General features: G+C 73.4%; 82 protein-coding genes. 51 read left to right on the plus strand and 31 right to left on the minus strand.

Translation table 11 applies throughout. The features are described 5' to 3' along the window. On the plus strand, positions 1-2500 hold a 2500-nt coding region (locus ABGB17_RS26250; RefSeq protein WP_347634109.1), incomplete at its 5' end, for an AAA family ATPase. 238 nt (positions 2501-2738) lie between these two features. Here the strand turns inward: ABGB17_RS26250 and ABGB17_RS26255 are convergent. Beyond that, entirely contained in the window at positions 2739-3845 is a 1107-nt protein-coding gene (locus tag ABGB17_RS26255; RefSeq protein WP_347634111.1) for a serine hydrolase domain-containing protein, read from the minus strand. A 101-nt stretch (positions 3846-3946) separates the two neighbouring features. Continuing rightward, a complete protein-coding gene (locus tag ABGB17_RS26260) occupies positions 3947-4534 on the minus strand; it encodes an NAD(P)H-dependent oxidoreductase (RefSeq protein ID WP_347634112.1) in 588 nt (195 codons plus the stop codon). 1175 nt (positions 4535-5709) lie between these two features. Here ABGB17_RS26260 and ABGB17_RS26265 point away from each other — a divergent pair. Together ABGB17_RS26265 and ABGB17_RS26270 are read left to right on the plus strand one after the other, a co-directional pair. Continuing rightward, positions 5710-6669: a tyrosine-type recombinase/integrase gene (locus ABGB17_RS26265; protein WP_347634114.1), complete on the plus strand. Its 960-nt coding sequence runs from the start codon at positions 5710-5712 to the stop codon at positions 6667-6669. Between the two features lie 76 nt (positions 6670-6745). Beyond that, positions 6746-7531 carry a class I SAM-dependent methyltransferase gene (locus ABGB17_RS26270; RefSeq protein WP_347634115.1) on the plus strand — a complete coding sequence of 262 codons (786 nt, stop codon included), beginning with the start codon at positions 6746-6748 and terminating at the stop codon, positions 7529-7531. A gap of 10 nt (positions 7532-7541) precedes the next feature. Here ABGB17_RS26270 and ABGB17_RS26275 read toward each other — a convergent pair whose 3' ends face one another. Then, a complete protein-coding gene (locus tag ABGB17_RS26275) occupies positions 7542-7931 on the minus strand; it encodes a RidA family protein (protein ID WP_347634116.1) in 390 nt (129 codons plus the stop codon). 187 nt (positions 7932-8118) lie between these two features. Between ABGB17_RS26275 and ABGB17_RS26280 the strand changes: the two genes are divergently transcribed. Beyond that, positions 8119-9126, plus strand: a complete 1008-nt coding sequence (locus ABGB17_RS26280) for a tyrosine-type recombinase/integrase (protein ID WP_347634118.1) — start codon at positions 8119-8121, stop codon at positions 9124-9126. A gap of 44 nt (positions 9127-9170) precedes the next feature. Next, positions 9171-10148, plus strand: coding sequence for an aldo/keto reductase (locus ABGB17_RS26285; protein WP_347634120.1), 978 nt, complete (start codon positions 9171-9173; stop codon positions 10146-10148). A 109-nt stretch (positions 10149-10257) separates the two neighbouring features. Here ABGB17_RS26285 and ABGB17_RS26290 read toward each other — a convergent pair whose 3' ends face one another. The 4 genes from ABGB17_RS26290 to ABGB17_RS26305 form a co-directional block, all read right to left on the minus strand. After that, on the minus strand, positions 10258-11235 hold the full coding sequence (locus ABGB17_RS26290; protein ID WP_347634122.1) for a DUF4037 domain-containing protein: 978 nt from the start codon (positions 11233-11235) through the stop codon (positions 10258-10260). Positions 11236-11412: 177 nt separating this feature from the next. Beyond that, positions 11413-12180, minus strand: coding sequence for a GNAT family N-acetyltransferase (locus tag ABGB17_RS26295; protein WP_347634124.1), 768 nt, complete (start codon positions 12178-12180; stop codon positions 11413-11415). A gap of 189 nt (positions 12181-12369) precedes the next feature. After that, a complete protein-coding gene (purB, locus tag ABGB17_RS26300) occupies positions 12370-13800 on the minus strand; it encodes an adenylosuccinate lyase (RefSeq protein ID WP_347634125.1) in 1431 nt (476 codons plus the stop codon). A 74-nt stretch (positions 13801-13874) separates the two neighbouring features. Then, positions 13875-17093: an efflux RND transporter permease subunit gene (locus tag ABGB17_RS26305; protein WP_347634127.1), complete on the minus strand. Its 3219-nt coding sequence runs from the start codon at positions 17091-17093 to the stop codon at positions 13875-13877. Positions 17094-17218: 125 nt separating this feature from the next. On the opposite strand from ABGB17_RS26305, the gene ABGB17_RS26310 reads away from it, so the two are divergent. The 5 genes from ABGB17_RS26310 to ABGB17_RS26330 all read left to right on the plus strand — a co-directional run bounded on the left by ABGB17_RS26310 (position 17219) and on the right by ABGB17_RS26330 (position 20794). Next, entirely contained in the window at positions 17219-17671 is a 453-nt protein-coding gene (locus ABGB17_RS26310) for a MarR family transcriptional regulator (protein ID WP_347634129.1), read from the plus strand. Positions 17672-17717: 46 nt separating this feature from the next. After that, positions 17718-18503, plus strand: a complete 786-nt coding sequence (locus ABGB17_RS26315) for an SDR family oxidoreductase (RefSeq protein WP_347634131.1) — start codon at positions 17718-17720, stop codon at positions 18501-18503. A 324-nt stretch (positions 18504-18827) separates the two neighbouring features. Then, positions 18828-19322: a universal stress protein gene (locus ABGB17_RS26320; RefSeq protein ID WP_347634133.1), complete on the plus strand. Its 495-nt coding sequence runs from the start codon at positions 18828-18830 to the stop codon at positions 19320-19322. A 75-nt stretch (positions 19323-19397) separates the two neighbouring features. Further along, on the plus strand, positions 19398-19547 hold the full coding sequence (locus ABGB17_RS26325) for a hypothetical protein (RefSeq protein ID WP_347634135.1): 150 nt from the start codon (positions 19398-19400) through the stop codon (positions 19545-19547). An 11-nt stretch (positions 19548-19558) separates the two neighbouring features. Beyond that, positions 19559-20794 carry an epoxide hydrolase gene (locus tag ABGB17_RS26330; RefSeq protein WP_347634137.1) on the plus strand — a complete coding sequence of 412 codons (1236 nt, stop codon included), beginning with the start codon at positions 19559-19561 and terminating at the stop codon, positions 20792-20794. A 133-nt stretch (positions 20795-20927) separates the two neighbouring features. On the opposite strand, the gene ABGB17_RS26335 is transcribed toward ABGB17_RS26330, so the two are convergent. From ABGB17_RS26335 to ABGB17_RS26345, 3 genes are all read right to left on the minus strand, one after another. Next, positions 20928-21338, minus strand: coding sequence for a VOC family protein (locus ABGB17_RS26335; RefSeq protein ID WP_347634139.1), 411 nt, complete (start codon positions 21336-21338; stop codon positions 20928-20930). Positions 21339-21343: 5 nt separating this feature from the next. Next, positions 21344-21793, minus strand: a complete 450-nt coding sequence (locus ABGB17_RS26340) for a helix-turn-helix transcriptional regulator (protein WP_347634141.1) — start codon at positions 21791-21793, stop codon at positions 21344-21346. A gap of 85 nt (positions 21794-21878) precedes the next feature. After that, complete coding sequence (locus ABGB17_RS26345; RefSeq protein WP_347634143.1) at positions 21879-22874, minus strand: WYL domain-containing protein; 996 nt, start codon at positions 22872-22874, stop codon at positions 21879-21881. 57 nt (positions 22875-22931) lie between these two features. Here ABGB17_RS26345 and ABGB17_RS26350 point away from each other — a divergent pair, with 57 nt between their 5' ends. From ABGB17_RS26350 to ABGB17_RS26360, 3 genes are all read left to right on the plus strand, one after another. Continuing rightward, positions 22932-23684, plus strand: coding sequence for a DeoR/GlpR family DNA-binding transcription regulator (locus ABGB17_RS26350; RefSeq protein ID WP_347634145.1), 753 nt, complete (start codon positions 22932-22934; stop codon positions 23682-23684). After that, complete coding sequence (locus ABGB17_RS26355; protein ID WP_347634147.1) at positions 23681-23893, plus strand: hypothetical protein; 213 nt, start codon at positions 23681-23683, stop codon at positions 23891-23893. The genes ABGB17_RS26350 and ABGB17_RS26355 overlap by 4 nt, the downstream gene beginning before the upstream one ends. A 578-nt stretch (positions 23894-24471) precedes the next feature. Next, on the plus strand, positions 24472-25806 hold the full coding sequence (locus ABGB17_RS26360; protein WP_347634149.1) for an MFS transporter: 1335 nt from the start codon (positions 24472-24474) through the stop codon (positions 25804-25806). 235 nt (positions 25807-26041) lie between these two features. Here ABGB17_RS26360 and ABGB17_RS26365 read toward each other — a convergent pair whose 3' ends face one another. Continuing rightward, positions 26042-26797, minus strand: coding sequence for a hypothetical protein (locus tag ABGB17_RS26365; protein WP_347634151.1), 756 nt, complete (start codon positions 26795-26797; stop codon positions 26042-26044). A 223-nt stretch (positions 26798-27020) separates the two neighbouring features. On the opposite strand from ABGB17_RS26365, the gene ABGB17_RS26370 reads away from it, so the two are divergent. The 8 genes from ABGB17_RS26370 to ABGB17_RS26405 all read left to right on the plus strand — a co-directional run bounded on the left by ABGB17_RS26370 (position 27021) and on the right by ABGB17_RS26405 (position 34641). Further along, entirely contained in the window at positions 27021-28049 is a 1029-nt protein-coding gene (locus ABGB17_RS26370; RefSeq protein WP_347634153.1) for an AAA family ATPase, read from the plus strand. A 65-nt stretch (positions 28050-28114) separates the two neighbouring features. Continuing rightward, positions 28115-29089 carry a DUF58 domain-containing protein gene (locus ABGB17_RS26375; RefSeq protein ID WP_347634256.1) on the plus strand — a complete coding sequence of 325 codons (975 nt, stop codon included), beginning with the start codon at positions 28115-28117 and terminating at the stop codon, positions 29087-29089. After that, positions 29086-30033, plus strand: coding sequence for a VWA domain-containing protein (locus tag ABGB17_RS26380; RefSeq protein ID WP_347634155.1), 948 nt, complete (start codon positions 29086-29088; stop codon positions 30031-30033). The genes ABGB17_RS26375 and ABGB17_RS26380 overlap by 4 nt, the downstream gene beginning before the upstream one ends. A gap of 311 nt (positions 30034-30344) precedes the next feature. After that, positions 30345-30986: a methyltransferase gene (locus tag ABGB17_RS26385; protein WP_347634258.1), complete on the plus strand. Its 642-nt coding sequence runs from the start codon at positions 30345-30347 to the stop codon at positions 30984-30986. Between the two features lie 8 nt (positions 30987-30994). Next, a complete protein-coding gene (locus ABGB17_RS26390; RefSeq protein ID WP_347634157.1) occupies positions 30995-31555 on the plus strand; it encodes an RNA methyltransferase in 561 nt (186 codons plus the stop codon). Between the two features lie 308 nt (positions 31556-31863). Further along, on the plus strand, positions 31864-32667 hold the full coding sequence (locus ABGB17_RS26395) for a glycerophosphodiester phosphodiesterase (RefSeq protein WP_347634158.1): 804 nt from the start codon (positions 31864-31866) through the stop codon (positions 32665-32667). 52 nt (positions 32668-32719) lie between these two features. Next, positions 32720-34105: an MFS transporter gene (locus ABGB17_RS26400; protein WP_347634159.1), complete on the plus strand. Its 1386-nt coding sequence runs from the start codon at positions 32720-32722 to the stop codon at positions 34103-34105. 191 nt (positions 34106-34296) lie between these two features. Beyond that, positions 34297-34641, plus strand: coding sequence for an RNA polymerase-binding protein RbpA (locus tag ABGB17_RS26405; protein ID WP_184981820.1), 345 nt, complete (start codon positions 34297-34299; stop codon positions 34639-34641). Between the two features lie 118 nt (positions 34642-34759). On the opposite strand, the gene ABGB17_RS26410 is transcribed toward ABGB17_RS26405, so the two are convergent. The 9 genes from ABGB17_RS26410 to ABGB17_RS26450 all read right to left on the minus strand — a co-directional run bounded on the left by ABGB17_RS26410 (position 34760) and on the right by ABGB17_RS26450 (position 44318). Next, the gene (locus ABGB17_RS26410) at positions 34760-35242 is read right to left on the minus strand and encodes a Clp protease N-terminal domain-containing protein (RefSeq protein WP_347634161.1); all 483 of its coding nucleotides are present in this window, start codon (positions 35240-35242) and stop codon (positions 34760-34762) included. Between the two features lie 2 nt (positions 35243-35244). Continuing rightward, positions 35245-35475: a hypothetical protein gene (locus tag ABGB17_RS26415; RefSeq protein ID WP_347634163.1), complete on the minus strand. Its 231-nt coding sequence runs from the start codon at positions 35473-35475 to the stop codon at positions 35245-35247. A 94-nt stretch (positions 35476-35569) separates the two neighbouring features. Continuing rightward, positions 35570-36091: an FxsA family protein gene (locus tag ABGB17_RS26420; RefSeq protein WP_347634164.1), complete on the minus strand. Its 522-nt coding sequence runs from the start codon at positions 36089-36091 to the stop codon at positions 35570-35572. 111 nt (positions 36092-36202) lie between these two features. After that, the gene (locus ABGB17_RS26425) at positions 36203-36946 is read right to left on the minus strand and encodes a polyprenol monophosphomannose synthase (RefSeq protein ID WP_347634260.1); all 744 of its coding nucleotides are present in this window, start codon (positions 36944-36946) and stop codon (positions 36203-36205) included. Then, on the minus strand, positions 36946-38742 hold the full coding sequence (gene lnt, locus ABGB17_RS26430; RefSeq protein ID WP_347634166.1) for an apolipoprotein N-acyltransferase: 1797 nt from the start codon (positions 38740-38742) through the stop codon (positions 36946-36948). The genes ABGB17_RS26425 and lnt overlap by 1 nt, the downstream gene beginning before the upstream one ends. A gap of 585 nt (positions 38743-39327) precedes the next feature. After that, positions 39328-41526, minus strand: coding sequence for an ATP-binding domain-containing protein (locus ABGB17_RS26435; protein ID WP_347634168.1), 2199 nt, complete (start codon positions 41524-41526; stop codon positions 39328-39330). 269 nt (positions 41527-41795) lie between these two features. After that, positions 41796-42440: a response regulator transcription factor gene (locus ABGB17_RS26440; RefSeq protein ID WP_347634170.1), complete on the minus strand. Its 645-nt coding sequence runs from the start codon at positions 42438-42440 to the stop codon at positions 41796-41798. After that, positions 42437-43543, minus strand: a complete 1107-nt coding sequence (locus ABGB17_RS26445) for a histidine kinase (RefSeq protein ID WP_347634172.1) — start codon at positions 43541-43543, stop codon at positions 42437-42439. Before ABGB17_RS26445 ends, ABGB17_RS26440 begins: the two co-directional genes overlap by 4 nt. A 1-nt stretch (position 43544) precedes the next feature. Then, a complete protein-coding gene (locus tag ABGB17_RS26450; RefSeq protein WP_347634174.1) occupies positions 43545-44318 on the minus strand; it encodes a hypothetical protein in 774 nt (257 codons plus the stop codon). A 174-nt stretch (positions 44319-44492) separates the two neighbouring features. Here ABGB17_RS26450 and ABGB17_RS26455 point away from each other — a divergent pair, with 174 nt between their 5' ends. Genes ABGB17_RS26455 through ABGB17_RS26465 form a run of 3 tightly spaced genes read left to right on the plus strand, consistent with a single transcriptional unit; the run spans position 44493 to position 48067 of the window. Continuing rightward, positions 44493-45725 (plus strand): ROK family transcriptional regulator, encoded by a 1233-nt coding sequence (locus ABGB17_RS26455; protein WP_347634175.1) that lies wholly within the window; start codon positions 44493-44495, stop codon positions 45723-45725. A 37-nt stretch (positions 45726-45762) separates the two neighbouring features. Beyond that, positions 45763-47028 (plus strand): 6-phospho-beta-glucosidase, encoded by a 1266-nt coding sequence (locus ABGB17_RS26460; protein ID WP_347634177.1) that lies wholly within the window; start codon positions 45763-45765, stop codon positions 47026-47028. A gap of 46 nt (positions 47029-47074) precedes the next feature. After that, the gene (locus ABGB17_RS26465) at positions 47075-48067 is read left to right on the plus strand and encodes a BadF/BadG/BcrA/BcrD ATPase family protein (protein WP_347634179.1); all 993 of its coding nucleotides are present in this window, start codon (positions 47075-47077) and stop codon (positions 48065-48067) included. Between the two features lie 34 nt (positions 48068-48101). Here the strand turns inward: ABGB17_RS26465 and ABGB17_RS26470 are convergent, their stop codons facing one another. The 3 genes from ABGB17_RS26470 to ABGB17_RS26480 form a co-directional block, all read right to left on the minus strand. After that, complete coding sequence (locus tag ABGB17_RS26470; RefSeq protein WP_347634181.1) at positions 48102-48557, minus strand: Lrp/AsnC family transcriptional regulator; 456 nt, start codon at positions 48555-48557, stop codon at positions 48102-48104. A 131-nt stretch (positions 48558-48688) separates the two neighbouring features. Then, positions 48689-50197: a M28 family metallopeptidase gene (locus tag ABGB17_RS26475; protein WP_347634183.1), complete on the minus strand. Its 1509-nt coding sequence runs from the start codon at positions 50195-50197 to the stop codon at positions 48689-48691. Between the two features lie 329 nt (positions 50198-50526). Next, positions 50527-51462: an SDR family NAD(P)-dependent oxidoreductase gene (locus tag ABGB17_RS26480; RefSeq protein ID WP_347634185.1), complete on the minus strand. Its 936-nt coding sequence runs from the start codon at positions 51460-51462 to the stop codon at positions 50527-50529. 142 nt (positions 51463-51604) lie between these two features. On the opposite strand from ABGB17_RS26480, the gene ABGB17_RS26485 reads away from it, so the two are divergent. Then, positions 51605-52186: a helix-turn-helix domain-containing protein gene (locus ABGB17_RS26485; protein WP_347634187.1), complete on the plus strand. Its 582-nt coding sequence runs from the start codon at positions 51605-51607 to the stop codon at positions 52184-52186. Positions 52187-52199: 13 nt separating this feature from the next. Here the strand turns inward: ABGB17_RS26485 and ABGB17_RS26490 are convergent, their stop codons facing one another. Together ABGB17_RS26490 and ABGB17_RS26495 are read right to left on the minus strand one after the other, a co-directional pair. Next, complete coding sequence (locus ABGB17_RS26490; RefSeq protein ID WP_347634189.1) at positions 52200-53579, minus strand: hypothetical protein; 1380 nt, start codon at positions 53577-53579, stop codon at positions 52200-52202. After that, complete coding sequence (locus tag ABGB17_RS26495; protein WP_347634191.1) at positions 53576-54475, minus strand: ATP-binding protein; 900 nt, start codon at positions 54473-54475, stop codon at positions 53576-53578. The genes ABGB17_RS26490 and ABGB17_RS26495 overlap by 4 nt, the downstream gene beginning before the upstream one ends. 115 nt (positions 54476-54590) lie before the next feature. Between ABGB17_RS26495 and ABGB17_RS26500 the strand changes: the two genes are divergently transcribed. Beyond that, a complete protein-coding gene (locus ABGB17_RS26500) occupies positions 54591-57401 on the plus strand; it encodes a P-loop NTPase fold protein (RefSeq protein ID WP_347634193.1) in 2811 nt (936 codons plus the stop codon). Positions 57402-57917: 516 nt separating this feature from the next. Here the strand turns inward: ABGB17_RS26500 and ABGB17_RS26505 are convergent. Then, positions 57918-58061 carry a hypothetical protein gene (locus ABGB17_RS26505; RefSeq protein WP_347634195.1) on the minus strand — a complete coding sequence of 48 codons (144 nt, stop codon included), beginning with the start codon at positions 58059-58061 and terminating at the stop codon, positions 57918-57920. Beyond that, positions 58058-61216 carry a LuxR C-terminal-related transcriptional regulator gene (locus ABGB17_RS26510; RefSeq protein ID WP_347634197.1) on the minus strand — a complete coding sequence of 1053 codons (3159 nt, stop codon included), beginning with the start codon at positions 61214-61216 and terminating at the stop codon, positions 58058-58060. The genes ABGB17_RS26505 and ABGB17_RS26510 overlap by 4 nt, the downstream gene beginning before the upstream one ends. Before the next feature lie 596 nt (positions 61217-61812). Between ABGB17_RS26510 and ABGB17_RS26515 the strand changes: the two genes are divergently transcribed. The 20 genes from ABGB17_RS26515 (at position 61813) to ABGB17_RS26610 (ending at position 83918) form a co-directional block, all read left to right on the plus strand. Further along, positions 61813-62556, plus strand: coding sequence for a 2OG-Fe dioxygenase family protein (locus ABGB17_RS26515; protein WP_347634199.1), 744 nt, complete (start codon positions 61813-61815; stop codon positions 62554-62556). A gap of 75 nt (positions 62557-62631) precedes the next feature. Continuing rightward, the gene (locus tag ABGB17_RS26520) at positions 62632-62814 is read left to right on the plus strand and encodes a lysine biosynthesis protein LysW (protein ID WP_347634201.1); all 183 of its coding nucleotides are present in this window, start codon (positions 62632-62634) and stop codon (positions 62812-62814) included. Then, entirely contained in the window at positions 62807-63709 is a 903-nt protein-coding gene (locus ABGB17_RS26525) for a RimK family alpha-L-glutamate ligase (protein WP_347634203.1), read from the plus strand. The genes ABGB17_RS26520 and ABGB17_RS26525 overlap by 8 nt, the downstream gene beginning before the upstream one ends. Beyond that, a complete protein-coding gene (gene argC / locus ABGB17_RS26530) occupies positions 63706-64740 on the plus strand; it encodes an N-acetyl-gamma-glutamyl-phosphate reductase (protein WP_347634205.1) in 1035 nt (344 codons plus the stop codon). The genes ABGB17_RS26525 and argC overlap by 4 nt, the downstream gene beginning before the upstream one ends. After that, the gene (locus ABGB17_RS26535) at positions 64731-66665 is read left to right on the plus strand and encodes a M20/M25/M40 family metallo-hydrolase (RefSeq protein WP_347634207.1); all 1935 of its coding nucleotides are present in this window, start codon (positions 64731-64733) and stop codon (positions 66663-66665) included. Before argC ends, ABGB17_RS26535 begins: the two co-directional genes overlap by 10 nt. Next, positions 66662-67435, plus strand: a complete 774-nt coding sequence (locus tag ABGB17_RS26540; RefSeq protein ID WP_347634209.1) for a 1-deoxy-D-xylulose-5-phosphate synthase N-terminal domain-containing protein — start codon at positions 66662-66664, stop codon at positions 67433-67435. The genes ABGB17_RS26535 and ABGB17_RS26540 overlap by 4 nt, the downstream gene beginning before the upstream one ends. Continuing rightward, positions 67435-68334, plus strand: coding sequence for a transketolase (locus ABGB17_RS26545; RefSeq protein WP_347634211.1), 900 nt, complete (start codon positions 67435-67437; stop codon positions 68332-68334). The genes ABGB17_RS26540 and ABGB17_RS26545 overlap by 1 nt, the downstream gene beginning before the upstream one ends. A gap of 28 nt (positions 68335-68362) precedes the next feature. Beyond that, the gene (locus ABGB17_RS26550; protein ID WP_347634213.1) at positions 68363-69256 is read left to right on the plus strand and encodes a family 3 encapsulin nanocompartment shell protein; all 894 of its coding nucleotides are present in this window, start codon (positions 68363-68365) and stop codon (positions 69254-69256) included. Between the two features lie 31 nt (positions 69257-69287). Beyond that, the gene (locus ABGB17_RS26555; RefSeq protein ID WP_347634215.1) at positions 69288-70277 is read left to right on the plus strand and encodes a sulfotransferase; all 990 of its coding nucleotides are present in this window, start codon (positions 69288-69290) and stop codon (positions 70275-70277) included. Then, positions 70262-71044: an SDR family oxidoreductase gene (locus tag ABGB17_RS26560; RefSeq protein WP_347634217.1), complete on the plus strand. Its 783-nt coding sequence runs from the start codon at positions 70262-70264 to the stop codon at positions 71042-71044. The genes ABGB17_RS26555 and ABGB17_RS26560 overlap by 16 nt, the downstream gene beginning before the upstream one ends. Beyond that, positions 71041-71958 carry a sulfate adenylyltransferase subunit CysD gene (gene cysD, locus ABGB17_RS26565; protein ID WP_347634219.1) on the plus strand — a complete coding sequence of 306 codons (918 nt, stop codon included), beginning with the start codon at positions 71041-71043 and terminating at the stop codon, positions 71956-71958. The genes ABGB17_RS26560 and cysD overlap by 4 nt, the downstream gene beginning before the upstream one ends. Positions 71959-71977: 19 nt before the next feature. Next, entirely contained in the window at positions 71978-73228 is a 1251-nt protein-coding gene (locus ABGB17_RS26570; protein WP_347634221.1) for a GTP-binding protein, read from the plus strand. A gap of 162 nt (positions 73229-73390) precedes the next feature. Continuing rightward, complete coding sequence (locus ABGB17_RS26575; RefSeq protein WP_347634223.1) at positions 73391-74617, plus strand: galactosyltransferase-related protein; 1227 nt, start codon at positions 73391-73393, stop codon at positions 74615-74617. Continuing rightward, complete coding sequence (locus ABGB17_RS26580) at positions 74614-75744, plus strand: radical SAM protein (protein WP_347634225.1); 1131 nt, start codon at positions 74614-74616, stop codon at positions 75742-75744. Before ABGB17_RS26575 ends, ABGB17_RS26580 begins: the two co-directional genes overlap by 4 nt. A gap of 15 nt (positions 75745-75759) precedes the next feature. Beyond that, complete coding sequence (locus ABGB17_RS26585) at positions 75760-77310, plus strand: FAD-dependent oxidoreductase (protein ID WP_347634227.1); 1551 nt, start codon at positions 75760-75762, stop codon at positions 77308-77310. A 41-nt stretch (positions 77311-77351) separates the two neighbouring features. Further along, a complete protein-coding gene (locus ABGB17_RS26590; protein WP_347634229.1) occupies positions 77352-78602 on the plus strand; it encodes a sugar efflux transporter in 1251 nt (416 codons plus the stop codon). Next, positions 78599-79777 (plus strand): glycosyltransferase, encoded by a 1179-nt coding sequence (locus ABGB17_RS26595; protein ID WP_347634231.1) that lies wholly within the window; start codon positions 78599-78601, stop codon positions 79775-79777. The genes ABGB17_RS26590 and ABGB17_RS26595 overlap by 4 nt, the downstream gene beginning before the upstream one ends. Further along, entirely contained in the window at positions 79767-80561 is a 795-nt protein-coding gene (locus tag ABGB17_RS26600) for a PIG-L deacetylase family protein (RefSeq protein ID WP_347634233.1), read from the plus strand. Before ABGB17_RS26595 ends, ABGB17_RS26600 begins: the two co-directional genes overlap by 11 nt. Then, positions 80558-83107 (plus strand): glycoside hydrolase family 3 N-terminal domain-containing protein, encoded by a 2550-nt coding sequence (locus ABGB17_RS26605; RefSeq protein WP_347634235.1) that lies wholly within the window; start codon positions 80558-80560, stop codon positions 83105-83107. Before ABGB17_RS26600 ends, ABGB17_RS26605 begins: the two co-directional genes overlap by 4 nt. 196 nt (positions 83108-83303) lie before the next feature. After that, positions 83304-83918: a response regulator transcription factor gene (locus tag ABGB17_RS26610; protein WP_347634237.1), complete on the plus strand. Its 615-nt coding sequence runs from the start codon at positions 83304-83306 to the stop codon at positions 83916-83918. Between the two features lie 84 nt (positions 83919-84002). Here ABGB17_RS26610 and ABGB17_RS26615 read toward each other — a convergent pair whose 3' ends face one another. The 4 genes from ABGB17_RS26615 to ABGB17_RS26630 form a co-directional block, all read right to left on the minus strand. Further along, on the minus strand, positions 84003-84527 hold the full coding sequence (locus ABGB17_RS26615; RefSeq protein ID WP_347634239.1) for an SRPBCC family protein: 525 nt from the start codon (positions 84525-84527) through the stop codon (positions 84003-84005). Between the two features lies 1 nt (position 84528). Further along, positions 84529-86142: an aldehyde dehydrogenase gene (locus tag ABGB17_RS26620; protein WP_347634240.1), complete on the minus strand. Its 1614-nt coding sequence runs from the start codon at positions 86140-86142 to the stop codon at positions 84529-84531. Positions 86143-86263: 121 nt separating this feature from the next. Beyond that, on the minus strand, positions 86264-87412 hold the full coding sequence (locus ABGB17_RS26625; RefSeq protein ID WP_347634242.1) for an acyl-CoA dehydrogenase family protein: 1149 nt from the start codon (positions 87410-87412) through the stop codon (positions 86264-86266). Between the two features lie 6 nt (positions 87413-87418). Then, entirely contained in the window at positions 87419-89065 is a 1647-nt protein-coding gene (locus tag ABGB17_RS26630; RefSeq protein ID WP_347634244.1) for an AMP-binding protein, read from the minus strand. 428 nt (positions 89066-89493) lie between these two features. Here ABGB17_RS26630 and ABGB17_RS26635 point away from each other — a divergent pair, with 428 nt between their 5' ends. The 5 genes from ABGB17_RS26635 to ABGB17_RS26655 form a co-directional block, all read left to right on the plus strand. Continuing rightward, a complete protein-coding gene (locus tag ABGB17_RS26635; protein WP_347634246.1) occupies positions 89494-91824 on the plus strand; it encodes a TOMM precursor leader peptide-binding protein in 2331 nt (776 codons plus the stop codon). A gap of 24 nt (positions 91825-91848) precedes the next feature. Next, a complete protein-coding gene (locus ABGB17_RS26640; RefSeq protein ID WP_347634248.1) occupies positions 91849-93384 on the plus strand; it encodes a SagB family peptide dehydrogenase in 1536 nt (511 codons plus the stop codon). A 206-nt stretch (positions 93385-93590) separates the two neighbouring features. Next, positions 93591-93809, plus strand: a complete 219-nt coding sequence (locus tag ABGB17_RS26645) for a hypothetical protein (protein ID WP_347634250.1) — start codon at positions 93591-93593, stop codon at positions 93807-93809. Positions 93810-93992: 183 nt separating this feature from the next. Further along, positions 93993-96533 (plus strand): histidine kinase, encoded by a 2541-nt coding sequence (locus ABGB17_RS26650; RefSeq protein ID WP_347634252.1) that lies wholly within the window; start codon positions 93993-93995, stop codon positions 96531-96533. Between the two features lie 193 nt (positions 96534-96726). Then, positions 96727-97706: ABC transporter ATP-binding protein (locus tag ABGB17_RS26655; protein ID WP_347634254.1), on the plus strand; the 980-nt coding region annotated here is incomplete at its 3' end.

The following is a 97706-nucleotide window of genomic DNA, read 5'->3' on the forward strand; positions in this document are numbered from 1 at the left end:
ACCCCTGCCACTGACCCCCCTCATCGGCCGCGACGACGCCCTGACCAGCATCACCACCCACCTCACCGAACACCGCCTGCTCACCCTCACCGGACCCGGGGGAGTGGGCAAGACCCGCCTGGCCCTGGAAACCGCCACCCGCCTGGCCCCCGCCTACCCCGACGGCGTACACCTGGTCGAACTCGCCGCCCTGGACCGCGCCGCCACCACCGGCACCCTCACCGCCGTCATCGGCGCCGTCACCACCGCCCTCGACATCCGCGACACCACCGGCACCCCCACCACCCCCCTCGACCGCCTCACCACCGCCCTGCGCGACCGCACCATGCTCCTCGTCCTGGACAACTGCGAACACCTCATCGACCACGTCGCCCACCTCACCGCCCACCTGCTGCGCACCGCCCCCGCCGTGCGCGTCCTCGCCACCAGCCAGGAACCCCTCGCCCTGCCCGGCGAAATCGTGTGGAACGTCCCACCCCTGGACGTCCCCGCCCCCGGCCACGACCCCGCCCAGGTCCACCACTCCAGCGCCGTGCAACTGTTCACCGCACGCGCCACCGCCGCCACCCGCGGCTTCACCCTCGACGACACCACCGCCCACGCCGTCGCCACCCTGTGCCGCCGCCTCGACGGCATCCCCCTCGCCCTCGAACTCGCCGCCACCAAAGTCCCCGCCCTCGGCGTCCACGGCCTGGTCGCCCGCCTCGACGACCGGTTCCGCCTCCTCGCCACCGGCCACCGCGGCGCCCCACCCCGCCAGCAAACCCTCACCGCCATGATCGACTGGAGCTGGGAACTCCTCACCCCCGACGAACGCACCGTCCTGCGCCGCCTCGCCGTCCACGCCGACGGCTGCACCCTCGACGCCGCGGAAGCCGTCACCTCCGGCCCCGGCCTCCCCCCCACCGCCGTCCTGGACATCCTCACCCGCCTGGTCGACCGCTCCCTGGTCACCGCCGTCCACACCCCCGACGGCCCCCGCTACCGCCTGCTCGAATCAGTCGCCCACTACTGCACCGAACGCCTCCACCACACCGGCGAACTCCCCGCCGTCCGCACCCGCCACCTGCACCACTACACCACCCTCGCCACACACGCCGCCCCCCACCTGCACGGCCCCCGCCAACGCCACTGGCTCCACCACCTCGACACCGAAACCCCCAACCTGCGCCTCGCCCTCGACAACGCCCTCACCGCCGGCGACCCCATCCACGCCCTGCGCCTCACCACCGCCCTCACCTGGTACTGGTTCCTCCGCGGCCGCCTCACCGAAGCCCGCACCTCCCTCCACGCCGCCCTCACCCTCCCCACCCGCACCGGCGACACCGAACCCCCCCACACCACGGCAAGCACCACAGAAACCCCCCACGACCCCACCCCGGACCCCGACCCCACCGGCGAACTCGCCACGCTGCGGGCCCTCGCCACCACCTGGTACGCCGGCCTCACCATCATGCAGGGCGCCACCCCCGGCACCACCCCCCTCCCCACCACCCACGACACCCCCGGCGCCCTCGCCCGCGCCCGGTGGTTCCTCGCCTACGCCTGCATCGACGCCGGGGACCTCACCACCAGCAACGACCTGCTCGACCAGGCCCAGGCCACGTTCGACGCCACCGGCGACCGCTGGGGAAACGCCGCCACACTCGTCACCCGCGCCAAACTCGCCCACCTGCGCGGCGACCTCACCACCCTCGACGACCACGCCCGCCGCGCCGCCACCGCGTTCCGCGACCTCGGCGACCGGTGGGGCGAACTCCAGGCCACCGGCTGGCTCGGCGCCCTGGCCGAGATGACCGGCGACTACACCACCGCCGCCCGCCTCCACCACGACAGCCTGCGCATGGCCCGCGAACTCGACCTGTGGCCCGACGTCGCCGCCGAACTCGCCTGGCTCGGCTGGATCGCCATGCAACAAGCCGACTACACCACCGCCGCCGACCTGTGCCACCAAGCCGCCACCCTCGCCACCGGCCAAGGCTTCAAACCCCTGCGCGTCTTCGCCGAAATGGGCCTCGGCTTCACCGCACGCAAAGCCGGCCACCTCGACACCGCGGAAACCCACCTGCGCACCGTCCTCGACACCACCCCCGACGACGACACCCCCGCACCCCACCTCCCCATGGTCCTCACCGAACTCGGCTACATCGCCGAACAACGCGGCGACGCCACCACCGCCCGCACCCACCACCTGCGCGCCCTCACCCTCGCCCAGCGCTTCGACGCCCCCCGCGAGAAAGTCCTCGCCCTGGAAGGACTCGCCGGCGCCCTCACCCTCACCGGCCACCACACCCACGCCGCCCACCTGCTCGGCGCCGCCCACACCCTGCGCACCACCGCCGCCCTGCCCCCCGCCCCCGCCGAACAGCCCGACATCACCCGCATCACCACCCGCGCCCGCCACGCCCTCGGCGACACCCCCTACACCCAGGCCCACCACCACGGCACCACCCTCACCCCCGACCAGGCCACCACCCTCGCCCGCACCCTGCCCGCGTAACCACCGCCAGGGTCACCGGCAGCGGGGGAGAGGCCCCCGGAAGTGTGCTCCCACGAACGGCTTCCGCGGCCACGCCCAGGAGCCACGTCCCCGAACGCATGAAACCAAGAGCATGAAAAAGGGCCGGCCCCCAGGTCTGGCTACCGGGGACCGGCCTGATCGGCCCGGCTGCGGTTCGGGCCGAGTCCGCGAAACTACCTCACCGTCGGCGCCCGGCGGCACCCCCCGCCGGGCGACCTCACGCCAGCGCCTCGGTGACGACGTCGGAAACGACACCCACCGTGGTGTAGTCACCCGGCGTGAAACTCACCTTCGTGATCGCCAGCGTCGTCCCCGTACCCAGGTCCGCGTCCGCCGAACTCCCATCCGCACCCGGCCACCCGATGATCGGGCCCGCCGGGGGAGTGGCCACCGGCCGCGCCAGGTTGTACCCCAGACCGTACTGCGTCGGGAAACCGAAGATCTCGTCGACACCCTGCGACGCCACCGCCGACACCTCCTTCAGCCGCTCAGGCGAGATCAGCCGCACCCCGTCCACCGGCCCCAGCAGCGCCGCGTACACCTTCGCGATCCCACGCGCCGTCACCGTGGCGCCCGCCGGGATGTCCGCCCGCAGATAATCGGGCCGGTTGCACAACTCGGCGCTCAACTGCACCGCCCTCGGAGCGATCTTGAAGAACGTCGGCATCATCGCCTCAAGCTGATCGAGATCCACCGGCGGGCCCGCCGCCTCCAGGCTCGCCACCCGACCCAGCTGCTCCTCCGGCACCCCGAAGAACACCTCGTCCGCGATGCCCAGCGGCCCCGCGACCCGCTCGGCCAGCACCGCCGAGATCGGCTTCCCGGTCGCCCGGCGCACCACCTCACCCACCAGATACCCGAACGTCTGCGGGTGGTACCCGACCTTGGTCCCCGGCTCCCACCACGGCTCACCGTCCGCCAGCGCCGCCGTGATCCTGCGCCCGTCGACCAGATCGTCCGGCGTGGCGTCCGCCGGCACCGCCGGCAACCCCACCGTGAAGTCCAGCACCTGCCGCAACGTCGCCCGCTCCTTGCCGTGCGCCGCGAACTCCGGCCACAGCTCCGCGATCGGGGTGTCGTAGTCCAGCACACCCTCCTCCGCCAGCGTGTGCACCACCGCCGACGTCAGCCCCTTGCCCGTCGACGTGCTGTAGATCGGCGTGTCACTGGTCAGCGGCCGCCCGGTGGCCGCGTCCGCCACCCCCGCCACCGCGTCCACCACCAGCTCGCCGTCCCGGTACACCGCCACCTGCAGGCCCCGCTCCGCACCCGAAGCCACCAGCCCGTCGATCGTGTCCTGCACCCGCTGCTGAAGATCACTCATGACTACCGTCCCTGCCTTCGTGAAATCCGAACGAATCCGACCCAGGCACCACCCGGACACCCCGGGAGCACCCCTGTCCACTCACCTGTCCCACACCGGGCTCACGTGACATACGGCCGCCTGGCACGCGCCTCACGCAACGCCAGCGCCCACCACGCCAACTGATCCAGCGTGGTCTTCACCTCCGCCTGGAACCCGGCCCCCGGCCGCGGCCAGCTACCGTCGGCCGCGAACCACTCCCAGTAACACGGAAGACTCACACAGTTACGGATCGGCACCGCATGCACCTCCACGAACACCTGCCGCAACTGCGCCACCGCCTGCAACCCACCCGACTCGCGGCCATAAGCCACGAACGTCACCGGCTTGGCCTTCCACTCCTCGTAGAACCAGTCGATCGCCGTCTTCAACGGCGCCGGGAAACTCTGGTTGTACTCCGGCGTCACCACCACGAACGCGTCCGCCGCCGCAAGCCGCGGCCCAAGCGCCCGCACCGCCGGGGGAGCGGCCTCATCCTGATCCGCAAGCGTGTCCGGCAACCGCGTCTCAGCCAGGTCGACCACATCGACGACCATGTCCCCGCGCCGCTCCACCCGCCCCACGAACCAGCCCGCCACCGTAGGCCCGAACCGCCCGTTCCGGGTACTGGCAACGATCACCACCACCCGCAGCGGATCCACTCCGGCCATCCGAGCCTCCCCAGCGCCTCGCACTCACCAACACCCCAAGAGTGCCGACCACCGTTTACGGCCCCTTGCCGATCGCCTTACGGCCAACTGATCACCTCGGCGGCAGCGGGGGAGCGGACCCGTAATCCCAGATCAGGGGAGTGGTCTGCCGGCAGCGGAAGATCACCACCCAGTGACACTGACGCGGAGGAGTGCGGCAACGGCGACCAGGCGGGCTGGCCCCGTCCATGCAGCCGGCCGCATGGACGGCCGCGAACCCGGGAACCATGGAAGGATCCTGGACACCCCTCTCTTACCGGACAGAATGCAGCTTCTGTCTGGTAAGAGATAATTCGCGCAGCTCAAGACGGTTCGCAGCCCGAGACTTGTTCATACGGTCCGGGCGGATGAGCCTCGTTGCTCCGCCACCTGAGGGATTGCGGACGGCACCACGCGGCGAACGGCCCCCATAACTCACGGCACACCGCCGTGCACCTAACGTGAAGATCGTCGTGTGGACACAGTGGCGCAGGCCAGTCCGGGTACTTACTGACGGGCTGGTGCTCGTACGGTCTCGCCGGAGCACATCAGGCGAATCGGCGTCCGAGCAGGCGTTCGGCTCCCGTGCCACCGGCGGGCGGATACCGCGAAAGACGCCTCCGGCACGTCCAGGCGCAGGATGCGATTCCGGCGGCGCGACGGTAAACGCGGTGTGGGACGCGGTGCGGTGATCCGGCGCCGTCTTACGGCGGCCGACCGGCCGCTCATGGTGCGGGACGTCACATCAGGTCGTTTCTGCGGCGCGCCCCACCCCTCTCGGCGGCCCGCTTCTCCATATTTCATGCATAATCGCACTTATGCTGCACTCATGATCCCGCTCTCCCGCCCTGTCGGCCGGCCCCGGCGGAGCTGATTCACCAGAGCCAGCCGACGCGATGCCGGCACATGACCCATTCACCGTGCGGCGGACTCAGACCCGCGCCGCCTGGACTGCACCAGGCCAACGGCCGTTCATGCCGCCGAGCCTCACGGCCACGATCCTCAGGACAGCGTGGATGGCCTCGGGTGACCGGCGTTTCGTCGTCGTATTGGCTGGGATTGGACGCATAATCGCAGGGCGGGAGTGATCTAGGGCTGGGGTGTGGGAGGGCGCCGTGGGACAGGGAGGAGAGCTCACGTGCGTGCGGGAGGCGGCGGTGGAGTTCATTTCCTCGTTGCGGACGAAGAAGTTGTCGCCTCATACGGTTGCCGCTTATGAGAGGGATCTGCAGCTTATTTCGCGGATCGCCGCTGGTCAGGCGGGGGTTTCCGTGGAAGAGCTGGCGGTGGCGGACATTTCTGGGCGGCTGATGCGGGGGGCGTTCGCCGATTTCGCCGAGCCGCGCTCCCCCGCCAGTGTCAATCGTGCCTGGAGTGCGTGGAATCAGTTCCTGACGTTCTGTGTCGCCGAGGGGCTGCTGGAGGGCAATCCCATGGGGGCGGTGCCGCGGCCCAAGCAGCCGGCGAAGGCGCCGAAGCCGTTGCTCGGGGACGGCAGTGCTTCGGCGACGTTGTTGCGGCGTATCGCGGACGGGGCTCGTGAGGCGCGGGATCCGTGGGTGGAGCGGGATCTGGTGGTGCTGGCCTTGGCGCTGGTCACGGGTATGCGGTCGGCGGAGTTGCTGGGGGTCACCTTGGGGTCGATCGGGGGGGCTCCGGGTGACCGCCGGGTGCAGGTCGTGGGGAAGGGTGGTAAGACGAGGTCGCTGCCCATCGAGGCGCCTATCGAGCATCTCATCGACGATTATCTGCGGAGCCGTCTGCTGCGGTTCGGGCTGGACTCGTTGCCCCGGTCGGCTCCCCTGCTGGTGGACACCAAGAACCGGCCGTTGCAGCGGGGCGGGCTACAGTATCTGGTGCGGCAGTGTTACCGGTACGCGGGGATCAGTGACCGGGTGCAGCGGGGCACGCTGGTGCACGCGTTGCGGCACGAGTTCGCCACGCGGCTGGCCGAGCGGGGTGCGACCGCGCATGAGTTGATGGAGTTGCTCGGTCACTCCTCGATCGTCACGGGGCAGGCTTACATCGCCTCCACGGCCCGGGAGGTGCGTCAGGCGGCCCGGGGCAATCCGGCGTACAACGTGCTGGACGGGCTGCGCTCCCCCGGCGGTTCGTGATCCCCCAGTGGTTCGTAATTCCCCGGTGGTTCGTATTCCGGTTGCTCCAGGTGGGCGGTGGTGCCGATGATCGGGTATGGCGCTGACACCGGAGCTGCTCGCCTACTACGGGCAGGACAGGGAGCACGAGCGGCTTCGTGGGGGTCGGGGCAGGCTGGAGTTATGGCGTACCCAGGACGTGCTGCGCCGGGTGCTGCCTCCCCCGCCGGCGCGGGTGCTGGACGTGGGCGGCGGCACGGGTGTGCACGCCGAGTGGCTGGCCGGCGACGGGTACGAGGTGGAGTTGCTCGACCCGATCCCCTTGCACGTGGAACGCGCGGCCCGGTTGCCGGGGGTGCGGGCGCGGCACGGTGACGCCCGTGACCTGCCGGTGCCGGACGCCGCGGCGGACGCGGTGCTGCTGCTGGGTCCGCTGTATCACCTGGCGGTGCGGGACGAGCGGGTGCGGGCGCTGGGTGAGGCGCGGCGGGCGGTGCGGCCGGGCGGGGTGGTGGTGGCCGCGACCATCAACCGGCGGGCCGCCGTGCTGGACACGGTGTACCTGGGGTCGTACCTGCAGGAGCGGGAACGTGCCGCGGCGCACAGGGCGGCGGCCGAGGGGGTCATGTACTCCCCCGGTCACGGCTTCACCGCCTACTTCCACCACCCGGGCCAGGTGCCCGGCGAGTTCGCCGACGCGGGGCTGCCCGGCGCGGTGCGTTACGGCGTGGAGGGCGCGTTCTGGCTGTACGGCGACATCGGCGCATGGCTCGACGATCCGGGCCGGCGGGCGTTGCTGCTGGAGGCCCAGCGGTCCATGGAGTGCGATCCGGCGCTGCTGGGGGTCAGCGGCCACATGCTCACCGTCGCGCGCCGCCCCTAGCGACGGCGGGTCAGGCGGGGACGACGGCCGTCGCGGTGATCTCGACGAGCTGGCCAGGGTAGCCGAGCACGGTGACGCCGAGCAGTGTGGAGGTGTGCGGGCCGTCGGACAGGCCGGAGGCGCGGACGACGTCCCACACCGTCGGCAGGTCGGCGTGGTCGGTGGTCGCGACGTACACCGTGCTGGCGATCACGTGCGGCAGGTCGGTGCCGGCGGCGCGCAGCGCGGCGGTCAGGTTGGTGAGGACCTGGCGGGTCTGTGCGGCGGGGTCGCCCTCCCCCACCAGCCGCCCGTCGGTGTCCATCGGCACCGCGCCGGCGAGGAACACCAGCCGCTCCCCCGCTTCGACGACCGCCGCGTGCGCGTACCCGGGTGGCGGGAGGAGCCCGGTCACCGTCATCCGTGTCACCATGCCGGCAACCCCGCAATCCTGTATCTGGACATGTCGTGAAACCGGCGACCATGATGCCGACCCCACCACCCCCTGTCACCCGGTTTTCCCCCCGCCCACCCTCACGAGATGCGGACTGTCGGTGGCGCCCGGTACCGTCACCCTGATCACCACCGGCCCGACAGGAGAGGAACGAATGCGGCCCGCAGATCTCGATCGCCTCACCGTGCAGGAGTCCGCCGACCGCTACCTCGACCTGATCCGCGCCAGAACCGTCACCGGTGCCCTCTCCCCCGCCACCGCCGAGGTCTACGCCCGCGACGTCGCCACCTTCGCCGAACTCTCCGGCCCCACCCACGTCCTGGACGACCTCACCGGCGAAGACGTCGACGCCGTCCTGCTCGCCTTCGCCCGCAAACCCGACGGCCGCCGCACCACCCCCCGCACCGGCGGCCAGAGCGCCGCCTCCCAGTCCCGGTTCCGCCGTTCCGTCTCCGCGTTCTTCAAACACGCCACCCTCGCCGGCTGGGTCCAGATCGACCCCATGACCACCGCCACCGTCACCGCCCGCGAACGCGGCGGCCTGCGCCCCGAACGCCGCGCCCTCACCCGCGAACAAGCCCAAGGCCTCGTCGGCGCCGCCCGCACCCTCACCACCACCCAACCCCCCGAAGGACGCCGCGACCAGCGCACCCACCTGCGCGACGCCCTCATCGTCATGCTCCTGTCCACCCTCGGGCCCCGCGTCTCCGAACTGGTCCGCGCCAACGTCGAGGACTTCTACACCAACGACGGCGTCCGCTACTGGCGCATCTTCGGCAAAGGCGGCCGCACCCGCGACATCCCCCTCCCCGCCGACGTCACCGACACCCTCGACGCCTACCTCACCACCGGACGGCCCCCCACCCCCGACAAAGCCCTGCTGCTGTCCTGGCGCGGCCGCCGCCTGGCCCGCGGCGACGTCCAAGCCGTCATCGACCGCGTGCAACGCCACGTCGACCCCGCCCAGCGCCGCACCGTCACCCCCCACGGCCTGCGCCACACCACCGCCACCCACCTGCTCGCCGACGCCGTCGACATGGACGCCGTCCGCCGCGTCCTCGGCCACAGCGACCTCGCCACCCTCGGCCGCTACCGCGACGAACTCCCCGGCGAACTCGAAGTCGCCATGCGCACCCACCCCCTGCTCCGCCCACCCCGCTGACCCCGCACCCGGGTCCCTCCGGCGGCGCCCGTACGATGCCGCATGTGGAACAACGTGCATTGGGCAGGACAGGACGGCAGATCGGCGTCATCGGGCTCGGCGCCTGGCAACTCGGCGCCGACTGGGGCGAGGTCGGCGAGGACGAAGCCCTCGCCACCCTCCACGCCGCCGTCGACGCCGGCGTCACCTTCATCGACACCGCCGACGTCTACGGCGACGGCCGCAGCGAGCAGATCGTCGGCCGCCTCATCAAGGAACGCCCCGGGCTGACCGTCGCGACCAAGATGGGCCGCCGCGTCCCCCAGGAACCCTCGGCCTACACCCTGGACAACTTCCGCGCCTGGAACGACCGCTCACGGCACAACCTCGGCGTCGACACCCTCGACCTGGTGCAGCTGCACTGTCCCCCGACCCCGGTGTACTCCAGCCAGGCCGTGTACGACGCCCTGGACACCATGGTCGGCGAAGGCCGCATCGCCGCCTACGGCGTCAGCGTCGAGACCTGCGACGAGGCCCTCACCGCGATCGCCCGCCCCGGCGTGGCCACCGTCCAGATCATCCTCAACGCCTTCCGGCTCAAGCCCCTGGAGAAGGTGCTGCCGGCCGCCGCGGAAGCCGGCGTCGGCATCATCGCCCGCGTCCCCCTGGCCAGCGGGCTGCTGTCGGGCCGCTACACCCTGGACACCGCGTTCGGCCCCGACGACCACCGCCGCTACAACCGGAACGGCGAGGCGTTCGACGTCGGCGAGACGTTCTCCGGCGTCGACTACGCCACCGGCCTGGAAGCCGTGGAACGCCTGCGGCCGCTGGTGCCCGAAGGCATGACGATGGCCCAGTTCGCGCTGCGGTGGATCATCGACCAGCACGGCGTGAGCGTCGTCATCCCCGGTGCCCGCAACGACCGCCAGGCCGGCGCCAACGTCGCCACCGCGGCCTTTCCCCCGCTGGACGCCGGGACCCGCGCCGCGGTGGCGGCGGTGTACGACGAGCTGATCCGCCCGCTGGTGCATCACCGCTGGTAAGCCACTCCCCTGTTCCAGGTCTTCCTGTGGTTGTGGGTTTTGGTGTGGAGGCAGGTGGGTGGTACTGCATTGATCCACCGCCTTTACTTTGTAGATTCATAGGGTGGTGCTAGACGGGGTGGGCGGCCCGGGACACCTGGGCCGAGTGGCGGGCGTCGCCGAGGATGTCGGTGCTGTCGCAGAACTGGTCGATGGATCCGGCGAACGGCACGTCCCGTAGCGGCGGCTCCACGGTGGCCAGCAGCGCGTCGGCGAACCGTCCCGCGCCGATGACCATGAAAGGCCGGTCGTGGTAGGGCCGCACCGTCTCCTCCAGCGGTGCGGTCAGCCGCAACCGGTTGTGCAGCGCGGCGACCCGTTCGTAGGCCCCGCACAGGTGTCCCTCGCGTTCGCGCCAGTTGCGGGCGGCCAGCGCCGCGGTGAACCTCTCCCCCAGCTCGGCCGACCCCCCGAGCCGGGCGAACGCGCTGCCCAGCCACTTGCTGTACGGCGGGTAGCGGCGCCGCATCAGCAGGCACAGCCGCATCAGGTCCTCGATGAGCCGTGCCGTGATCACCACGGAGCCGAGGTCGTCCCCCACCTCGCCGCAGCGTCCCGGGAAGCTCTCCAGTTGCGCGATCCGGCGCCACTGGCACGCCAGCACGTACCGCCACAGGTGCGGCGGGTACCACCGCAGGTTGTCCCGCGCGGCCCCGAGCTCCCCGAGGCCGTCGTGGAACACCTCCCCGCTGGTCATCTCGGCCAGCCGCTGCCACGACACCCCCAGCCAGTCCGCCGTGGTGATCTCTCCGCGGGGGTCGAACCCCAGCCTGCCCCGGGCGAAGGTCCCGAGGTCGGTCACCAGCACCCCGTGCCGCACCGGCCGGTGCGCCGAGCCGTACGTGGTGGGGTACCCGTGGAACCGCTCCGGCAGCCGCCCGTCCAGCCGCTTGGCCAGCGCGGGTACCTGCGCGGGGTCGGTGAACACCAGCACCCGCGGCCCGAAGTCATGGTCGGCCGACCGCTGGGTGTCGAAGGCCAGGACCTCGGACCCTGGCCCGATGAGTGCCGCGCCGTGCGGCACCTTTCCTATGAGTGGACGCACCATCTGCGTATAAAAGGCACGGGAAAGTTCCCGCCCAGGAACGAATCCGGACACGAAATCGGACATCACTACATCACTGTGCCTCCCCCGGCTCTCGTTCTCACCTGGTTTTCCGCGTCCCCCGCGCCGGGGTGGAGAGGCGAGGCAGGCGGCCCTGGTACGGCGGGAAACCGGCCGGGGTCAGCGGGCGGTGGAGACCTGGGCGGCGGCGACGGGGAGGCGGGTGAGGCCGAGGCGGTGGTAGACGCCGATGGCGGTGTGGTTCCAGGAGTCGACCATCAGGGCGACGTAGCCGTGGGCGGCGTGCAGGGTGGTGACGAGGAAGTGGCACACGGTCTCGGCGTGGCCCTGGCGGCGGTGCCCGGCGGCGGTGGCGACGCCGGCGATGAAACCGGCGCCGGGGGTGCTCCAGGCGTCGGCGGCGACGGAGACGACGGCGCCGCTGTCGGAGCGGACGCCGGCCCAGCGGCGGACGCCGGGCAGGCCGGGGACGGCGTAGGAGCCGGGGTTGACGTCGGCGAGCAGGGCGGTGATCGCGGGGTCGTCCCCGGGGGTGAGCCAGCCGGCCTTGGCGGGGGCGCCGGGTGCGGGGGCGAAGGTGTCCATCCAGGTGAACGCGGCGGCGAACTCCAGGCCGGGGACGCGGCCGGTCAGGTCGCGGATCAGGTGCTCCTCCCCCAGTGGCCGGTAGGTGTCCCCCACCTCGGCCAGCGTGTGCCGCACCAGGGGGACGGCGTCACGCAGGGGTCCGGCGACCACCAGGCGGTCGCGCCGCGACAGGGCGGGGCAGGCCACCGCGACCGCGTCGCCGTGGGTGAAGACGCGCACCCCGGCGCGCCGGCCCTGCACCGCCCAGAAGATCATCATGTTGCCGTGGGCCGCGGCGGCCACGTCCTCGGGGCGGGTCAGTTCGCGGGTCATCGACATCAGACGGGACGAAGGGGACATGGCATCACGAAATCACACAACTTACGGCGTTCACCGGTACACAGGGGGCACGCAGAGCAGGAGCCGGGGTCACCGCACGGCGTCACGGATCACGGTCCCGCACGGCGCGTGCCTCCGCCACAGCCCAGGATCTTCCCGTGGTGACGCCGGCAGGACCCACGTCGCGCCGCCGGGCGGAGAACGCGGACGTCACAAGATGGGCCCCGGGTGGTAGGCCGCCGCGTCGGGGTGGCGCTCGGTGACGGCCGCGACGCGGGACAGCACCGCTTCCACCTGGCGGGACGCGGCGCCGGTGAACGGGGCCGGGTCGGCCAGCAGGGCCCGCAGGGCGTCTGTGTCCAGGGGGAAGCGGGGGTCGGTGCCGAGGCGGTCCAGCAGGTGGTTGGGGGCGCCGGTCTGGCGCATGTCCAGGGCGGCGGCGACCGCGTGTTCCTTGATGAGCTCGTGGGCGGTCTCGCGGCCCACACCGGCGCGGACGGCGGCCATCAGCATCTTGGTGGTGGCGAGGAACGGCAGGTAGCGGTCCAGTTCGGCCTGGATCACGGCGGGGAACGCGCCGAACTCGGCCAGGACGGTCAGCATGGTCTCGGCCAGGCCGTCGAAGGCGAAGAACGCGTCCGGCAGGGCGACGCGGCGCACCACCGAGCAGGACACGTCGCCCTCGTTCCACTGGTCGCCGGCGAGTTCGCCGGTCATGGCGGCGTAGCCGCGCAGGATCACGGCGAGCCCGTTGACGCGTTCGCAGGAACGGGTGTTCATCTTGTGGGGCATGGCGCTGGACCCGACCTGGCCCTCCTGGAAGCCCTCGGTGACCAGTTCGTGCCCGGCCATCAGGCGGATCGTCGTGGCGAGACCGGAGGGGGCGGCGGCGAGCTGCACCAGCGTGGTGAGGACCTCGTAGTCCAGGGAGCGGGGGTAGACCTGGCCGACGCTGTCCAGGCGGGTCGCGAAGCCCAGGTGGGCGGCCACCCGGTCCTCCAGGGCGTCCAGCTTGGCGGTGTCGCCGCCGAGCAGGTCGAGCATGTCCTGGGCGGTGCCCACGGGCCCCTTGATCCCGCGCAGCGGGTAGCGGGCCAGCAGGTCCTCAAGGCGGGCGTACGCGGCGAGCAGCTCGTCGGCGGCGGTGGCGAAGCGTTTGCCGAGGGTGGTGGCCTGGGCGGCGACGTTGTGGGACCGGCCGGCCATGACCAGGGCGACGTGGCGGGCCGCGAGGTCGCCGAGACGGGCCAGCAGCGCGACGGTGCGGTCCCGGGCGAGCAGCAGGCTGTCGCGGATCTGCATCTGCTCGACGTTCTCGGTGAGGTCGCGCGACGTCATGCCCTTGTGGACGTGCTCGTGCCCGGCCAGGGCGTTGAACTCCTCGATGCGGGCCTTGACGTCGTGCCGGGTGAGGCGTTCGCGTTCGGCGACCGACGCCAGGTCGACCTTGCCCACGACCCGCTCGTAGTCGTCGGCGACGCCGGGCGGGACGGGCACGCCGAGGTCGGCCTGGGCCCGCAGGACGGCCAGCCACAGCCGCCGCTCGGCCACGATCTTGTGCTCGGGGGACCACACCCGCACCAGGTCGGGTGAGGCGTAGCGGGCGGCGAGGACGTTCAGGATGCGCGGCTTGGCGGTCACGTCGGATCAGTCTATGCAAACGGCCGCGGCCGCCCGCACCGGACCCACCGGTGCGGGCGGCCGCCGCCTGCCGGTCAGCGGCTGGCCAGGGCCTGCTCGTCGTAGACCTTCACCTCGGGGGTGTCCGGCCCGCCGCCGCGGCGGCGGCGCAGGCGTTCCTTGGTGCGCTCGACGATGGTGTACAGGGTGGGCACCAGCACCAGGGTGAGCAGCGTGGAGGACACCAGGCCGCCGATCACCACGACGGCCAGCGGCTGGGAGATGAACCCTCCCGACCCGGTGAGGCCGACCGCCATCGGGGTGAGGGCGCAGATGGTGGCGATGGCCGTCATCAGGATGGGCCGCAGCCGCCGCCTGCCGCCCTCCATGACGGCCTCCACCACGCCGAGGCCCTGGTCGCGGTACTGGTTGATCAGGTCGATCAGCACGATGGCGTTGGTGACCACGATGCCGATCAGCATGAGCATGCCGATGAGGGCCGGCACGCCGAGCGGGGTGTCGGTGACGCGCAGCAGGCCGATGGCGCCGGTCGCGGCGAACGGGATGGACACCAGCAGGATCAGCGGCTGCACGAAACTGCGGAACGTCGCCACCATGATCATGAAGACGATGGCGATGGCGGCGAGCATCGCGAGGCCGAGCTGCCCGAACGCCTCGCCCTGGTCGGCGCTGACGCCGCCGATGGTGTAGGTGACGCCGGAGGGCAGGGCGAGGGTCCGCATCCGCTCGGTGATCTTGGCGGTGACGGCCCCCAGGTCGCTGGCGGTGGCGGCGGCCGACACCGACGCGGTGCGGTCGCCGTCCTGCCGGGTGATCTGGGTGGGCCCGGCGACCTCGCGCACCTCGGCGACGCTGGACAGCTTCACCAGCCCCGCCGCCCCGGCCACCTTGAGGTCCCGCACCGCGGCCAGGTCGTCCGGCGCGTTGGAGGTGCGCAGGATCAGGTCGTTGGGGCGGCCGTCCACGGTGACCTGCCCCACCGGGGCGCCGCGGAACGCCTGCGCGACCTGCTGGGCGATCCCCGCCTCGGTCAGGCCCCGGGCGGCGGCCTTCTCGCGGTCCACCCGCACCTCGACCCGCGGGGCGCTGGACTCCAGGTTGGACGACACGTCGCGCAGCCCGTCGATGCCCTTCAGCGCGGCGAGCACCGCGTCCGAGCCCGACCGCAGCGCCGCGAGGTCCGGGCCCTGCAGGATGACCTCGGCCCGGTCGGAGGCGAACCCGCCGCCCTGCCCGCCGACGGTGATCTCACCGGCCCCGGTGAGGCGCGACAGGCGGTCGCGCAGCGTGTCCTGCAGCGCGGGGGTGTCCACTCCCTCGGCCACGGTCACCGAGTACGACGCCCGGTCGGCCGAGCCACCGAGCCCGCCGGCCAGGCCCCCGCCGCCGCCCACGTTCACCTGGTACGCCGCCACGCCGTCGATGGACGCCAGGACCTGCTCGACCTTCTTGGCGGCGGCGTCGGTGGTGGCCAGGTCGGTGCCGGGCGGCATCTTCTGGGTCATCGAGACGGTGTCCTGCCCGGAGGAGTCGATGAAGTTGGTCTTCAAGCCGGGCGCCAGGGCCACCGTGCCGGCGAACACCACGAAACCGAGGAGCAGGGTGAGCACCCGGCGGCGCGTGGCGAACCGCAGCACCGGCAGGTACGCCCGCTGCAGCGGGCTGCGCAGCTCCCTGGACTCGGCCTTGGCCCGCACCGCCGCCGCCTCCTCCGGCGACAGCTCCGGGGCCTTGAGGAACCAGTACGCCAGCACCGGGATCACGGTCAGCGACACCAGCAGCGACGCCAGCAGCGCCACGGTCACGGTGATGGCGAACGGCGCGAACAACTGCCCCACCATGCCGCCCACGAACGCGATCGGCGCGAACACCGCGACCGTGGTGAGCGTGGACGCGGTCACCGCGCCGCTCACCTCGCGCACCGCCCGCAGCACGGCCTGCCGCTTGGGCTCGCCGTACCCGAGGTGACGCTTGATGTTCTCCAGCACCACGATCGAGTCGTCCACCACACGCCCGATGGCGATGGTCAGCGCGCCCAGGGTGAGCAGGTTCAGCGAGTAGTCCCCCACCCACAGGGCGATCAGCGCGATCACCACCGACAGGGGGATGGACACCGCCGTCACGATGGTGGAACGCACCGACAGCAGGAACAGCAGGATGACCAGCACGGCGAATATCAGGCCGAGCAGGCCCTCGGTGGACAGGTCCTCGATGGACCGCTCGACGTAGGGCGCCTGGTCGAACACCACGGTGATCTCCGAGGCGTCGCCGAGCGCGCGGGTCAGCCCGGCGAGCTGCGCCCGCACGTCGTGGGAGATGCGCACCGCGTTGCCGTCGGGCGTCATGGTGATGGCGACGCCGAGGCTGCTCTTGCCGTTGGTGCGGGTGATGGTGGTGGCCTCGGCCGGCTCCTGCTCGATGTCGGCGACGTCGCCGAGCCGCACCGGCTTGGGCGCGGCCGCCGGGACCGCCGCGCCGGGGACACCGGCGGCGGGACGGCCCTGCTGCGGCGCCTGCGGGCGGCCCTGCGAGGGCACCGCCGGGGCCTGCGCCTGCGGGGTGAGGTAGAGGTTCTTCAGGTCGCCGATGGACTGGATGCGCCGCCCGATCTGCACGGTCAGCGACTTGCCGTCCTTGGAGAGGCTGCCCGCCGGGACGGGGGTGCCGTTGGCGCGCAGCAGGTCGGGAATCATCGCCGGGGACACCCCCCGCTTGATCATCTTGCCGGTGTCGGGGTAGATGACCACGGTCTGCTCCCGGGCCCCGCTCACCGTCACGTCACGCACCCCCTCGACGGCCCGCAACTGCGGCACCGCGAGGCGCTCCAGCTTGTCCAGCATCGCGCGGTCGTCGCCGCCGTCGCCGACCGCCAGCACCATCACCGGGATGTCGTCGGTGTTGCCGGCCACCACCGTGGGCTCCACCCCGGCGGGAAGCTGGGGCCGGATGCGGGTGATCGCCTGCTGCATCGCGCTGACCGAGTCCTCGACGTCGGTGCCGTACTCGAACGACACCTGCACCTGGGCGCGTCCCTCGCGTGACACCGAGGTCACCTTGGTGACGCCCGCGATGCCCTGGAAGCTCGCCTCGATGGGCTTGGCGACCTGCTCCTCCACGATGTCGGGAGACGCACCCGGGTAGGGGGCCACCACGAACGCCCCGGGGAAGGACAACGACGGCAGCAACTGCTGCTTCAGGGACGGGATCGCGAAGGCACCGAACGCGCTGATCACTACGGTGATCATGATGACGAGGCTTCGGTTGGCGAGGCTGAGCCTGGCCAGAGCGGTCATGGGCGGGGGCCTTCCGGACGTGACGACACTGGAATGGGTTCCGGCAATGCTAACACTTCGTACTAGGCGAATATTTAGCACTGTCGTGAACTCCTGGTAACCTTGATCCCGAGGGAAAGGTGACCGTGGACGCTGAGAGAGAAGAGCTGATCGCGCGGATCGGCGAGTCGCAGCACGCCCTCGGCCGCGCCTTCGCCCACGACCGCTCCATGCCGCTGCTGGCCAGCAACCTGACCATGCAGCAGCTCAAGGTCGCCCTGATCCTCGCCCACCACGGCTCCACCCCCGGCCAGGAACTCGCCCACACCCTCGGCGTCGGCCTCGGCACCGTCACCGGCATCGTCGACCGGCTGGCCGCCCAGGGCCTGGTCACCCGCCGCGAGGACCCGAACGACCGCCGCGTCCGCCTGGTCGAGCTCACCGACGCCGGCCGCCGCATGACCGAGCAGCTCATCGACGCCGGCCTGGCCGGCTACCGCCGCCTGCTCGACCTGCTCGACACCGACGCCCTGCGCCGCCTGGACCAGGTCATGGCCGAGCTGCGCGCCGCCGTCACCGAGCTGTACGGCCCCCACTGACCCCGCCCCGCCCCGGGCCCGGCACCGGGTGCTACCTTCTGGCGCCATGCGACCTCCCAGTGCGGCCTACCTGCACCGCATGTTCTCCCTGGACGGGCGGACGGCCCTGGTCACCGGCGGCAGCTCCGGCATCGGGTACGCCATGGCCGAGGCGATCGGGCTGGCCGGGGCGGCCGTGGTGCTGGTCGCCCGGCGCGAGGCCGGGCTCGCCGCCGCGGCGGCACGGCTGCGCGACCAGGGCGTGGACGCCCACACCATCAGCGCCGACCTCGGCGACGAGCACGCGGTGCGCCAGGTGTGCGAACGCGCCGGGGAGTTCGCCGGGGAGATCGCGATCCTGGTCAACGCCGCCGCCAACAACATCCGCCGCCCCATGGGCGAGCTGACCCGCGAGGACTACGACGCCACCGTCCGGCTCAACCTCACCGCCCCCTACCTGCTCGGGGCGCACTTCGGGCCCCGCATGGCCGCCCGCGGCTGGGGGCGCATCGTCAACGTGGCCTCCCAGCAGGCGATCAGCGCGTTCGGCGACAGCGGCGTCTACGGCGTCAGCAAGGCGGCCCTCGCCGGGCTGACCCGCTCACAGGCCGAGGCCTGGTCCGCCCACGGGGTGTGCGTCAACACCGTGATGCCCGGTTTCGTGCTCACTCCCCTGACCGAGCCCGCCCAGGCGGTGCCCGGCCGCGTGGAGGCGATGGCCGCCCGCACCATGACCGGCCGCAACGGCCTGCCGCGCGACTTCGCCGGCGTCGCGGTGCTGCTCGCCGGCGACGCCGCCGCGTACATGACCGGCCAGTCGGTGTACGTCGACGGCGGCTTCTCCGTCCACTGACCACACCCTTGGCTTGTCCGGTTGTGGACAGGGGTTCGGTGTGGGCTGGGTGGGTGCCGCTCCGAGCTGGCGCCTTTACTATGTAGATCAGGAGCGAGGGCGGCCGGGACGGAACGCGGGTGTGCGGGGCCGCCGCGCGGGCAGGGGGGCGTGCACGCCCACGTTTTCACCTGCGAGCCCCTGCCCCCGGGTCTCTCCCCCCCAGGAATAAATCGGGTATGTATCACGATGTGTACTGGAAACGTGACATTTAGTCGGTTTTTCCCTGGGCTTTGACGGCGCGTCACCGGCGGCGGGCGATGCTCGTTGTGGAGGAGGTAATCCGTGACGCACAACACCATCCGGCCCCGCATCGTCGTCGGCCTGAGCAACTCCCCCGCCGCCACCGCCGCGCTGCGCTGGGCACTCGGGGAGAGCCGGCTGCGGGAGGCGGAGGTCGTCGCGGTGCACGCCTGGCAGTGGTCGGGCAAGCACCGCGCCTCGTACGCCCCCATGGGGAGCTGGCGGTCCCCCGACGAGGAGTACGAGGCGGTCCGCGAACGCATCCGGCGCGCCGTCGCCCGGGTGGCGCCCGGGCTGGACCCGGTGGTGGCGCAGGGCCCACCGGCCCAGGTGCTCCTCGAACACAGCGCCGACGCCGCCATGCTGGTGCTCGGCGTCCGCGCCGCCGACCCCGGCGCCCCCGCCGCCGCTCCCCCGGTGGTCGCCGCCTGCGTCATGGCCGCCCGCTGCCCCGTGGTCGTCATCTCCGCCCGCGCCGCCACCGCCTCCGCCTTCCGCCCCTACGACGTGACCCTCAGCGGCGCCCCCTTCGGCTGACCGGCGGTCACCGCCGGCCCGGGGACGTCCCGCGGCGGGAGGGCCACCGGGCACCACGCCCTCCTGTCCGTCCCCGTGAACGGCGTGCGCCGGGCCACGTCGGACAGGGCCATCGTCCCGGCCGAGCGGATGGTCCCGGCGTGCCGGCCCGCCCTCCCGGCGGCGGGCCGGCCCGGCTACGTGCACGCCGTCCGGCGGTTGTGCGCCGCCGCCCCCGCCTGGTAAGGAACCACGCCATGACCACCCCGCGCGCCTTCCCCTTGGAGGCCACCCCTGTCCATGTGCCCGACGAGGTCCTCGACGACCTGCGGGCCCGTCTCGCATCGACCCGTCCGCCGCTGGACGAGGGGAACGAGGACTGGTCCTACGGCGTCCCGGACGGCTACCTGCGTGAGCTGGTCGCCTACTGGCGGGACGGCTACGACTGGCGCAAGGCCGAGGTCGCCATCAACGTCCACGAGCACTACCAGGTGAGCGTCGCCGGCGTCCCGGTGCACTTCATGCGCAAGCCCGGCCGCGGCCCCCGCCCGATCCCGTTGATCCTCACCCACGGCTGGCCGTGGACGTTCTGGCACTGGTCGAAGGTGATCGACCCGCTCGCCGACCCCGCCGCGTCCGGCGGTGACCCCGCCGACGCGTTCGACGTCATCGTGCCGTCCCTGCCCGGTTTCGGCTTCCCCGGCCCTCTCACCGGCTTTCCCGACGTCAACTTCTGGAAGGTCGCCGACCTCTGGCACACCCTGATGACCGAGACCCTGGGATACGGGAAATACGCCGCCGGGGGCTGCGACATCGGCGGGATCGTCTCCAGCCAGCTCGGCCACAAGTACGCCGGCGAGCTGTACGGCATCCACATCGGCTCCGGGCTGCCGCTCGACTTCTTCACCGGCCCCCGCGCCTGGGACTTCGCCCGGAACCGTCCCCTCACCGACGACCAGCCCGCCGGCGTCCGCGCCCGCGTCATCGAACTGGACCACCGCTGGGCGCCCCACCTGGCCGTCCACATGCTCGACGGCGCCACCCTGGCCCACGGGCTGAGCGACTCACCCGCCGGGCTGCTCGCCTGGCTGCTGGCGCGCTGGAACGCCTGGAGCGACAACGGCGGCGACGTCGAGTCGGTCTTCACCAAGGACGACATGCTCACCCACGCCACGATCTACTGGGCGAACAACTCCATCGCCACGTCGATGCGTTACTACGCCAACGCCAACCGCTACCCCTGGGTCCCCTCCCACGACCGCACCCCGGTCGTGCAGGCCCCGGTCGGCCTGACCTTCGTCACCTACGAGAACCCGCCCGGCGTCCACACCGCCGGCGAGCGCGTCCAGGCGTTCACGACCGGCCCGCAGGCCGGCTGGTTCAACCACGTCAACGTCAACGCCCACGACCACGGCGGCCACTTCATCCCCTGGGAGAACCCCGACGCCTGGGTGAGCGACCTGCGCCGCACCTTCCGCGGCCGCAGGCCCTGAACGACCCTGCGCGCTCGTCCGGCGACGGGGCAGGGGAACGCGGCCGGCCGGGGGTGTGCACGTCCTCGATCCCCCGGCCCGGGGCCGCGTCCGCACCTGGACGGGCAGGGGTCTCCCCGCGGCCGCCGGAGGGTCAGCGGAGCTGCTGGATGCGGATCATGTTGCCCGCCGGGTCGCGGAAGGCGCAGTCGCGGACCCCGTACGGCTGGTCCACCGGCTCCTGGACGACCTCGGCGTCGCCGGACTGCAGCCGGGCGAAGGTGGCGTCGAGGTCCTTGGTGGCCAGCAGGATGCCGCCGTAGGTGCCCTTGGCCATCATCTCGGTGATGGTGCGGCGCTCGTCCTCGGTGACACCGGGGTCGGCGGCCGGCGGGTGCAGCACGATGGACGTGCCGGGCTGGCCGGGGGGGCCGACGGTGATCCAGCGCATCCCGTCGTATCCGACGTCGTTGCGTACCTCGAAACCGAGGGTGTCGCGGTAGAAGGCCAGGGCGGCGTCGGGGTCGTCGTGCGGGAGGAAACTCGCGTGAATGCTGATGTCCATGCAGGTCAGGTTAGTTGCGGCTCGGTGGGCTGCGCTTCTCGATTCCTGACCGGCCTGGTCACCTGTTTGGCCACGCACGACGGCATGCCCGCCGTCGCGCGCGCCGCCTGGCGGCGGTAGGCGCTGGGCGGCATGCCGACCAGCTCGGTGAAACGCGTGCTGAAGGTGCCGAGCGAGGAGCAGCCGACCGCGAAGCAGACCTCGGTGACGCTCAGGTCGCCGCGGCGCAGCAGCGCCATCGCGCGCTCGATGCGGCGCGTCATCAGGTACGAGTACGGCGACTCGCCGTAGGCGAGCCGGAACTGGCGGCTGAGGTGCCCGGCCGACATGTTCACACCGCGGGCGAGCGCCTCGACGTCCAGCGGCTGCGCGTACTCACGGTCGATCCGGTCGCGGACACGGCGCAACCGCGCGAGGTCGCGCAGGTGCTGCGCCGAGGCGGGTCTGCCGGTCACAAGGGGAATCGTACGTCGCCCCCAGGGCGCCCGGGGACCGCGCCGGAGTCCTGACCGGCCCGGGGGCCGTCACGGCCCCCACGGTCTACCGGGCGAGGGGCGCGGGGCGGATGCCGTAGAGGGCGGCCAGGCGGGCCACCGCCTCGGTCATCTGCTCGCGCAGCTCCGGGGGGCCGAGCACCTCGACGTCGGCGCCCATGCGCAGCAGCAGCCACCCGGCGTGGCGTACCGACTCCACCGGCAGGCGAAGGACGCGCCAGCCGTCGGCGCCGGGAGGCTCGGCCGCCTCCAGGGCGGCGTCGACGGGGCGGTTGCCGACGGTGACGCGCAGCAGCCCCTCGGCGCCGGGCGCCAGGCGCACCAGCGCCTCGAAGCCGTACATGCGCTCCTTGAAGCCGGCCGCGTACTCGCTCCAGAAGTCCGCCAGGTCGAACCCCGCGGGACGGGTGAAACGGGCGGGCAGGACCTGCGCGGTCACGATGCGCGACACCCGGTAGGTGCGCGGCTCCGCGTCCCGCGGCGCGGCGATCATGTACCAGGACCCGCCCTTGAGAACCAGGCCGTAGGGCCGCACCTCGCGCTCGACCTCGGCCGGGCCCCAGCGGCGGTACACCATGCGCAGCCACCGTTCCTCCCACACCGCGTCCGACACCGGGCCCAGCCAGGGCACCTCGTCGGCGTCGCGGTACCAGCCGGGCACGTCCAGCAGGAACCGCCGGCGCATGCGGGAGGCGTGCGAACGAGGCTCGGGCGGCAGCGCGGCGAGCATCTTCAGCTCGGCGGCGGCCGCCACCTCGGCCAGGCCCAGCTCGGCCGCCGGGCCGGGCAGCGCGGCCAGGAACAGCGAGGACGCCTCCTCGGCGGTCAGGCCGTTCAGGCGGGTGCGGTAGCCGTCCAGCAGGCGGTAGCCGCCGGCCGGGCCGCGGTCGGCGTACACCGGGACGCCGGCCGACGACAGGGCCTCCACGTCGCGGTACACGGTGCGCACCGACACCTCCAGCTCCCTGGCCAGTTCGGTGGCCGTCATGTGACCACGGGTCTGCAGGAGCAGGAGCAAGGACAGCAGGCGGCCGGCGCGCATGGCTCACAGTCTCCACCACGATTTGCGAACGAACATAAATCATGTTCATATGAACACATGGAACGTTTGCGGGCGATCATGGACGCCCTCACCACCGCCGACAGCGTGTCGGTCGCCGACCTGGCGGCCCAGCACGGCGTGTCGGAGATGACCATCCGCCGCGACCTGGACGAGCTCGCCCAGCAGGGCGTGGTGCGGCGGATCCGCGGCGGCGCGCAGAGCCTGCTGCTGCGCGGCGAGGAACCGCCGTTCGGGGTGCGCGAGCACGAGGCCGCCGACGCCAAACGGCGCATCGGGGCCGAGGTGGCGCGGCTGCTCGCCGACGGCGAGGCCGTCGTGCTGGACGGCGGCACCACCGCCCTGGAGGTCGCCCGCGCCGTCCACGACCGCCGGCTCACCGTGCTCCCCCTGTCGCTGCAGTCGGTGCAGGAGCTCGCCACCGCGCCCCGGGTCCGGCTGGTGCTGCCCGGCGGCGAGGTCCGCCCCGGGGAACTCAACATCACCGGCCCGCTCACGGTGAACACCATCCGGGGCCTGCGCTTCGACACCGCGGTCATCGGCTGCTGCGGCCTGTCCGCCGAACACGGCCTCACCGCCCACGACCTGGAAGACGTCGCCGTCAAACAGGCCGCCATCGCCTCGGCCCGCCGCGTGGTGGTGGCCGCCGACTCCCACAAGTTCCGCCAGACCGCCTTCGCCGAGGTGTGCGCCGCCACCGGCATCGACGTCCTGGTCACCGACGAACGCGTCCCCCGCGACCAGCACGACGCCCTCACCGCCGCCGGCGTCACCGTCCGGATCGCCCCATGAGCCCCCCGGACCCGGACGGCGGCATGCAGACACCGGGCGAACAGCACCGCCCGGACCGGCCCACCAGGATCCACGGTCCGCACGACGACATGGAGCACCATCCGGACCGGCCCGGCACGATCCCCGATCCGCACGGCGGCATGCGGACACCAGGCGAACAGCACCGCCCGGACCGGCCCAGCACGATCCCCGATCGGTCGGCGACATGAAGACGCCGGACGGACGGCACCACCCGGATCACCCCACGAGGACGCCGGACCTGGAGGGTGACCTGGAGACGCCGGGCGGACGGCACCAGCCGCGTCACCCCGCCGGGAACGCGGATCCGCACAGCGGCAGGAAGGCGCCGGGGAGACGGCACCGCCCGGATCACCCCGTCAGGATCTCCGGCCCTGCCATCATCGACGCGAGCGCCACCGTCACCACCCCGCCCTCCCCCACCGGCGCCCGGCACGGGCGCCCCGACACCCCTGACGGACACATGACGACTCCCGCGCCCGGCATGTCCCCTGCCTCCGCGACGCGCTCCACCCCTGGCCCGGACCAGGACCTTCCCATGAACCCCGCCACGGCAGGGAACCCGGCCCCGGCTCCCGGCCCTCGCTCACACGACAGGGCCGGCGCCGCTTCCCCGGCCCCGGCTCCCGGCCCTCGCTCACACGACAGGGCCGGTGCCGCTTCCCCGGATGACGCGGTCACCGCCGCTCCGTCACGTGACGGCAGCGCCGCCGCCCCCTCGCGCGCCGCAGCCCTCGCCACCGCCTCACGTGACGCGACCCCCGCCCCCGTGGGCAACGACGTCACCACCACCCGCCCGCGAAACGGCACACCCAGCACTGCCTTGGGCAACGACGTCGCCGCCGCACCCGGCGGGGACTTCCATCCCCCTCCTCCCCCGGCCCCGGCCGGTGCCACCGGCACCGGCACGCCGCCGGGTGGGCCGCGGGCGGCTCTCAGCGCCGAGTTGCGGCGCGCGCGGATCGCCGTGTACCTCTTGTTCCTCACCTCGGGGGTCGCGGTGGGGGTGTGGACGGCGCGCATCCCCGCGCTGAAGGAGCGCCTGCAGATCGGCGAGGGTGAGCTGAGTGTCGCGTTGCTCGCCATCGCGCTGGGCGCGTTCGCGGGCATGCAGGTCGTCGGGCACCTGGTGGACCGGCTCGGCACCGCCAAGGTCATGACACCCGTCGCGTTCGCCCAGGTCCTGGTGCTGCTGTTGCCCGCCGCCATGCCGAGCCTCGGGACGTTGATCGTGGCGCTGCTGGTGTTCGGCGCGGTGCTCGGCACGCTGGACGTCGCGATGAACGCCAACGCCGTCCAGGTCGAACGCCGCTGCGGGCGGCCCATGATGTCGTCGTTCCACGCGGTGTTCAGCATCGGCGGGTTCCTCGGCGCCGCCCAGGGCGGCCTGTTCGCGCACGCCGGGATCGGGGCGCAGGCCACCTTCACCGCCGCGGCGGCCGCACTGACCGTCCCGGTGGTGCTGGCGGCCCGCTGGGCGCTGCGCGCCGGGCCGGAACCGCGGCAGCCGGGAGGCGGGCGCGGCACGGTCAGGACGCGCGAGGTGTTCTTCCTCGGGGCGCTGGCGTTCTGCTGCTTCATCGGCGAGGGCGCCGCCGCCGACTGGGGCTCGGTGTACCTGCGCGAGGACCTCGGCGGCACCCAGGGGTTCGCCGCGGCGGCCTACGCGGCGTTCTCGATCATGATGACCGCCGGGCGGTTCGCCGGGGACCGCCTGGCCGCGTGGCTCGGGCCGGTCGTGCTGGTGCGCTGCTGCGGCCTGCTGGCCGGGGCGGGCCTCGGCGTGGGCCTGCTCGCCTCCCACCCGGTGGCCGCCGTGGCCGCGTTCGCGTGCTTCGGCGCAGGGTTGTCGTGCACCGTCCCGCAGGTGTTCTCCGCCGCCGGCAACCGCGCCCCCGCCCGCGCCGGGCAGGCCCTGGCCCGGGTGGCGGGCCTCGGCTACCTCGGCATGCTCGTCGGGCCGGTGCTCATCGGCGCCGTCTCCGAGGTCGTCGGCCTGCCCGCGGCACTCGGCATCCCCGCCGCCCTGGCCCTGCTCGTCGCCCTCACCGCAGGCGCCGTCCGCCCGGCCGCCCGCACCCGCCACGAGGGGATGACCGCCTGACCGTCATCCCCTCCACCCCCACCGTGAGGACCCGGCGCGCCGGGTCCTCACGCGTGTGACGCACACGCGGCCCGGCGCGGCGAGGCAGGGGCACCGACGGCGCCAGGTAGACGTCGCCCAGACCAGTCGCCCAGACCAAAGGTCACCTGGGCCGGACAGCACCTTAAGCCGGACACCACCCCAGGCCGGACACCACCCCAGGCCGGACACCACCCCAGGCCGGACACCACCAGGGTCAGATGTCGCCCGGCCGGTCGTCGCCTGGCATGCTCGGGCGCGGCGTGGCCTCGTCGCTCTCGCCGGGCGAGGGGCTCGGCGACGGCTTGGCGGTCTGGCTCGGGGAGGGCACCGGCGGCGGCGTCGGGACGTACTGGGTGGGGGGCAGCGGGCGGCCCGGGCCCGGGGGCTCCTCCTGCCGGCCGAGCAGCATCCAGGCGATGGCGATCGCCAGCACCAGCAGCGCCACCAGGGCCGACAGCGCCACCATCACCGCGCGCCTGGTCTCGGTGGGCGGCGGCGCGGGCGGCGGCGGCAGCGGCACCGCCGGCACGCGGTCGCCCAGCCAGTACGGCACGAAGTCGGGGCCGTGGGCGTCGCCGATCAGCGTGCCGGTCATCATCACCGACGCGAGGAACCACGCGGCGCCCTGATCGCCCGGCGCGTACGGCACCGCCACCCACGGGGCGGGCCCCTCGTCCATCGCGATGATCCGCGGCGAGCCCGCCTGGGCACGGCCGCGGGCCCGCGCCATCCAGCCGAGCACGCCGCCGCGGCTGCTGCGGGCCTGCCGCGCGGCGGTCAGGAAACGCTCGCGGGCGGCCGCGTCCATGGCGGCGCCCCTGGTCAGCAGCGCGACCGACACCGCACGGCCCGCCTCGTCCTGCGCGAGGTACACGAACCCGGTCGGAAGGGTCTGCAGCCGCGCCTGGACGACATAGGGGCCCAGCCGGGGCGGGTCGCCGTACTGGAGCGGAATGGCCACGGTGCCCATGAAAGCACACCCGGGGCCCTGCCCTCACCGCGTCGGCGGCACGCCCGCGCCCGGCCCGCGCGCCTTACCTCGCCATTACACCGGGTCGATCATCATGGGAGGGCTGTGCACGTCGTCCGTGGTGCCATGGGCCGGTGCGAGGGCGCCGGTCCCGGAGGGGATCCTCCCGGCGCACCGTGCCGGTACCGTGCACCTTTGCTTCCGGTTTGATGGAATGGGCCGCATGACCGTTGCCGAAGAACGCAGTGGCGGAAGCGGGCCCGAGGAGGGCGCCGACGCCGATCTCGGCCTGCTGCAGCAGGCCTTGTCGGAGGTCCGGCGTGTCATCGTCGGCCAGGACCACATGGTGGAGCGGCTGCTTGTGGCGCTGCTCGCCCGTGGTCACTGCCTGCTCGAAGGAGTGCCGGGTGTCGCCAAGACACTGGCGGCCTCCACGCTCGCCACCGTGGTGGGCGGCACCTTCGCCCGCATCCAGTTCACCCCCGACCTGGTGCCGAGTGACATCGTCGGCACCCGGGTGTACCACCCCTCCAGCGAGAGCTTCGACATCGAGCTCGGGCCGGTGTTCGCCAACGTCGTCCTCGCCGACGAGGTGAACCGCGCCCCGGCCAAGGTGCAGTCGGCGCTGCTGGAGGTCATGGCCGAGCGGCAGGTCACCCTGGCGGGCCGCACCCACCCGCTGCCCAAGCCCTTCGTGGTGCTGGCCACCCAGAACCCGGTGGAGTCCGAGGGCGTCTACCCGCTGCCGGAGGTGCAGCGCGACCGGTTCCTGTTCAAGGTCCGCGTCGGGCACCCCACCGCCGGTGAGGAGCTGGAGATCCTGCACCGCATGAGCGTGTCGCCGCCGCTGCCGGGCCGGGTGCTCGACCCCGAGCGGCTGATGGCGCTGCAGAAGCTCGCCGACCAGGTGTCGGTGCACCAGCTCGTCGCCGACTACGTCGTGCGGCTGGTCATGGCGACCCGCTCCCCCGCCGAGTACGGCCTGCGGCACCTGGAGGAGGCCATCGAGATCGGGGTGAGCCCCCGCGCCACCCTCGGCCTGGTGTCGGCCGGCCGGGGCCTGGCCCTGCTGCGCGGCCGCGACTACCTGCTGCCCGACGACGTGCGCGACGTCGCGGTGGACGTCATCGGGCACCGGCTCATGCTCACCTTCGACGCCCTGGCCGACGGTGTGGAGCCCGACGAGGTGGTGCGGCAGATCCTCGCGTCGGTGCCTCCGCCCCTGGTGGTCTGGAACCAGGCGCAGCGGTGACCGCCGCCGAAGCCCCCGACGACGCCAAGCCCCCGCAGCCGCCGCCCAAGCAGCCACCCGAGCAGGTGGAACGCCCGCAGGGCACCGGCGGCGGGCACGGCCCCGAGCACGCCCTGCGGCGGCTGGAGCTCACCGTGGTACGGCGCCTGGACGGCCTGCTGCAGGGCCGCCACCAGGGCCTGCTGCCCGGGCCGGGCAGCGAGCCCGGCGACAGCCGCATGTACGTGCCGGGCGAGGACGACGTGCGGCGCATGGACTGGGCGGTGACCGCCCGCACCCAGGTGCCGCACGTACGCGACCTGATCGCCGACCGCGAGCTGGAGACCTGGGTGCTGGCCGACCTGTCGCCCAGCATGGACTTCGGCACCGCCGACATGGAGAAACGCGACCTGGTGATCGCCGCGGTGGGGGCACTCGGGTTCCTCACCACCCGCATCGGCGACCGCTTCGGGGCGTACGTCATCCAGGGCGAGCAGGTGCACCACATGAGCGCGCGCACCGGGCGGCCCGCCATGTACGCGCTGCTGTCGGCGCTGATGGACACCCCGCGCGGCCTGCCCGCCGGCGGCCCCACCCGGTTGGGCGAGGTGATCCAGACGCTGGCCGCGGCGCGGCGCAGGCGCGGCCTGCGGGTGGTGGTGTCGGACTTCCTGGAGCTCGGGCCCGGCGGGGAGCCGGACGCCGTGCGCACCTGGGAGCGTCCGATGCGCCGCCTCGCGGCCCGCCACCAGGTGCTGGCCGTCGAGGTCGTCGACCCGCGTGAGCTGGAGCTGCCCGACGTCGGGCTGATCACGCTGACCGACCCCGAGACCGGGCACACCCGGCAGATCCACCTCACGCCGAAGATCCGCCGCGCCTACGCCGACGCGGCGGCACGCCAGCGCGAGGCCAACCGGGTGGCGCTGCGCCGGTGCGGCGCCGCCCACCTGGTGCTTCGCACCGACCGCGACTGGGTGTACGACATCGCGCAGTACACCCTCAGGCACCGGCGCACCGCCCATCTGGCAGCGCGGCATCCCACCAGGAGGGCCGGCACGTGATCTTTCTGTCTCCCGCATGGCTGTGGCTGTTCGCCGGGCTCGCGCTGCTCGTCGCGGCGTACGTCGCGGCGCAGTTCGCCCGCCGGCGCTACGCCGTCCGGTTCACCAACCTGGCGCTGCTGAGCTACGTGGCACCCGAACGCCCCGGCTGGCGCCGCCACGTGCCCGCCGTGCTGTTCCTGGTCATGATGAGCCTGCTGGTGCTGGCCGCCGCGCGGCCCGCCGACGCCACCCGGGTGCCCCGGGACCGGGCGACCATCATCGTGGCGGTGGACATCTCGTTGTCCATGGAAGCCGCGGACGTCACCCCGACCCGCCTGGTCGCCGCCCAGCAGGCGGCGCAGCAGTTCGTCAAGGACCTGCCGGAACGGTTCAACGTCGGCCTGGTGGCCTTCGCCCGCTCCGCCGCGGTGGTGGTCTCCCCCACCACCGACCACCTGGCGGTGATCACCGCCATCGGCAACCTGTCCACCCGCCCCGGGACCGCCATCGGTGAAGCGGTGTTCAACTCACTGGACGCCGTCCGCTCCTTCGACCAGCGCGCGGTCACCGACCCGCCGCCGTCCGCGATCGTCCTGCTCTCCGACGGCGACAACACCTCCGGCCGCTCGGTCAACGAGGCGATCCAAGCGGCCCTGGGCGCCAAGATCCCGGTGTCCACCATCGCCTACGGCACCCCAGAAGGCACCGTGAGCATCGACGGCCGCGACGTACAGGTCCCCGTGAACAAGACCACCCTGCAGTCCCTCGCCGACGGCACCGGCGGCCGCGCCTACACCGCCGAGTCCAGCGACCAACTCCGCGACGTCTACAGCCAGATCGGCACCTCCCTGGGCTTCCGGATCGTCCACCAGGAAATCGGCCAGTACTTCACCATCGCCGGCGTCCTGGCAGGCCTCCTGGTGGCCGCCGCCGCCCTCCTCCTCGGCGCCCGCCTCCCCTGACCCCCACCCGCCGTCCAACGGACGGACGAGCGGACCGGACGGACGAGCGGACGAGCGGACGAGCGGACGAGCGGACGAGCGGACGGACCGGACGGACGAGCGGGGAATGAGGGACCGACAGAGAACCGACGGGGACCGGGGGACCAACGAGGAACGAACGGGCGGCCCCGACCCGGCCGCCCGCCGGTCCCCCCCTTCGGCGCCGGTACGGCGGGATCCGGTGCGGCGGAATCGGCGCCGCGCTACGGCGGCAAGGGCGGTCTCGGCGGGACGCGGGCACTGGGCGGGGGTTGGTAACGTCTGTGCACGTGATGGCCAAGCAGGCGGGGGCGCAGTACTTCGAGGAGCGGCCGGGGACGGCGGCGCGGCCGGGGACGGTCGATGTGGTGCTGGCCGATGTGCACCTGCGGCTGGCCACCGACAGCGGGATGTTCTCGCCGGAGCGGCTGGACCCGGGGACACGGGTGTTGCTGGAGACCGTTCCTCCGCCGCCGCAGGACGGCGATCTGCTGGACCTCGGGTGCGGGTACGGGCCGATCGCGCTGACCATGGCTTCCCGGGCCCCGTCGGCGACGGTGTGGGCGGTGGATGTCAATCGGCGTGCGGTGGAGCTCTGTGCGCGGAACGCCGCGAGCGCCGGCCTTGACAAAGTAAGGTCACTGCATGTGTCCGAGGTACCACCGGAGTTGCGGTTCGCGGCGATCTGGTCGAACCCGGCGATCCGCATCGGCAAGACCGCGCTGCACGCCATGCTCACCCGGTGGCTGGACCGGCTGACGCCGGACGGTGCGGCGTATCTGGTGGTGCAGAAGCACCTCGGCGCCGACTCCCTGCAACGGTGGCTCACCGAGCAGGGCCGGCCGGCGGACCGCGTCACCTCCCGCTCGGCCTACCGCGTGCTGCGGGTCGCCGCACGCCCGTCCTCCCCCACTTCCACCGACCAGGAACGATGAGAACGCCGATGACCACACCAGCCCGCAGGCAGCTCCGGCAGACCGACGTCAAGCGGCTCAACCGCACCTGGCGCCGCGGCACGGAGAAACGGCTGTCGGTGATCCTGGAGTCGGTCACCGGGCCGTTCAACGTGGGCTCGATCTTCCGCACCGCCGCCGCGTTCGGCGCCGAACGCATGTGGCTGGCGGGGAACTCCACCCCGCCCACCAACCCCAAGGTCCAGAAGACCGCTCTCGGCACCGACCGGCTGGTCCCCTGGGAGGAGGCCGTCCCGGCGCTGGACGCGGTCCGTGAGGCCAAGCAGGACGGGTACACCGTGATCGCCGTGGAGCTCACCGGGGACGCGGTGCCGCTGCACCAGGCGCGGCTGGACCGCGACGTCTGCCTGGTTCTCGGCAGCGAGGACCACGGCTGCTCCCCCGCCGTGCTCCAGGCCGCCGACGAGGTGATCTACATCCCGCAGGTCGGCCGGGTCGGCTCGTTCAACGTGGGCGTCGCCGCCGCCATCGTGCTGGCCGAGACCCGCCGCCAGGAATGGGCCGCCGCCGGGACCGGCGCGCAAGGTTAGGGCACCCGGCGTGGAACGCCGGATCACGCGGGGCCGCGCCGGATCATGCGGGGCCGCGCCGAGGTGCCGCTCTCGTGCCCGGTGAGGACGGTGCGCGGGAGCAGGGTGCGGGCGTGTCCGGGGAGGCCGCCGGCGGCGGTGGCCCGGTCTGGAGAACACCGGACGGCGCCGCCGTCACCTGTGACGATGCGGGCGGCGTCCCCCTACGGAGGACCGCGGTCATAGGAGCGGCGGTTGGGTGGTTCGTGACCCAAATGTTCATCCGCGTGAAGTGACGGAGCGGGGGTGGAAGCGGGATACTCACGGTCGTGCAGCAGCGTTATCCGTTCCTCGACCACCCGGGGCCGCTGGCCTTCGCCCACCGGGGCGGGGCCGCCGAGGGCAGGGAGAACACCATGGCCGCGTTCTCCCGGGCCGTCGAGCTCGGGTACGCCTACCTGGAGACCGACGCCCACGCCACGGCCGACGGCGTGCTGCTCGCCTTCCACGACCACACCTTGGACCGTGTCACCGACCGGGGCGGCCGGGTCGCCGCCCTGCCCTACCGCGAGGTGCGCCGGGCCCTGATCGGCGGCGTGGAGGAGATCCCGCTGCTGGAGGACGTCCTCGGCACCTGGCCGGACGTCCGGGTGAACATCGACGTCAAGGAGGCCCCGGCGATCGGCCCGCTGGCCGAGGCGATCCGCCGCACCGCCTCCTACGACCGCGTCTGCCTGACCTCGTTCTCCGACATGCGGCTCGCGCGGGCCCGCATGGCCGTCGGCCGCCCGGTGTGCTCGGCGCTCGGGCCGCGCGGCGTGGCCCGGCTGCGCGCCGCCGCCATGGGCTCGGGCTACGGCCGGCTGCTCGGCGGCCTGACCCGCCTCGGGGTGCCCTGCGCGCAGATCCCCGTCGGGTTCCGCGGCGTCCGGGTCGCCAGCCGCGCCCTGGTGCGCACCGCCCACGCCCTCGGCATGCAGGTGCACGTGTGGACGGTCAACGACCCCCGCGTCATGGAGGACCTGCTGGACATCGGTGTGGACGGCATCATGACCGACAACATCTCCGGCCTGCGCGACGTCCTCAGCGCCCGCGGCCAGTGGCACCCCCACACCCCCGCGGCCCGCGCGTGACCCTCCTGCGCCTCGGTGCCCCTGGCCGCAGCGCCTGACCGCCCCTCCCCCCGTGACGCCCCCGCCAAGGCCAGGAAGGCCAGGAGAACCGATGAGCACCCCCGTCCTCGCCGAGGAGACACCGACGGCGCGCCGGCGCGAGCAGCGCGGCTGGTACTGGTACGACTTCGCCAACTCCGGGTTCCAGACCACGGTGATCACCGTGTTCCTCGGGCCGTACCTGACCACGCTGGCCGAGAACGCCGCGGGCGGGGAGAACGGCTTCGTGCCCTTCCTCGGGTTCGACTTCCGGGCCACGGCCTACTTCTCGGCGATCGTCTCCATCTCGGTGGTCCTGCAGATCGTCGTGATGCCGATCGCGGGGGCGCTGGCCGACCACACCGGCCGCAAACGTGAGCTGCTCGGCCTGTTCGCCTACCTCGGCGCGGCGGCCACCCTCGGTTTCTACTTCGTGGACGGCCAGGCGTACGTGCTCGGCGGCGTGCTGTTCATCGTGGCCAACGTGGCGTTCGGCGCGGCGATGGTGGTGTACAACTCGTTCCTGCCGCAGATCGCCGGGGCCGAGGAGCGCGACACGGTGTCCTCACGCGGCTGGGGGTTCGGCTACCTCGGCGGTTTCCTGCTGCTGGCGGTCAACCTGTTCCTGTACCAGGGCAGCGGGGTCGAGGAGGGCCTCGCGGTGCGCATCAGCCTGGCCTCGGCGGGCCTGTGGTGGGCGGTGTTCACCGTGATCCCGCTGCTGCGGCTGCGCAACCGCCCGGTCGCCACGCACGACGCCACGCCCGGCCAGGCCGTGATCGGCAGCTTCCGTCAGCTCGGCCGCACCATCGCGGGGCTGCGGCGCTACCCGCGCAGCATGCTGTTCCTGGTGGCTTACCTGATCTACAACGACGGCGTGCAGACGGTGATCTCGTTCTCGGCGACCTACGCCGACCAGGAGCTCGGGCTGGGCAAGACCACGCAGATCACCGCGATCCTGATGGTGCAGTTCGTGGCGTTCGGCGGGGCGCTGCTGCTCGGGCGGCTGGCGTTCCGGTTCGGCACCAAACGCACCGTGCTGGCCAGCCTGGTGGTGTGGACGGCCGTGGTCGCGGTGGCGTACTTCCTGCAGGCCGGCGCGGAGGTGCAGTTCTACGCCATCGCCTTCCTGATCGCGATCGTGCTCGGCGGCACGCAGGCGCTGTCGCGGTCGCTGTACTCGCTGGTGATCCCGGCGGGCAAGGAGGCGGAGTACTTCAGCCTGTACGAGGTCAGCGACAAGGGGTCGGCGTTCCTCGGGTCGCTCACCCTGACCATGGCGCTGCAGATCACCGGCAGCTACCGCACGGCCATCCTGTCCCTGGTGATCTTCTTCGTGGTCGGTTTCGTGCTGCTGCTGATCGTCAACCTGCCGCGCGCGGTGCGTGAGGCGGGCAACGAGGTGCCCGCTCACCTGTGACCACCTGGACGGACGGGAACAGCCGTCCGCTTGGGGCCGTTGAGAGGGGACGGATCGGGCGAGCGCCGCGCAGGAGGGCGCGAAAAGCGCGATTGGATCACCCCAAGGGTGGGAATCCATCCACGGTATCAAGCGTTGTAAGCCGTGGAGACCCACCCCTCACAGATGGGGCCCTCAGGAGGCATTGAAACATGGGCGAGCGTGCACTTCGCGGTACCCGGCTCGGAGCCACCAGCTACGAGAACGACCGCAACACCGATCTGGCGCCACGCCAGGAGGTGCCCTACACCTGCCCGAAGGGCCACCGGTTCGATGTGCCCCTCGCCGCCGAGGCGGAGATCCCGGCGACGTGGGAGTGCCGCAGCTGCGGCGCCACGGCGCTGCGGGTCGACGCCGAGCAGCCCCAGCAGAAGAAGGCGAAGCCGCCGCGCACACATTGGGACATGCTGCTGGAGCGTCGCACGATCGAAGACCTCGAAGAGGTGTTGAACGAGCGGCTGGCCATCCTTCGGGCTCAACGGCGCAAGAGCGCCTGACCACCTGACCGTCAGAACCGACCGGCGTGCGCGGGCCACGGAAGTGGCCCGCGGGCGCCTTTTTCATGCCCGGTGGCCTTCCTCGGCCGGCCGGGGTCCCTCGTGGGGCGGGCCGGCGTCAGGCGTCCGCGGCGGGGAGGGTGCTCCTGAGGCGGGTGATCAGGTCGTCGCGATCGACACCGGCCAGAGCGAGAGCCCGGGGGACGGTGCCGGCCTCGGCCCGCAGGATGCCGAGCAAAAGGTGCCCGGGGCGCAGGTCCTTCTTGCGGGAGACGCTCGAGAAGCCGCGTTCCAGGGCCAGTCTGGCCGAGGCGCCGAGCTTGGCCGGCGGGGTGCCCGCGGGGCTCGGCGGCGGCAGGCGGAAGGTGCCCGCGGAGACGCCGGCCGCGTTGAGGCTGTGCTCGAACTCGCGGTCCAGCGCGTCCCGTACGGCCCGGTGGTCCAGCCCGGCGGACGTCAGGACCTCGCGGGAGGCCGCGTCGCCCTCGGCGGCGATCGCCAGCAGCAGGTGGTGCGCCTCGATCGTCTCCGACCCGTCGTGCCGGGCGTCGTGCCCGCCCCGCTCGACGATCGTGTTGATGTACTCGTCGATGACCGCCATGGTCAGCGCCTCCTGAGCTTCACACCCGCGTCGATGAGCCGTCTGGCGTGCTTCTTGTGCACCGCCTGACGTGTCACGCCGAGGGCCTCGGCGACCTGCGGCCAGCTCCACCCCGCCCGCATCGCCTGCTCGACGGCGGCGTCCTCGATCCTGTCCGCCAGCCGCCGGAGCGCGGCCACGGCGGCCAGCGCGTCGGCGGGATCCGCGGGAACGGGTGACTCGGCATCGGACATGTAAGCAACCGTAGTTGACTACACGGCTCCAGTCAACTCGGGTTGCTTAACGTGGGCCCGCACCGTGACCGCGAGCCGGCGCCCGGACAGGACGTCAGGAGTCCGCGGGACGGCGCGGCACGGGCCGCGCGTCCTCGGGGGCGGGGTCGTCGATCACCTGTCCGGAGACGACACGGCCGCCGTCGGGACGGCGGGCGCCGGAGCCGCCGCCGGGGAACATCATGCCGTAAGGGGTGCCCGCGGTCAGCAGGCGGACGCGGCGGCCGAGGAACCACGACAGGGCACGGCGGGCCAGCGGCCGGGTGAAGGGCAGGACGCAGAAGAAGCCCACGAGGTCGGTCAGGAAGCCGGGCGTGAGCAGCAGCGCGCCGCCGGCGACGATGAGGGCGCCGTCGGCCAGCTCACGGTCGGGCATGCGGCCGGACTGGAGGGCCTGTTGCAGCCCGCGCCAGGCACGGCGGCCCTCGCGGCGCACCAGCCAGGCGCCGAGCAGGCTGTCCAGGATCAGCAGGCCGACGGTCTGCCAGCCGCCGATGACCTGGCCGATCTGGATCAGCACCCAGATCTCCAGGACCGGCACGATCAGGAACGCCAGAAAGAGCACTACGCGCAGCATGGCCTCACCTTCACTCGGCTAGTACAACGCCGGGCCACGCCGGGCGGTTCCCGCCGGAGCCGGCGAGCACGAGGAAACCGGCGGCACCCCCGGTGCGGCGCCCCGCCGGATTCATCGGGAACGGCGTAACCTGCGGGGCAGCCCGGCGACACCCCACAGCGTGACCCGCCACAGGGCCTCGGCGACGATGGCGCGGCTCATCTTGCTGGCCCCGACCGTGCGGTCGGTGAAGGTGATGGGCACCTCGGTGACGCGCAGGTCGTTGCGGATGGTGCGCAGCGTGAGGTCCACCTGGAAGCAGTAGCCCTCGGACTGCACGTCGCTCAGGCCGATCTTCTCCAGCGTGGAGGCCCGGTAGGCGCGGAAACCCGCCGTGGTGTCGCGCACCGGCACGCCGAGCACGATCCGGGCGTAGGTGTTGGCGCCGCGGGACAGGAACTCGCGCCGCGCCGGCCAGTTGAGCACCTTGCCGCCGCGCACCCAGCGTGACCCGATGACCAGGTCGGCGCCCTCGGCGAGGGCGTCCAGCAGGGCGGGGAGCTGCTCGGGGCTGTGCGAGCCGTCGGCGTCCATCTCGACCAGCACGTCGAAGCCCTCGGCCAGGCCCCAGGCGAACCCGGCGATGTAGGCGGCGCCGAGGCCCTGCTTGGCCGGGCGGTGCAGGACGTGCACGTGGTCGTCGGCGTCGGCCAGCTCGTCGGCGATCTCACCCGTGCCGTCGGGACTGTTGTCGTCGGCGACCAGCAGGTGGGCCTCGGGCACGGCCGTGCGCAGCCGGGCCACGATCACCGGGAGATTCTCCCGTTCGTTGTAGGTGGGCACGATGACGAGCACCCGTCCGAGGGTCCGGTCCATCACGCGTCCTCTCCTCCGGTGGTGTCCTTGGGGCGCGGGGCGCGGCGCCGGGCCAGGGCGGCGCCGAGGGCGCCGACACCGGCCAGCAGCAGGATCCACTCCGGCAGCGGCCCGAGGCGGGTCGCCAGGGTCTGACCGGTGCGGACCTGGACGTCGAGCACCGCCTTGGCGGTGACCTTCTCGGCGCTGCGCCAGCGGATCTTCCCGGTGTGGTCGACGAAGGCCGAGATGCCGGTGGTGGCCGCGATGACCACCGCCCGGTCGTGCTCCACCGCGCGTAGCTGCGACATGGCGAGCTGCTGCGGCGGCAGTCCGGTGAGGGCGTAGGTGGCGTTGTTGGTCTGCACCGCCAGCGGGGTGCCGCCCGCCCGCACGGTGCTGCGCACGATGTCGTCGAACGCGACCTCGTAGCACGAGACGGCGCCAACCGTGACCGGGCCCATGGGCAGGGCTCCGGGACGGTCGCCCGGCAGCGACTGCAGCCCGACGAGACTCACCCGCGCGATGAACGTCTCCAGCAGCTCCCGGTACGGGACGTACTCCCCGAACGGTACGAGCTGGCGCTTGTCGTAGTACGCGCCGGGGCCCGCCGCCGGGTCCCACACGATGGCGCGGGTGTGGCGGTGCTCGCGGTCGGGGGTGACCACGACGGCGCCCACCAGCACCGGCACGCCGATGTCGCGCACGGCGGCGTCGATGACCCCCCGGGCGTACGCGCTGCGGTAGGGGTCGATGTCGGTGGAGTTCTCCGGCCAGATCACGATGTCGGGGCGGGGCAGGCGCCCGGCCCGCACGTCGGCGGCCATCTCGTGGGTGACGCGGGCGTGGTTGCCGAGCACCACGGCCGGCCGGTCGCCGAGGAACCCCATGCCCTCCCCCGGCACGTCCCCCTGCACCACGCCGACCCGGATGACGCGGCCCCCCTCGGCGGCGGGCCGGGGCACGGCGTACCCGAGCAGCGGGACGGCCACCGCCCCCGCCAGCAGCAGCGCGGCCGCGCGCGGCACGGCACGGAGCGGGCCCGTGGGCACCCCCGCGGGCACGGCGGCGGACGGGACGGCAAGAGCCCCTGCGGGCACGGCGCGGAGCGGGCCGGCGGCGACCGCAGCGGGCACGGGGAGGGACGGGACGGCGGGAGCCGCAGCGGGCTCGGCGTCCCCGGGGGCCGCCGGGCCGGGCCGCCGGGCGGCGGCGCGGGAACGGGCGAGGCGCAGGGCCGCCGCGGCGAGCAGGGCGCCGCTCAGGGCGACGGCGAAGGTGACCAGGGGGGCGCCGCCGAGGGCCGCGTACGGCGTGAACGGGGACTCGCCCTGGGCGAAGGCCAGGCGCACCCACGGGAAGCCCCCGACGGGGAACCGGCCGCGCGCCCACTCCTGCGCCACCCACAGCGCGGCCACCCACAGCGCCGGCCACCGCAGCCGCGTCACCAGGGCCGTGCCCGCCGAGACGGCGCCGAAGTACAGGCACTCCACGGCGACCAGGATCAGCCAGGCGTCGTACCCGATGGGCCGCACCCACGCCAGGGCGGGCAGCAGGAAGGCCGCGCCGCCGAGGTAGCCGAGCCACGCGGCGCGCCGGGCCGTCGCGCCGCGGGCGGCGAGTGTGAGCAGTGCGACACCGGCCGGGCCGAGGAACCACAGACCGATCGGCGGGAATGAAACATACAGCAGCAGACCGCCCGCGACGGCGGCCGCCGGCCGCAGCCGGGCACGGCTCGGGGAGGCGCCGGCGACGGCGGGCGCCCGCAGGTCATGGTGCTGCACCGTTGGCTGGGCCACGTGGCCTTCGTTCTCCACTCGCGGATCGTGCGGTGACCAACGAACGCTACCGTCCGCACGCGCGGGCTCCAACCGCCCGCGTGGCGCGGCGCGCCGGAGCCCCCTGCCCCGGGGGCGCGGCGGTCACGCATGGTGATCCCTGGATCTCCCCCGGTGCCTGGGGGGCCAGGGATCACGCCGCGAGGTGCGGCACGGGACGGGAAGAGGGCCCGGACGACCCTTCGGACCGGATCCGTCCCGTCGGCGGCGAGCGCGGAATTCCGTTGTCTACTGGGTATCCGGGCCCTTCCCGGGTCCAACCCCCCATCCGGCTGGGGTGCCCCGACTCGACGGACCGACGGCGCTGCGACTGGCTGAGCGATCGGAGCCGTGCCCCGTCATGCCGCAGAACCCGACGATGTCTGTAGACGGCCAACCGGCAGTCCCGTGCTGGACTGTCCAGCAAATTACCGACCTCAGCTCAGATGTCAACCGTGTCCCGATCAGCGAGAACACCAAGTTTTCGCAGCTAGACAAGGGAGACGTGAGTGCCGTCAATGCCGTCATGTGGACCGATGTCCCCCGGGGCACGACGGCACCGAACCGGCCGGTCGCTCGCTCGGTTCAGCCGCCCGGCCGGCCCGCGGGAAGCCCTGCGCAGCGCGACAGCACGGCCGGAAGCTCGCCGGTGTGCACGATGCCGAGTGCCCCGGTCGCCCGGGTCAGCGCCACGTAAAGGTCCCCGGCGCCGCGGGGCGAACCGGCGAGGATCTCGGCCGGCTCCGCCACGATCACGGTGTCGAACTCCAGGCCCTTGGCCTCGGTGACGGTCAGCACCGCGACCGGGGCCTCCAGCGCGGACGCGCCCGGCCCGGCCACCGCGCCGGCCACCGCGCCGGGCACCGCGGCGGTGATCGCCGCGCCGAGCCGCTCCGCGTGCGCGGCCGGCACGATCACGGCGAGCCGCCCGCCGGGCACGACCTGCCCGGCCACCACCCCGGCCAGCTCGTCCGGCCCTGGGACGCGCCGCGACCAGGGCCGCACGCCGGTCTCGCGCACCGACGCGGGGGCCTTCAGGGACGGCCCGACCAGGGTGAGCGCGTCGGCGGCGACCGCCATCAGCTCGGCGGGGGTGCGGTAGTTGACGGTGAGGGTCTCCACCCGCCACCGCCCGGCGGCGTGCGGGTCGAGCATCTCGGCCCAGGACGCGGCCCCGGCGGCGGTACCGGTCTGGGCGATGTCGCCGACCACGGTCATCGACCGGTTGGGGCTGCGGCGCATCAGCATGCGCCAGGCCATCGCCGACAGCTCCTGCGCCTCGTCCACGATGACGTGCCCGTACGCCCAGGTGCGGTCGGCGGCGGCCCGCTCGGCGGTGGTCAGGTGCTCGCCGTCGCCGCGGTGCCGGGCGGCGAGGCGCTCGGCGTCCACCATGCCGGCCATGCCGGTCAGCTCCAGCACCTCGCGGGCGTAGGCGATCTCCGACAGCCGCTCGGCCTCCTCGGCGCGGCGGGCGGCGGCCAGGTCCTCCTCGGCCTGCAGCGCGGCGGCGCGCAGCACGGCGGGGTCGATGTCGCCGAGCAGCTCGGCGGCCTCGTCCAGCAGCGGCACGTCCGCCTCGGTCCAGTGGCCCGCGGCGTCGCGCGGCGGCTCGCGGAACAGGATCTCCCGCTCCTCCGGCCGCAGCCCCGCGTACGCCATGCGCTCGGTGGAGGCGAACAGGCCGATCAGCAGCCGCTGCGGGGTGAGGTAGGGCCACAGGCGGTTCAGCGCGCTCTTGACCGCGGGCTCGGTGCGCAGCTCCTCGCGCAGGTCGGCGAGCTCCTCCTCGTCCAGCAGGCCGCGGCCGAGCTGCTTGGCGGACTGTTTGGCCAGGGTGGACAGGATGTGGCGGACGAACGCCGCGCGGGCCTGGTTGTGCGGGCGGCGGCCCCGGGAGGCGCGGGAGGCGGCGGCCTCCAGGGTGCGCGGGTCCAGGCGCAGGGTGTGGTCGCCGAGGTCGATGTCGATCGGCCGGCGCGGCATGCGCTGGCGCTCGCGCACCGCCCTGGCGATCACGTCGGCCATGCGGGCCGAGCCCTTCAGCACGGCCGCCTCGGCGCTCTCGCGGGCGCGGGCGGTCACGCCGGGGTACAGGTCGGCGACGGTGGACAGCAGCACGTCGGTCTCGCCCAGCGAGGGCAGCACCTGCTCGATGTAGCGCAGGAACGTGGGGTTCGGGCCGAGGATGAGGATGCCGCGGCGGGCCAGCCGCTCGCGGTGGGTGTACAGCAGGTACGCGGCGCGGTGCAGCGCCACCACGGTCTTGCCGGTGCCGGGGCCGCCCTGCACGACCAGCACGCCGTTCAGGTCGCCCCGGATGATGCGGTCCTGCTCGGCCTGGATGGTGGCCACGATGTCGCGCATGCGCCCGGTGCGCTTCTCGCCGAGCGCGGCCAGCAGGGCGGCCTCGCCGTTGAGGGTGGCGCGGTCGGCGTCGGTGAGCCGGTCCAGGTCGAACAGGTCGTCGTCCACGCCGAGGACACGGCGGCCGCGGGTGCGCAGGTGGCGGCGGCGGGTGACCCCCATCGGGCTGGCGGGGGTGGCCCGGTAGAACGGCTGGGCGACCGGGGCGCGCCAGTCGATGAGCAGGCGGGCCTGGTCGTCGTCGGCCATGCCGATGCGCCCGATGTACAGCGGTTTCTCGCCGGCGAGGTCCAGCCGCCCGAAGCACAGGCCGTTCTCCACCGCCCACAGCCGCGACAACCGCTCGGCGTACATCCCGGCGAACGAGTCGCGCTCGGAGCGGTTCTGGTGGGTGCCGCCGCCGCCCTGGGCCAGCACGCCGTCGAGCTGCGCGCGGGTGCGCTCACGCAGCAGGTCGAGCCGCTGGTACAGGCGGGTGAGGTACCGCTGCTCCTTGACGAGCTCGAGTTGACGGGCAGGCGGGGCCTCGTTATTATTGGTAGTAATGGGACGCTCCGGGCTTATTTTTCAAATGTAATCATCTGTGACACATGTGGTGAGAGCCCACAGAATAACAGATCGGGCCCCTGATCCTCTTGCCGTGCGCCGCCCCCCGAGGCGGCGTTTTCGCATTTTACGGCCCTCGTCTAGCGGGCATCACGGACGAGCAGGGCGATCTGCACACGGTTGGCCAGCCCCAGTTTGGTGAGCGAACGGCTGACGTGCGCCTTGACCGTGGTCTCGCTCATGGCCAGCTCGCGGGCGATCTCGGCGTTGGACAACCCGCGCGCCACGGCCCGCACGACCTGCCGTTCGCGGCCGGTGAGCACGGCCAGGCGCGCCCGCGCGGCCCGTGCGTCCGTGGCCTCCTCCCGCCCGGCGAAGGCGTCGATCAGCCGCCTGGTCACCGCGGGCGACAACATGGCGCCGCCGCCGGCCACCGCGCGGACGGCGGCGATCAGATCGCGGGGAGCGGTGTCCTTCAGCAGGAATCCCGCGGCCCCGGCGCGCAGGGCGGCGTGGACGTACTCGTCGCGGTCGAAGGTGGTGAGCATGACCACCCTGGGCGGCGCGGGGCCGCGGTTGATCTCCGTGAGCGCGGCCATCCCGTCCATGCCGGGCATCCGCACGTCCATCAGCATCACCTGCGGGTGGAGACGGCCGGCCACGTCCACCGCCTCGGTCCCGCTCGCGGCCTCGGCGACCACCTCGATGTCGCCGGCGGCCTCAAGGATCATGCGCAGGCCCGTGCGCACCAGCGCCTCGTCGTCGGCGACCGCCACCCGGATCACGTGCACAGCCTCGCACGGACCACGAACCCGCCGTCCGGCTCCGGGCCGGCGGCGAACTCGCCGCCGAGCAGCTCCACCCGCTCGCGCAGCCCGATGAGGCCGGTCCCGCCGCCGGGGACGGCGGGCGGCGCGCACCCCGGCGCGGCGTTCCGCACGGTGACCTCCAGCGCCCCGGGGAGGTGACGCAGCACCACCGTGGTCGCGGCCGGTCCCGCGTGCTTGTGGACGTTGGTGAGGGCCTCCTGGACGACCCGGTACACGGTGTGCTGCACCATGACGGGCGGGGCGCCGGCCGTGCCCTCGTCACGCCGCTCCACAGGGACGCCCGCCGAGCGGGAGTGATCGAGCAGCCGGTCGAGGTCGGCGAGCAGCGGCTGGGGGTGGAAGGCGTCCCCGTCGTCCTGGCCGAGCACCCCGAGGACGGCCCGGAGCTCGGCGAGCGCCTCCTTGCCCGTCGCACGGATCAGCTCGGCCTCGGCCGCGGTCCTCTCGTCGGGGGCGTTGATCTCCAGCGCCCCGGCCCGCAGCACCACCAGTGAGATCCGGTGCGCCACCACGTCGTGCATGTCCCGCGCGATACGGGCGCGTTCCTGCGCGCGGACCCGCCCGGCACGGGCCTCCTGCTCCCGCTCCACCCGTTCGGCGCGTTCCCGCAGCGCGGCCATCGCCTGGCGCCGGGCCGTCACCCACAGGCCGGCGGCGAGCGGCAGGCCGACGAACAAGGGGACGGCACCAAGAGAGGAGGAGATCTCCGCCCCCGGCCTCGGCACCACCGCCGTCAGGGCGGCCACCGCCGCGTACGCGGCCACGTGGCGGGACCGCCGGCACGCGACCGCCGCGACGTATGACGCGAGCGACAGCAGGAAACCCGGCGACCAGACCAGCGCGTCGGCGACCGCGACGAGCAGCAGCGGCCACGGGCGGCGCGGCACGGCCCACGCCGCCGCGGCCGCCACGGGCGCGATCACGGCGGCCCGCACGACGAAGGGCACCGCGAGCGGCTCCAGGACAGGAGAGCCGTGGGGCGGCAGCAGGACGGCGCACAGGGCCGCGGCGGGCAGCACCGCCGCCCGCAGCCTGCTCACCTGCACCCTGGAGGACATCTCACCAGCTCAGCAGGCGCGACGACCCGCCGCGCGGCTCGGGCGCCGTGCCACGCAGCAGCCGTACGCCGAGCGGCACCAGGGCCAGGCACAGACCGGCGGCCCAGACGACGTCGCTCACCTCCGCGGCCTTGAGCACCCCTCCCCACAGCGCGCCCGCCATGACCAGCGCCACGCAGCGGGCCAGGCCGAACGTCCCCGACCGGAACGCCCCGATCGCCAGGAGCACCATGCCCGGATACTGGCACGCCGACGCCGTGACCGGCACCCGCCAGGGCCCGTAGGAGATGTCCGCGTACGACGACAGCACGAAGTCCACCGCACGCCGCAGCCCCTGCGCCTCGGCCAGGTCGAACGCGGCCTGCTCGACGCCGGCGTGGTACAGCCGCGCGAAGAGTGCGATGACGAGCAGCGTGCCGCCCCACGCCGCGAGCCGCGGGCACCGGAGCGCGACCGTCCGCGCCAGGGTGACGAACGCGGGGCACAGCAGCAGCGCCCCGGCGGCGAAACACGCGTACCCTGCGGTCACCGTGCCGGGGTTCTCCACGTACGCGGCGACCTGCGAGTGGACGGCGAACGGCTGCCTGCCGAACCACTCCAGCTCCGCGGGGGTGAACCCCGCCGAGCGCAGCCCGAGGTACCGCAGCAGCAACCCGGCCGCCCAGAGCAGCGGCCCCAGCACCAGCGCCGCGCCGCCGATCCCCCGGCCCGGGAACCAGCCCTCACGGGGCGCCGCGACGGGCGCCTCCCCGCCGGTCACATCCTTGTGCGTCATGGCCACCACCCTGGGCCGCGGGGCCGCGCCGGCACATCCGCCGATCAGGCACGCGGGGCGTCTCTTTGGTACTAGGACCCCGCCCGCGCGTCCCACGGCGCGAGGCGGTACGGTGCGCATTCGGGGTTAGGAAACCTTCCTAACCAACGGGAGCGGGCAGGGAGGCGCGGGACGATGACCACGAGCGCGGTGCCGGGAACGCCCAGCCTGCTGCGGGTCATCAACGACCGGGCGGCGTTGTGGCTGCTGCTGGAGCGGGGGCCGCTGACGCGGCCCGAGCTCGGGACGCTCACCGGGCTGTCCAAGCCGACGGCCTCGCAGTTGCTGACGCGGCTGCGCGAGGCGGGGCTGGTGGTGCCGGACGGGATGCGCGAAGGGCTGCCGGGGCGCACCGCCGAGCTGTACCGGATCAACCCCGCCGCGGCGCACGTGGCCGCGCTGGACGTCACGCCGGCACGGATCGCGGCGGCCGTCGCGGACGTCACCGGGCGCGTGCTCGGCGAGTTCCGCCTGCCCACGCCGGGGCGGGCCGCGGGGGACGTGGCGGGCCGGGTGCGGGCCGCGGTCGCCGGTGCCTGCGCGGCGGCGGGTGTGGCGGCGTCCGCGCCGCGGCGCGTCGTCATCGGCGTCCAGGGGGCGATCGACCCGGCCACCGGGCGGCTCGGGTACGCCGCGCACATGCCGGGCTGGCACATCCCGGGGCTGGTCGCGGCGCTCGGCGACGCGCTCGGCGTGCCCGTGGAGGTGGAGAACGACGTCAACCTGGTCGCCCTGGCCGAACGGTCCCACGGCGCGGCCCGGGGGCACCAGGACTTCGCGCTGCTGTGGGCCGGCGACGGGATCGGGGCGGCGCTGGTGCTCGGCGGGCGGCTGCACCGGGGCGCCACCGGAGGCGCCGGCGAGGTGGGCTACATGCCCATCGCGGGCGCCCCCACCGCGCGGGACACCGGCAAACGCGGCGACCACGGCTTCCAGTCGCTGGCCGGCGGGCCCGCCGTGCTCAGGCTGCTGCGCTCCCACGGGCTGCGCGGCACCGACCCCGCCCGCGCCGTGGCGGCCGCCGTGCGCGACGCCGCGAGCGGAGGCCCGCGCGCCGGCCGGGCCGAGGCGGCGCTCGGCGAGCTGGCGGCGCGCCTCGCCACCGGGCTGGCGCCCGTCGTCGCGGTGGCCGACCCGGGCCTGGTGGTGCTGACCGGCGCCACCCTGCTGGCCGGCGGCACCACCCTCGCCGCGCTCGTCGAACGCGAGCTGCACGCGCTGACACTTCCCCGCCCGCCGGTGCGCCTGTCCGCCGTCGACGGCGACCCGGTGCTCACCGGCGCCCTCGGCCTGGCCCTCGCCGCCACCCGCGACGAGCTCTTCGGCGCCGTACCGGGCCCCGCGGCATCCCCCTCCCCCGGCGCCTGAGATCACCGCGACACCCCACCGAAGGGAAGAACGCCCCATGAAACTGGCCGTGGTCGGCGGTGGCTCGACCTACACGCCCGAGCTGATCGACGGGTTCGCCCGCCTGCGGCACGAGCTGCCGCTGACGGAGATCACGCTGATCGACCCCGACGAGCGGCGGCTGGCGCTGGTGTCGGCGATGTCCGCCCGCATGCTGGCCCGGGCCGGCCACCCGGCCGCCGTACGCACCGCCACCACCGTCGAGGACGGCGCGGCGGGCGCGGCCGCCGTGCTGCTGCAACTGCGCGTCGGCGGGCAGGCCGCGCGCGGGGTGGACGAGACGCTGCCCCTGGAATGCGGCTGCGTCGGGCAGGAGACCACGGGGGCGGGCGGGCTGGCCAAGGCGCTGCGCACCGTGCCGGTGGTGCTGGACATCGCCGAACGGGTCGCCAAGGCCGCGCCGGACGCCTGGATCGTCGACTTCACCAACCCCGTCGGCATCGTCACCCGGGCGCTGCTCGGCGCCGGGCACCGGGCCATCGGGCTGTGCAACGTGGCGATCGGCTTCCAGCGGCGCTTCGCCGCCGCGCTCGGCGTGGACCCCGGGCGGATCTCCCTCGGGCACGTCGGCCTCAACCACCTGACCTGGGAACGCGCGGTGTACCTGGACGGGACCGACGTGCTGCCGCGGCTGCTCGCCGAGCACGGCGAGGACATCGCCCGCGACGTCGGGCTGCCCGCGAAGCTCATCCGCCGCCTCGGCGTCGTGCCGTCCTACTATCTGCGCTACTTCTACGAGCACGACGCTGTGGTCGCCGAGCAGCGGGTCACCCCCTCGCGCGCCGGGCAGGTGGCCGCGCTGGAGGAGTCGCTGCTCGCCATGTACGCCGACCCGGCGGTGGACACCAAGCCCGAGCTGCTGGAGCGGCGCGGCGGCGCGTTCTACTCCGAGGCCGCGGTGGCGCTCATCGCGTCCCTCGTCGGCGACCGGGGCGACACGCAGGTGGTGAATCTGCGCAACGACGGCACCCTGCCGTTCCTGCCCGACGACGCGGTCATCGAGGTGCCCGCCCGTGTCGGCGCCGCCGGGGCCGCGGCCCTGCCGGTCGCGCCGGTGCCGCCGCTGTACGCCGGGCTCATCGCGCACGTCACCGCGTACGAGGACCTGGCGCTGGAGGCCGCGGTGCGCGGCGGGACGGACCGGGTGGCCGACGCGCTGCTTGCGCACCCGCTGATCGGGCAGGCGTCGGTGTCGGCGGAGCTGGCCAGACGGCTCATCGAGGCCAACCGGCCGTTCCTGCCGTGGGCGGAGACCGGGCGATGACGGCGCCGCACGCGACGGACGGCGGCGGCACGACGGAGGACCGGCGATGACGGCGCTGCTCGCGGTGGACGGCGGCAACAGCAAGACGGCGGTGGCGCTGGTCGCAGAGGACGGCACCGTGCTGGCCACCGGGGTCGGCGGCGGCTTCCGGCCGCAGAGCGAAGGCGTGCCCGCCGCCATCGACGTGCTGCTCGACGCGGTGCGGCGGGCGCTCGGCCCGGACGCCCGGCCGCCGTTCGCCGATCACGTCGCGGCCTACGTCGCCGGGGCCGACCTGCCGGTGGAGGAGGACGCGCTGCGCGCCGAGATCCTCGCCCGCGGGTACGGCCGCACGGCGGTGGTGGGCAACGACACCTTCGCCCTGATGCGCGCCGGGACCAGCCGCCCGTACGGCGCCGCCGTGGTCTGCGGGGCCGGGATCAACGCGGTGGCGGTCGCCCCCGACGGCCGCACGGCGCGGTTCCCCGCCCTCGGGCGGGTCAGCGGCGACTGGGGCGGCGGGCTCGGCCTCGGCGAGGAGGTGCTGTGGCACGCGGTGCGCGCCGAGGACGGCCGCGGGCCAGGCACCGCGCTGCTCGGCGTGGTGCGGGAGGTGTTCGGCACCCGCACCGCCGAGGAGGTCGTGCTCGGGCTGCACTTCCGCTCGCTGGCGTACGGGCGTCTCAACGACCTGGTACCGCCGCTGCTGGCCGCCGCCGCGTCCGGTGACGCGATCGCGCGGGAGCTGGTGGAACGGCAGGCCGAGGAGGTCGCGCTGATGGGCGTGACCGCGCTGCGGCGCCTCGGCATGCTGGACACCCCCTGCGAGGTGGTGCTGGGCGGCGGCGTGCTGACCGCGCGCGACCCGCTGCTGGACGGTCTGGTGGCCCGCCGGTACGCCGAGCGGGCACCGCGCGCCACACTGGTGGTGTCCGCCCACCCGCCGGTCGCGGGCGCCGCGCTGCTCGGACTGGAGCAACTGCGGCGCTCGGGGTCTGGTGGTGCGGACGAGGCGGAGGCACGGGTGCGGGCCGCGTTCGCCGCCGCTCTCCCGGGGTGAGCCGCTCCCCCGCGGTGTGCCGGCGACGGGGGCGTCAGGGCTGGTCGGCGTTCAGGTCCGGGGTGCGGTGCTCGAAAGGGGTGCTCAGGACGATGGTGGTGCGGGTGGAGACGTTGGCCGCGGCGCGGATCTGCTGGAGCAGGTGCTCCAGGGCGATCGGCGACTCCACGCGGACCTTGAGGATGTAGCTCTCGTCGCCCGCCACGCTGTGGCAGGCCTCCACCGCCGTGAGGTACTGGAGGCGCTCGGGGGCGTCGTCCGCCGCGGAGGGGTCGATCGGCTTGATCGACACGAAGGCGGTGAGCGGGAGGCCGATCGCGTCGTGGTCGATGAGGGCCGCGTAGCCGCGGATGACGCCACGCTTCTCCAGCCGCCGCACCCGCTGGTGGACGGCGGACACCGACAGGCCCGTCTCCTTGGCCAGGTCGGTGAAGCTCATGCGCCCGTCCGCCGCCAGCAGCGTCACGATTCGGCGATCGATCTCCTCCACCTCGTCAACGGTAGCGGCCCATCGGTCACTTCCGGGCGGCAAGTGGTCACGGCATGGTCCCAACCGTCCCGGCCCGTCCCGGTGAGCCGGGGACGGAACGCTTGCGGCGTCCCGTCCCCGGGCACGACCGGCTAGCGGGTGACGCGGACGTCGTCGACGCCGGCCTCCACCAGGCTCGCGGTCGAGGCGTCGGCGACGTCGATCACCACCCGGACGGTCTGGCCGGCCAGGGAGCTGATGTCGGCCGAGGAGGAGCTCCAGGAGCCGTCGCGGTTGGCGGCGGCGCCCGCCTGGTTCAGCACGACGACGGTGCTCGTGCCGACGACGCGGACCCGCAGGTAGTCGGCGCTGGAGGAGTTGCTGCCGTGGGCCAGGTACCACGACAGGGAGAGCCGCAGCGGGGAGCCCGACGGCAGCGTGATCGCCGGGGACTGGATGCTGGTGACGCCGCCGTCCACGTCATGGTCACCGGCGGAGGCCCCGGCGAGGCGCCCGGTCACCAGGTCGTTGGTGCCGCTGACGGTGGTGCCGAGCTGCTTGGTGCCGCTGGAGCTGGTGGCCTCGGGGTCGCCGCGCTCCCACTGGCCGGTGGTCGCGGTGTCGGTGCCGGAGGGGTTGACCGTCCAGCCGTTGGCGGCCTCGAAGGTGTCCTGCCACACCACGACGGGCGGGGGCGTGGCGGCGACGGTCCACACCGCGTAGGCGATGGCGTCGGCGTTGCGGTTCAGCGCGGTGTCGTTGATGTTGGACGTGGTGTCGCACGCCCGGTGGTAGCACTGGTCGAACGCCTGCCCGGCGGTGCCGCCCCACAACGTGGCCTGCGCGCTGGACTTGACGCCCTCGGCGCCGGTGAACGTGCCGCCGGCCGGGATGCCGCGGGAGATGAACGGCCCGTAGTCGGACCGGCCGTCGAAGTCGGTGCCGCGGGTGGGCACGCCGATGGAGGCGAAGTAGTCCGCCAGCACCCGCTCCAGCTCGGCCGACCCGGCCGGGCCGGGGCCCGAGCCCACGCCGTCGGAGTTGTCGCCGTCGTAGAGGAAGTACCCGGGGTTGGGCGAGCCCACCATGTCGAAGTTGTAGTACCCCTTGATCTTGGCCTGCTCGGTGGCCGGCAGGTTGTTCACGTAGTACGTCGAGCCGCGCAGCCCGAGCTCCTCGGCGCCCCACCAGGCGAACCGCAGGTGCTTGGTCGGCGCCAGCGCCTGGCGCGACACCTCCAGGGCCGTCTCCAGGATCGCGGCGCTGCCCGAGCCGTTGTCGTTGATGCCGGGGCCCGCGGTCACGCTGTCCAGGTGCGCCCCCACCATGAGGATGTCGTTGGGGTCGCCGCCCGGCCAGTCCGCGATGACGTTGTAGCCGGTGGCGCCGTTGTAGGTGAACGACTGCAGCGTGGTGGTGTACCCGGCGGCGTCCAGCAGGCCCTTGACGTAGTTGGCCGAGGCCAGGTAGCCGGGGCGTCCGTGCGCGCGGTTGCCGCCGTTGGCGTTCGCGATGTTCTGCAACTGGGTCAGGTGCGCCTTGACGTTGGCCAGCGGGATGTCCGGTGCCGCGAACGCGGCGGCGGGGGCCGCCGTACCCGGCACGACGGCCACCAGGGCCAGCGCCAGCGCCGAGACGAGCGTGGTCAGACGTGATCTCATGCCAGTCCTCTGGGGTGGGGAGGGGGTGACGCCGCGAGGACGCCCAGGGTGGGGACGCCTCCGGCGGGACAGGGACGTACGGGACGGGACCCGTTCACCGCCCGGGACCGCCGGACGGGAGCAGGAGGGCGCCGCGACGGCGGCCCGGTCACGTGATCGGTTTCCGCGCCGCTACGCCTCCACAGTGCTCAGCGGGGGTCCGCCGTACCCCGACTCATCTTGTAAGGAACTTAACCCGACATATGTCACTCGCCTAGACCCACTTCCCGCCCGGGACACGCGACGGCCGCCGCCTCCCTGGTGAGGGGGGCGGCGGCCCGGGGTGGTGCTCAGGAGGCCAGGGTGTCGACCGAGACCTGCCAGAGCAGGGCGGCGGCCTCGGGGTCGAGGGCGTAGGCGGCGACGCCGCGGCGGGTGCCGGGCTCGTGGGGGACGGCCTCCTCGCAGTCCTCGAAGTACCGGCCGCCGACGCCGTCGAGCAGGGGCGAGGTGGCGACGAGGACGGAGGTGGCGGCGCCCTGCTCGGGGGTCTTCCACGAGAAGCTGCCAGGGGTGGCGCCGCGCACCCGGTCGAGCTCCTCGTCGGTGACGTGACGCTGGAGCCGGGTGCGGATGCCGCCGGGGTGCAGGGCGTTGACGGTGACGCCGTCGCCCGCCCAGCGCCGGGTGGCCTCCACGGCGAACAGCACGTTGGCCGCCTTGGACTGGCCGTACGCGAGCCACGGCTCGTAGGTCCGCTCGCGGAAGTGGATGTCGTCGAACACCACCGGGGAGCGCAGGTGGGCGGCGGAGCTGACCGACACCACGCGGGCGCCGCCGGCGGCGGCCAGGTGGGGGTGCAGGGCGGTGGTGAGCGCGAAGTGGCCGAGGTGGTTGGTGGCGAACTGCAGCTCGTAGCCCTGCGGGGTGCGTGTCTCGGGGGCGGCCATGATGCCGGCGTTGTTCACCAGGATGTGCAGCGGGCCGTCCCAGGCGGCGGCGAACGCCGCGACGGACGCCTGGTCGGCGAGGTCGAGCGGCGCGACCAGGACCTGCTTGTTGCCGGTGGCCGCGACGATGTCGTCGGCGGCGCGCTCCCCCGCCCGGGGGTCGCGCACGGCGAGCGTCACCTCGGCGCCGGCCCCGGCGAGGGCGCGGGCCGTCTCGACGCCGATGCCGGACGAGCCGCCGGTGACGACGGCCCTGCGGCCGGTGAGGTCGACGCCGTCCACGACCTCGGCGGCGGTGGACTGCGCGGTGAACGGAGTGGTGATTCGAGCGGTCACGATCTTTCCCGTCTATCTCGGCATGCGAACGCGGAGGGCGACCGGTAAGATTAAGCGGAGGATCCTCCGGATGCCTTTCCACATTAAACGGAGTTTCCTCCGTTTAGCAAGTCGCGTCTCCCCCGACCCGAAGGAGGGCCCCATGGCGGCCACCGGCTCCCGACCGCTGCGCGCCGACGCCCGGCGCAACCGCGATCGGCTCCTGGACGCCGCCGTCCGGGCGTTCTCCCAGGAGGGGTCGGGGGTGACGCTGGACGCCATCGCCAAGGACGCGGGTGTGGGCATCGGCACGCTCTACCGCCACTTCCCCACCCGCGAGGCCCTCATCGAGGCCGCCTACCGCAACGAGCTGGCCCGGCTGTGCGACTCGGTGCCCGAACTGCTGCGCACCCTGCCCGCCGACAAGGCCACCCGCACGTGGATGGACCACTTCGTGGACTACATGGCGACCAAACGCGGCATGGCCGGCGCCCTGCGCGCCGTCATCGCCTCCGGCGGCAACCCCTACGCCCAGAGCCGCGACCGCCTGCTCACCGCCATCGGCGCCCTCCTGCAGGCCGGCGCCGCCGACGCCACCATGCGCTCCGACGTCGACCCCGCCGACGTCCTGGTCGGCCTCAGCGGCGTCACCCTCACCACCGGCGACCTCGACAAACGCGACCAGGCCGGCCGCCTGCTCGACCTGCTCATGGACGGCCTCCGCTACCGCGGCGCGCCGGGCTGACCGGTCACCCCCGTCACGGCCCCGGCCCGCCGGGCCGGCGGTGCCCTCTGGCCATCCCCGGGGGCACGGCGTCACCGCCCCCCTCCAGCCGTTCCACCCGGGCCGCGAGCTCCTCGACCCGCGCGGTGAGCACCGAGATGAGCGCCTGCTGCCGCCGGACGTCGCCGAGCGCGTCCGACGCGGAGGCGCCCTCCCGCCGCCGGTCGAAGGGGGGGCCGCCGGACGCCGGCCCGTCCTCCCCGATCAGGTGCTGCACCATGGCGGGGGTCACCGGCTCGTCCCGCCGCACCGCGCGCTCGTACGCCCGGTGGCACAGCCTGATGAACCACCGCGGGTTGCCCCCGGTCATCTCCACCAGGTGGCCGACACCCGGCCCGGTGAACGGCCCGAGGCCGCCGAACGCCATCCGCAGGTACTCCTCGGCGTGCCGCGCGGTGAACGCGCTCGGGCGGACCACCGCGCCCAGCCGTTCGGCGACCTGCGCGGGCAGCAGGCGGAACGCGGCCGGCCTGCCGGTCAGCACCAGCAGCGAACCGGTGGAGATGTAGGCCTCCATCAGCCGCCCGAGCGCGTGGGCCTTGCCCGGCACGGACTCGGGCGGCCCGGCGAGCAGGCCGTCGAACTCGTCGACGAACAGGGCGAACGGACGCTCCTGGGCCGCGAACACCATGGTGAGGGCCCGCAGCGCCTCCACCGCGGCGGCCTCGGTGTCCACGGCGTGCGCCACGCCCCGGTCCACCAGGGCGGCGGCGGGCGGTCCGCCGCGCAGCCAGTCCCACACCAGATCGGTGAACTCCGGCCGTTGGATCAGCGCGAAAGCCGTGCCGTGCACGGGGTCCCCCGTCGCCGCCGTCAGCCTCACGCGCAACTCCTCAAGCAGGCCGGTCCGCATGAGCCCGTAGCGGCGCACCACGCCCTGCGGGCTGAGTCGTCCCTCACGCAGGCCCGCCACGATGTCGGCCGCGGCGGGCGACCCGGCCAGCGAGTCCGCGACGACGCCGGCGTAGAAACGCTGCACACACCCGCTCAGCGCCCAGCGGTCCACCTGGCCGGCGAACTGCCGGTACACCTCCAGGAAGGAGTTCCCCACCCGGTCCACGCACACCGGGCGCACCGCCGGGCCGCCCTCCAGCAGGCGATGGCACAGCACCATCGCCAGGTGCGTCTTGCCGGTGCCGTTCTCACCGACCACCGCGAGGACGTTGCCCGCGCCGGGAAAGGCGCGGCCGTCCGGCGCGAGGGAGCGCAGGAACGCGTCCGCGTTGTCCAGCACGGTGTCGCACGCCGGGGTGGTGACGCTCAGGCGGAGGGGGGCGTGCGGGGACAACATCTCGACGGCGACGAGCGGGAACGGGTTGCGCCCGTGCGGCGGGGACGCGCCGGCCGGGGTCATCGCGTGAGGTCCTTCGCGTTCCAGTACTCCAGGAAGTCGCGGTAGGTGACGGTCGTCCGGGACTCCGCTATCGCCCGGTCGAACATCTCGTGCAGCAACATCTGCACCTGCCGGACGGTGGCGAGATGGGGTGCGGTGCGCACCACGGCCTCCATCGCCTCGTCGCTGATCTCCGGGACGGTTCCCGGCGGCCGGCCGCGAAGCCGCTGCTCCACGAAACGCCGGACGTCGTCCGCCCCCAGCCTGCCCATCCGCAGGTGCAGCACCCGTCCCTCGGACGGCGGCGACTCCGCCTCCCGCTCCACCTCCGGATAGGAACTCTCCAGGAACAGCACCACCCCCGGCGTGGCGAGGCGCGCGTACTCACGCAACTCCATCGGCAGCTCGCAGGACGGCAGCAGCACCACGGCGAACCGGCGCTGCTCCAGCACCACGCGGCCGAGCGCACGGTAACCGCTCGGCGGGTCGTCCTCGTGGACGCGCAGCTCCTCCACCCACCGCCGCGGCACCGCGCCCTCCTCGGCGAGGGACGCCACCAGCCTGCGGAACACGAGCCGCACACGGTCCGCCGTGCCGAGCGCCACGGCTTCCGCCTCACGCAGATCGACGGCCGGCGCCTGCCACCCCCGCTCCGCCGCGGCGCGTCCCAGCCAATCGACGCACCGGTCGACCAGCGAGGTCTTCCCGGACCCCGAGTCGCCGGTCACCACCACCAGCCGCCCGCGTCCGGCCGCGGCGTCCGGCGGGGTGAACTCCTCGGTGAACCTGGCGAACCGCGCCGACGCCCCGCCGACATCGACGTACAGCCCGGACTCCTCCGAGCCCTTCCCGGGGAACGGCGACAGGTGGCCGGCGGGATGGTCCCGGCCGCGCAGCGCGAACGGATTGACGCTCATCTGACCACGGCCTCTCTCGGTACCTGCCGCCCACTTCAGGAACACCTGCCGTCACCGGTCCTCGGCACATAGTGTCACAAGCGGTGCCCGACGACCCCTGCGGAGCCGGAACAGCATGACCGAGAACACGCACGGAACCACGCCGGCCGTGGTGGCCTTCGACCCCGAGGGCGAGTACCTGGTCATCGGCCACGGATCCACGGCCGTGCTCTGGAACCCCGCCTCCGGTCGGGTGACGGCGGAACTTCCGGGCCATCAGGGAGTCATCACGGACGTCGCCTGCGGCGGCGGACTGGTGGCGGTCGCCACCGATGCCGGAGAGATCCGCCTGTGGGACGCGGGCGGGGAACCGCGCGAGACGACCGTCCACCCGGCACCCGTCTGGTCCGTCGCCGTCTCCGCCGACGGCGCCGTGGTGGCCGGCGGCGGGGACGACGGCACAGTCCTGCTGCTGGACGCGGACACCCACCATCGGCTCCTGCCCCTGACCGGCCACCAGGGGCCGGTCTGGTCTGTGGCCCTCAGCCCCGACGACACGCTCCTGGCCAGCGGCGGGGACGACATGACGATCAAGTTGCACGGCATCGCCCACGTCGAATCGCAGATCGTGGACCTCCCCCGGCAGCCTGTCGCCGTGTTGTCGGTCGCGTTCTCCCCGGACGGCACGACATTGGCCGCCGGTCTGGCGGACGGGCACATCGTGTTGTCCGGCGCGCGCACCGGGTCGGCGCAGTTGCATCTGACCGGCTACGGCTCGGCCGTCTGGGCGGTGGCCTTCAGTCCCGACCGGCGTCTGCTGGCCAGTGGCGGCGACGACCGTGCCGTCCGGATCTGGGACACCCTCAGCGGCGAGCCGGTCGCGACGCTGACCGGCCACACCGAGCCGGTCAGGTCGCTGGCGTTCGCACCGGACGGCGTCACCCTCGCGAGCGGCGGCGAGGACGTCCGGCTGTGGAACGTCGAGGACGGGCGGCAGATCGGCGTCCTCTCCCCCGCCGTGCTGGCCGGCGCCGCCACACGGTGGCTGCCGGGGTACGACAGCGACCTGCCGAGTGAGGACGACCTGCTCGGGGTGAGGGACGAGGTGATGCCGCTGGCGATGCTGGCCGCGGCGAAGGACCTCAGCCCGCCGCTCGCGGTCGCGCTGGTCGGGGAGTGGGGGATCGGGAAGTCCAGCGCGATGCTGCAGATGAAGAGGTACGTCGCGGAGCTGGCCGAGGGGGCGGCGGCGGACGCGGGAAACAGCGTGTTCGTGTCGAACGTCCGGCAGGTGTGGTTCAACGCGTGGCACTACAGCGACGACCACATCTGGCCCGGCATCGTGGAGCATCTGTTCGCCTGCCTCAGGGAGGGCACGGGGGAGTCGCGCGACGCGGACGCCGGGGAGGAGGCACGGAGCAGGGCGGAGCTGCGGGCGCGGCTGGACGGCTGCGAGGAGCTGGACAAGAAGCTGACTGAACGGCTGGACGCGGTGGACCGCTCCGACGATCCGCCGGGGGTGTTCGCGGCGCTCGGGTCGCCGGTCACGCTGGGCCGCACCCTGTTCACCGGGGCGCGGCAGATCGTGTCCGACGCGCGGCTGAGCTGGCGGCTGCTGCTCGCGTGGGCCGTGCTGGCCGGCGCGGGGTACGCGGCATGGGTGGCGGCGCGGCCGGTGCTGGCGGCGCTGACGCCCGTGGTGGCGGTGCTGCTGGCGCCGGCCCTGGTCGTGTGGAGGCGGCTCGCCGAGTGGCACCGCAGCGGGCTGGGGCTGGCCGGGTGGCACAGGGACATGCTGGAGGAGCGGCGCCGTCAGGTGCGGACGCGGATGGCGCGGCTGCGGGAGGACCTCGTCGTGGCGGACGCGGCCGCGCGGCTGGAGGACCTCCTCGCCGGGGTCGAGGCGGACGGCACGTACCGGCCGTACCGGGGGCTGGTGGGGCAGGTGCACCACGACCTGGCGCGGATCTCGGCGGAGCTGGAAGGCTCGCGGCGGCAGTGGCGCGAAGGCGGGGCGCAGGGGGAACCGCCGCTGGAGCGGATCGTGCTGTACATCGACGACCTGGACCGGTGCCACCCCAAGCTGGTCGTGGAGGTGCTCGCCGCCGTCCACCTGCTGATGGCGCTGCCGCTGTTCGTGGTGGTCGTCGGGGTGGACTCCCAGTGGCTGATCCGGTCGGTGGAGCGGCACCTGGACGAGCTGACGCAGGGCGCGGTGTCCCCGGCCGACTACCTGGACAAGATCTTCCAGATCCCGCTGCGGCTGTCCCCGCCGGCCGGCGAGCAGGCCGCGGCGTACGTGCGCAGGCTCCTCCCGGCCGTCGGGAGCAGGCCGCCGGTCCCCGCCCCGGCCCCCGGGGACCCCGATGTCCCCGAGGTCCCCGGGGGCGAGGGCACGGAGGCGGCGCGGCGTGCCACCGCCCCCGCTCCTCCCTCGGGCGAGGGCCGCGGCGGGGCGCAGCCGGACGATGCCGCCGCCCTGCCGGAGGAGGTCTTCCGCGCGCGGCCCGAGGGCCTGCGCCTGACGGCCAGGGAGACGGCCTCCCTCGCCGCGCTGGCCGCGCTGCTCGGCAACCCGCGCAAGATGAAGAAGCTGGTCAACCTGTACCGCCTCGTCCGCGTGACCGTCCCCCCCGCCGACATCCCCGTTTTCCTGACCGCCCCGTACCACGCGGCCCAGGTCCTGCTGCTCCTGCTGGTCGGCATGCCCGAACAAGCCGGCCCCCTCTACGCACGCCTGCTCGCCGCCGCCCCGCACGAGGACGCCGCGACCGTTCTGGCCCAGGCCGTCGACGACGACCCCGCCCTGGCAGGCGATCCGGGCCACCAGGCCCTGCTGAACTCCCTCACGGCCCTGTTGAAGAACACCTCGGCCCCGGCGAGCCTCGCCGACTACCACCCCTGGTGCACCCGCCTGCGCCGCTACAGCTTCCACGACCAGAACTGAGAACACCCCACGCCCGTCGCACACGACCCGTCAACGGCACCCGCGACGCCGGCACTTCCGGCCGCGGGACCAGGTTCTGCCCCCGCGACGATCTGAGCGAGAGGCTCTCCACATGCCGGACACCCGGCCCGTGTTCCCAGACCGGGTGCCCGACCCGGTGTCTCAGACCGAGTGCCCGACCCGGTGTCTCAGACCGAGTGCCCGACCCGCCCCACACGGGCCCGATGCCGACGGTTCCGCAGGAGCCGCCGGTGTGGTCCGGCACGCGCACCCGCCGGCCCGTTGCCGGACCCGGCGAGTGCTGCGCCTGGGGCGGTTGTTGAGGGCTCCGGGCGCTGGTGGCCAGGAGCCGCCGCGATAGAGAGCTTCGTCACGAGCCCTTTTCCACGCAGAGACTCCGTCAGGAGCCCCCACGACGCGGACGCTCCGTCAGGAGCCCCCACGACGCGGACGCTCCGTCAGGAGCCCCCACGACGCGGACGCTCCGTCAGAAAGCCTCTCGACGCGGATGCTCCGTCAGGAGGCGGCGTCGCGGAGGCGCTTGAGGAGGCCGCGGCGGCGGTCGCCTCTGGGCGGGGCGGTTTCGGCGGGGGATGCCGGGACCTGGCCCCAGCGGGCGCGGAGCATCCATTCGATGGAGGAGTTCAGGCCTGATGTCATATCTTCTCCCTTCTGAGCCCCTGGTCAGGGGCGTCGTGCTCGGGCTGGAGGAAGAGGCCGCGCAGGGCGGCCAACTCGGATCGGTCGCCGATGCCGAGTTTTCGGTAGGTCCGCTGGAGGTGGTTCTCCACGGTGCGGACGGACAGGACGAAGTGGGTGCTGATCTCGCGGCTGGACATGCCGTCGGCGGCCAGGGCGGCGATCTGAAGTTCCCTGCGGGTCAGGTGGGGCCGTTCCAGGGCGGCGAGTACGGGGCTGCGGGCGCCGGTGCCCTCGGCCAGGCGCAGGGCGCGGGCGGCGGCGGCGCAGGCGGCGGCGAGGTCGCCGGAGGCGCGCTGGCGGGCGGCCTCCTCGGCGGCGGCCTCGGCAGCGAGCAGAGGGCTGCCCATGTGCTCCAGGCATTCGGAGCACTCCCCGAGGGCCGCGCCGTCGCCGGCCGCCACGGCGTCGGCGTGGGCGGCGTACAGCCGTACCACGCCGTCCTCGTCCTGTGCGGCGAGGTCGGCGAGCCGGCGGCGCGCCCGTGGCGCGGCCTCGGGGGACGCCTCGGGGACGACGGTGGCGATGCGGGTGGTGTCGTGGAGCGCCAGGGCCTCCAGGGTGGTGGCGCCGGACGCGCGGGCCAGGGTGGCGGCCTGCTCGGCGGTCACGGCGGCGTGCGGGGAGCGGCGGCCGGCGGCGGCCCAGGCGCGGGCCAGCTCGGTCCAGGGCTGCAGGAGCCACAGGGTGCGCTGGGCCAGGTGGTCGGACTCGGCCAGGCACGCGGCGGCGCCGGACGGGTCGCCGGACAGGGCCAGGGCGTGGGCGAGACGGCCGAGCAGGACGGCGCGCAGCCCGCGGTCGCGGCGGTCGCGCGTGATGGCGATGCCCTCGCGGCAGCGGTTCACCTGCTCGCGCGTGTCGCCGCACGCCCCGGCGGCCAGCGCCCGCCCGAGGCAGGCCCAGGCGACGGCGAACTGGCAGCGCCGGGCCACGGCCCGGTCGTAGGCGTCGGCGGCGCGGGCCTCGGCCTCGGCGAACCGCCCGTCAAGCAGGCAGGCGTGCACCGAGGCGAACCCGGTGAACACCTCCATCCACGGCAGCTCGGCCTCCCAGCGCAGGCTCAGTTCCCGCGCCGCGCCCAGCGCCGCGAGAGCGTCCTCCCCCCGCCCGAGGAACGCGAGCGCCACGGCCCGCACGGTCTCGGCGACCGCCCGCGCCCGCGACCCGCGACCCGCCCCCGCGGCGGCCTCCCCCGCCAGCCGGAGCCCTTCGGCGCAGTCCCCGCCGAAGACGGTGAACAACGCCCGCAGCGCCTCCATCTCGGCCCGCCCCTCGCACGAGGCGACCCCGCCCCCCTGCCCGGACACCGGCCGGTGGCCGTCCACACCGAGCAGGCCACCGGACCTCCCCAGCCATGAATCGTCCACACCGGGCAGGTCACCCGGTATCCCCGATGGGGCACCGGCGACGCCGGGTGGTCCACCAGGTCCCCCCGACCGGGCACCGGCACCGGGCGAAACACCAGGCCCCCCAGACCGGGAACCGGCACCGGGCAAACCACCAGGTTCCCCCGACCGGGAGCCGGGGGCGCCGGGTGGCTCGCTGGGGGCGGTGGGCCGGGGAGCGGGGACGTCGCGCAGTGCCGTGCGGATCACGGCGCGGGCCTCGGGGCCGCGGCCGAGGCCGAAGTACAGGTTGAACGCCCGTGCCCCGACGGCCCTCGCCCACTCCTCGTCGCCGCCGTCACGGTCCGCCGCGCGGGGGGTGGTCAGGCGGGAGAGGTGGGACTCGGCCTCGTGGGGGTGGCCGGTGAAGAAGAGGGTGTAGCCGAACGGCTCGGCGGTCTCCTGGGCCAGGCCGGCGGAGACCGCGTGGGCGGCGAGGCGGCGGCTCATGGGCAGGTCGCGGTGGGCCCAGGCGTCCCTGGCGGCGGTGGCCAGCGTCCGGGGTGAGGGCTGGACGCCGTTCTCCAGGCGCCAGGCGACCACGCGGCGGCGGGCCTCGCGGCCCGGGTCGGCGGCCTCCAGGGCGTCGGCGAGTTCCTCGCGGCAGCGGTGGGCGCGCAGCCGGGGGGCGCGGGCGCGCAGGACCTCCCCGTAGAAGGGGTAGGCGAGGCGGGCCAGGCCCGGGTGGTCGATCCGGATGACGCCGCGGGCCTCGACGGTCTCCACGGCGCCGTGGGAGACCAGGCCGGCCAGGATGCCGGTGCCGAGCGGTTCGCCGAAGGCGAGGAGTTCGAGCACGCGGTGGCACTCGGGCGGCAGGCCCTCCAGCCGCTTGCCGACCAGCCCGGCCAGGCGGGCGGTCACCGGCAGGCGTTCCGGGCCGCGCCAGACGCCCTCGCCGGGGGCGAGCGCCCCGGTCTCCAGCATCGCGGTGATCAGCTCGCGCAGCAGGAACGCGTTGCCGCGGGTCGTCTCGTAGGCGCGCTGCACCAGCAGCCCTTCGACGGGGCCGCCGAGCGTGCCCTCCAGCAGCCGGGCGACCTCGTCGCGGGTGAACGGGGGCACCTCGATCCATTCGGCGAGGCCGCCGCTCCACAGGCCGGCGATCGGCTCCGGCACGGCCTCGCCCGCACGGTAGGCGGCGAGGACGAACGCCTCGCGGTGGCGCGCCATCTGGAAGGTGAGCGCCACCGACGCCTCGTCCAGCAGGTGGGCGTCGTCGATGACGATCAGCAGGTCGCGCCCGCCGGCCTGCCCGATCAGCGCGTCGGCCGCCATGCGCAGCACGTTGCCGCTGAACGCGGTGTCCATGAGCGGCGGCGGGAGGTACTGCGCGAACGCCCCGAACGGCACCTCGGCGGTGGCGCGGATGGCGCAGGCGCGGATGACGAACGTGCTCGCGGGCGCGGCGCGGATCACCTCGGTGAGCAGACGGCTCTTGCCGGCCCCGCTCTCGCCGACGAGCGCGGCCCCCGCGAGGTCGGGGTGCGCGACGGCCGCCGCGATGCGGTCCAGCTCGGCCCGCCGGCCGACGAACACCCGGCCGAGCTCGGTGAGCGCCGTCCAGGAGCGCGGGACGAACAGCGACGATCCCCCCTCGCCCCCCGGCCGGGTATGCGGTGGCCGGGCATCGGCGGCGAGACCGCCGGCGGACGGGGCCTGTGAGAGCGACCCGGCCGCCCCTCGGAGGGCACCCGGCGCGGCCCGCGGGGACGAGCCCTCCGGCACACGGCCCGCAGGCGGGGCGGAGGACCCGGCACGTGAGGACCAATCACCCTCTCCGGATGCGTCCGGCACGGCAGACGGGGACCACGAGGGCTCCGGCGGAGCGGAGGGCGCGGCGTGTGCGGGGGGTCGTCCGTCTTCTGGGGCGTCGGGCGGGGGCCACGAGCCTTCGGTCAGATGGTCCGGGGGCGGGGTGGGCGCGGGGCGTCGCGCGGCGGCCGGGCGGCCGTCGCGGGGCCGCGTCCTGAAGGCCTCGACCGTCATCTGAGCACTCCGGTGTCCTCGATATACAGGGTCGAATTCATTTTGTTTCCGCGGGCGCGGAACCACCAGTGCGCCGATCATCAGGGCATTGTGAATTATTCACGTGCCCGCTGTTAAGCCATCACGAGGAGTGCGTGCGGAACCGCACGTCAGACCGGCTCCCTGAGTACGCGGGCAGCCGCCCTTGAGTAGACGGCGCAGGCCAACAGAGCAATGCCGGGCATTACATCCCCATAAATCCGTGCATATCTTTTATTTCGACAGGGCTTTCGCCCTCCGATCGGAACGGAGTCACGTCACAGGGATATCAACCACCTTCACGAGAAAGCGGCTCGATGCGTATTACGAAGAAAACCGCCCCATGGCCCGCGGAAGTCGTGGAGAAGGGCTGGAGCCATGGACGCCTGCCGGCCCCGGCCGACAGCGAATGGAGTGAGTTCGCCAAGCTCTGGGAGGACCTTCCACCGGACCAGTACGTGCGGCGTGAGCACGGCACCACGCGCCGCCGCCGCCTCGGCCAGTTGCTGGCACCGGCCGGATCGGGCCTGGACATGGAGCGCATGGCTCACGGCGTCTTCTACCAGAGCAGCGAGGTCAACTCGGTCTACGGGGGGCAGAAGCGAACGTTCGCCCCGCTGACCGACGCGGCCTATGACAATCCCTGCTTCCGTGCCGCGCTGGAGCACGACCTCGGCCTGATCAGGCGCATCGAGGGCGAGGGAAGCGCCTGGCTGATCACCGTGCACCTGATCCGCATCACGGCCACCGGCACGGACACCTCCGCGCCGGCGCCGGAGGGCCGGCACAACGACGGCCACGACTACGTGATCATGCACCTGATCGGCCGGGAGCGCTGTACGGGCGGCCGCAGCCGCGTGTACCGCAAGGGCAGCGGCCGGCCGGCGCTCGAGCACACGCTCGAACGCCCCATGGAGACTCTCGTGCTCGATGACCGGACCATGGAGCACGAGGTCACCCCGATCACCCCGACGGACTCCACCGTCGCCGTCCGGGACATGATGATCATCGATTTCGAGCGCGCGGAGTCGGACGCGTTCTCGCTCCCCCGCAGCGCCTGACCGTACCGAAGCAATCCAACTGATCCGAAAAGTCAGTAACGCCATTTCCGCCAGCACGCCAAGGAGTTGTTCCCCATGGCAAACGCCACTTTGTCCCCCGCCTGCCTCCAGTGCGAGACCGACATCTCCGTGCCCGCCGAGCTCGAGCTCGGCGACATCCTGGCCTGCCGCGGCTGCGGCCAGGAGCACGAGGTGCTCGACGTGGCGCCGGTCCGCCTGGACCTGGCCCCCGAGATCGAGGAGGACTGGGGTGAGTGAGAGCCCGGCCGACGTGCTGGTCTCGGTCACCATCATGCGCCCCGAGGAGCGGCTGCTCCTGACGGCGCTCCGCGCGGTGGGTGTCACCGCGCGGTCGGTGACCCCGCGCCACACGGCTTCCTTCCTCAACGACGCCTCGCTCGCCCCGCGCCTGGTGCTGCTGCGCAACGTCTCGCACCGGGAACTGGCCGCGATGAGCGACCGGTTCGAGCAGGCGGGCGTCCCCACCCTCAACAACCCGCACGCGGTGCGGCTGTGCCTGTCCAAGGACCTGCAGGCCCTGCGGTTCGCCCGGCACGGCATCACCCACCCCGAGACCCTGATCGCGTTCAGCGCCGACCAGGTGCGCGAGCACATCGACACGCTCGGCGGCGACGCGGTCATCAAGCCCGTCAGCGGTTCGTGGGGCCGCGGCATCGTGCACATCCGCGACGAGGCCGAGTTCGCCGCCTGGGTCGGGGGCCGCGAGTCCCTGGACCCGGCCGAGCGCAACTACCCGGTCATCGTGCAGCAGTACCTGCCGAAGCCCGGCTACAACCTGCGCGTGGTCGTCGTCGGCGACCGGCCGCTGGTCTCCTACCGCCAGGTGAGCGAGGACCTGCGGACCAACACCCGCCTCGGCGGCAAGGTGGAGCCCACCCCGCTGGAGCCGCGCTCCGTCGACCTGTGCGAGCGCGTGGTCGAGGCCTTCGGCCCCGGCTTCTACGGCATCGACCTGGCCGAGGACGCCGGCACCGGCGAGATGTACGTGCTGGAGGTCAACACCAACCCCGAGTTCACCCGCTCGGTGGCGGTGCACGGCGTGGACGTGCCCGGCCACCTGGCCGCGTACGTGCGCTCGGTGCTGGACGGCCGCGGCCGCATCCGTCTCGCGCCGGAGGGGAGGGCGGCATGAGCGACGGCGGCAAGGTCAAGGTCGCGGTGCTCGGTGCCAGCGGCTTCATCGGCGCCGAGCTGATCCGCCTGCTGGCCGCCCATCCCGAGGCCGAGCCGGTGTTCTTCTCCTCGCAGCAGCACGCCGGCCGTCCCCTCGGGCAGATCGTGTCCGGGCTGCGCAACTCCCCGGTCGCGGGGCGCAGGCTGCGCTCCCTGGACGAGCTGACCAAGGTGGACGTGGCGTTCAGCTGCCTGCCGGGCGGGGTGCTGCCCAAGGTGCTTGACGACGTCAGCGCCGAGGCCGACCTGGTGCTCAACGTCGGCGGCGACTTCCGGCTGCACGACCCGGCGGAGATCGCCGAGTACTACCCGGAGTCGGCCGCCGGCTGGCGCCAGCCCATCCCCTACTACGTGCCGGAGTTCTGCCCGAAGCCGACGGAGCCGGTGGTCAACCTGCCCGGCTGCATGGCATCGGCCGCCATATACGCCCTGTACCCGCTGTTCGCCGCCGGCCTGGTGGAGCCACGTGTCGTCGTGGACGCCAAGACCGGCTCGAGCGGCGGCGGCAACGGCGGGGCCGAGCACCCGGCGCTGCGTGACGGCAACGTCCGCGCGCACAAGCTGCACGGCCACCGGCACGCGCCGGAGATCCGCCAGGCCATCGGCGAGTTCACCGGCACCACCCCCGACCTGCAGTTCTCCGCGTACAGCCTGCCGATCGTGCGCGGGGTGTTCGCCTCGGCCTACACCTGGCTCAAGGCGGACGCCGGGGCCACCGAGGTGCGCAAGGCGTACGCCAAGGCGTACGCGGACGCGCGTTTCGTCAGGGTCGCGAACGGCAGGTCGCCGATGGCGCTGCCCATGCTCAAGACCGTCGCCGGGTCCAACACCGCGGAGGTCGGGGCGTCGGTGGAGGGCGGCCGCTGCGTCGCCGTGGCCGCCCTCGACAACCTGCTCAAGGGCGGCGCCGGTCAGGCCGTGCAGGCGATGAACATCGTCTTCGGCTTCGACGAGGCCCTCGGCCTGGCGGAGGTGGGAGCATGGCCGTGACCTACGTCCCTGACGAGCTGAAGGCGGTCAACCCGCACCGCGCCCTGCACGTGGTCAAGCTCGGCAGCGCGACCCTGCGGCACGAGCGCGTGTACGACGAGGTCGCCGAGCTGCGCTCCCGCGGTGCCCGCGTGCTGGTGGTCACCGGCGGCGCGGCCGACATCAAGCTGCACTACGCGCTCATCGGCCGGCCGGTGCGCACCCTGACACTGCGCGGCGGCGACGAGGTGCGCTACTGCCCGCCGGACGAGATCCCCTCCATCGTGGAGGCCTACGAGCAGATCACCCTCCCCCGGATCAGGGACGAGCTGACCAAGCGCGGCCTGTCGGTGTTCACCACCATCGGGGCCGCAGCCACGGGCCGCGGCTGCGGGCTGGTCACCGCCACCCCCAACGGCCCGCTGCGCGCCTTCGAGGACGGCAGGCAGCGGTTCGTGCGCGACCATCGCGCGGGCACCGTGCGGCAGGTCGACGCCGCCCGGCTGGCCGAGCTGCTCGAGGTGTTCGACGTCGTGTGCGTGTCCCCGCCGGTCGCCGCGAGCGACGGCGGGGCGGCGCTCAACGTGGACGCCGACGTGCTCGCCGCCGAGGTGGCGATCGCCCTGGACGCCGACCACCTGCGCCTGGTCACCGGCACGGCGGGGCTGCTCACCGACCCCGCCGACCCCGCGAGCACGCTGCGCGACGCCGCCCTCGGCGAGGCCATGGGCTACGCCGGCGGGCGCATGAAGCAGAAGGTCCGCGCGGCCGAGCTGGCCCTGGCCGGCACGCCCGACGTCGTGATCACCGGCCCGCACACGCTGGACACCGGCTCGGGCACCCGCTTCTGGCGGGCCCCGGCCCCCGCGCCCGACCTCGGGCTGCTGGCCCGCATGGTGGAGCTCGGCTCGGTGTCGGGCGACGAGCGGGACCTGGCCGAGTACCTGGTGCGGTGGTGCGCCGGGCGCGGCGTCGACGCCTGGATCGACCAGGCGGGCAACCTGGTCGCCACCAAGGGCGACGGCCCGCGGCGGCTGCTGATGATCGGCCACATGGACACCGTGCCGCACCGCTGGCCGGTCCGCTGGGAGGGCGAGGCCATCACCGGGCGCGGCTGCGTCGACGCCAAGGGCAGCCTCGCGGTGTTCCTCGAGACGCTCGCCGGGCTGGACGTGCCCGAAGGCGCCGCCGTGCGGGTGATCGGCACCGTCGAGGAGGAACGCTCGGCGGTCGGCGCCCACCACGCGCGCGACCACTACGCCGCGGACGCGGTGATCACCGGTGAACCGAGCGGCGCCGCGGCGCTGACCGTCGGCTACCACGGGGTGTGCAAGACGAAGCTCACCCTGACGCAGCCGACGGCGCACACCGCGGCCAAGGACTCGCGCACCGCGGCAGGCACGATGGCCGACGCGGTCGCGTCGGCCGAGGCCGAGGTGGCGCGGCTCGGCGCCGACACGCTGTTCGCGGTGCTCAGCATCCACGCGGGCAGCCGCGACGGCGTGCAATGGGCCGAGGCCGTGGTCGACGTGCGGGTGCCGCCGTCGATCACGCCGGCCGAGGTCAGCGACGCGATCACCCGGGCCGTACCGGCGCGGGTGAACGCCGAGACCCTGCTGCGCACCCCCGCGGTGGCGACGCCGCGCACCAGCCCGCTGGTGCGGTCGTTCACCCGGGCCCTGCGCGCCGCGACCGGCGGCGCCCCGCGACTGCTCGCCAAGAAGGGCAGCAGCGACATGAACACCCTCGCCACCACCTGGCACGACGTGCCGATGGTGGCCTACGGGCCGGGCGACTCCTCGCTCGACCACACCCCGCACGAGCGCCTGGACGCCCGGGAGTACCGGCTGGCCAGGACCGTGCTCGACGACGCGGTACGCCGCTGGCTGGCCGACGGCTCCCCCGCCGTGGCCGCCGGCGTGACGACGGGAGGCGAGCGGACGTGAACGAGATCGACCTGGCGAACGAGCGGGCGCGGCGCGCCCGGCGCTCGGTGGTCGACATGGCCGCCGGCGCCGTGGGGTGCCACCTCGGCGGCAGCCTGTCGGTGCTGGACATCCTGGTGGCCGCCTACACGGTGGCGGCCGCCAGGCCCGGCACCGAGGTGGTGCTCAGCAAGGGGCACGCCGCCGCGGGGCTGTACGCGGTGCTGCACCAGTTCGGCCTGATCGAGGAGGACCCGGCCCCGCGGTACGGCCTGCCCGGTGAGCCCTACACCGGCCACCCGAGCCAGAAGGTGCCCGGTGTGCGGTTCGCCACCGGCAGCCTCGGGCACGGCGCCGCGTACGCGGCCGGCTGGGCGCTGTCGCGGCGCCTGCTCGGCGAGGCCGGCGGCGCCATCGCCGTCGTCGGCGACGGCGAGCTGCAGGAGGGCCTGATCTGGGAGACCCTGCAGGTCGTCCAGGCCAAGCGCATCACCGGCTTCACCATCGTGGTGGACGTCAACGGCGGCCAGAACGACGGCTACGTGTCCGACATCTCGGCCCTTCCCGACCTGCCCGCGCGGTTCGCCGCGTTCGGGTTCGAGGTGATCGAGACCGACGGGCACGACATCGAGAAGCTGATGACCGCGATCACCCCCGGCGAGCGGCCGCGCGCGGTGCTCGCCACCACGGTCAAGGCCAAGGGCGTGCCGGCCGCCGAGGGCAAGGCGTCCTCGCACTACGTGAAGATCCCCCCGGCGCGTGCCCGGCAGTGGAAGGCGGCGATCGCCTGATGACGTCCGGACGCGAAGCCTACAAGGACGAACTGGCCGCCCTGGCGGAGGGCGACGAGCGCATCATCTGCCTGGAGGCCGACCTGGGCGGCCCCAAGCACCCCTTCGCCGACCGGCACCCCGGCCGTTTCCTCAACCTCGGCATCGCCGAGGGCGCGGCCGTCGACATCGCGGTGGGTCTCGCCTCGGCGGGGCTGCGCCCGTTCCTCAGCACGTTCGCCGCGTTCGGAACGTGGCGGGCGGCCGAGAGCGTCAAGCTCGGGCTCGGCTACATGGGCGCGCCCGTCGTACTGGTCTGCCCGTACGGCGGCGTCTCCGGCGGCTGGTTCGGGCCCACACACCACAGCCTCGAGGACCTGGCGGTGGCCCGCAGCCTTCCCGGCGTGCGGGTCGCCGTCCCGTGCGGCGAGGCGGAGACGAGGGAGGTGATCAGGGCGGCGGCCGCCGCCGACCGGCCGTGCTACGTGCGGCTGGCCAGGAACGAGACCTACGACCCGCCGTTCGCCCCCGCCGGTCACGGCGAGATCGGGTGGGTGACCCCGCCCGGCGACGGCATCACGACCTGCCTGGTGTCGGTCGGCGAGAAGCCCGCGCAGCTCTGCGGGCGTGCGGCCGAGCAGGACCCCGGGCTGGCCCACGCCCACCTGTGCTGGGTGGACGACGAGAGCCTCGCGCTGGTGGCCGGTGAACTGGCCGCCTCCGCGCGCCGGCTGGTGGTGGTGGAGGAGCACCGGGAGGCCGGCGGCGTCGCCTCGGCCCTGGCGCTGCTTCTGCCGACGCACGAGGTCCGCGCGGTCAACGCCGGGCCCTCATGGCCGTCGGAGGGCGGCGGCCATGACGACATCCTGACCGCGCTCGGGCTCACCGTCCCCGCCGTCCTCGCGGCGGCGGGACGGTGAGCCCGGCGCCGACCATCTCGTTTGGGGGATGACTATGACCACTGCCGTACAACCGAACGTCGTCGAGGTGACCCGCCAGACGTTGTCGGACCCGGCCCTGACCCGGCGCACTCCCGGTGAGGAGTTCGCCTGGGCCGTGTCCCGCGACCGCGGGACCGACGACGTCACCGTCCCCATCCAGGGGTACCTGCCCTCGGCGTTCCCGCTGTTCACCACCCGGCCCCGTTACACGGTGCGCCACCTGCTGAAGGTGGCGAGCGTGTCGGACCGGGACACCGCCTACGTGCACGAGGCCATCACCGGCGGCCGCGACACACCCGGCAACACGTACGACAGCACCCCCGAGTCGGCGTTCGGCTCCAGCGTCCGCTCCGCGGAACTGACCGACCTCTACGTCGACGTCGCGGTGCCCGACGGCCTGCTCGACGAGCCGGCCCTGCTCGCGGCGTTCATCGATTTCCGCGTCCTCGTCCGCATGGGCGTCGTGGAGAACGAGTCGCTGCTGCACGGCACCGCCGACGGAAGGATCGAGGGCCTGCTGTCGCTGACCGGTCTGCGCACCGGCCCGTTCGGCGACGACGTGAGCGAGGCGCTGACCATGGGCGCAGCGCGCGTGGAGGACACCGGCGGTTCCTGCGACGGGATCGTCGCCCACCCCGCGCTGTACTGGCAGCTTCTGCGCGACGGCACGCTCGCCAAGCTCAACTCGGTGGGCGTCAAGGTGGCACGCACCCGGATGATGCCGCACGGCAAGGCGCTGCTCGGCGACTTCCGGGCCGCGGTCACCCTGCTCGACCCGAACGTGTCCTCCATCACGCTGCGGCGCAAGGCCGGGCCGAACGGTGAGGACATGGTGCGGGCGCACTCGCGCATGGGGCTCGCCGTGCACCTGCCGCAGCACTTCCTGCTGCTGTCCCGCTGACCGCCCCGACCCTCACCGGGAGGTGCACCACATGACGGAAAGAACGAAGGTCCTCTACATCACCGGCTGGCTGCGCAGCGGGACCACCTTGCTCGGCAACGTGCTGAACGAGCTGCCCGGCGTGGTGCACGCCGGTGAACTGCACTATCTGTGGCGCAACGGCATGCTGCGGTCGGGCACCAACTCGGTGTGCGGCTGCGGCACGCAGGTGCGCGAATGCCCTCTGTGGTCCTCGGTGACCGGCCTCCCCGCGGCCGGCGCCATGGGTGACGCGGGCGACGCGGTGTCGGTGGCCGAGCGCATGGTGGCGGCGCAGCACGCCCACCTGCGCACCCGGCACACCAGGGCCCGGCTCGCCGAGAGCCGGGCCGGCCGGCCCGCGCCGCCCGCGGCGGCCGAGGTCATGGACCGCACGGCGGACCTCTACCGGGCCCTCGCCGCGGGCGGCGGCGAGCGGCTCGTCGTGGACGGCTCCAAGTACCCCGCGGAGGCGGCAGCCCTGATCGGGCGCCGCGACCTCGACGTGCGGGTGCTGCACATGGTGCGCGACCCGCGCGCCGTGGCGCTGTCCCACCTGAGCGTCAAGCAGTACATAGAGATCATGAGCCCGGCGCGCAGCACCGGGTACTGGCTCGGGTTCAACCTGGCCTCCGAGCTGGTGGGCGCCGCCGCGCCGGACCGGTACCTGCGCATCCGGCACGAGGACTTCTCCGCCGACCCCGCCGGGGTGCTGGGGGAGGTCCTCGCGTTCGCCGGGCTGGACGACACCCCGCCGGTCGACTCCACCGGCACGGTGACGCTCGGCGTCAACCACACCGTGACCGGCAACCCCGACCGGCTGGCCCGCGGCGCCACGCGGATCCGGTCCGAGGAGCGCTGGCGCACCGACCTGCCGGCCCGGCACGCCGCGACCGCGACCGCGGTGGCGCTGCCGCTGCTGGCCCGATACCGCTATCCGCTGGCCCCGGCGCCGTCGCGCGCCCGGACCGGGAGGGAGAGCTTGACATGGACCTCGGACTGACCGGACGCGTGGCCCTGGTGTCCGCGGCCAGCAGCGGGCTGGGGCTGGGCACGGCCCTGGCCCTGGCCGCCGAGGGGGCCCACGTGTCCATCGCCGCGCGCGACCCCGGACGGCTGGCCGCGGCGCACGCCGCCGTGGACGCCGCCGGGCCCGGGCGGGTGATGAGCACCGTGCTCGACGTGTGCGACGAGGAGGCCACCACCGCCTGGGTGCGCGACACCGCCGCCACGCTCGGCGGCCTCCACGTGGTCGTCACCAACGCCGCCGGCGTGCCGCACGGCAGGGCCGACGCCTTCACCCCCGGCGACTACCGCACCGCGGTGGACGCCACGATGCTGCCGCACATCACCATCGCGCTGACCGCCCTCCCCTACCTGGTGGAGGGCGGCTGGGGCCGGATCATGATGATCACCTCGGAGGCGGTGCGCCAGCCCCTGCCGGGCACCGCTCTGTCGGCCACGGCCCGGCTCGGGCTGCTCGGCTTCGCCAAGGGCCTGGTGCACGCGGCCGGCGCGTCCGGCGTCACGGTCAACGTGCTGGCACCCGGCTGCCACCGCACCCCCGCCTTCGAGGGGTACCTGGAGGCGCGCGGCGCCGGCGACATCGACGCGGCCCTCAAGGAGGTCACCGCGGAGATCCCGCTCGGCGAGGTCGGCGCGCCGTCGGACTTCGGCGCCATCGCCGCGTTCCTCGCGAGCGAGCAGGCGCGGTTCGTCACCGGCACGGTCATGGTCGTGGACGGCGGGAACACGCGGGGGTTCGGATGACCAGGACGATCGACTACCGGCTGGCGCAGCTCGACGCGCTGGAGTCCGAGGCGATCCACGTGTTCCGCGAGGTCGCGTCGGAGTTCGAACGCCCCGGGCTGCTGTTCTCCGGCGGCAAGGACTCCATCGTGCTGCTGAGCCTGGCCGAGAAGGCGTTCGCGCCCGCGCCCATCCCGTTCCCCGCCGTCCACGTGGACACCGGGCACAACTTCCCCGAGGTGCTGGACTTCCGCGACCGGCGCGTGGCCGAGCTCGGCATGCGCCTGGTCGTGGGGTCGGTGCAGGCGGCCATCGACTCCGGCCGGGTGGCCGAGCCCACCGGCCGGTGGCCGAGCCGCAACCGGCTGCAGACCACGGCACTGCTCGACACCATCGCCGAGCACCGCTTCGACGCGGTGTTCGGCGGCGCCCGCAGGGACGAGGACAAGGCCCGCGCCAAGGAACGCGTGTTGTCGTTCCGCGACGAGTTCGGCCAGTGGGACCCCAAGAACCAGCGGCCCGAGCTGTGGAATCTGTTCAACACCCGCATCCGGCCCGGCGAGCACATCCGCGCGTTCCCGCTGTCCAACTGGACCGAGCTGGACGTGTGGCAGTACATCGCCCGGGAGGGCCTGGAGATCCCCTCGATCTACTTCGCCCACACCCGCAGGGTGTTCGAGCGCGACGGCATGCTGATCGCGGACAACCCCTTCGTCACCCGCGCGGACGACGAGCCGGTCCACGAGACCACGGTGCGGTTCCGCACCGTGGGCGACATGACCTGCACCGGCGCGGTGGCCTCCTCCGCCGCCGACGTCGAGGCGATCGTCCGGGAGGTCGCGGCCGCGCGGACCACCGAACGCGGCGCCACCCGCGCCGACGACCGGGCCAGCGAGGCGGCCATGGAGGACCGCAAGCGCGAAGGCTACTTCTGACCACCGAATCGAGCCGGCTATGACCATGGACATTCTCCGCTTCGCGACGGCGGGCTCGGTCGACGACGGCAAGAGCACGCTCGTCGGCCGCCTGCTGTACGACTCCAAATCGATCTTCGAGGACCAGCTCGACGCCGTGGAGCGCGCCAGCGTCTCCAGGGGCGGCGACCGGGTGGACCTGGCGCTGCTCACCGACGGCCTGCGCGCCGAACGCGAGCAGGGCATCACCATCGACGTCGCCTACCGCTACTTCGCCACGCCCCAGCGCAAGTTCATCATCGCCGACACCCCCGGTCACCTGCAGTACACCCGCAACATGGTGACCGGGGCGTCCACCGCCGACCTCGCCATCGTGCTGGTGGACGCCACCAAGGGGGTGCTGGAGCAGAGCCGCAGGCACGCCCTGCTGCTCAGCCTGCTCGGGGTGCCGCACATCGTGGTGTGCGTCAACAAGATGGACCTGGTCGGTTACAGCAGGGAGGTGTTCGAGCGCATCAAGCAGGAGTTCACCGCGTTCGCCGCCAAGCTGACCGTCCAGGACCTGACGTTCGTGCCGATCTCCGCGCTGAACGGCGACAACGTCGTCACCCGGTCCGCGGACATGGGCTGGCACGAGGGCGGGTCGCTGCTCCACCTGCTGGAGACCGCGCACATCGCCTCCGACCGCAACCTGGTCGACCTGCGCTTCCCGGTGCAGTACGTGATCAGGGCGGGCGAGGGCCGGGGCTACGCCGGCCAGATCGCGGGCGGCACCGTGCGGCCCGGCGACGAGGTCATGCACCTGCCGTCCGGCCTGACCACGCGGGTCACGGCGGTCGACGCGCCCGGCGGGCCGGTGGACGAGGCGTTCGCCCCGATGTCGGTGTCGCTGCGGCTCGCCGACGACCTGGACATCTCGCGCGGCGACATGCTGTGCCGCCCGCGCAACGTCCCCACGGTCACCCAGGACCTGGACCTGATGGTCTGCTGGATGGGCGACCGCCCGATGGCGCCGCGGACCACGCTGACCGTCAAGCACACCACCCGCACGGCCAAGGCGCTGGTCGGTGACCTGCGCTACCGGCTGGACATCGACACCCTGCACCGCGACCCGGACGCCACCAGGCTGCACCGCAACGAGATCGGCCGGATCGGCCTGCGTGTCACCCGTCCGCTGTTCTGCGACCCCTACACCCGCAACCGCCTCACCGGCGGCGTCATCCTCATCGACGACGCCACCAACAGCACGGTGGCCGCGGGCATGATCACCGGCTTCGCCGGGATCGAGTGAATTGAGTAAAACCCGCGCCGCGATGGAGTAGCGCGGGCCGCTGACCTGGCCGGGGACGTCCCAATAGCGTCGTGACCACGGCGTCCCCCGGCGTCAGACACTCCCGTGACCGAACTCCGCCGGGGGCCGCACAGGACCCGGCGTACGGAAGGAGCAAGTCCGATGCCCACGCTGAAGCCTGCCGATCCCGACGTGCTGGCCACCGCCGTCGCGGACTCCCTGGTGGTGGCCGCAGACTCCGACGCCCCGCACTCGGGCCTGTACTACTGGGAGTGCGCCCGCCCCTGGACCGGCGCCGTGATCGAGGCGATCGGGCGGATGGAGGACACCCGCATCCGTGCCCTCGGCGAGAGCCTGATCGCCGACCCGGCCTGCCCCGCCAAGTACTCCGCCCTGCGCGCGGCGCTGTGCGCGCCCGCCGCACAGGGCCCCGCCCTGGAGGCGCTGTTCGACCTGGCGTGGGAGGCCGAGTGCAACAACCGCCTCGGCCACCACCTGGGCGCACGCTACGTGCGCGAGCCCGAGCTCGGCCCGGTGGGTCTGGAGGAGCTGCGCTCCCTGCCCGCCGGCGAGGGCCTGCCTCCCGGCGCCGACCCCGAGGTGCTGATCGTCGTGCCGTTCCGCGACCGCGACACCGGCGGCATGCGGCTGCGCAACCTGATCTCCTGCCTGCTGTCGCTGCGCGACCAGTCCTACCCCCGCGCGTGCTACCGGGTGACCGTCGTGGAGTCCGACTCCGAGCCCCGCTGGCGCGAGGTGATCGAGCAGTACTGCGACACCTACCTGTTCGCCCCCAAGGCCGACACCTTCAACAAGTCGTGGGCGGTGAACGCGGGCGTGGTGAACAGCCCCGGGCGGCCCGAGGTGATCTGCCTCCTGGACGCCGACGTGCTGGCCGACCGCTGGTTCGTCGAGCGCAACGCCGAGCGTTTCGGCAAGCCGGGTGTCATGGGATTCCTGACCTACCGCAACATGTTGTGCCTGGACACCGTGTCCACCTCCCGCGCGATCCGCGAGCGGCTGCGCGACGGCGCCGGCGAGCCCGACCTCGACCGGCTGCGCGGTTTCACGCTGCGCCGCGGCCCCGGCGCCTGCCTGTGGGTGCGCACCAGCGCCTTCCACCGCATCGGCGGCATGGACGAGCGCTACGAGGGCTGGGGCGGCGAGGACATCGACTTCAACTACCGCTTCGACTTCGCCAACGCCTACGACAGCCACGACGACACCCTGCTGCACCTGCGCCACCCCCCGGCGTCCGCGCTGCGCCAGGACGGCGAGCTGGTCAACGCGCACATCCCGCCGCTGAGCTGGAAGGCCGGCGAGGTCATCGGGCGGCTGGACCGCTTCTCCGCCACACAGGCGGCACCCCTTCAGGCGCGTGCGTCATGACGCTCACCCGCCTCGGCACCCCGAGGATCGACCGCAACCTGGACCTCGCCGGCAAGCTGTACCAGCGTTCGGTGTTCCCCGGCGTGGCGGACGTGGCGCACGGCCTGCGCCTGCCGTCCCCGCTGGTGGTGGACCTGGACCCGACGACGCTGTGCGACCTCGCCTGCCCCGAGTGCATCAGCTCCGGCGTGCTGCACAAGGGCCAGTTCTCCAAGGACCGCATCGTGCGGCTCGCCCACGAGCTGGCCGGGTCCCCCGTCAAGGCCGTCATCCTCATCGGCGGCGGCGAGCCGCTGATGCACCGCGCCATCGGCACCATCATCGAGGTGCTGTACGACGCGGGCATCCAGATCGGACTGGTCACCAACGGCACCCTGATCGGCCGCTACCTCGACCAGCTCTCGGAGATGGCCTCCTGGGTGCGGGTGTCCATCGACGCCGCCACCGTGCCGACCTACGACAAGTTCCGCCCGAGCCGCCGCAAGAGCAGTGTGTTCCCGCTGATCGTGCAGAACATGCGCGACCTCGCCGCCCGCAAGCGCGGCGCCCTCGGCTACTCGTTCCTGCTGATGCAGCGCTTCGACGCCGAGGGGCGGGTCACCGACACCAACTACCACGAGGTGTACGAGGCCGGGAAACTCGCCAAGGACATCGGCTGCGACTACTTCGAGCTCAAGGCGATGCTCGACGACGACCACTTCACCGTCAACCAGTCCCCCGGCGACATCGCGCTGGTGGAGGGCCAGGTGACCCGGCTGCGCGAGCTGGAGGACGAGAACTTCCACCTGCTCGGCTCCTCCAACTGGGAGACGGTGCGGCAGGGCGACGACCCCGAGCAGCCGAAGGACTACTCGACCTGCCACATCGCCGAGCTGCGCACCACCGTGACCCCCAACGGCGTCTTCGTGTGCCCCTACCACCGGGGCAACCCCAAGGCCAAGCTCGGCGACCTGGACGACGAGACGACGTTCGCCGACCTGTGGGCGCGGGCCGACACCACCGTGGTGGACCCCCGGCACGACTGCAAGTTCCACTGCGCCCGGCACAAGGCCAACGTCGAGATCGCCGCGCTGCCGGGCCGTCCCGGGCCGGTGGAGCTCATCGACGACTACGACCCGTTCATCTAGCCCTAGGCGGCCATCATGCGCATCGCGGTGATCGGCGCGGGGCCGGCCGGCCTCACCAGCGCCAAGCAGGCAATGGAGTACGGCCACGACGTCGTGCTCTACGAACGGCACGACGACGTCGGCGGCATCTGGAACCCGGCGTCACTCGGCGCCTACGAGGGCGTGCGCACGCAGACCTCGCGCGAATGCCTGCCGTACTCCGACTTCCCCTTCCCCGGCGCCGAGCCGGGGGAGGACGAGTTCCCCAGTGTGGCCCGGATGCACGCCTACCTGCGGGCCTACGCCGAGCGGTTCGGCGTGCTCCCGGCCGTCCGGTTCGGGCACGACGTGGTCCGGGTGCACCGGCCCGGCGACCAGTGGCACGTCACGGCGCGCCACGGCGGCCGGGAGGCCACCGAGCGGTTCGACGCGGTGATGGTCGCCAACGGCGAGCTGTGGCGGCCGAAGGGCCTGCCCGGCGCGCCGGTGCCGTCCGAGGCCCGCGGGTTCCGCCTGATGACCGCCAAGGACTACCGGCGCCCCTCGGACCTGCGCGGCCGGCGGGTGCTGGTGGCGGGCGGCGGGGTCAGCGGCGCGGACATCGCCGCCGAGCTCGCCGGGGAGGCGGCGTCCGTCGACTGGGCGGTGCGCGGCCGGGCCCTGTTCCTGCCGCGCGACTGCGGGGGCATCCCCAATGACATGCTGTTCTCCTACATCGGCCGGGTCGCGCTGGAGGAGCTGCCCTTCACGCAGTGGCTGGTGTTCCTGTCCGGGCTGATGCCGGAGTACATGCGGATGTACCGGGCGAGCGGCCTGCTGCCCGAGGACGGTTTCCACAACGCGGTGCACGTCAACGACCGGATCGTCCCGGCCGTGCACCGCGGGGACGTGCGCCCCCGTGCGGCGCTGTCGCGGCTCGGCGAGGGCGGCGTCGCGGTGTTCGAGGACGGCGGCACCGGCCGGTACGACACCGTGATCCTGTGCCTCGGCTACGAGGCGCCGGACTACGGGTTCGTCGACGGGTTCCGCCAGGAGGATCTGTACGAGCACTTCTTCCACCGCGACGACCCGACCCTCATGGTGATCAACACCCCGATCGCCACCGACGCGTTCGGCACCGCGTGCCCCTATTTCGAGGCGGTCGCGGGGTGGGCGCTCGCGGTGCTGTCGGGGAAGGCGGAGCTGCCGGGGCCGCTGAGCAGGGCCGCCTGGTGCGAGAAGCACCTTCCCGCCCGCCGGCGTTATTACGACTGCTGGCTGGAAAGTATCCGGATCGGTCTCGCCGGCGGGATGCTGCCGGACCCGGCCACGCACTTCGGTGACTACTGGCGGCTGGTCTCAAGCGTCGTGGTCCCCGCGAACCTGTCCCCCTCCGGCACCCCGGAAGCGAGGCCGGCCCCGTGCGACGCGCTGTTCGACCTCACCACGCTGAAGCACCGCGTCCTCGCCGCGCTGCCCCTTCCCACCCGGGACGCCCTGCTGTCGGCCGGCCACATCGGCCCCGGCGACCATCACGGCTCCTTGACCGTGCCGCCGCACCAGCGCATCGAGCCGTGGCTGCCCTACCGGCAACTGCTCGGGGCGTGACCCTGACCGTCCACGCCCCGCCGAGCACCTAAGGAGAGATCGTGCAGCCCACGAGGACCGCAGGCTTAAGGATCTTCATGGACGGCGCCGTGACGCGGCTCGCGGCCGCCACCGCGATGATCGGCGTCGGCGGCGCGATGGTGGTCCCCACCGTCAGCCTCTTCCTGTCCGACGCCGTCGGCGCGACCCCCATCATGATCGGCGCGTTCGTCGCCGGCCGCGCGGTCGCCGAGATCAGCGCCGACCTCGGGGTGGGCGTGCTGTCGGACCGGCTCGGCAACCGCAGGCTCGTGCTCGCCGTCTGCTCGGTGTTCGCCGCGGCGGGCGCGCTGTCCTACTTCACCTTCCGCGACTACTGGCTGCTGCTGGTGCTCTCGGCGCTGTTCTTCGGCCTCGGCGGCACCACGTTCCCGCAGCTCTACGCCTACACGCGGGAGTTCGCCGAGGCCAAAAACCACCCGGTGACGTTCTTCAACTCGGCGCTGCGCTCGGTCACCTCGATGGCGTGGATCCTCGGCCCGCCGCTGGCGTTCGGCCTGATCGCCGCCGTGGGCTTCAGGAACATGTACGCCGTGGCGGCCGTGCTGTACCTCGGCGGCGCGCTGATCTGCTTCTGGGGGCTGCCCGACGTGGGGCGCCGCCGCGCCCGCCCCGAACCCGGGGCGGTGGCCGAGGAGGCCGGCGCGGCGGGAGCCGTCGCCACCAAGGTGCGCGCCGCCGCGCAGCCGCAGGGCAGCCCGTTCGCCGGCCTCACCCCCCGGGTGAAGGCCCTGCTGGTCACCATCGTGCTGCTGCTGACGGTGAACAGCATGTACTCCATCACCATCGCCCTGTTCATCACCAAGGACCTCGGCTTCGACGCCGGCTTCACCGGGCTGGTGCTCGGCCTGGCCTCGGCGATCGAGATCCCGGCGATGATGTACATCGGCGCCAAGGCCGACCGGCTCGGCCACTGGCGGGTCATCATGGGCGCCGCCCTGTGCGCCACCCTGCTCTTCTGCGTGCTGCCGCTCGCCACCACCAAGATCGCGGTCCTGCTGCTCCAGATCCCGAACGCGATCTGGACGGCCGTGGCGATGAGCATCCCGGTGACCGTCCTGCAGGACTCCATGCCCGACCGCCCCGGGGTCGCCTCGTCGCTGTACTCCAGCGCCTTCAAGACCGGCATCTTCCTCGGCGGCATCCTCACCGGCCTGATCGCGCAGTGGGTGGGGTTCACCAACGTCTTCTGGGCGTGCGCGGCGCTCTCGGCGCTCGCACTCCTCTCGCTGTTCCTCAGGAGGAAAGCATGAGCTCCACGGCACCACGGTGCAGCGTGATCGTTCCCACCTACAACCGCGCGCGGCTGCTGCGCCTCACCCTCGACTCGCTGGTCCGCCAGACCCTGCCGCCCCGGTCGTTCGAGGTGCTGGTGGTCGACGACGGCTCCGCCGACGACACCGCCGAGGTGGTCCGCGAGTACGCCGGGCGTCTTGACCTGCGGTACTTCTACCAGGAGGACCTCGGGTACCGGGTCGCCAAGGCCCGCAACGCGGGCATCGCGGCGGCGCGGGCGGAGGTCTGCGTGTTCGTGGACTCCGGCGTGCTGCTCGGCTCCGGCGCCCTGGCGGCGTACCTGGCCGAGCACGAGAGCCGGGCCGTGCCGGTCGCGGTGGTCGGCTACGTGTACTGCTTCAACGAGGACAACGAGGACGGCGCGCTGATGGAGCGGGCCATCGACGTGCGCGACCCGGACGCGACCATCGGGGAGCTGCGCTCCCAAGGCAAGTGGGCCGACATCCGCGAGGAGTTCTACGAGCGCTACACCGACGACATCGGGGAACTGCCCGCGCCGTGGCTGATCTACTGGACGTGCAACGTGTCGGCGCCCACCGCGCTGCTGCGCCGGGTCGGCGGGTTCGACGAGGCGTTCACGAGCTGGGGCGGCGAGGACGTGGAGCTCGGCTACCGGCTGTTCCGCGGGGGCGCCCGGTTCGTGCTCGGCAGGGACGCGGTGGCCATCCACCACCCGCACGACAAGAGTTACGAGGACAACGTCGCCGGCGCGGCCGCCAACTATCAGTACATGGCCGCCAAGTACGACACCCCCATCATGCGGCTGGTCACCGGCAACCATTTCTTCGCCATCAACGACGTGATCAGGCAGCGGGGGCTGCCCTCGTGCGCGGACTACCTGGCCGCCCGGGCCGCCGCGCCCGCGGCCACGGCCGTGGAGATCATGGAGGCGGTCGAGGAGACGACGGGCCTGGCGGTCGTGGAAGCCCTGGAGGCCGTGGACGCCGACGGCCCGCCGGCTCCTGTGATCGCCGTGATCCCCGCGAGCCCGCCGGGCGCGGTGGACGACGACGTGGACCCTGTGGAGGCGATGGCCGCCGTCGCCGGGATGGAGGTCGTGGAGGCGCTCGCGGGCATGCGGACCGGCACACGGGCGATGACGGCCGGCCGGGCGGCGGGCCATGCGGGGTGAACGGGACGGGGGGCGCGGGCCGGTCGTCGTGTTCGCGCCGCACCCCGACGACGAGGTCATCGCCTGCGGCGGCGTCATCGCCCGGTACGCCGCCGCGGGTGTCCCTGTGACGATCGTGTTCGCCACCGACGGGTCGCGCTCGCACAGCGCCGTGCTCGGCGTCCACGACGACCCCACGCCGGAGGAGCTCGCGGTGATCCGCCGCGGCGAGGCCGAGGCCGCCGCCAAGGCGCTCGGCCTCGGGCCCAAGGACGTCGTCTGGCTCGGGCACGTCGACACGCTGCTGTCGGCGACCATGCCGCGCTTCCGCGCCGAGGTGACCGCGCTGCTGCGTGAGCGCGCGGACGTGGCCGAGGTGTACTTCCCGCACGAGGTGCGCGAGCTGAACGCCGACCACCGCCTCACCGGCGAGGCCGTCGCGGACGCCCTCGCCGAGCTCGGCCTCACCCCCCGCCTGCGCAGGTACGTCGTGTGGGACGAGGACACCGAGGCCGCGTTCGCCTTCACCAACCGCGTCGCGCCGGACCGCCCCTGCCCCGAGGGTGAGCGGAGGGCGCGCACCGACGTGTCGGCGTGGCTGGACCGCAAACGGGCCGCGCTGGAGGAGCACCGCACCCAGGTGACGCTGTTCTCCCCCGCGCAGCGGCGCCCCGTGGTGCCCGAGGAGTTCGCGCGGCGGGTGCTCACCCGGCGCGCCGAGGAGTTCTGGATCGTCCCGGGCGACATGACGCCCGCGTTTCGCCACGCCCGCCCCGGCGCGGGCCCGGAAGGAGACGGGCCATGAGCGGCCTTGAGTACCTGAGCGAGTGGCCGCGGGTGCGCTCCGCCTTCGCGCCGGACCCCGCGATCGAGGCGCGGGTCGCCGGCATCCTGGGGCAGATGACGCTGGAGGAGAAGCTCGGCCAGATGATCCAGCCCGAGCTGGCCGAGCTGACCGTGGAGGACGCCCGCGAGTACAAGATCGGCTCGGCGCTGAACGGCGCCGGTATCTGGCCGGACGGCGACCGGCGCGCCGACGTCAAGCGGTGGGTCGAGACCGTGGACGCCTACTGGGAGGCCGTGGAGGACGCCTACCGCGACCGGCCGTTCCGGGTGCCGTTCATGTGGGCCACCGACGCGGTGCACGGCCACAACAACGTGCACGGCGCCACCATCTTCCCGCACAACATCGGCCTCGGCGCCGCGCGGGACCCCGGCCTGGTGCGCCGCATCGGGGAGGCCACCGCGCGCGAGATCGCCGCCACCGGCATGGACTGGACGTTCGCCCCCACCGTGACCACGCCGCGCGACCGCCGCTGGGGCCGCCACTACGAGGGCTACTCCGAGGACCCCGAGGTGGTGCGCGCCTACGCCGGCGCGATGGTCACCGGCCTGCAGGGCGGCACGACGGGCCTGGCCGGGGACACCCGCGTGATCTCCACCATCAAGCACTGGATCGCCGACGGCGCCACCGCCGACGGGGTGGACCGCGGGGTGGCGCGCTGCCCGGAGGACCTGCTGCGCAACATCCACGCGCACGGCTTCCTGTCCGGCATCGAGGCGGGCGCCCAGGCGGTGATGGCGTCGTTCAGCGGCTGGGAGAACCCGGCCAACTACGACCACTCGCCCGGCGGCGCCACGCCGTACAACCACAAGGTGCACGGCAGCAGGTACCTGCTGACCGACGTGCTGAAGAACGCCGTCGGGTTCGACGGCATCGTCATCAGCGACTGGGACGCGCACGCCGAGGTGGCGGGCTGCGACATCGGCGACGCCGGGTACGCGATCAACGCGGGCATGGACGTGCTGATGGTGGCCGGCCGCGACGCCTGGCGGTCGGTGTGGCGCACCGCCCGCGACCAGGTCGTCGCCGGGATCATCCCCATGTCGCGCATCGACGACGCGGTGACACGGGTGCTGCGGGTCAAGATGCGGGCCGGACTGTGGGACAAACCCCGGCCGCGGGACCGCTCGCTCGCCGGGGACGCCTCGGTGCTCGGCCACGCAGGCCACCGGGCGTTGTCACGCGAGGCGGTACGCAAGTCGCTGGTCCTGCTGAAGAACGACGGCGGCGTGCTGCCCCTGTCCCCCGGCGCCCGGGTGCTGGTGGCGGGCGGCGCGGCCGACGACATCAGCAAGCAGGCCGGCGGCTGGACGATCAGCTGGCAGGGTCACGACGTGGACCTGTCGGACCTGCCCGGCGCCACGACGCTCGCCATGGCGGTGCGCGAGGTGACCGGCGAGGAACGCTGCCGGGTGGACCCCTACCTGGAGGACGCCGACCCGCGGGACTACGACGTGGCGGTGGTCGCCATCGGCGAGGACTCCTACGCCGAGATGCGCGGCACCATCAAGCCGTGGGGCACCGTGGAGTACGCCGCGCTCAAGCGGTCCTACGCCCGCGACCTCTCGACGCTGCGCAGGCTGCGCGAGGCCGGGGTGCCGGTGGTGACGGTGATGTTCACCGGGCGGCCCCTGTACGTCACCGAGGAGATCAACCTGTCGGACGCGTTCGTGGTGGCGTGGCTGCCCGGCACCGAGGGCGGCGGCGTCACCGACGTGCTGTTCGCCGGGCCGGACGGCGCGGCGCGCCACGACTTCCAGGGACGGCTCACCTTCGGCTGGCCGCGCGGCCGGCGCTCGATGAGCGTCAACCGGATCCCGCCGCACATCCCCGGCTACCGGGTGCCGCCCGAGGAACAGGCCCCCGAGGGCGAGCACGCCCCGCTGTTCCCCTACGGCCACGGCCTGTCCCTGCGCGACACCGCCCCGGTGGGGCACCTGCCGCCGGACCCGGTGCGCCCCGAGCCGCCCGCTCCCCCGGTCACCGGCCCGCTGGAGGTGTTCGGCGCCCGGGCCGGCGGCGCGTACGTCATGCGGACCGGCGGGCACAACACCTGGTCGCGGGAGGACCTCTCCCTGGAGGGCCCCACCTCGACGCTGATCGTCAGGAGCCGCCCGGTGGACCACCCCGGCGGCGGGCCGGCGCTCTCACTGGACTTCCAGGGCCACATCGCCTTCGTCTACGCCGAGCACGCCGGCGGCAGGCCCGCCGACCTGCGCGGCCACAGTGAGGCAGGCGGGAGCCTGGCGTTCGACGTGCGGGTCGCCGAGCCGCCGGAGCTGCCGATGTACCTGTGCTGCCACGACGACTTCCCCGGCCAGCCCGGCGTGGACGTGGCGCCGCTGCTGCGCGGCCTGCCCCGCGGGGAGTGGCGCACCGTGACGGTGCCGCTGGCCGAGCTGGAGCGGGCCGGCACCCGGCTGCGGCACGTGGACGTGCCGTTCATGCTGTACACCGAGGGCCGGGCCCGGCTGGACGTCGCCGAGGTCCGCTGGCCCGCGGGCTGACCGGCATCCTCCGGCCGCAGGCCCGGCACGCAGACCGTGACCCGTGACGGGACGGCGGGAGCACAAGCTCCCGCCGTCCGTGGTGTCCGGAGGAAAATTTCGATACCCGCATGCTTACGCGCCGTCGGCACTGACACATACGCTTTGCGGTAGTCAACAGTGATCACCTTGAGCCCCAGGAGGTCGGGACCCGCAGGTGCGTACTTTGAAGGTCCTCCTCGCCGAGGACGTGCACATGGTACGCGGGGCGCTGGTGGCCCTGCTGGAGCTGGAGTCCGACCTGACCGTGGTGGCGCAGGTCGACCGCGGTGACCTCATCGTGCCCGCCGCGATGGAGCACCGGCCGGACGTGGCGGTCATCGACATCGACCTGCCGGGCATGGACGGGCTGACCGCGGCGGCGCTGCTGCGCGAGAAGCTGCCCAACTGCCGCGCCCTCATCCTGACCAGCCTGGGCCGGCCGGGCACGGTGCGGCGGGCGCTCGGGGCCCACGTGTCGGGGTTCATCCTGAAGGACGCGCCGCCCGACCACCTGGCCGAGGCGGTGCGCAACGTGGCGCGGGGCATGCGGGTCATCGACCCGCAGCTCGCGCTGAGCGCGTGGGACGTCGGGGAGAACCCGCTGTCGGAGCGGGAGCTGCAGGTGCTGCGCCTGGCCGCGCAGGGTGCCGAGGCGGCGGAGATCGCCACCACGCTGCACCTGTCCGCGGGGACGGTGCGCAACTACCTGACGACGATCGTCATGAAGCTCAACGCGCGCAACCGCGTGGACGCCATCCGCATCGCCACCGAAGCGGGCTGGGTGCCCTGAGCAGCCGGCCGCGGCGGCCACGCGAGAACCGGCCGCCCCCCGTCGGAGGAAGCGGCCGGTGCCATCCGTACGGGTGGTGCCCTCTCACGCGCTCACCGCGAGGGCGGTGACAAGACGCTCGGCCTCGGCCGCGGCGTCCGGCTCGCGGGACAGCTCGGCCTCCCCGAACGCCGCGGCGATGACCGCCTCGGCGGCCGCGGTGAGGGAGCGGGCCAGCAGCGGGTCGACGACCCGGTTCCACAGCGGCACCCCGAGGTCGAAACGCAGCTCGAACGTCACCTGGCACGCGTCGCCGCCGGGCCCCGGCGGCTCGGGCTGGAGACGCCAGGCGCCCGACAGCCGGGCGAGGTCGCCGTACTCCTGCTCGAACACGATGCCGGGCCGCTCGGGGAACACCTCCTCGATCTGCCGCCAGCGCACCGTCCCGGCCCGGAACGGCACCGCCCACTCGCTGACCCGCCGCCCGGTGTGGCCGGGCTCGGTCTCCTGCTCGATCCGCACCGCCACCACGTCCGGCGGCAGCGCGGCGCACCAGCCGCCGTCGGCGAGACGGCGCAGCGCCTCTCTCGCCTCCACGCGGACGCGGGCCCGCACGCCTACCTTGCCCATCTCACGCCTCCCTTCCCGACGCACCGCCTCCCGCCCGGCGGCCGGGGCCGGCCGAGACGCCCTGCAGGTGCGTGGTCCTGATCATCATGTAGGTGGCCTCGCCGAACACGCCGCCGGTGAGCCCGGTCCCGCCGTGGGAGGGCATGTAGGGGAAGAACCCGCAGTGGGACGTGTCGTTGACCTTGAGCATTCCGCCGTTGACCACGCCGTTGACGAAGCGGTCCACGACGCTCTCGTCCGCCGCCCACAGCGAGTTGCGCAGGCCGTAGGTGTTGGCGTTGACGAAGGTGATGACGTCCTCCAGGAGCCGGTCGTCGGAGCGGCCGGTCCCGGGCACCACGACGGGGAGCATGGGGAAGAAGGTCTCCTCCCGCACCGCGTCCACCTCGTGGGCGCCGTCGAGGCCGTCCACCCGCACCACCGTGGGCTCGGCGTAGAACCCGGTGTCCGACACCTCGCCGTTCACGTCGAGGCGGCGCCCGCCGCACACCAGCCTGCCGCCCTTGCGCAGCGCGTCGGCGATGACGGTGAAGTGGTCGCCCATGGCCAGCACCGGCGTGAGGACCACGCCCTCCTGGTCGGGGTAGCCGGGCCGGATCCTCGCGGCCGCGGTGGCCAGGCGCTCCAGCAGTTCGTCGGCTATGGCGGGGTGCGCGATGACGCGGTTGGGGACGTTGCAGATCTGCCCGGAGGAGTTGAACGCCTCCACCAGGGCGCCGACGGCCATGTCGAGGTCGGCGTCGCGCCACACCACGGCGCAGTCGTTGCCGGCCAGCTCCAGGATGGGCTTCTTGCCCGCCGCGACGCAGTCGTTCTGGAAGGCCATGCCCTTCTCGGTGCCGCCGAAGTAGATGATGTCGTCGACGTGCTCGCTGCGCAGCCAGTCCTCCATCATGGGCGGGCCGCACACCGCGTTCAGCGTGCCGGGCGGGGCGCCGACCTCGTCGAGGGCGGGCGCGATGATCTCCCGGACGGCGTACATGGAGCCGAGCGGGATGCTGCGCGGCGCGCGGATCAGCACGGTGTTGCCCGACAGCAGGGCGAACGCGCCGTAGATGGTGTTGGAGTGCGGGGCGTTCTGCGGCGGGGCGACGCAGACCACGCCGTCCGGGCGGCGGCGCATGGCCAGGTAGCGGCCGTTGTAGGAGAACTCGCGGTGCAGCAGTTCGGCGCACCAGCCGAGGGTCTCGGGGCTGAGGGTGTGCATCAGGCCGTCGATCTCCCACTCCGACACCGTGCGCGGGCGGCCCTCGGCGACCATGATGTCGACGAACTCGGCGCGCACGTCGGACAGGCGCTTGCGGATGAGCTCGCCGAGCCGCAGCCGCAGGTCCAGCGGCGTCCTCGCCCACTGCGGGGCGGCGGCAGCGGCGGCGGCCAGGGCCTTCTGGACGGTCTCGGGGGTGGCCAGCGCGCACCGGCCGGCGAGCCCGGGCCCGCCCTGGTCCGGATCCGGCTCCCCGCTTTCCAGCAGTCGCTTGCGCCGGATGGCCGCCAGGTCGTTCTCCAGCACGGAGCGGGCCGTCATCACGTAGATGTGCCGGTCGGACTCCACGTCCTCACCCGCCACGTAGGACGGGTACGAACGGTAGGGCGGTGTGCCAGGTGCGCCCATCGGGTTGTCTCCTCTCATCGGGGTGCGCCGCCGCCCCGCCCTGCACCGGACGGGGCGGCGGCTTTCGGTGGCGAACCGAGGTCAGGGGCACGGACGCGCCCCGGGCCGGGTGTCCGCGGGGTCAGGGGGCGTACTCGCGGCCGAGCAGCTCCCGGGCGATCACCAGCTTGGTGGCGCCCGCGGTGCCGTCGCCGAGCTGCGTGCCGATCACGTCGCGCAGCCGGCGGGCCAGCGGCCGGTCCTCCGACCAGCCGAAGTGGCCGAGGGTGAGCAGCGCCTGGTGGGCGGCCTCGACCGACGCCTTCGGCCCCCACCACTTGGCCATGTTGGACGGGACCCGGTGCGGGAGCCCGGCGTCGTTGCGCCACAGCGCCTCGTAGGCGAGGAGCCGGGCGGCGTGCAGGTAGGTCGCGTGCTCCACCAGCGGGAACGACACGCCCTGGAACCGGCCGAGGGACTGGCCGAAGGCCTCGCGGGTGCGGCAGTGCGCGAAGGCGTCCTCGACGGAGGCGCTCGCGGCGGCCACGGCCATGACCCCGATCAGCGCCCGGGAGTAGTCGAACCCGCGCATGCCCTGCACGAAGCCGAGGCCGGTGCCGCCGATCACCTGGCCGGGGCCGACGGGCAGCCCGTCGAACGCCAGCGTCGCCCGGCCGCCGGCGCGGCTGCCGAGGTCGCGCAGCACGGTGCGGGTGACGTGCTCGCCGGTGAGGGGGGTGTAGAAGGCGGTCACGCCGCGCGAGCGCGGCTCCGGGCCCGTGCGGGCGAACACCAGGCCGTGCGTGGCGTAGCCGCCGAGCATGATGGAGGTCTTCTCCCCCGTCAGCCGCCAGCCGTCGCCGTCGGGCTCGGCGCGCAGTTCGAGCCCGGCCGCGTCGGTGCCGTGGTCGCGCTCGGTCATGCACAGCGCCACGACGGCGTCGCCGCGCGCGATCTCCGGCAGCCACCGGGCCTTCTGGTCGTCGTCGCAGTTGAGGTCGAGCACGCCGCCGATCAGCGCGGCGTTCAGCACCGGGTAGCAGGCGGTGATGTCGCCGCGGGCCAGCTCCTCCAGCACGACGCCGGTGCTGACCGCGGAGAGGGCCATGCCGCCGTACCGGGCGGCGATGCGCAGGCCGAAGTAGCCCTCGGCCGCCATGTCCGCCAGCAGTCCGGGCGGGAAGCGGCCCTCGCGGTCGGCCTGGTCCGCGGCGGGCGCCAGGCGGTCGGCGACGAACGCGCGGACCTTGGCGGCGAGCGCCTCCTGCTCAGCAGAGAAGAGAAAGTCCATGGGTCCTCATTCCGCGTCGAGCCGCTCGCGCAGCACGAATTTCTGCACCTTGCCGGAGGGTGTCCTCGGCAGCGAGTCGACGAGCAGGATCCGCTCGGGCCAGTACTGCTTGGCCATGTCCAGCTCGTCCAGGTGGGCCTTCAGGTCCTCCATGGTGGGCGGCGTGGCGCCCGGCACGATGACCGCGCACGCGCGCTCCCCCAGCCGGTCGTCGGCGTAGCCGACCACGGCGACGTCCTTTACGGCGGGGTGCCGAAGCAGCGCGGCCTCCACCTCCACGACCGGGATCTTGACCCCGCCGCGGGAGATGACGTCCTTGACGCGGCCGGCGATGCGGATGCCGCCGTAGCCGTCGTCCCTGGCGAGGTCGCCGGTGTCGAACCACCCGTCGGCGGTGAGCGACTCGGCGTACAGCTCGGGGCGGCGGTAGTAGCCGAGGCACTGGTTGGCGCCGCGCACCTGCAGGTTGCCGGTGGCGCCGGGGGCGACCGGCTCGCCGGTCTCGCCGTCCACGATCCGCACCTCCATGCCGGGGACGGGCGTGCCGTCGCTCTCGGCGGCCCGCATCGGCGGGTCCTCGGGGCGGGTGACGGTGACGCAGCCGTTCTCGGTCATGCCCCACAGGGCGTACAGCCGGCAGCCCAGCACGTCACGGGACTGCTCCACCAGCACCGGGGGGATGGGAGCGCTGCCGGTCGCGAAGATCCTCAGCGAGGACAGGTCACGCGGCGCCTCGCTCTGCGCCCTGATGAGGTCCATCAGGAACGGCGGGGCGCCCATGAAGAACGTGACCCGCTCCTCCTCGATGATGTCGAGCATGCGCTCGCGGTCCCAGGCGTCCACCTGGACGGCGGTCGCGCCGAGCAGCAGCGGCATGATGAAGTTCCAGGTGTAGCCGGCCTGGAGCGTCGTGGGCGACCCCATCGCGGTGACCTCGTCGGAGGTGAGGCCGAGCACGTCGATCTGCGACTGGTTGGTGGCGCGCAGCGTGTTGTGGGTGTGCACGACACCCTTGGGCTCGCCGGTCGTCCCGGAGGTGAACATGATCTGGGCGATGTCGTCGGGGCGCGCCTCCAGCGCGTCCAGCGCGCCCGGGGTCAGCTCGCGCTCCCACGGGCGCTCCAGCAGGTCGCGGTCGAAGTCCAGCGCGGCGTCGTCCCCCGCGGCGGCCCCGCCGAGCAGCACCCGGCGGCGCAGCGTGGGCACGGTCTCGGCGACCTCGGCGCTCATCCTCGCGAAGGAGAAGCCCTTCAGCTCGGCCTGTCCGATGTACAGGGGGCTGCCGGTGAGGCCGGTCATGTACTCCACCTCGCGGCGGCGCATGATGGTCGCCACCGGCCCGGCCACCGCGCCGGCCCGCGCGCACGCCAGGATCAGCGCGACCAGTTGCCAGGAGTTGGGCAGTTGCAGGGTGACCACGTCACCGCGCCGCACGCCGAGACCGACCAGCCCCGCGGCTAGCCGTTCGACGACCGCGGCCAGCTCGGCGTAGGTCAGGCGCTCGGGCGGGCGGCCGTCACCGTAGCGGCACACCACGGCCGTGCGCGACGGGAAGCGCGACACCGCGTCGCGCATGTCGTCGGCGAGGGTGCGGTCGCGCCACACCCCCTCGGCCCGGAAGCGCTCACCGGCCAGTTCCAGTACCGGAGCCATGATCCGTTCCTTCCATGCAGGCGGCTTTGACTAATAGGGCAATGTCCGGCCGGACGGACTTCGCAGATCTAATTGCTTCTCACCGAATTTTTCGTGCGATTTGCTGGTGCGCACGACTCGAATGCGAATCCGATGCATTGTCGGCCTCCTGGCGGGAATCTACGGTTTCCCAGTCTGCCCGGAGTCACTGCTCACGCCCAGTGACCCGGTCACCTGGGCGGTATGAGAGATTCACACCCGGTATATGAGTGGCAAACTGTTCGCGAGTCCGGCGGCGGACCACAATGCCTTTCAAGGTGTCGCCCGCCGCCGGCCCCGCGCGACGGCACCGATGCAAGCCGGGCGGCGCGACCGATGGAGTGCGCGGCTCGGCGTACCGCAGCGACGTGCCCGGCGAGGGTCGGAGAGCGAGGCACCCCGTGGTAGAGATGAATCAACGGACGAACGTCACCGGCGCGGTGCGCCGGCACCACCCGGCCGACAGGCATCCCGCCGTCCAGGCGGGCACGCGCCGCATCGGCTTCAAACGCCACCTGCGGCCGGAGATCGCCGGGGAGGCCGTCTACCTGCTGTCCGAGCGCGGCACCACCGCGCTGTCCGGGCGGCCCGCGCAGGTCCTCGCGCCGCTGCTGGACGGCAGCCACAGCGAGGAGGAGCTCTATCGCGCCGCGTCCGCCCACCTGCCGCAGTGGCAGATCGACGAGGTGCTCGGCCGCATGAACGAGGCCGGCCTCATCGGCTACCGCACCGACGTGCCCGCGGCCGACACCGGCGCCGAGGCGTACTGGGACCTCGCCGGGCTTGACGGCGACCGCATCACCGGCACGCTGCCCACCGCACTGCTCGGCGTGGTGGCGCTCGACACCGACCCCGCCCCCGTGATGGCCGCCTGCCACGACGCCGGGCTGCACGCCGTGCTCACCGGCCAGGACGCGGACGAGGCCGAGGCCGACCTGACGCTCGTGCTGTGCGACGACTACCTCGACACCGGGCTGGAGCGGGTCAACGCCGCGCGGCTGGCCGGCGGCCGGCCGTGGCTGCTCGCCAAGCCCGGAGGCGCCGACGTCTGGATCGGCCCGGTGTTCCGTCCTGGCGACGGCCCGTGCTGGGAGTGCCTGGCGCAGCGGCTGCGCGGCCACCGCCGCGCCGAGATCTGCCTGCGCCGCACCGCGGGCGACGCCGCCCCTCCGGAGGCCTCGCTGCCGCTGACCCGCGGCATCGGCGCGCTGTCGGTGGCGCTGGAGGCCGCCAAGTGGCTGGCCGGCCACCGGTACGAGGGCCAGGACTCCATCTGGACGCTCGACACCCTCACCCTCGCCGGCCGCCGCCACCCGCTGCGGCGGCGCCCGCAGTGCCCCTCCTGCGGCGACCCGGAGCTGATCGCCCGCCAGGTGCGCGAGCCCGTCACCGTCACCTCCCGCCCGAAGACGGCGGGCGGCACCGGTGAGCGGGCCATGACCCCCGACGAGGTCTGGAAGCGGTACAGCGGCCTCGCCGACCCGGTCACCGGCGTCACCGCGGCCATCCGCCGCGACCCGCGCGGCCCGGCGTTCCTGCACGGCTACCTGGCCGGCCCCAACCTCGCGCTCGGCGCCGGCGACCTCGCGCAGATGCGCGCGGGGCTGCGCGCCCAGAGCGGCGGCAAGGGCGTCACCGACCTGGAGGCCCGGGTGAGCGCCCTGTGCGAGGCGGTGGAGCGGTACAGCGGGGTGCGCGCCGGCGACGAGCCGGTGGTGCGCGACAGCTTCCGCGGGCTCGGCGACGCCGCCGTCCACCCCGACTCCTGCCAGCTCTTCCACCCGCGCCAGTACGCCGGCCGGGACGCGTGGAACGCCGTCAACTCCGGGTTCCACCACGTGCCCGAGCCGTTCGACGACCGCCAGGTGATCGAGTGGACCCCGGTGTGGTCGCTGACCGCCGGGCACCACCGGCTGCTGCCCACCGACCTGCTGTACTACCGCCCCTCCGGCGCGCCCGGCACCGCCTCGGTGCGGGCCGACTCCAACGGCAACGCCGCCGGGTCCAGCCGCGAGGACGCCATCGTGCAGGGCTTCCTTGAGCTGACCGAGCGGGACGCCGTGGCGCTGTGGTGGTACAACCGCACCCGCCACCGGGCGGTCGACCTGGACTCCGCCGGCGACCCGTGGGTCGCGGGCATCCGCGAGCGGTACGCCGCGCTCGGCCGCGAGGTGTGGGTGCTGGACATCACCTCCGACCTCGGCGTGCCGGTGATGGCCGCGGTCTCCCGCCGCACCGGCGGGCCCGCCGAGGACATCATGCTCGGCTTCGGCGCGCACTTCGACCCGCGGATCGCGCTGCGCCGCGCGCTGGCCGAGCTCGGCCAGCTCCTGCCGGTGACGCTCGCCGGCGGGCCGGACGGCACCGGGTACGGCACCACCGACCCCGCGCTGCTCGCCTGGTGGACCGGCGCGACCGTACGCGACCAGCCCTACCTGCTGCCCGACGGCGCCACGCCGGCCGTGGCGGTGGGCGACATGCCCTGGACGCCGCGCGCCGACCTCGCCGACGACGTGCGCCACATCGTGGAGCTGGCCCGCGGCAACGGCCTTGAGGTCCTCGTGCTCGACCAGACCCGCCCCGACATCGGGCTGCCCGTGGTGAAGGTCGTCGTGCCGGGCCTGCGGCACTTCTGGGCGCGGTTCGCCCCCGGGCGGCTGTACGACGTCCCGGTGCGCCTCGGCCGCCTGGCCGAACCCACCGCGTACGAGAACCTCAACCCGGTTCCGCTCTTCCTCTGACCCCGACACGAACAGGAGACGAGTGTGACCATCACCGCGGACACGTCACCCGACGGGTTCCCGCTGTGGTCGTTGCGCGAGGACGTGCACGTGGAGGCCGACCAGGCCGGCGACGTGGTGATCCTGCACAGCCGGTGGGGCGACGAGGTGGTGCGCCGGCCCGGGCGCGCGGTGGTGGAGGCGCTGCACCGCATGAGCCTCGGGCCCGTCTCGCTGGAGAACGCCGTCGGCGACCCCGCCGACCGTCCCGCGCTCGACCGGGTGCTCGGCCGGCTGCGTCACCTGGTGATCCGCTCGCTCGGTCTTGACCAGGAGCGGCCGGTGATCTCGGTGGTGCCGCTCACCCCGCGGGCGCGGTTCGGCCCGGTCGCCCCGCGGCCGGGCCGCGCCGTGCGCATGTCGAGGTTCGCCGTGCTGCGCGCCGTGGACGGCGTCTACCACCTGGAGTCGCCGCTGTCGCTGCACCGGGTGGTGCTGCACCGGCCCGAGGCCCTGTGGTGCCTGGCCAAGCTGAGCCGCCCGCTGACCCCGGCGGCCGCGGCGGCCGCGATGCCCTGCCCGGCCGCGCCCGCGATGGACATGCTGGCCTACCTGATCGGGGCCGGCATGCTGGTGCAGGCCCGGCCCGGTGAGACGGGCGGGCCGCCGGTGTTCGCCGAGGACACCGACCCCGCGCTGGTCACCTGGCCGCCCGAGGACCTGATGTTCCACACCCGCTCCACGCTCGGCCGGCACGACCACGACTTCGGCGCCACCTATCCGATGGGCGAGCGCTGGACGGTCGAGCCGGTCACCAAGCCCGCCGCCCGGGAGGGCGAGAGCGTGCCGCTGTATCGGCCGCGGTGGGAGACGCTGATGGCGAGCGACCCGCCGCTCACCGCCGCCGTGGAGGGCCGCCGCCCCACCCGCCGGTTCGGCGCCGGGGCGGTGACGGCCGACGAGCTCGGCGAGCTGCTGTACCGGACGGCCCGGGTGCGCTCGCTGCTCGCCTCGCCCGGCGAGCCCGGGGAGGTCACCAGCGACCGGCCCTACCCGAGCTTCGCGGCCTCCTACGAGCTGGAGCTGTACCTGGCCGTCGACCGGTGCGCGGGGCTGCGGCCCGGCGTCTACCACTACGACCCGTCCGGCCACCGGCTGGATCCGGTGCCCGCCGCGCAAGCCGACGTGCAGGAGCTGCTGGACCGGGGCCGCATGTCGGCGGACCTGACCACCCCTCCCCCGGTGCTGATGTTCGTCACCGCGCGCTTCCGCCGGGTGACGTGGAAGTTCACCGGGCCCGGGTACGCGCTGGTGCTGAGGAACACCGGGGCGCTGCTGCAGACGCTGTACCTCGTGGCCGCGACGCTGGAGCTCGCCACCCGCCCCCTCGCCACCGCCGACATCGACGTGACGGCACGCGCGCTCGGCACCGACTGGCGCACCGAGTCGTGCGTCGGCGGGCTCGCGCTCGGCCGGCCCGCCGACGGGCCGGGGCGCGTGGAGCGGCGCAGGCGGCCGGTGAACGACCCCGGCTGGCCGGAACTCGCCGCCGAGCTGCTGCGGCGCCGTCGCACCCGCTGAGTTACCCCAGCCCCACATCCGGTGAAACGAATGCCGACGTGACCGCGAAGATTATGTTACGGCCCGGATTAAACAAGAGAATATGTAATCACAAAATGGTTACGTGATAAATTCACAAAGGCAGGATGATCCAGGGGACTATTCGCATCCCTTCGCCGTGTAGAGAATTATCAGCAACGGACGACGTGAAGTAAAGAGGAGATGAGATGTTGACCACCGGACACCACAAGCACGGTCGCACCACGACTTTCCCGGGTACGGCCTCGCACCGGCAGGGCGTCTCCACGGGTCACCGGGCCGCCTCGGCCGCGTCCGGTGGCACCACCCGCTCCCACGCCCGCGACCAGCGCTCCGCCGACCAGTTCGTCATCGAGCCGCTGGACGGTTCAAGCTCCGCGTACGCGCTGCCGACCTACTGCGGCTGACAGCGAAAACCTCCACGGCGCCCGGCCGCCCTGAAACCCACGGCGCCCAGGAGGAGGACGGCGTGGTGCGCATGGGCCTCACAAGGCCCCCGCCCCGGCGCACCCCGCCCGGCTGTTCACCCACGGCGGCCCTCCAATACCCTGACACGGTGCCCGTTACGGCCCCCAATGGAGGCAGGGGAAATGGGAGCGCTCCCCCCCAGGGGCGAGTCGAAGAGCGGCCACGTACCCGGCGACCGGGAGGCGGACCGGCCCCGATGGCCCGGAGCCGCCCCGGAGGAATGGGCGCCGCGTGTGGCCGTACCGGTGACGCTGGCGATGCTGACCGGGTTCGCGGCCGTCACCGTCATCAACGTGCACGCCACCGTCTCCGGCCAGGCGCCGTTGCTCGGGTTCGCGATCTGCCTGGCGGTGGTGTTCCCGCTGCAGATGGTCCACTCCCTCGGCCGGCCGCTCACCTGGCCCGCCCGATGGCGGGTGCTCACCCTGTCGGCCCAGGCCCTCGCCACCTACCTGCCCTTCCTCTGGGTGGGGCCGTCGTGGGGGGCCATGGCCGGCTTCCTCGCGGGCTCACTGCTGCTCGCCGTGCCCGGCAGGGTGCGGTGGGTGCTGTACGCGGCGGCCGGGGCGGGCGTGCTGCCGGCGCTGGCGTCGCAGAGCCTCACCCCCCTCGTCATGGCCTACGGGGTCGGCTTCACCCTGCTGACCGGGGTGGTGGTCTACGGCATCAGCTCGCTGGCCGCGCTCATCTCCGAACTCCTGGCGGCCCGGGACCGGCTCGCGCGCATGGCCGTCACACGCGAACGATTACGGGTGGCGCGTGACCTGCATGATCTGCTGGGGTACAGCCTGTCGGCGATCACGCTGAAGAGCGAGCTGACCCATCGGCTGCTACCGGCGAACCCGCACCGGGCACAAGAGGAGATCACCGACATCCTGGGGGTCGCGCGCCAGGCACTGGCCGACGTACGCACCGTGGCCAGCGGATACCGCACCATGTCCCTGGCCGGAGAAGCCGAATCAGCCGTCTCGGTACTCACCGCCGCCGACATCGACGTACAAGCCACCATCGACACCCCACCCCTGCCCCCCGCACTGGAAACCGTCATGGCCACCGTCATCCGCGAGGCCATCACCAACATCCTGCGCCACAGCAAAGCCCAGCACACCGTCATCCACGCCACCCTCCACACCACCCCAGACGGCCACACCATCCACCTCCACATCGCCAACGACGGGCTCGACACCTCCTCCCCCACCCTGACCGGCACCGACGAGACCACGGATGGCACCACGCCCGTCGTCCACGGCAACGGGCTGCGCAACCTCACCTCCCGCCTCGCCACCGCCGACGGGAACCTCGCCTCGCGCACCACCCCCGACGGCTGGTTCCACCTCACCGCGACGGCGCCGGTGGAGCGGCTGCCGGCCGGGGAGGCCGCCGAGGACACCGGCCCGGGGCCGCTGCACTTCCCGCGGCTGTCCCGCGGCCGCGCCGAGGAGGAGCCCGAGCGGTCCGACACCCGGCAGTGGGCGCCGCGCGTGTCGGTGCCGATCACGATGGCGGTGCTGGCCGGCTACGCGTGCATCATGCTCGTCAACGTCATCGACACCGGCGTCGGCGTCCCCGGGATGCTGGGGTTCGCGGGCTGCCTCCTGGTGTCCTCCGCCCTGCAGGTGGCCCACTCCTTCGGCCGGCCGCTCGGCTGGCCCGCGCGGCTGCGCGCCGTCACCCTGTCCGCGCAGGCGGCGGCCAGCTACCTGCCGCTGCTGTGGATCGGGATGCCGTGGGGGTCGATGGTCGGCTTCCTCGCCGGGTCGGTGCTGCTGGTGGTGGCCGGCTGGACGCGCTGGGCGCTGTACGGGGCGATCGTGCTGGGAGTGCTGCCGCTGGCGCCGGCGTACGGCGTGACAGGCGCCTATCTGGTGTACCTGCCCGTCTCCAGCCTGCTGACCGGGCTGATCGTGTACGGGATGAGCTCGCTGTCCTCGCTGGTGGCCGAGGTGTCGGCGGCCCGGGACAAGCTGGCGCGGATGGCGGTGACGCGCGAGCGGCTCCGGGTGGCGCGTGACCTGCATGATCTGCTGGGGTACAGCCTGTCGGCGATCACGCTGAAGAGCGAGCTGACCCATCGGCTGCTACCGGCGAACCCGCACCGGGCACAAGAGGAGATCACCGACATCCTGGGGGTCGCGCGCCAGGCACTGGCCGACGTACGCACCGTGGCCAGCGGATACCGCACCATGTCCCTGGCCGGAGAAGCCGAATCAGCCGTCTCGGTACTCACCGCCGCCGACATCGACGTACAAGCCACCATCGACACCCCACCCCTGCCCCCCGCACTGGAAACCGTCATGGCCACCGTCATCCGCGAGGCCATCACCAACATCCTGCGCCACAGCAAAGCCCAGCACACCGTCATCCACGCCACCCTCCACACCACCCCAGACGGCCACACCATCCACCTCCACATCGCCAACGACGGGCTGGACGCCCAACCTCCGCACCGCGGGGTACGCATGGCCGCGCTCCCCTGCGGCGAACCGGCCCCGGCCTCCGGCGCCACTCCCCCGGTCGCCCACGGCAACGGCCTGAGCAACCTCATCACCCGCCTGGCCGGCGCCGGCGGCCGGCTCAACGCCCAGGTCACCTCGGACGGCTGGTTCCACCTCACCGCCACCGTCCCCCTCCCGGACCCGCCCAGCTTCACCTCCCGCGACTGACGGTCGTCGTCGCCGGCAGGGTTGGGGGGTGCCGTTCTTTTGGGGTCGGCGAACCGTGCGCCTTTACATTGTAGATTTTTTGCGCTTCCGGGCCTCCGGAGAGGACGCATCGGGAGGGCGGGCTGGTAAGGAAAGACTTAGTTAGTCTAGCCTTACCTAAGTTCGGATCAGCGATCACGCGGAGGGTGCGGTCTTGGGTGCCTCGGTGCCGTCGGGCGGGGACGTCCTGCGGCGTGCCATCGGAGGGCAGCGGCGGGACGTGGCCGTGGGGTCGGCGCTCGGCGCCGCCCACCAGGCCGGAGAGGCGCTGGTCCCGGTGCTGATCGGCATCACCATCGACCAGGGGGTCGCCGAGGGGGACCTCGGGGCGCTGCTCGCGCTGCTCGGCGTGCTGGCCGTCGTCTACGTCGGGTTGTCGTTCGGCTTCCGCTTCGGCGCGCGGGCCGGGGAACGGGCCGCCGAGCGGGCGGGCCACGACCTGCGGGTGGCGCTCGTCGAACGGGTGCTGCACCCGGGGGGCGGCGCCGAGGAGGGGCGGCTGCCCGGCGCGCTCACCGCCATCGCCACCGAGGACGCGCGGCGGGTCGGCGCGGTGAACATGGCCGTGCTGTCCGGGGTGTCGGCGCTGGCCGGGCTGCTGGTGGGCGCCGTCGTGCTGCTGCGCATCTCGCTGCCGCTCGGGCTGATGGTGCTGCTCGGCACCCCCGTGCTGCTGTGGCTCGGCCACCTGCTGAGCAAGCCGCTCGAGCGCCGCAGCGAGGCCGAGCAGGAACGTGCCGCGCACGCCTCCGGCGTCGCCGCCGACCTGGTGGCCGGCCTGCGGGTGCTCAAGGGCATCGGCGCCGAGGCCGCCGCCGTCGCCCGCTACCGCGCGACCAGCCGTGAGTCCCTGGCCGCCACCGTACGCGCCGCCCGCGCCGAGGCCCTGAGCAACGGCGCCGTCCTCGCGCTCACCGGAACGTTCATCGCGGTGGTGGCCCTGGTCGGCGGCCGGCTCGCCGCCCAGGGCGACATCACCCTCGGCCAGCTCGTCTCCGCCGTCGGCCTCGCCATGTTCCTGCTCGGCCCCCTGGAGGTCCTCTCCTGGGTCACCACCGAACTCGCCCAGGCCCGCGCCTCCGCCGCCCGCGTCGCCGGCGTCCTGTCCACCCCGCCCGCCGTCCCCCCCGGCAC

It is taken from the genome of Sphaerisporangium sp. B11E5, assembly GCF_039871875.1.
In the GTDB taxonomy this organism is placed as follows: Bacteria; Actinomycetota; Actinomycetes; order Streptosporangiales; family Streptosporangiaceae; genus Sphaerisporangium.

Excerpts from the sequence above, each read along its gene's own strand:
- ABGB17_RS26255 (WP_347634111.1), bottom strand. The coding sequence starts at position 3,845 with ATGAGTGATCTTCAGCAGCGGGTGCAGGACACGATCGACGGGCTGGTG.
- ABGB17_RS26260 (WP_347634112.1), bottom strand. The coding sequence starts at position 4,534 with ATGGCCGGAGTGGATCCGCTGCGGGTGGTGGTGATCGTTGCCAGTACC.
- ABGB17_RS26270 (WP_347634115.1), top strand. The coding sequence starts at position 6,746 with ATGGCGCTGACACCGGAGCTGCTCGCCTACTACGGGCAGGACAGGGAG.
- ABGB17_RS26275 (WP_347634116.1), bottom strand. The coding sequence starts at position 7,931 with ATGACGGTGACCGGGCTCCTCCCGCCACCCGGGTACGCGCACGCGGCG.
- ABGB17_RS26280 (WP_347634118.1), top strand. The coding sequence starts at position 8,119 with ATGCGGCCCGCAGATCTCGATCGCCTCACCGTGCAGGAGTCCGCCGAC.
- ABGB17_RS26290 (WP_347634122.1), bottom strand. The coding sequence starts at position 11,235 with ATGGTGCGTCCACTCATAGGAAAGGTGCCGCACGGCGCGGCACTCATC.
- ABGB17_RS26295 (WP_347634124.1), bottom strand. The coding sequence starts at position 12,180 with ATGTCCCCTTCGTCCCGTCTGATGTCGATGACCCGCGAACTGACCCGC.
- ABGB17_RS26305 (WP_347634127.1), bottom strand. The coding sequence starts at position 17,093 with ATGACCGCTCTGGCCAGGCTCAGCCTCGCCAACCGAAGCCTCGTCATC.
- ABGB17_RS26315 (WP_347634131.1), top strand. The coding sequence starts at position 17,718 with ATGCGACCTCCCAGTGCGGCCTACCTGCACCGCATGTTCTCCCTGGAC.
- ABGB17_RS26330 (WP_347634137.1), top strand. The coding sequence starts at position 19,559 with ATGACCACCCCGCGCGCCTTCCCCTTGGAGGCCACCCCTGTCCATGTG.
- ABGB17_RS26335 (WP_347634139.1), bottom strand. The coding sequence starts at position 21,338 with ATGGACATCAGCATTCACGCGAGTTTCCTCCCGCACGACGACCCCGAC.
- ABGB17_RS26345 (WP_347634143.1), bottom strand. The coding sequence starts at position 22,874 with ATGCGCGCCGGCCGCCTGCTGTCCTTGCTCCTGCTCCTGCAGACCCGT.
- ABGB17_RS26350 (WP_347634145.1), top strand. The coding sequence starts at position 22,932 with ATGGAACGTTTGCGGGCGATCATGGACGCCCTCACCACCGCCGACAGC.
- ABGB17_RS26355 (WP_347634147.1), top strand. The coding sequence starts at position 23,681 with ATGAGCCCCCCGGACCCGGACGGCGGCATGCAGACACCGGGCGAACAG.
- ABGB17_RS26365 (WP_347634151.1), bottom strand. The coding sequence starts at position 26,797 with ATGGGCACCGTGGCCATTCCGCTCCAGTACGGCGACCCGCCCCGGCTG.
- ABGB17_RS26370 (WP_347634153.1), top strand. The coding sequence starts at position 27,021 with ATGACCGTTGCCGAAGAACGCAGTGGCGGAAGCGGGCCCGAGGAGGGC.
- ABGB17_RS26385 (WP_347634258.1), top strand. The coding sequence starts at position 30,345 with ATGGCCAAGCAGGCGGGGGCGCAGTACTTCGAGGAGCGGCCGGGGACG.
- ABGB17_RS26390 (WP_347634157.1), top strand. The coding sequence starts at position 30,995 with ATGACCACACCAGCCCGCAGGCAGCTCCGGCAGACCGACGTCAAGCGG.
- ABGB17_RS26405 (WP_184981820.1), top strand. The coding sequence starts at position 34,297 with ATGGGCGAGCGTGCACTTCGCGGTACCCGGCTCGGAGCCACCAGCTAC.
- ABGB17_RS26410 (WP_347634161.1), bottom strand. The coding sequence starts at position 35,242 with ATGGCGGTCATCGACGAGTACATCAACACGATCGTCGAGCGGGGCGGG.
- ABGB17_RS26415 (WP_347634163.1), bottom strand. The coding sequence starts at position 35,475 with ATGTCCGATGCCGAGTCACCCGTTCCCGCGGATCCCGCCGACGCGCTG.
- ABGB17_RS26420 (WP_347634164.1), bottom strand. The coding sequence starts at position 36,091 with ATGCTGCGCGTAGTGCTCTTTCTGGCGTTCCTGATCGTGCCGGTCCTG.
- ABGB17_RS26425 (WP_347634260.1), bottom strand. The coding sequence starts at position 36,946 with ATGGACCGGACCCTCGGACGGGTGCTCGTCATCGTGCCCACCTACAAC.
- ABGB17_RS26445 (WP_347634172.1), bottom strand. The coding sequence starts at position 43,543 with ATGTCCTCCAGGGTGCAGGTGAGCAGGCTGCGGGCGGCGGTGCTGCCC.
- ABGB17_RS26450 (WP_347634174.1), bottom strand. The coding sequence starts at position 44,318 with ATGACGCACAAGGATGTGACCGGCGGGGAGGCGCCCGTCGCGGCGCCC.
- ABGB17_RS26455 (WP_347634175.1), top strand. The coding sequence starts at position 44,493 with ATGACCACGAGCGCGGTGCCGGGAACGCCCAGCCTGCTGCGGGTCATC.
- ABGB17_RS26460 (WP_347634177.1), top strand. The coding sequence starts at position 45,763 with ATGAAACTGGCCGTGGTCGGCGGTGGCTCGACCTACACGCCCGAGCTG.
- ABGB17_RS26465 (WP_347634179.1), top strand. The coding sequence starts at position 47,075 with ATGACGGCGCTGCTCGCGGTGGACGGCGGCAACAGCAAGACGGCGGTG.
- ABGB17_RS26475 (WP_347634183.1), bottom strand. The coding sequence starts at position 50,197 with ATGAGATCACGTCTGACCACGCTCGTCTCGGCGCTGGCGCTGGCCCTG.
- ABGB17_RS26485 (WP_347634187.1), top strand. The coding sequence starts at position 51,605 with ATGGCGGCCACCGGCTCCCGACCGCTGCGCGCCGACGCCCGGCGCAAC.
- ABGB17_RS26490 (WP_347634189.1), bottom strand. The coding sequence starts at position 53,579 with ATGACCCCGGCCGGCGCGTCCCCGCCGCACGGGCGCAACCCGTTCCCG.
- ABGB17_RS26495 (WP_347634191.1), bottom strand. The coding sequence starts at position 54,475 with ATGAGCGTCAATCCGTTCGCGCTGCGCGGCCGGGACCATCCCGCCGGC.
- ABGB17_RS26500 (WP_347634193.1), top strand. The coding sequence starts at position 54,591 with ATGACCGAGAACACGCACGGAACCACGCCGGCCGTGGTGGCCTTCGAC.
- ABGB17_RS26505 (WP_347634195.1), bottom strand. The coding sequence starts at position 58,061 with ATGACATCAGGCCTGAACTCCTCCATCGAATGGATGCTCCGCGCCCGC.
- ABGB17_RS26515 (WP_347634199.1), top strand. The coding sequence starts at position 61,813 with ATGCGTATTACGAAGAAAACCGCCCCATGGCCCGCGGAAGTCGTGGAG.
- ABGB17_RS26520 (WP_347634201.1), top strand. The coding sequence starts at position 62,632 with ATGGCAAACGCCACTTTGTCCCCCGCCTGCCTCCAGTGCGAGACCGAC.
- argC (WP_347634205.1), top strand. The coding sequence starts at position 63,706 with ATGAGCGACGGCGGCAAGGTCAAGGTCGCGGTGCTCGGTGCCAGCGGC.
- ABGB17_RS26535 (WP_347634207.1), top strand. The coding sequence starts at position 64,731 with ATGGCCGTGACCTACGTCCCTGACGAGCTGAAGGCGGTCAACCCGCAC.
- ABGB17_RS26545 (WP_347634211.1), top strand. The coding sequence starts at position 67,435 with ATGACGTCCGGACGCGAAGCCTACAAGGACGAACTGGCCGCCCTGGCG.
- ABGB17_RS26550 (WP_347634213.1), top strand. The coding sequence starts at position 68,363 with ATGACTATGACCACTGCCGTACAACCGAACGTCGTCGAGGTGACCCGC.
- ABGB17_RS26555 (WP_347634215.1), top strand. The coding sequence starts at position 69,288 with ATGACGGAAAGAACGAAGGTCCTCTACATCACCGGCTGGCTGCGCAGC.
- ABGB17_RS26560 (WP_347634217.1), top strand. The coding sequence starts at position 70,262 with ATGGACCTCGGACTGACCGGACGCGTGGCCCTGGTGTCCGCGGCCAGC.
- cysD (WP_347634219.1), top strand. The coding sequence starts at position 71,041 with ATGACCAGGACGATCGACTACCGGCTGGCGCAGCTCGACGCGCTGGAG.
- ABGB17_RS26570 (WP_347634221.1), top strand. The coding sequence starts at position 71,978 with ATGACCATGGACATTCTCCGCTTCGCGACGGCGGGCTCGGTCGACGAC.
- ABGB17_RS26575 (WP_347634223.1), top strand. The coding sequence starts at position 73,391 with ATGCCCACGCTGAAGCCTGCCGATCCCGACGTGCTGGCCACCGCCGTC.
- ABGB17_RS26580 (WP_347634225.1), top strand. The coding sequence starts at position 74,614 with ATGACGCTCACCCGCCTCGGCACCCCGAGGATCGACCGCAACCTGGAC.
- ABGB17_RS26585 (WP_347634227.1), top strand. The coding sequence starts at position 75,760 with ATGCGCATCGCGGTGATCGGCGCGGGGCCGGCCGGCCTCACCAGCGCC.
- ABGB17_RS26595 (WP_347634231.1), top strand. The coding sequence starts at position 78,599 with ATGAGCTCCACGGCACCACGGTGCAGCGTGATCGTTCCCACCTACAAC.
- ABGB17_RS26600 (WP_347634233.1), top strand. The coding sequence starts at position 79,767 with ATGCGGGGTGAACGGGACGGGGGGCGCGGGCCGGTCGTCGTGTTCGCG.
- ABGB17_RS26605 (WP_347634235.1), top strand. The coding sequence starts at position 80,558 with ATGAGCGGCCTTGAGTACCTGAGCGAGTGGCCGCGGGTGCGCTCCGCC.
- ABGB17_RS26615 (WP_347634239.1), bottom strand. The coding sequence starts at position 84,527 with ATGGGCAAGGTAGGCGTGCGGGCCCGCGTCCGCGTGGAGGCGAGAGAG.
- ABGB17_RS26620 (WP_347634240.1), bottom strand. The coding sequence starts at position 86,142 with ATGGGCGCACCTGGCACACCGCCCTACCGTTCGTACCCGTCCTACGTG.
- ABGB17_RS26625 (WP_347634242.1), bottom strand. The coding sequence starts at position 87,412 with ATGGACTTTCTCTTCTCTGCTGAGCAGGAGGCGCTCGCCGCCAAGGTC.
- ABGB17_RS26630 (WP_347634244.1), bottom strand. The coding sequence starts at position 89,065 with ATGGCTCCGGTACTGGAACTGGCCGGTGAGCGCTTCCGGGCCGAGGGG.
- ABGB17_RS26635 (WP_347634246.1), top strand. The coding sequence starts at position 89,494 with ATGAATCAACGGACGAACGTCACCGGCGCGGTGCGCCGGCACCACCCG.
- ABGB17_RS26645 (WP_347634250.1), top strand. The coding sequence starts at position 93,591 with ATGTTGACCACCGGACACCACAAGCACGGTCGCACCACGACTTTCCCG.
- ABGB17_RS26650 (WP_347634252.1), top strand. The coding sequence starts at position 93,993 with ATGGGAGCGCTCCCCCCCAGGGGCGAGTCGAAGAGCGGCCACGTACCC.